Annotated in this window: 98 protein-coding genes and 1 pseudogene (1 of these 99 running past the window's edge); 46 read left to right on the top strand and 53 right to left on the bottom strand. The window is 72.0% G+C overall.

The features are described 5' to 3' along the window. The 3 genes in view from AB0C16_RS08065 to AB0C16_RS08055 are tightly spaced (at most 8 nt apart) and all read right to left on the bottom strand, a layout consistent with a single transcriptional unit that may run on beyond the window. Positions 1-871: the 5' portion of a hydroxymethylglutaryl-CoA lyase gene (locus AB0C16_RS08065; RefSeq protein ID WP_357680194.1), read on the bottom strand. Its footprint begins 41 nt before the window's first position; 871 of the gene's 912 nt are visible here — the first part of the coding sequence; its start codon is at positions 869-871; the stop codon falls past the left edge of the window. Continuing rightward, entirely contained in the window at positions 868-2,889 is a 2,022-nt protein-coding gene (locus AB0C16_RS08060; protein WP_357680192.1) for a biotin carboxylase N-terminal domain-containing protein, read from the bottom strand. The genes AB0C16_RS08065 and AB0C16_RS08060 overlap by 4 nt, the downstream gene beginning before the upstream one ends. A gap of 8 nt (positions 2,890-2,897) precedes the next feature. Beyond that, positions 2,898-4,466: a carboxyl transferase domain-containing protein gene (locus tag AB0C16_RS08055; protein WP_357680190.1), complete on the bottom strand. Its 1,569-nt coding sequence runs from the start codon at positions 4,464-4,466 to the stop codon at positions 2,898-2,900. A 64-nt stretch (positions 4,467-4,530) separates the two neighbouring features. On the opposite strand from AB0C16_RS08055, the gene AB0C16_RS08050 reads away from it, so the two are divergent. The 5 genes from AB0C16_RS08050 (at position 4,531) to AB0C16_RS08030 (ending at position 8,160) form a co-directional block, all read left to right on the top strand. After that, positions 4,531-5,127 carry a TetR/AcrR family transcriptional regulator gene (locus AB0C16_RS08050; RefSeq protein ID WP_357680188.1) on the top strand — a complete coding sequence of 199 codons (597 nt, stop codon included), beginning with the start codon at positions 4,531-4,533 and terminating at the stop codon, positions 5,125-5,127. Between the two features lie 86 nt (positions 5,128-5,213). Continuing rightward, positions 5,214-5,795 carry a PadR family transcriptional regulator gene (locus AB0C16_RS08045; protein WP_357680186.1) on the top strand — a complete coding sequence of 194 codons (582 nt, stop codon included), beginning with the start codon at positions 5,214-5,216 and terminating at the stop codon, positions 5,793-5,795. 1 nt (position 5,796) lies between these two features. After that, positions 5,797-6,774, top strand: coding sequence for an ATP-binding cassette domain-containing protein (locus tag AB0C16_RS08040; protein ID WP_357680184.1), 978 nt, complete (start codon positions 5,797-5,799; stop codon positions 6,772-6,774). 2 nt (positions 6,775-6,776) lie between these two features. After that, on the top strand, positions 6,777-7,631 hold the full coding sequence (locus AB0C16_RS08035) for an ABC transporter permease (RefSeq protein WP_357680183.1): 855 nt from the start codon (positions 6,777-6,779) through the stop codon (positions 7,629-7,631). Positions 7,632-7,788: 157 nt separating this feature from the next. Then, positions 7,789-8,160 (top strand): hypothetical protein, encoded by a 372-nt coding sequence (locus tag AB0C16_RS08030; protein WP_357680181.1) that lies wholly within the window; start codon positions 7,789-7,791, stop codon positions 8,158-8,160. Positions 8,161-8,216: 56 nt separating this feature from the next. Here AB0C16_RS08030 and AB0C16_RS08025 read toward each other — a convergent pair whose 3' ends face one another. After that, on the bottom strand, positions 8,217-9,569 hold the full coding sequence (locus AB0C16_RS08025; protein ID WP_357680180.1) for a hypothetical protein: 1,353 nt from the start codon (positions 9,567-9,569) through the stop codon (positions 8,217-8,219). 200 nt (positions 9,570-9,769) lie between these two features. Between AB0C16_RS08025 and AB0C16_RS08020 the strand changes: the two genes are divergently transcribed. From AB0C16_RS08020 to AB0C16_RS08000, 5 genes and pseudogenes are all read left to right on the top strand, one after another. Then, a complete protein-coding gene (locus AB0C16_RS08020) occupies positions 9,770-11,989 on the top strand; it encodes a thiamine pyrophosphate-dependent enzyme (protein WP_357680178.1) in 2,220 nt (739 codons plus the stop codon). Between the two features lie 89 nt (positions 11,990-12,078). Next, a pseudogene (locus AB0C16_RS08015) lies at positions 12,079-12,783 on the top strand (substrate-binding domain-containing protein); the annotation flags it as partial. Positions 12,784-13,070: 287 nt separating this feature from the next. Further along, positions 13,071-13,664, top strand: a complete 594-nt coding sequence (locus AB0C16_RS08010) for an RNA polymerase sigma factor (RefSeq protein ID WP_357680176.1) — start codon at positions 13,071-13,073, stop codon at positions 13,662-13,664. After that, entirely contained in the window at positions 13,657-14,487 is an 831-nt protein-coding gene (locus tag AB0C16_RS08005) for a CU044_5270 family protein (protein ID WP_357680174.1), read from the top strand. The genes AB0C16_RS08010 and AB0C16_RS08005 overlap by 8 nt, the downstream gene beginning before the upstream one ends. A 173-nt stretch (positions 14,488-14,660) precedes the next feature. Continuing rightward, positions 14,661-16,280: a heparinase II/III family protein gene (locus AB0C16_RS08000; RefSeq protein WP_357680172.1), complete on the top strand. Its 1,620-nt coding sequence runs from the start codon at positions 14,661-14,663 to the stop codon at positions 16,278-16,280. Positions 16,281-16,327: 47 nt separating this feature from the next. Here the strand turns inward: AB0C16_RS08000 and AB0C16_RS07995 are convergent, their stop codons facing one another. The 6 genes from AB0C16_RS07995 to AB0C16_RS07970 all read right to left on the bottom strand — a co-directional run bounded on the left by AB0C16_RS07995 (position 16,328) and on the right by AB0C16_RS07970 (position 20,723). Beyond that, positions 16,328-17,068, bottom strand: a complete 741-nt coding sequence (locus tag AB0C16_RS07995) for a maleylpyruvate isomerase family mycothiol-dependent enzyme (protein WP_357680170.1) — start codon at positions 17,066-17,068, stop codon at positions 16,328-16,330. Beyond that, a complete protein-coding gene (locus AB0C16_RS07990) occupies positions 17,061-17,882 on the bottom strand; it encodes a fumarylacetoacetate hydrolase family protein (RefSeq protein ID WP_357680168.1) in 822 nt (273 codons plus the stop codon). The genes AB0C16_RS07995 and AB0C16_RS07990 overlap by 8 nt, the downstream gene beginning before the upstream one ends. Then, positions 17,879-18,127 (bottom strand): hypothetical protein, encoded by a 249-nt coding sequence (locus AB0C16_RS07985; RefSeq protein ID WP_357680166.1) that lies wholly within the window; start codon positions 18,125-18,127, stop codon positions 17,879-17,881. Before AB0C16_RS07985 ends, AB0C16_RS07990 begins: the two co-directional genes overlap by 4 nt. Positions 18,128-18,236: 109 nt before the next feature. Further along, positions 18,237-19,355, bottom strand: a complete 1,119-nt coding sequence (locus tag AB0C16_RS07980; protein ID WP_357680164.1) for a magnesium and cobalt transport protein CorA — start codon at positions 19,353-19,355, stop codon at positions 18,237-18,239. Between the two features lie 8 nt (positions 19,356-19,363). After that, complete coding sequence (locus AB0C16_RS07975) at positions 19,364-19,831, bottom strand: nuclear transport factor 2 family protein (protein ID WP_357680162.1); 468 nt, start codon at positions 19,829-19,831, stop codon at positions 19,364-19,366. A 7-nt stretch (positions 19,832-19,838) separates the two neighbouring features. Further along, positions 19,839-20,723 carry an amidohydrolase family protein gene (locus AB0C16_RS07970; RefSeq protein ID WP_357680160.1) on the bottom strand — a complete coding sequence of 295 codons (885 nt, stop codon included), beginning with the start codon at positions 20,721-20,723 and terminating at the stop codon, positions 19,839-19,841. Between the two features lie 34 nt (positions 20,724-20,757). On the opposite strand from AB0C16_RS07970, the gene AB0C16_RS07965 reads away from it, so the two are divergent. The 4 genes from AB0C16_RS07965 (at position 20,758) to AB0C16_RS07950 (ending at position 27,726) form a co-directional block, all read left to right on the top strand. Continuing rightward, entirely contained in the window at positions 20,758-21,456 is a 699-nt protein-coding gene (locus AB0C16_RS07965) for a M50 family metallopeptidase (RefSeq protein WP_357680158.1), read from the top strand. Between the two features lie 132 nt (positions 21,457-21,588). Next, positions 21,589-22,788 carry a hypothetical protein gene (locus AB0C16_RS07960; protein ID WP_357680156.1) on the top strand — a complete coding sequence of 400 codons (1,200 nt, stop codon included), beginning with the start codon at positions 21,589-21,591 and terminating at the stop codon, positions 22,786-22,788. Continuing rightward, positions 22,785-24,314: a hypothetical protein gene (locus tag AB0C16_RS07955; protein ID WP_357680154.1), complete on the top strand. Its 1,530-nt coding sequence runs from the start codon at positions 22,785-22,787 to the stop codon at positions 24,312-24,314. The genes AB0C16_RS07960 and AB0C16_RS07955 overlap by 4 nt, the downstream gene beginning before the upstream one ends. Before the next feature lie 97 nt (positions 24,315-24,411). Then, complete coding sequence (locus AB0C16_RS07950; protein ID WP_357680152.1) at positions 24,412-27,726, top strand: chromosome partitioning protein ParA; 3,315 nt, start codon at positions 24,412-24,414, stop codon at positions 27,724-27,726. 240 nt (positions 27,727-27,966) lie between these two features. On the opposite strand, the gene AB0C16_RS07945 is transcribed toward AB0C16_RS07950, so the two are convergent. Continuing rightward, positions 27,967-29,277, bottom strand: a complete 1,311-nt coding sequence (locus tag AB0C16_RS07945; protein ID WP_357680150.1) for a citrate synthase — start codon at positions 29,275-29,277, stop codon at positions 27,967-27,969. A gap of 69 nt (positions 29,278-29,346) precedes the next feature. Here AB0C16_RS07945 and AB0C16_RS07940 point away from each other — a divergent pair, with 69 nt between their 5' ends. Then, positions 29,347-30,567 carry a hypothetical protein gene (locus AB0C16_RS07940; RefSeq protein WP_357680148.1) on the top strand — a complete coding sequence of 407 codons (1,221 nt, stop codon included), beginning with the start codon at positions 29,347-29,349 and terminating at the stop codon, positions 30,565-30,567. A 126-nt stretch (positions 30,568-30,693) separates the two neighbouring features. Further along, on the top strand, positions 30,694-31,239 hold the full coding sequence (locus tag AB0C16_RS07935; protein WP_357680146.1) for a YceI family protein: 546 nt from the start codon (positions 30,694-30,696) through the stop codon (positions 31,237-31,239). A gap of 55 nt (positions 31,240-31,294) precedes the next feature. Here AB0C16_RS07935 and AB0C16_RS07930 read toward each other — a convergent pair whose 3' ends face one another. Then, positions 31,295-35,068, bottom strand: a complete 3,774-nt coding sequence (locus AB0C16_RS07930; RefSeq protein WP_357680144.1) for an AAA family ATPase — start codon at positions 35,066-35,068, stop codon at positions 31,295-31,297. Next, positions 35,069-36,178 (bottom strand): exonuclease SbcCD subunit D, encoded by a 1,110-nt coding sequence (locus tag AB0C16_RS07925; RefSeq protein ID WP_357680142.1) that lies wholly within the window; start codon positions 36,176-36,178, stop codon positions 35,069-35,071. It abuts the gene before it with no gap. Positions 36,179-36,285: 107 nt separating this feature from the next. Here AB0C16_RS07925 and AB0C16_RS07920 point away from each other — a divergent pair, with 107 nt between their 5' ends. Then, positions 36,286-37,779: a prolyl oligopeptidase family serine peptidase gene (locus AB0C16_RS07920; protein ID WP_357680140.1), complete on the top strand. Its 1,494-nt coding sequence runs from the start codon at positions 36,286-36,288 to the stop codon at positions 37,777-37,779. A gap of 18 nt (positions 37,780-37,797) precedes the next feature. On the opposite strand, the gene AB0C16_RS07915 is transcribed toward AB0C16_RS07920, so the two are convergent. Continuing rightward, a complete protein-coding gene (locus tag AB0C16_RS07915; RefSeq protein WP_357680138.1) occupies positions 37,798-38,727 on the bottom strand; it encodes an alpha/beta hydrolase in 930 nt (309 codons plus the stop codon). A 1-nt stretch (position 38,728) separates the two neighbouring features. After that, positions 38,729-39,601: an enoyl-CoA hydratase-related protein gene (locus tag AB0C16_RS07910; RefSeq protein WP_357680136.1), complete on the bottom strand. Its 873-nt coding sequence runs from the start codon at positions 39,599-39,601 to the stop codon at positions 38,729-38,731. A gap of 167 nt (positions 39,602-39,768) precedes the next feature. Between AB0C16_RS07910 and AB0C16_RS07905 the strand changes: the two genes are divergently transcribed. Further along, positions 39,769-41,247 (top strand): LCP family protein, encoded by a 1,479-nt coding sequence (locus AB0C16_RS07905; RefSeq protein WP_357680134.1) that lies wholly within the window; start codon positions 39,769-39,771, stop codon positions 41,245-41,247. Between the two features lie 43 nt (positions 41,248-41,290). On the opposite strand, the gene AB0C16_RS07900 is transcribed toward AB0C16_RS07905, so the two are convergent. Together AB0C16_RS07900 and AB0C16_RS07895 are read right to left on the bottom strand one after the other, a co-directional pair. Next, positions 41,291-42,295, bottom strand: a complete 1,005-nt coding sequence (locus AB0C16_RS07900) for an enolase C-terminal domain-like protein (protein ID WP_357680132.1) — start codon at positions 42,293-42,295, stop codon at positions 41,291-41,293. 68 nt (positions 42,296-42,363) lie between these two features. Next, a complete protein-coding gene (locus AB0C16_RS07895) occupies positions 42,364-43,089 on the bottom strand; it encodes a TetR/AcrR family transcriptional regulator (protein ID WP_357680130.1) in 726 nt (241 codons plus the stop codon). 102 nt (positions 43,090-43,191) lie between these two features. On the opposite strand from AB0C16_RS07895, the gene AB0C16_RS07890 reads away from it, so the two are divergent. Then, the gene (locus AB0C16_RS07890) at positions 43,192-44,628 is read left to right on the top strand and encodes an MFS transporter (RefSeq protein ID WP_357680128.1); all 1,437 of its coding nucleotides are present in this window, start codon (positions 43,192-43,194) and stop codon (positions 44,626-44,628) included. Here AB0C16_RS07890 and AB0C16_RS07885 read toward each other — a convergent pair. From AB0C16_RS07885 to AB0C16_RS07865, 5 genes are read right to left on the bottom strand one after another with little or no spacing between them, the layout of a single operon-like run. Further along, on the bottom strand, positions 44,570-45,772 hold the full coding sequence (locus AB0C16_RS07885; RefSeq protein WP_357680127.1) for a VWA domain-containing protein: 1,203 nt from the start codon (positions 45,770-45,772) through the stop codon (positions 44,570-44,572). The two genes, AB0C16_RS07890 and AB0C16_RS07885, sit on opposite strands and share 59 nt — an antisense overlap. Continuing rightward, positions 45,765-48,101, bottom strand: a complete 2,337-nt coding sequence (locus AB0C16_RS07880; RefSeq protein WP_357680125.1) for a DUF5682 family protein — start codon at positions 48,099-48,101, stop codon at positions 45,765-45,767. Before AB0C16_RS07880 ends, AB0C16_RS07885 begins: the two co-directional genes overlap by 8 nt. Then, entirely contained in the window at positions 48,098-49,162 is a 1,065-nt protein-coding gene (locus tag AB0C16_RS07875; RefSeq protein WP_357680123.1) for an AAA family ATPase, read from the bottom strand. Before AB0C16_RS07875 ends, AB0C16_RS07880 begins: the two co-directional genes overlap by 4 nt. A gap of 55 nt (positions 49,163-49,217) precedes the next feature. After that, on the bottom strand, positions 49,218-50,600 hold the full coding sequence (locus AB0C16_RS07870) for a DUF5691 domain-containing protein (RefSeq protein ID WP_357680121.1): 1,383 nt from the start codon (positions 50,598-50,600) through the stop codon (positions 49,218-49,220). Continuing rightward, a complete protein-coding gene (locus tag AB0C16_RS07865; RefSeq protein WP_357680119.1) occupies positions 50,597-51,991 on the bottom strand; it encodes an SWIM zinc finger family protein in 1,395 nt (464 codons plus the stop codon). The genes AB0C16_RS07870 and AB0C16_RS07865 overlap by 4 nt, the downstream gene beginning before the upstream one ends. A gap of 506 nt (positions 51,992-52,497) precedes the next feature. On the opposite strand from AB0C16_RS07865, the gene AB0C16_RS07860 reads away from it, so the two are divergent. Beyond that, positions 52,498-53,220: a hypothetical protein gene (locus AB0C16_RS07860; RefSeq protein WP_357680117.1), complete on the top strand. Its 723-nt coding sequence runs from the start codon at positions 52,498-52,500 to the stop codon at positions 53,218-53,220. Between the two features lie 108 nt (positions 53,221-53,328). Here the strand turns inward: AB0C16_RS07860 and AB0C16_RS07855 are convergent, their stop codons facing one another. Both AB0C16_RS07855 and AB0C16_RS07850 read right to left on the bottom strand, forming a co-directional pair. Beyond that, entirely contained in the window at positions 53,329-54,903 is a 1,575-nt protein-coding gene (locus tag AB0C16_RS07855; RefSeq protein WP_357680115.1) for an ABC transporter permease, read from the bottom strand. Beyond that, entirely contained in the window at positions 54,900-55,784 is an 885-nt protein-coding gene (locus AB0C16_RS07850) for an ABC transporter ATP-binding protein (RefSeq protein WP_357680113.1), read from the bottom strand. Before AB0C16_RS07850 ends, AB0C16_RS07855 begins: the two co-directional genes overlap by 4 nt. Before the next feature lie 83 nt (positions 55,785-55,867). Between AB0C16_RS07850 and AB0C16_RS07845 the strand changes: the two genes are divergently transcribed. Together AB0C16_RS07845 and ligD are read left to right on the top strand one after the other, a co-directional pair. Next, positions 55,868-56,326: a MarR family transcriptional regulator gene (locus tag AB0C16_RS07845; protein WP_357680111.1), complete on the top strand. Its 459-nt coding sequence runs from the start codon at positions 55,868-55,870 to the stop codon at positions 56,324-56,326. A 129-nt stretch (positions 56,327-56,455) separates the two neighbouring features. Continuing rightward, positions 56,456-57,481 (top strand): non-homologous end-joining DNA ligase, encoded by a 1,026-nt coding sequence (gene ligD / locus AB0C16_RS07840; RefSeq protein WP_357680109.1) that lies wholly within the window; start codon positions 56,456-56,458, stop codon positions 57,479-57,481. 131 nt (positions 57,482-57,612) lie between these two features. Here ligD and AB0C16_RS07835 read toward each other — a convergent pair whose 3' ends face one another. Next, positions 57,613-60,939 carry a hypothetical protein gene (locus AB0C16_RS07835; protein ID WP_357680107.1) on the bottom strand — a complete coding sequence of 1,109 codons (3,327 nt, stop codon included), beginning with the start codon at positions 60,937-60,939 and terminating at the stop codon, positions 57,613-57,615. 89 nt (positions 60,940-61,028) lie between these two features. On the opposite strand from AB0C16_RS07835, the gene AB0C16_RS07830 reads away from it, so the two are divergent. Both AB0C16_RS07830 and AB0C16_RS07825 read left to right on the top strand, forming a co-directional pair. Further along, on the top strand, positions 61,029-61,877 hold the full coding sequence (locus AB0C16_RS07830; RefSeq protein WP_357680105.1) for an LLM class flavin-dependent oxidoreductase: 849 nt from the start codon (positions 61,029-61,031) through the stop codon (positions 61,875-61,877). Then, entirely contained in the window at positions 61,874-62,299 is a 426-nt protein-coding gene (locus AB0C16_RS07825) for a nucleoside deaminase (protein ID WP_357680103.1), read from the top strand. Before AB0C16_RS07830 ends, AB0C16_RS07825 begins: the two co-directional genes overlap by 4 nt. Here AB0C16_RS07825 and AB0C16_RS07820 read toward each other — a convergent pair. Then, complete coding sequence (locus tag AB0C16_RS07820; protein WP_357680101.1) at positions 62,290-63,225, bottom strand: alpha/beta hydrolase; 936 nt, start codon at positions 63,223-63,225, stop codon at positions 62,290-62,292. The two genes, AB0C16_RS07825 and AB0C16_RS07820, sit on opposite strands and share 10 nt — an antisense overlap. Before the next feature lie 214 nt (positions 63,226-63,439). Here AB0C16_RS07820 and AB0C16_RS07815 point away from each other — a divergent pair, with 214 nt between their 5' ends. Further along, positions 63,440-64,975 carry an aldehyde dehydrogenase family protein gene (locus AB0C16_RS07815; RefSeq protein ID WP_357680099.1) on the top strand — a complete coding sequence of 512 codons (1,536 nt, stop codon included), beginning with the start codon at positions 63,440-63,442 and terminating at the stop codon, positions 64,973-64,975. A gap of 106 nt (positions 64,976-65,081) precedes the next feature. Continuing rightward, positions 65,082-66,374 (top strand): CehA/McbA family metallohydrolase, encoded by a 1,293-nt coding sequence (locus AB0C16_RS07810; protein WP_357680097.1) that lies wholly within the window; start codon positions 65,082-65,084, stop codon positions 66,372-66,374. A gap of 76 nt (positions 66,375-66,450) precedes the next feature. Here the strand turns inward: AB0C16_RS07810 and glnII are convergent, their stop codons facing one another. The 3 genes from glnII to AB0C16_RS07795 all read right to left on the bottom strand — a co-directional run bounded on the left by glnII (position 66,451) and on the right by AB0C16_RS07795 (position 71,321). Continuing rightward, complete coding sequence (gene glnII / locus AB0C16_RS07805) at positions 66,451-67,470, bottom strand: glutamine synthetase (protein WP_357680095.1); 1,020 nt, start codon at positions 67,468-67,470, stop codon at positions 66,451-66,453. A 104-nt stretch (positions 67,471-67,574) separates the two neighbouring features. Continuing rightward, entirely contained in the window at positions 67,575-70,634 is a 3,060-nt protein-coding gene (locus AB0C16_RS07800) for an AAA family ATPase (protein ID WP_357680093.1), read from the bottom strand. Between the two features lie 9 nt (positions 70,635-70,643). After that, a complete protein-coding gene (locus tag AB0C16_RS07795) occupies positions 70,644-71,321 on the bottom strand; it encodes a hypothetical protein (RefSeq protein WP_357680091.1) in 678 nt (225 codons plus the stop codon). A 257-nt stretch (positions 71,322-71,578) separates the two neighbouring features. Between AB0C16_RS07795 and AB0C16_RS07790 the strand changes: the two genes are divergently transcribed. Further along, the gene (locus AB0C16_RS07790; RefSeq protein WP_357680089.1) at positions 71,579-71,914 is read left to right on the top strand and encodes a carboxymuconolactone decarboxylase family protein; all 336 of its coding nucleotides are present in this window, start codon (positions 71,579-71,581) and stop codon (positions 71,912-71,914) included. Here AB0C16_RS07790 and AB0C16_RS07785 read toward each other — a convergent pair. Together AB0C16_RS07785 and AB0C16_RS07780 are read right to left on the bottom strand one after the other, a co-directional pair. Next, positions 71,874-73,064 carry a PQQ-dependent sugar dehydrogenase gene (locus tag AB0C16_RS07785; protein ID WP_357680087.1) on the bottom strand — a complete coding sequence of 397 codons (1,191 nt, stop codon included), beginning with the start codon at positions 73,062-73,064 and terminating at the stop codon, positions 71,874-71,876. The genes AB0C16_RS07790 and AB0C16_RS07785 overlap by 41 nt on opposite strands. Before the next feature lie 118 nt (positions 73,065-73,182). Further along, positions 73,183-74,295, bottom strand: a complete 1,113-nt coding sequence (locus AB0C16_RS07780; RefSeq protein WP_357680085.1) for a ferritin-like domain-containing protein — start codon at positions 74,293-74,295, stop codon at positions 73,183-73,185. A gap of 83 nt (positions 74,296-74,378) precedes the next feature. Between AB0C16_RS07780 and AB0C16_RS07775 the strand changes: the two genes are divergently transcribed. Beyond that, positions 74,379-75,026 (top strand): TetR/AcrR family transcriptional regulator C-terminal domain-containing protein, encoded by a 648-nt coding sequence (locus tag AB0C16_RS07775; protein WP_357680083.1) that lies wholly within the window; start codon positions 74,379-74,381, stop codon positions 75,024-75,026. A gap of 81 nt (positions 75,027-75,107) precedes the next feature. Here AB0C16_RS07775 and AB0C16_RS07770 read toward each other — a convergent pair whose 3' ends face one another. Together AB0C16_RS07770 and AB0C16_RS07765 are read right to left on the bottom strand one after the other, a co-directional pair. Further along, positions 75,108-75,599 (bottom strand): transglycosylase SLT domain-containing protein, encoded by a 492-nt coding sequence (locus AB0C16_RS07770; RefSeq protein ID WP_357680081.1) that lies wholly within the window; start codon positions 75,597-75,599, stop codon positions 75,108-75,110. A 337-nt stretch (positions 75,600-75,936) separates the two neighbouring features. Further along, entirely contained in the window at positions 75,937-76,332 is a 396-nt protein-coding gene (locus tag AB0C16_RS07765) for a transglycosylase SLT domain-containing protein (protein ID WP_357680079.1), read from the bottom strand. 187 nt (positions 76,333-76,519) lie between these two features. On the opposite strand from AB0C16_RS07765, the gene AB0C16_RS07760 reads away from it, so the two are divergent. Beyond that, the gene (locus AB0C16_RS07760; protein WP_357680077.1) at positions 76,520-77,005 is read left to right on the top strand and encodes a glutathione peroxidase; all 486 of its coding nucleotides are present in this window, start codon (positions 76,520-76,522) and stop codon (positions 77,003-77,005) included. A gap of 12 nt (positions 77,006-77,017) precedes the next feature. Here AB0C16_RS07760 and AB0C16_RS07755 read toward each other — a convergent pair whose 3' ends face one another. Continuing rightward, a complete protein-coding gene (locus tag AB0C16_RS07755) occupies positions 77,018-78,082 on the bottom strand; it encodes a LacI family DNA-binding transcriptional regulator (RefSeq protein ID WP_357680075.1) in 1,065 nt (354 codons plus the stop codon). 177 nt (positions 78,083-78,259) lie between these two features. On the opposite strand from AB0C16_RS07755, the gene ugpC reads away from it, so the two are divergent. Continuing rightward, positions 78,260-79,477: a sn-glycerol-3-phosphate ABC transporter ATP-binding protein UgpC gene (ugpC, locus tag AB0C16_RS07750; protein ID WP_357680073.1), complete on the top strand. Its 1,218-nt coding sequence runs from the start codon at positions 78,260-78,262 to the stop codon at positions 79,475-79,477. Between the two features lie 104 nt (positions 79,478-79,581). Here ugpC and AB0C16_RS07745 read toward each other — a convergent pair whose 3' ends face one another. Beyond that, positions 79,582-80,331, bottom strand: coding sequence for an SDR family oxidoreductase (locus tag AB0C16_RS07745; RefSeq protein ID WP_357680071.1), 750 nt, complete (start codon positions 80,329-80,331; stop codon positions 79,582-79,584). Between the two features lie 247 nt (positions 80,332-80,578). On the opposite strand from AB0C16_RS07745, the gene AB0C16_RS07740 reads away from it, so the two are divergent. Together AB0C16_RS07740 and AB0C16_RS07735 are read left to right on the top strand one after the other, a co-directional pair. Continuing rightward, positions 80,579-81,577 carry an endonuclease/exonuclease/phosphatase family protein gene (locus AB0C16_RS07740; RefSeq protein WP_357680069.1) on the top strand — a complete coding sequence of 333 codons (999 nt, stop codon included), beginning with the start codon at positions 80,579-80,581 and terminating at the stop codon, positions 81,575-81,577. A gap of 88 nt (positions 81,578-81,665) precedes the next feature. After that, positions 81,666-84,725, top strand: a complete 3,060-nt coding sequence (locus AB0C16_RS07735) for a protein kinase (RefSeq protein WP_357680067.1) — start codon at positions 81,666-81,668, stop codon at positions 84,723-84,725. A gap of 15 nt (positions 84,726-84,740) precedes the next feature. Here AB0C16_RS07735 and AB0C16_RS07730 read toward each other — a convergent pair whose 3' ends face one another. The 6 genes from AB0C16_RS07730 to AB0C16_RS07705 are packed head-to-tail and all read right to left on the bottom strand — an operon-like array spanning position 84,741 to position 89,960. Then, positions 84,741-85,976, bottom strand: coding sequence for an NAD(P)/FAD-dependent oxidoreductase (locus AB0C16_RS07730; RefSeq protein WP_357680065.1), 1,236 nt, complete (start codon positions 85,974-85,976; stop codon positions 84,741-84,743). Between the two features lie 59 nt (positions 85,977-86,035). Next, positions 86,036-86,305, bottom strand: coding sequence for a hypothetical protein (locus tag AB0C16_RS07725; RefSeq protein WP_357680063.1), 270 nt, complete (start codon positions 86,303-86,305; stop codon positions 86,036-86,038). A 50-nt stretch (positions 86,306-86,355) separates the two neighbouring features. Beyond that, the gene (locus tag AB0C16_RS07720) at positions 86,356-87,000 is read right to left on the bottom strand and encodes a response regulator transcription factor (RefSeq protein WP_357680062.1); all 645 of its coding nucleotides are present in this window, start codon (positions 86,998-87,000) and stop codon (positions 86,356-86,358) included. Beyond that, positions 86,991-88,094: a histidine kinase gene (locus tag AB0C16_RS07715; protein ID WP_357680349.1), complete on the bottom strand. Its 1,104-nt coding sequence runs from the start codon at positions 88,092-88,094 to the stop codon at positions 86,991-86,993. The genes AB0C16_RS07720 and AB0C16_RS07715 overlap by 10 nt, the downstream gene beginning before the upstream one ends. Positions 88,095-88,113: 19 nt before the next feature. Then, positions 88,114-89,067, bottom strand: a complete 954-nt coding sequence (locus tag AB0C16_RS07710; RefSeq protein ID WP_357680061.1) for an ABC transporter permease — start codon at positions 89,065-89,067, stop codon at positions 88,114-88,116. Beyond that, entirely contained in the window at positions 89,064-89,960 is an 897-nt protein-coding gene (locus tag AB0C16_RS07705; RefSeq protein WP_357680059.1) for an ATP-binding cassette domain-containing protein, read from the bottom strand. Before AB0C16_RS07705 ends, AB0C16_RS07710 begins: the two co-directional genes overlap by 4 nt. A gap of 174 nt (positions 89,961-90,134) precedes the next feature. Between AB0C16_RS07705 and AB0C16_RS07700 the strand changes: the two genes are divergently transcribed. The 7 genes from AB0C16_RS07700 to AB0C16_RS07670 all read left to right on the top strand — a co-directional run bounded on the left by AB0C16_RS07700 (position 90,135) and on the right by AB0C16_RS07670 (position 93,842). After that, positions 90,135-90,767, top strand: a complete 633-nt coding sequence (locus AB0C16_RS07700) for a TetR/AcrR family transcriptional regulator (protein ID WP_357680057.1) — start codon at positions 90,135-90,137, stop codon at positions 90,765-90,767. A gap of 84 nt (positions 90,768-90,851) precedes the next feature. Further along, a complete protein-coding gene (locus tag AB0C16_RS07695) occupies positions 90,852-91,076 on the top strand; it encodes a hypothetical protein (RefSeq protein ID WP_357680055.1) in 225 nt (74 codons plus the stop codon). Positions 91,077-91,132: 56 nt separating this feature from the next. Next, on the top strand, positions 91,133-91,945 hold the full coding sequence (locus tag AB0C16_RS07690; RefSeq protein ID WP_357680053.1) for an SAM-dependent methyltransferase: 813 nt from the start codon (positions 91,133-91,135) through the stop codon (positions 91,943-91,945). Positions 91,946-92,112: 167 nt separating this feature from the next. Further along, a complete protein-coding gene (locus AB0C16_RS07685; protein ID WP_357680051.1) occupies positions 92,113-92,304 on the top strand; it encodes a hypothetical protein in 192 nt (63 codons plus the stop codon). A gap of 3 nt (positions 92,305-92,307) precedes the next feature. After that, entirely contained in the window at positions 92,308-93,009 is a 702-nt protein-coding gene (locus AB0C16_RS07680; RefSeq protein ID WP_357680049.1) for an MFS transporter, read from the top strand. A 41-nt stretch (positions 93,010-93,050) separates the two neighbouring features. Beyond that, a complete protein-coding gene (locus tag AB0C16_RS07675) occupies positions 93,051-93,302 on the top strand; it encodes a hypothetical protein (RefSeq protein WP_357680047.1) in 252 nt (83 codons plus the stop codon). 87 nt (positions 93,303-93,389) lie between these two features. Beyond that, positions 93,390-93,842 carry a GNAT family N-acetyltransferase gene (locus tag AB0C16_RS07670; RefSeq protein WP_357680045.1) on the top strand — a complete coding sequence of 151 codons (453 nt, stop codon included), beginning with the start codon at positions 93,390-93,392 and terminating at the stop codon, positions 93,840-93,842. Here the strand turns inward: AB0C16_RS07670 and AB0C16_RS07665 are convergent. The 5 genes from AB0C16_RS07665 to AB0C16_RS07645 form a co-directional block, all read right to left on the bottom strand. Then, positions 93,824-96,697, bottom strand: a complete 2,874-nt coding sequence (locus AB0C16_RS07665) for a BTAD domain-containing putative transcriptional regulator (RefSeq protein ID WP_357680043.1) — start codon at positions 96,695-96,697, stop codon at positions 93,824-93,826. The two genes, AB0C16_RS07670 and AB0C16_RS07665, sit on opposite strands and share 19 nt — an antisense overlap. A gap of 53 nt (positions 96,698-96,750) precedes the next feature. Next, a complete protein-coding gene (locus AB0C16_RS07660) occupies positions 96,751-97,146 on the bottom strand; it encodes a DUF6355 family natural product biosynthesis protein (protein WP_357680041.1) in 396 nt (131 codons plus the stop codon). Between the two features lie 243 nt (positions 97,147-97,389). Next, positions 97,390-97,761: a VOC family protein gene (locus AB0C16_RS07655; protein WP_357680039.1), complete on the bottom strand. Its 372-nt coding sequence runs from the start codon at positions 97,759-97,761 to the stop codon at positions 97,390-97,392. Positions 97,762-97,779: 18 nt separating this feature from the next. Next, the gene (locus tag AB0C16_RS07650; protein ID WP_357680037.1) at positions 97,780-98,163 is read right to left on the bottom strand and encodes a VOC family protein; all 384 of its coding nucleotides are present in this window, start codon (positions 98,161-98,163) and stop codon (positions 97,780-97,782) included. 200 nt (positions 98,164-98,363) lie between these two features. Further along, a complete protein-coding gene (locus tag AB0C16_RS07645) occupies positions 98,364-98,597 on the bottom strand; it encodes an endo-1,4-beta-xylanase (protein WP_357680035.1) in 234 nt (77 codons plus the stop codon). A 580-nt stretch (positions 98,598-99,177) separates the two neighbouring features. Here AB0C16_RS07645 and AB0C16_RS07640 point away from each other — a divergent pair. Then, positions 99,178-100,215 carry a PP2C family protein-serine/threonine phosphatase gene (locus AB0C16_RS07640; RefSeq protein ID WP_357680033.1) on the top strand — a complete coding sequence of 346 codons (1,038 nt, stop codon included), beginning with the start codon at positions 99,178-99,180 and terminating at the stop codon, positions 100,213-100,215. A 59-nt stretch (positions 100,216-100,274) separates the two neighbouring features. Here AB0C16_RS07640 and AB0C16_RS07635 read toward each other — a convergent pair whose 3' ends face one another. From AB0C16_RS07635 to AB0C16_RS07615, 5 genes are read right to left on the bottom strand one after another with little or no spacing between them, the layout of a single operon-like run. Then, positions 100,275-100,877 (bottom strand): isochorismatase family protein, encoded by a 603-nt coding sequence (locus AB0C16_RS07635; protein WP_357680031.1) that lies wholly within the window; start codon positions 100,875-100,877, stop codon positions 100,275-100,277. Next, positions 100,874-102,718 carry a hydantoinase B/oxoprolinase family protein gene (locus tag AB0C16_RS07630; protein ID WP_357680029.1) on the bottom strand — a complete coding sequence of 615 codons (1,845 nt, stop codon included), beginning with the start codon at positions 102,716-102,718 and terminating at the stop codon, positions 100,874-100,876. The genes AB0C16_RS07635 and AB0C16_RS07630 overlap by 4 nt, the downstream gene beginning before the upstream one ends. Beyond that, positions 102,715-104,733 (bottom strand): hydantoinase/oxoprolinase family protein, encoded by a 2,019-nt coding sequence (locus AB0C16_RS07625; RefSeq protein WP_357680027.1) that lies wholly within the window; start codon positions 104,731-104,733, stop codon positions 102,715-102,717. Before AB0C16_RS07625 ends, AB0C16_RS07630 begins: the two co-directional genes overlap by 4 nt. A 17-nt stretch (positions 104,734-104,750) precedes the next feature. Then, positions 104,751-105,947, bottom strand: a complete 1,197-nt coding sequence (locus tag AB0C16_RS07620; RefSeq protein ID WP_357680025.1) for a CoA transferase — start codon at positions 105,945-105,947, stop codon at positions 104,751-104,753. Beyond that, on the bottom strand, positions 105,944-106,576 hold the full coding sequence (locus AB0C16_RS07615) for a GntR family transcriptional regulator (RefSeq protein ID WP_357680023.1): 633 nt from the start codon (positions 106,574-106,576) through the stop codon (positions 105,944-105,946). The genes AB0C16_RS07620 and AB0C16_RS07615 overlap by 4 nt, the downstream gene beginning before the upstream one ends. A 72-nt stretch (positions 106,577-106,648) precedes the next feature. Here AB0C16_RS07615 and AB0C16_RS07610 point away from each other — a divergent pair, with 72 nt between their 5' ends. After that, positions 106,649-107,551 carry a hydroxymethylglutaryl-CoA lyase gene (locus AB0C16_RS07610; protein ID WP_357680021.1) on the top strand — a complete coding sequence of 301 codons (903 nt, stop codon included), beginning with the start codon at positions 106,649-106,651 and terminating at the stop codon, positions 107,549-107,551. Here the strand turns inward: AB0C16_RS07610 and AB0C16_RS07605 are convergent. Both AB0C16_RS07605 and AB0C16_RS07600 read right to left on the bottom strand, forming a co-directional pair. Continuing rightward, positions 107,511-108,419, bottom strand: coding sequence for a lysostaphin resistance A-like protein (locus tag AB0C16_RS07605; protein ID WP_357680019.1), 909 nt, complete (start codon positions 108,417-108,419; stop codon positions 107,511-107,513). The two genes, AB0C16_RS07610 and AB0C16_RS07605, sit on opposite strands and share 41 nt — an antisense overlap. Positions 108,420-108,503: 84 nt before the next feature. After that, positions 108,504-109,700, bottom strand: coding sequence for a transposase (locus tag AB0C16_RS07600; protein ID WP_357680017.1), 1,197 nt, complete (start codon positions 109,698-109,700; stop codon positions 108,504-108,506). 362 nt (positions 109,701-110,062) lie between these two features. On the opposite strand from AB0C16_RS07600, the gene AB0C16_RS07595 reads away from it, so the two are divergent. The 5 genes from AB0C16_RS07595 to AB0C16_RS07575 all read left to right on the top strand — a co-directional run bounded on the left by AB0C16_RS07595 (position 110,063) and on the right by AB0C16_RS07575 (position 113,543). Then, the gene (locus AB0C16_RS07595) at positions 110,063-110,296 is read left to right on the top strand and encodes a hypothetical protein (RefSeq protein ID WP_357680015.1); all 234 of its coding nucleotides are present in this window, start codon (positions 110,063-110,065) and stop codon (positions 110,294-110,296) included. A gap of 90 nt (positions 110,297-110,386) precedes the next feature. Next, entirely contained in the window at positions 110,387-110,668 is a 282-nt protein-coding gene (locus AB0C16_RS07590; protein ID WP_357680347.1) for a helix-turn-helix transcriptional regulator, read from the top strand. 106 nt (positions 110,669-110,774) lie between these two features. Next, complete coding sequence (locus tag AB0C16_RS07585; protein ID WP_357680013.1) at positions 110,775-111,077, top strand: hypothetical protein; 303 nt, start codon at positions 110,775-110,777, stop codon at positions 111,075-111,077. A 414-nt stretch (positions 111,078-111,491) separates the two neighbouring features. Beyond that, positions 111,492-112,037, top strand: coding sequence for a GNAT family N-acetyltransferase (locus AB0C16_RS07580; protein WP_357680011.1), 546 nt, complete (start codon positions 111,492-111,494; stop codon positions 112,035-112,037). A gap of 450 nt (positions 112,038-112,487) precedes the next feature. Continuing rightward, positions 112,488-113,543 carry a tyrosine-type recombinase/integrase gene (locus AB0C16_RS07575; protein WP_357680009.1) on the top strand — a complete coding sequence of 352 codons (1,056 nt, stop codon included), beginning with the start codon at positions 112,488-112,490 and terminating at the stop codon, positions 113,541-113,543. The last annotated feature ends 300 nt before the right edge of the window (positions 113,544-113,843 follow it).

Genomic DNA, 113,843 nt, shown 5'->3' with positions numbered 1-113,843 from the left:
GGCGGCCGAGCCGCTCGGCCAGCCAGGTGCTGGTGGCCACGAGCTTCCGGAGGTCGAGCCCGGTCTCGATGCCCAGGCCGTGCAGCATCCAGACGAGGTCTTCGGTGGCGAGGTTGCCGGTGGCCGACCCGGCGTAGGGGCAGCCGCCGATGCCGCCCGTGGAGGCGTCGACGGTGGTCACGCCCGCACGCAGCGCGGCCAGCGTGTTGCCGAGCGCCTGGCCGTAGGTGTCGTGGAAGTGCACGGCCAGCCTGTCGGGGTCGCGGAACGCCTCGATCAGGGCGGTCACGTGGCCGGGCGTGCCGACGCCGATGGTGTCGCCGAGCGACAGCTCGTGGCAGCCGAGCCCGAGCAGCCGCTCACCGACCGCGACGACCTGCGCGATCGGCGTCTGGCCCTCCCACGGGTCGCCGAAGCACATGGACACGTACGCGCGGACCTTGACGCCGTTGTCCAGCGCCCTGGCGATGACCGGCTCGAACATGTCGAACTGGCTCTCCAGGCTCCGGTTGAGGTTCTTGGCGGCGAATGTCTCGGTGGCGCTGGCGAACACCGCGATCTCCTCGACGTTGTGCGCCAGCGCCCGGTCGAGGCCGCGTTCGTTGGGCACGAGCACCGGGTAGCGGATGCCCGGCCGCCGGTCGAGCGCGGTCAGCAGCTCCTCGGCGTCGGCCAGCTGCGGAACCCACCTCGGGTGGACGAAACTGGTCGTCTCGATCACCTTGTGCCCGGCGTCGGCGAGGCGGCCGACGAACTCCGCCTTCACCTCGACGGGGACGATCGCGGACTCGTTCTGCAGCCCGTCACGCGGGCCGACCTCGTAGACGGTGACGTGCTGGGGAAGACCCGCCATGGGGTACGGCCGGCTCATCGGGCCTCCTCGGGGGTGACCACGGCCAGGACGGCGTCCATGTCGACCGGCTGCCCCGCCTGCGCGGGCAGCTCGGTGACCAGGCCGTCGAGGGGGGCGGTCACGGTGTGCTCCATCTTCATGGCCTCCACGATGAGCAGCGGCTGGCCCTCGCCGACCCGGTCGCCGAGCTGGGTCTTCACTACCAGGACGGTGCCGGGCATCGGGCTCCTGACCACGCCGTCTCCGGCCCCTGCCACGCCGGGGCGGTCGCCCGGGTCGCCGATGCGGTGGCGGGTGACGGCCCAGGCCGCGCCGCCCTTGCCGAGCCAGAGCGTGTCGCCCCGCCGGACGTGGGTGTAGTGCTCGGCGCGGTCGCCGAGGGTGACGGTCAGCGTGTCGCCGTGGCGCCGGATCCGGGCCGGTACGCCGTGCCCCGCGCCGACGCCTTCCGGAGCCACGCCCTCCGCGGCCACGCCGGTCGGGGCCGGGACGCCGGGGAGTTCGTGGGGGCGCACTTCGGCCGCCCGCTCCGGGAGGCCCCGGACCTGGACGGCGTGCGGGCCGTCGCGGGCCTCCAGCCGCCAGGTCGTCCAGGCGGGCTGCCCGACCCGCCAGCCGTCGGTGACCTCCCAGGGATCGTCGCCCTGCGGCATCGCGTGGAAGGCGAGCGCGGCGGCGGCCAGCACCTCGGCGGGCAGCTCGGCGGCCGGCAGCAGGTCGGGCAGGATCCGCTCGACCAGCCCGGTGTCGAGCACGCCCGCCCGGACCGCCGGATGCGCCGCCAGGGCGCGCAGGAACGGGATGTTGGTGGTGACGCCGAGGATCACGGTCTCGCCCAGCGCCCGGTCGAGCAGCCGCAGCGCCGCCTCCCGGTCGGGGGCCCAGGCGACGACCTTGGACAGCATCGGGTCGAACTCGCTGCCCACGACACCGCCCTCCACCAGGCCGGAGTCGACCCGGACTCCCGCCGGCTCGCGCAGGGCGAGGACCGGGCCGCCGGTGGGGAGGAAGCCCCGGGCGGGGTCCTCGGCGTAGACGCGGGCCTCGACGGCGTGGCCGTCGAGGCGGATCTCGTCCTGGGTGAGGGGAAGCGGCTCTCCGGCGGCCACCCGGAGCTGGAGCTCGACCAGGTCGAGGCCGGTCACCAGCTCGGTGACCGGGTGCTCCACCTGGAGACGGGTGTTCATCTCCATGAAGTGGTGCTCGCCGGTGGTGCCGTCGACGATGAACTCGACCGTGCCCGCCCCGACGTAGCCCACCGCGCGGGCGGCCTCCACCGCCGCCGCGCCCATCCGGGCGCGCATCGCGGCGTCCACGAACGGGGACGGCGCCTCCTCGATGATCTTCTGGTGCCGCCGCTGCAGGCTGCACTCGCGCTCGCCCAGGTGCAGGACGTTGCCGTGGGTGTCGGCCAGCACCTGGATCTCGATGTGGCGCGGGTTCTCGACGTAGCGCTCGATCAGCAGGGTGCCGTCGCCGAACGCCGCGCGGGCCGTACGGCGGGCGGACTCCAGCGCGTCGGGCAGCTCGGCGGCCGACCTGACCAGCACCATGCCCTTGCCGCCGCCCCCGGCGGACGGCTTGATCAGGGCGGGGAAGTCGGCCCAGCCGGCCAGGTCGTCGCCCGGCTCGGCGCCGCCCGGCACCACGGGGACCCCGGCGGCCGAAACGGTGGCCTTGGCGCGGATCTTGTCGCCCATCGCGTCGATCGCCTCGGGCGGTGGGCCGACGAAGGCCAGCCCCGCCTCGGCGCAGCGGCGGGCGAACTCGGCGTTCTCGGCGAGGAAGCCGTATCCGGGATGCACGGCCTGGGCGCCGGACTCGAGGGCGGCCGCCACGATCGCCCCCATGTCCAGATATTTCGGCACCTGGAGGGCTAGGTCGGCGTCGAGCACGTGACGCGCGCCCGCGTCCGACGCGGTGTGGACCGCCACCGAGGTGACGCCGAGCCGGCGCAGCGTACGGATGATCCGGACCGCGATCTCACCGCGGTTGGCGATGAGCACCCGGTCGAACATGTGCGGCGAGTGGGCCATGAGCGCGATCACATCCGGAAGACGCCGAAGCCGGCGGGTTCGAGCGGGGCGTTGGCCGCCGCGGAGAGGGCCAGGCCGAGGACGGTGCGGGTGTCGAGGGGATCGATCACGCCGTCGTCCCAGAGCCTGGCGGTGGAGTAGTAGGGGTTGCCCTGGTGTTCGTACTGGGCCCGGATCGCGTCGGCGTCGGCGTCGCCCACGGTGGTGAGCACGTTGGCCGCCTGCTCGCCGCCCATGACCGAGATGCGGGCGTTGGGCCACATCCACAGGAACCTGGGCGAATAGGCGCGCCCGGCCATCGCGTAGTTGCCCGCGCCGAACGACCCGCCGATCACCACGGTGAACTTGGGCACCCGCGCGCACGACACCGCCGTGACCATCTTGGCGCCGTGCTTGGCGATGCCGCCCGCCTCGTACGCCTTGCCGACCATGAACCCGCTGATGTTCTGCAGGAACACCAGCGGGATCTTCCGCTGGTCGCACAGCTCGATGAAGTGCGCCCCCTTCATCGCCGACTCGCTGAACAGGATGCCGTTGTTGGCGATGATCCCGACCGGGTGGCCGTGGAGGTGGGCGAAGCCGGTGACGAGCGTGGCGCCGTACTCGGCTTTGAACTCCAGGAACCGCGACCCGTCGACGAGCCTGGCGATGACCTCCCGCACGTCGTACGGCTGGCGGGTGTCGGCGGGCACGATGCCGTAGAGGTCGCGCGGGTCGTGCGCGGGCTCCTCGGGCCGGATCGTGGCCCACGGCCGCTCGGCCCGAGGGGCCAGCGTGGAGACGATGTCGCGGACGATGGCCAGCGCGTGGGCGTCGTCCTCGGCCAGGTGGTCGGTGACGCCGCTGACCCGGGAGTGCAGGTCGCCGCCGCCGAGCTCCTCGGCCGTGACCTCCTCGCCGGTGGCCGCCTTCACCAGCGGCGGGCCGCCGAGGAAGATCGTGCCCTGGCCGCGCACGATGACCGCCTCGTCGCTCATGGCGGGCACGTAGGCGCCGCCGGCCGTGCAGGACCCGAGGACGGCGGCGATCTGCGGGATGCCCCGCGCGGACATGGTGGCCTGGTTGTAGAAGATCCGGCCGAAGTGCTCACGGTCGGGGAACACCTCGTCCTGCCGGGGCAGGAAGGCGCCGCCGGAGTCGACGAGGTAGGCGCACGGCAGCCGGTTGTGCAGCGCGACCTCCTGGGCGCGCAGATGCTTCTTGACGGTGATCGGGTAGTAGGTGCCGCCCTTGACGGTGGCGTCGTTGGCCACGATCACGCACTCGCGCCCGGCGACCCTGCCGACTCCGGTGATGATGCCGGCCGCCGGCGCCTGGTCGTCGTAGAGCCCGCCCGCCGCCAGCGGGGACAGCTCCAGGAAGCGGGAGCCGGGGTCGAGCAGGCCGTCGACGCGGTCGCGCGGCAGCAGCTTGCCCCGCTCGACGTGCCGCCGCCGTGACCGCTCGGGACCTCCCAGAGCCGCCGTCGCGAGGCGCTCCAGCAAGTCGGCGGCCAGCCGCTCGTTGAGCTCGGCGTTGCGCTTGAAGAGCTCGCCACCGGGGTCGGCGGACGACTTCAGCACCGGCCAATCGCTCATGACACCCCTTTCGTCATGTGCGAGATGTTAGTCATCATTAACGAAACCGTCTAGCATGTGAGACGTGACGACTGCCCGGACACCTACCCGCAATCGCGGCAATCGGCGCACCGAAATCCTCGACGCCGCCGCGAGGCTGTTCGCCGCCCGCGGTTTCCACGGCGTCTCGATCGAGGACATCGGAGGGGCGGTCGGCATCTCCGGCCCCGCGCTCTACCGGCACTTCAGCGGCAAGGAGGCGCTGCTCGCCGAGATGCTGCTCGGCATCAGCTCCCGGCTGCGCGAGTCGGCGATCGCGGTCGTCACCTCGTCCGGCGGGCCCGGCGAGACCCTCGACGCGCTGCTGAACACGCAGATCACGTTCGCCCTGGAGCAGCCCGCGCTGATCACCGTGCACGACCGCGAGCTGGGCAACGTGCCCGAGCCCGCGCGGCGGCAGATCAGGCGGCTGCAGCGGCTCTACGTCGAGGAGTGGGTGACCGTGCTGGCCGAGCTGCACCCGTCGTGCCCGGCGGCCCGGCTGCGCGCCGCCACGCACGCCGTCTTCGGCCTGCTCAACTCCACCCCACACAGCGCCGGCGAGCTGCCGCCGGAGGCCATGAGGCCCCTGCTGCACGCGATGGCGCGCGCCGCCGTCGACGCCGCTGTTAGCGCTCGCTAACAACGCTTCATCTCTGCGAAAACGCCTTGTCGGCTCAACTATCTAGATATATCGTCAAGGTATCTAGATAGTTGGAGGTGTCGTACATGCATGCTTGGGACGATCACCCGGGCTTCCCCCCGATGCCCCAGGGCAGGCCCATCGTGCCGCCTGTGCCGCCCGTGCCGCCGCTGCCCTTCCCGCCCGTGACGCCACCGTCCCCGGCGGGCTGGGAGGGCGACGCGCCCCGCGTCCGGCGAGGCGACGTGCGGGCCGCACTGCTGACCCTGCTCGCCGAGGAGCCGAAGAACGGCTACCAGATGATCCAGGACATCGAGTCCCGCAGCCGCGGCGTGTGGCGGCCGAGCCCCGGCTCGGTCTATCCCGCCCTCCAGCAGCTGGAGGACGAGGGCCTGGTGACCGGCGACGAGTCGGGCGGCACCCGCACCTACCGGCTGACCGAGCAGGGCCGCGCACAGGCCGACCGGCATCTCGGCGCCGAGGCACCGTGGGACGAGGTGGCCCGCACGATCCCCGAGGACCGTCACGAGCTGCGCCTGCTGTGGGCCCAGCTCAACGAGGCGTTCCTGCACCTGACGCGCACGGCCAACGACCGGCAGGTCGCCGCGGCCAAGCAACTGCTCAGGCAGACGCGCAGATCCGTTTTCCAGATTCTGGCGGAGGACTGAAGTGACCCACCAGACGGCCGTGGCCGTACAGAAGTTAACCAAGACCTACGGGAAGATCGAGGCCGTCAAGGGCATCGACTTCGAGGTGGCGCCCGGCGAGGTGTTCGGCTTCCTCGGCCCCAACGGCGCCGGCAAGACCACCACGATCAGCATGCTGTGCACGCTGGTCAACCCCACCGGCGGCAGCGCCACGGTCGCCGGATACGACGTGGTGCGCCAGCGTGACGAGGTGCGCCGCAACATCGGGCTGGTCTTCCAGGACCCGACCCTCGACGGCTACCTGAGCGCCGAGCAGAACCTCCGCTTCCACGCCGAGCTGTACGGCGTGCCGAAGAGCGTGGTCGCCGGCCGGCTCCAGCAGGTCATGGAGATGGTCGCGCTCTGGGACCGCAAGGACGCCAAGGTCATGACGTTCTCCGGCGGCATGAAGCGCCGGCTGGAGATCGCCCGCGGCCTGCTCCACTCGCCCCGGGTGCTGTTCCTGGACGAGCCCACCGTGGGGCTCGACCCGCAGACCCGCTCGGCCATCTGGGGCTACATCAACCAGCTGCGGCGCATGGAGGACATCACCATCTTCATGACCACGCACTACATGGACGAGGCCGAATACTGCGACCGGATCGCGATCATCGACCACGGCGAGATCGTCGTCATCGACTCGCCGGAGGCGCTCAAGGCCAGCGTCGGCAAGGACCGGGTGCAGATCCAGACCGGCGACGACGCGGGCGCCATCGAGGCGCTGCGGGACAGGTTCGGCCTCGACGCGGGCGTGCACGAGGGCGCGGTGACGTTCGCCGTGGCCTCGGGCGAGGAGTTCGTGCCGCGGCTGTTCGCCGAGCTCGGCATGCCGATCACCTCGGTCAGCGTCTCGCGGCCCTCGCTCGACGACGTGTTCATGTCCTATACCGGCTCCACCATCCGCGACGCCGAGTCCGGCGCCGACAACATGGCCTGGATGCGAACGATGGCGAGGCGATAGCGATGGCGACAGAGGCGATCGGCGTCCGGGTGCCCGCGCGCGGCGCGGGCCACGACCTCCGGGCGATCAAGGTGGTGCTCCACCGGGAGATGCTGCGCTTCGTCAACGACCGCACGCGCATGCTGTCGATGCTGCTGCAGCCGGTGCTCTGGCTCTTCGTCATGGGCACGGGGCTGGGCTCGCTGGTGCAGGGCTCGATCCCGGGCGTCGACTTCCGCACGTTCATGTATCCCGGCATGATCTCGATGACCGTGATCATGACCGGCATGTTCTCCGCCGGCTCGATCGTGTGGGACCGCGAGTTCGGCTTCCTGCGCGAGATGCTCGTCGCCCCCGTCTCGCGCGGGGCGATCGTCGTGGGCAAGTGCCTCGGCGGCGCGCTGGTGGCCACCGGGCAGGGCGTCGTCATCCTGGCCATGGCCGGGCTGGTGGGCGTCCCCTACTCGCCGACGCTGATGCTCACGCTGCTGGCCGAGATGTTCCTGGCCGCCTTCACGATCACCGCCTTCGGGGTGCTGCTGGCCGCCCGGATGAAGAACATGCAGACCTTCTTCGGGCTGATGCAGATGGCGATCATGCCGATGATGTTCCTGTCGGGAGCGATGTTCCCGCTGGCCAACCTGCCGTCGTGGCTGCACTTCCTCACCGTGGTCAACCCGATGACGTACGCGGTGGATCCGATGCGGCAGGCCGTCTTCGCCCACCTCGACGTCCCCGCCCAGGTGAACGCGGTGCTCAATCCCGGGGTCCAATGGTTCGGCTACCAGGTGCCGGTGCCGCTGGAGCTCGGCCTGGTGGCCGCGCTCGGTGTGGGGCTGCTGATGATCGGGATCGTGCAGTTCCGCCGGGCGGAGTGAGAGTTTTTCGCAATCCGAGTGCGACGACTCGATGACGGAGGGTAGCTTTCCCGAAGTGCAACGCCCCCCGAAAGGATTGGACATGCTTGACCTCCAGATGGAAGTTCGTGACCTCCAGACCAGGGTCGCGGCTCTCGAGTCTCGTACAGTGAGTGGCGTGCCTGACGTGAGCATCGCCGAGCGCTTCACCGCCCTGCACGATCGCGTGAGCGACGTCGGGCAGAACATCCTCGCCAAGATCGACGAGCGGTTCGATCAGCTCGACCAGAAGATCGACATCCGGATCACAGAGGTCCGGTCGGAGATGAAGGTCGGCTTCTCGCAGGTCGACCAGCGGTTCGAAGCCATCGACCAGCGATTCGAGAGGATCGACCAGCGGTTCGAAGCCATCGACCAGCGATTCGAGAGGATCGACCAGCGGTTCGAAGCCATCGACCAGCGATTCGAGCAGGTTGACGGGAGCTTGGCCGAGATCAAGGCGCTGCTCGTGGGCATGAGCGCGAAGGCGCCCGAGAACCGGGTCAACTGAGTGGGTGAGGCCCGGGGCGGACGCGCCCCGGGCCTCGACGTGCGGCGGTGTGGTGGTTACCGCTTCACGCGGACGTAGTCTCTGCGGCTGGTGTCGCCCCAGGTGTCGTCGTCACCGCGGAAGACGAGCTTCCACCAGCCCGACTTCCAGCCCTTGACCTTGGTGTAGACCTTGCCGCTGTCGTTGGACCAGGTCGACTTCACGTACTGCCACTTGTGCGAGCCGGCCGGCTTGAAGTACAGCCGGACCTTGCCCGAGTAGCCCTCCCAGGAGCCCTCGTCGTCGACCTGCAGCTTGCCGCTGAACTTCACGTACTTGCCGCGCTTGACCGGCTCCGGATAGGCGTTGAACTTGACCAGGCGGGTGTCGGCCTTGTCGACCTGGACCGGCGGCGGGGTGGGCTGGACCACTCGGACCCAGTCGGGGCCGCTGGCCGTGCCGTTGACGCCCTTGGTGCCGGCGTACTCCGCGCGCCACCAGCCCGAGGTCTCGGCGGTGGTGGCGGCCCAGAAGCGGCCGTCGCGGCCGGTCACGTCACTGGTGACCAACTGCCAGCGGTCGGAGCCGTGGGCCTTGAACGTGATGTTCACGCGCTGGCCGGCCAGGGCGCGCCAGCCCTCGGACTCCAGGGTGCCGGTGAAGTTCAGCCTGTCGCCCTTGTCGACGGGCTCGGGACGGGCGTCGAAGCCGACGATCCTGCTGTCGCGGTCGCGGAACTTGACGTCGACCCGGTCGGTGTCGCTGACCGAGGCCCTGGCGAACTTGTCGCCGCCGAACTCGGCCCGCCACCAGCCGGTGGTCTCGGCCCGCACCCGGGCGGCGAACCAGCCGTTGCCGGCGGTCGTCACCTTGGTGACGTGCCGGTAGGCGTCGGTGCCCTTGGCGCGGAAGGTGATCGTCACCTGCTTGCCGCCGTAGCCCTTGCCGTCGGCGAGGAGCTGGGCGGAGACCCTGATCTGGTCGCCACTGTCGACCAGGTCGGGGTTGGCGTCGAAGTCGACGATCTTGGTGTCGAGTGCCTTGCGGACCTCGAACGTGCCGTTGACGGACTTGTCGCCGTCGCCGTGGGCGATGGCGAGGAAGCTCCACTGGCCGGCGTTCGCGGCCTCGAAGGTCTTGGTGCCAGTCCATCGGGTCCACTGACCGTGCGGCTTCGGCGTCAGCTCGACGGGGCTGCCGACGCTCACGCCCGGCGGCTTGAGCTGGAGCTCGGCCTTGCCGGCGTCCTTCGTGGTGAACGAGAACGTCGCTGTGACCGGCTTGTCGAAGATGACGATCGGCGGTGCGGGACTGATGGCTACGGGTGAGATGCTCGGCGCTATGGCCGCGGCCGACGCGGGTGATGCCAGGACGAACGCCCCGGCGCCCATCGCCAGCACGACGGCGACCGCGCGCATGCGTTGTAACATGCGGGTTCCTTTCTGGAGACCCAGTGGTTTCAACGCGGCATTGAGGGTGCCACGCGTATCTATCTCAGTAGACGTTTAAATCCCGGAAAGGGTTTAGAAATCTGACAAGCTGTTATAGATCGCAGTCAATCGGATCGGTCCAATAACATGTCACCTCAGACCGGCAGACGTGGACCGCCCAGGGGAGACATAATCGGGCTGTGGCGCGCGACACTGTTGAGACTCACTTCACCCAGGCGGTTGCGGCGCTCAAGGCGGGCCCGCCTCGAGATCCCGGGCGGCCGCTTCGCGAGGACGGTCCGCTGACCGGAGACCAGTGCCGGGTCCTGTTCCAGCACCAGCTCGACAGCCGCATCCTCGACATCGCGGCCCGCTGGCTCCGTGAGCAGGACCAGGGCCACTACACGATCGGCTCGGCCGGCCACGAGGGCAACGCCGCCGTGGCCGCCGCCCTGCGCCCGGGGGATCCGGCGCTGCTCCACTACCGGTCCGGCGCCTTCTATCTCACCCGGTCCGAGCAGGCCGGGCGGCTGCCCGAGCAGGGCATCCGCGACATCCTGCTGGGCCTGACCGCCTCGGCCGACGAGCCGATCGCGGGCGGGCGGCACAAGGTCTTCGGTCACCCGGATCTGGCGATCATCCCGCAGACCTCGACGATCGCCAGCCACCTGCCACGCGCCGTGGGCGTGGCCTTCGCCATCGAGCGGGCCCGCGCCCTGGGCGTCACCTCGGCCTGGCCGGGCGACGCGATCGCCGTGTGCAGCTTCGGCGACGCCTCGGTCAACCACGCGACCGCGCTGTCCGGCTTCAACACCGCCGCCTACGCCACCCACCAGGGTCAGGCGATGCCGATCCTGTTCGTGTGCGAGGACAACGGCCTCGGCATCAGCGTGCGCACGCCCCAGGGCTGGGTGGAGGCGGCGGCGCGGCGCCCCGGCATCGAGTACTTCTCGGCCGACGGCTGCGACCTGGCCGACACCTACGCCGCGGCGGTGCGGGCGGTCCGCCATGTCCGCACCCACCGCTCCCCCGCGTTCCTGCACCTGAGCACCGTCCGGCTGATGGGCCACGCGGGGTCCGATGTCGAGTCCGCCTACCGCACCCAGCGCGAGATCCGCGCCGACCTCGAACGCGACCCGCTCGTCGGATCCGCCCGCCTGCTCGTCGAGGCCGGGCTGGACACGCCGGAGGAGCTGCTGCGGAGATACGAGCTGTCGCGCGAGCACGTGCTGCGCATCGCCCTGGAGACCACCCGCACCCCGCGGCTCGGCTCGGCCAGGGAGGTCATGAAGCCGCTGGCGCCCCGCCGGGCCGACATGATCGCCAAGATCAGCCCGGTGGCCGCCGAGAGCGCGGTCAGGGAGCGGGCCTTCGCCGGGTCGATGCCCGAGGCGGAGCGGCCGATGACGCTCTCCCAGTCGATCAACCGCACACTGGCCGACGCGCTGGCCGTCTACCCCGAGATGATGGTCTTCGGCGAGGACGTGGCCAGGAAGGGCGGCGTCTACGGCGTGACCCGGGGCCTGCAGAAGCGGTTCGGCGGCGGCCGGGTCTTCGACACGCTCCTCGACGAACAGGCCATCCTCGGGCTGGCGCTCGGCGCCGGGGTGTCCGGGCTGCTGCCGGTGCCGGAGATCCAGTACCTCGCCTACCTGCACAACGCGCTCGACCAGATCCGCGGCGAGGCCTCGACGCTCTCGTTCTTCTCCCAGGGCTCCTACGTCAACCCGCTGGTGGTCCGGGTCGCCGGCTACGCCTACCAGAAGGGGTTCGGAGGCCACTTCCACAACGACAACGCGATCGGCGCGCTGCGTGACATCCCCGGCCTGGTCATCGCCTCTCCCTCGCGCCCGGACGACGCCTCGGCCATGCTCCGCACCTGCCTGGCGGCCGCCCGCACCGAGGGATCGGTCTGCGTGTTCCTGGAGCCGATCGCGCTCTACCACACGCGCGACCTGTTCGACGAGGGCGACGGCGGCTGGCTGGCGCCCTACGCTCCCCCGTCGCGCTGGCGGGAGACCCATGTGCCGATCGGCCGGGCGCGGTCCTACGGCGACGGGCGTGACCTGACGATCGTGACGTTCGGCAACGGGCTGTGGATGAGCCTGCGGGCCGCGGTCCGGCTGACGCAGGAGGGCTACAGCTGCCGGGTGCTCGACCTGCGCTGGTTGGCGCCGCTGCCGGTCGACGACCTGCTGAGGGCGGCCGAGCTGACGGGCAAGGTGCTGATCGCCGACGAGACCCGTCACACGGGCGGCGTCTCGGAGGGCATCGTGGCCGAGCTGGTCGACGCCGGCTTCACGGGACAGATCGCCCGGGTGACGTCGGCCGACAGCTTCATCCCGCTGGGGGCCGCCGCCAATCACGTGCTGCTGTCGGAGGAGGAGATCGAACAGGCCGCCCGCAAGCTGCTCGGCTGAATGCACGGCTTGTCGCATGATGACTGCATCTGTTAACAAGCCTGAAACGCGCGCCCCGTGGCGCTCCCGCCAGGCGGGCGGCCGGAGGCGTGGCCGTGGTGATCTGCGACCACCTCCACCGGCTGTTCTCCGACCCCTACTACGCGCGGTTCCTGTCGGCCGGCGGTGAGGTGCTGGCGGAGCACGGCGTGCCCCTCATGGTGACGACGGTGCCCCCGGCCGATCCCGGCGCCCTGCCCGTGCTCGCGGGCGCCGCCGACGGGGTGCTGCTGATCGGGGCGCGGGAGCGGCATCCGCTGGCGATCACGCTGTCCACCTCGGGCATCGCCGTGCGCGGCATCGGGCGGCCGCCCGACGACGTGAAGCTGCCGTACACCGACGTCGACAACCACGACGGGGCGCGGCAGGCGGCCGAGCACCTGCTGCTCGGCGGGCGGCGGGCGGTGACCGCGATCGCGGGGCCGCCGCCGCTGCCCGCCGCGCAGGACCGGCTCGAAGGCTTCCTCCGCATGCTCCGGCGGGCCGGGATCGGCGACGTGCCCGTGGCGTACGGCGACTTCAGCATGCCGTCGGGCACGCACGCGATGCAGTGGCTGCTGCGGCGCGCGCCCACGCTCGACGCGGTGTTCGCGGCGTCCGACCTGATGGCGGCCGGAGCGATCCACGCGCTGAGACGGGCCGGGCGCAGGGTGCCGGACGACGTGGCGGTGATCGGGTTCGACGACGCGCCGGTGGCGCGGCGGACCTTGCCGGCGCTGACGACCGTCCGCCAGCCCGTGGAGGAGCTCGCCGCGCTGGCCACCCGGCTGCTGCTACACCGGCAACGAGCGCAACGGCAACAACCTGACCGGCTCGCTGCCCAACGCTCCGCTGTCCGGCCACTGGTTCTCCGCCCAGTTCCGGCAGCTCCTGCAGAACGCCAACCCGCCGCTGTAGACCTCCGATGAGCTCCACGGCTCCGGCCCCGTCCACGGGCCGGAGCCGTGCGCCGTGAAAGTGATCGGGCGGATCGGGAGATAAAGGGGTGTCCGCTGATCGCGTCCGGAGGGTTGCACATGACGGTGGAAGCATCGTGACGGCGATGTCCTGGGCCGCCGGCCCGGCGCGTGACGCCGTGGCCGCGCGGCGCCCGCTCGCCGACGGCGAGGTGTTCGCCGAGGTGTTCGACGCCTACTTCGGCGAGATCCACGGCTACGTCGCCCAGCGGCTCGGCCCGGACAGCGCCGAGGACGTCGTCGCCGACGTGTTCCTCGTCGCGTTCCACAAGCGCGCGGCCTACGACCCCGACCGCGCGAGCGTGCGGGCCTGGCTGTACGGCATCGCCACCAAGCTGGTCGGCAAGCACCGCCGCCTGGAGGCCCGCACGCTGCGGGCGCTCGGCCGCCACGGCCCGGAGGCGGACGCGCCGGGTCACGAGGACCGGGTCACGGTACGGGTCAGCGCGCAGAGCCTGCGGGCCGACCTGACGGCGGCTCTGGCCCGGCTCGACCGGCGCGACCGCGACGTGGTGCTGCTCGTCGCCCTGGCCGGGCTGAGCCACCAGGAGATCGCCACGGTGCTCGGCATCCCGTACGGCACCGTCGGCTCGCGGTTGAGCCGGGCCAGGAGGAAGCTGCGCGGCGCCCTGGGCGGCGCCAATCCGATGCACGTCCTGGAGGAGGCCGACCGTGGATGAGCTGCGGCGGATCCGCGACCTGTACGGCGACCCGCGGCCCGATCCGGCTGCCGAGGCCAGGGTGCGCGCGCGGCTGGCGGCCGAGCCGCGACGCGTCGTCCGCAGGCGCCTGTCCTGGACGGCCGCCGTGGCCTGCCTCGCCGCGGCGGTGGTCGCGGTGGCGTTCGCCCTGCCGTCGGGGGGCGACCTGTCCGGACGGTCCATTCTGCTCGCGGCCGCCACGACGGCCGCCTCGGGACCGGCGAGCGGAGGGACGTACTGGCACATCAGGAAATTGCGCCCGGGGACGGAGGTCACCGAGCTGTGGGTCGCCCGGGACGGGCGGGCCTGGCGCGGGCGGGGGGCGCCGGGTGAGCCTCTCACGGTCACCCGGGTCACCGGCGGGGCGCCCTTCAGCATGGCCGGGCGGGACCTGACCCTGGAGCAGATCCTGCGACTGCCGTCCGACGCCGGCGCGCTGCGGGAGTGGGCCGCCGGGGCGCTGCCCGCGGGGTCCGGCGGCGGGGTCATGGCCGACGCGCTCAGCGGGCTGCTGTGGAGCAAGCCGTCTCCGCCCGGCGTCCGGGCCGCCGCCTACCGGCTGCTCGCCGACCTGCCGGACGTCCGTTACCTGGGCGGGCGCACCGACCAGCGGGGACGGCCGGGCGAGGCGTTCTCCTTCACCCCCGGGCCGGGGGTACGCCGGACCCTGATCATCGACCCGGCCAGCTCCCGGGTGCTGTCCTGCGCCGACACCGGCCCGGACGGCGCGAGCGAACGGCTCGAACTGGTCCTGGAAGCCGGCTGGACCGACACGGCCCCGCCCACTCCAGACCACCCCTGAAACACCCACCCGAAGCCCGGGTGCCGTAACCGGCGAGCTGCGTGACCGCCCGTAGGCGCGGTCGCGCTCGCCTGCTCGATCCCCGGCACGTTCCGCGGCTGGAAGAGCCGCGACGCGCCTTCGTTCATCGCGCCGCGCGTGGGTCTCGCGCGCCCGGAATCAGGAGCGACAAGATGTTCTGGCGTAGCCGGCCCGGCCGGGCGATCTGCCTGGCCGACCAGTTTCCCGCGGTCGACGTGCGGGAGGTGGTGCGCGGCCGGGTCAGGTTCGTCGGCCTGCCGCCCGTGGACCTGGGCCCGGACGTCGACTGGCGGTCGAACCCGCACGGCAACCGCTCGTGGGCGCTGAACCTGCACACGCTGCGCTGGGTGGGGCGGCTGGTCGCAGAGTACGAGCGGAAGGGCGACCGGGATCTCCTGGACCGGGCGGCGGCGCTCGCCGATGGCTGGATGCGCGAAAACCCCCGGGGTGGATCCGGCGTCAGCCCGTGGGCGTGGGCCGAGCACGCGGTCGCGCTGCGGGCCCCGGTGCTGGTCTGCCTCAGCGCGCATGTACGCACTCCTCGCCTGTGGCGCGCCCTGGCCGAGCACGGCGAGATCCTGGCCGATCCCGCGTCGTACCGGCAGGGCCACAACCACGGGCTGGACCAGGACATCGGACTGCTGGTGGTCGGCTGCCGCCTGGGCCGGGACCGCTGGCGCGAGCTGGCGATCCGGCGGGTGACCGCCTCGGCCGAGCTGGCCATCGACGCGCAGGGTGTGCTGCACGAGCAGGCCCCGAGGTACGGCCTCTACGTCCACCGGCGGCTGGGCGTGGCGCTGCGCGCGATCGAGGAGAGCGGCGCCCGGATGCCCGCCCGGCTCGCCGAGAGCCGCACCTCGCTCGAGACGTACATCGCGCACGCCACCCAGCCCGACGGCCGTCTGGTGCCCATCGGGGACAGCCCGGCCGGCGCCCGCGCGCCCGGTTTCGCAGCCGCCCTCGCGCACGGGGAGCCGGTGGTGAAGGTGTTCGACGGCGGTTACGTCTTCGGCAGGACCGCCTGGGACGACCCGGAGGCGTCCCACTACTCGATCAGGTTCGGGCCGGGGCGGCGGTTGCACGGGCACGAGGACCATCTCGGCGTCACGTACCACGCGCACGGCCGGGACATCCTGGTCGAGGCCGGTTTCCACTCCTACGAGAGGACCGCTTACACCGAGTGGACGCGGTCACCCGAGGCGCACAACGTTCCGGTCGTGGTGGGCGCCGGGTTCCGGCCGGGCACGTCCACCCGGCTGACCGCCCGCGCACTGGGGCCCTCGCGGCAGACCTTCCGGCTCACCGACGACGCCTACGGCGTGCCCCGTACCCGAGAGGTCCTGGTCGAGCACGGGCCCCACCTGATGGCCGTGCTGGACTCGGTGCCCGCCGGGTCCATGGCGCACAGCCTGTGGCACTTCGCCCCGGCGCTCCGGCCGGTCTCGCACCGCGACGGCGTGGTGGTGCTCGGCGACGGCGACTGGCGCGTGACCCTCGTCCACCTCGCGCTCCCCTCAGGTGGCCGGCCCGCCGACCCGGCCGGTGAGCAGACGGTGGGAACCAGCACCGTCTCGACCGGATACCTGCGGACGGCCGAGGCGGTGACCGTGTCGTCCCCCGAGGCGTCCCGGCTCCTCACCGTGGTCGTGCCCGGCACGGCGGACGCGCGGGTCTCGACCGCGAACGGGGTGATCACCGCGCACACGCCCGGCGGCCCCGTCACGCTCCCGTGGCCCCTTCAGGCGCCGTACAGCGAGTCGGCGCAGGTGTGAGCGGCGAGGTCGCGGGGGTCTAGAGCCAGCGGTCTAGAGCCAGCGGTCTAGAGCCAGCGGCCGACGGGAGGCGCGGCCGGATCGGGGGCCGGGCCGCGCCCGGTGATCCAGGCCGCCAGCCGGGCGGCCGTCCCGCGCACCTCGCACAGGACGCCCTCCTCGTCCGGCGGGCCCGTGGGCGGCGGTGCGCTCACCGTCCAGGAGCGCTGCCTGTCATCCGGCCGGAGCACCAGGCCGGGCCCCTGGCCGCGGCGCTCCCACAGCCCGGTCACGTCCGTGAGCAGCGCGTCCACGAAGGCCGGCGGGAAGTCCTCGAACCGGCCGCCCGACCCCAGGTCCACCGCGTGCACCCACACCTCGCGGGCGCGCATCCACACGATCTCCGCGGCGGGCACCAGGCGCCCCTGCGCGGTACGCACCCGGGCGGCCCACCTCGGGCCGGTCAGCGTGCCGAGGTCCGACCGCAGCTCGTCCGCGGTCTGCTTCACCAGGCCGGTCAGCGCCTCGGGCGAGAGCCGGGCGAGCTCCTCGATCTCGGCCGCCCGCGCCTCGCCGGAGGCGTACATCGGGGTCTCCGCCCCCGTGCGCGCCCAGTGCACGAGCCTGCGCAGGGCGCGCGCGTTGGCGGCGACGTGCGCCACCAGGTGACGGCCCGTCCAGCCGGGCAGCAGGCTCGGCCGGTCGAGGTCGTGGCCGGCCAGGCGGCCGGCGAAGTAGGACGTGCCCGAATCCAGCCAGGCGAGACGCTCGGCGTCGGACGGGCGGCCCTCACGGCCGGTGTCAGGCATCGCGGCGCGCCGTGTTGACCAGTTCGCCGACGCCCGCGATGCGGGTCACGACCTTGCTGCCGTGGGCGAGGTAGCGCGGCGGCCTGCGCGCGTGCCCCACCCCGCCGGGCGTGCCCGTGGCGATCACGTCGCCGGGACGCAGCGTGAGGATCTCCGACAGGTACGAGACGAGCTCGGCGGGTGGGAAGACCAGGTCGGCGGTGTCGGCCTGCTGCACCACCTCGCCGTCGACCTCGCACTGCATGGTCATCGGACCGCCCACCTCGTCCGGGGTGACCAGGTAGGGGCCGAACGGGGTGGTCGCCTCGAACGTCTTGCCCTGCAGCCACTGCAGGGTGCGGTTCTGGTAGTCGCGGGCCGTCACGTCGTTGAACACGGAGTAGCCAGCGATGGCGGCCCGCGCCTGTTCGGGGGTCGCGTGCCGGACGTTCGCGCCGATGACGACGGCGAGCTCGGCCTCCCAGTCCATGGCCTCGGAGACGGCGGGCAGCACGATGTCGTCGTAGGGGCCGATCAGCGCCTCGGCGTACTTGGCGAACAGCGTGGGGTAGGCGGGCAGCTCACGCCCCATCTCCAGGATGTGGTTGCGGTAGTTGAGCCCGACACAGATGATCTTTCCCGGCCGTGGCACCACCGGCGCGAGGTCGGCGGTGGCCAGCGGATGCCGGGGGCCGTCGGCTGCGGCGGCCCGCTCGCGCCAGTCCGGCTGGGCGAGCAGCTCCCCGACGTCGCGGACCCCGATCTCCACGGCGTGGTCTCCGTCCACCCGCGCGGCCGTCGTACGGCGGGGCAGGCGCAGGGTCGCGAGCCTCATGCGAGCTCCTCTCGATGCTGGCGCCGGCCCTCGAAGACGGGCGTGTCGGCGAAACGGAACAGGTCGAAACGGGTGCCGGCACGGAAGGACCACGCGCACCAGGACGGCACGACCACGAGGTCGCCCCGGGTGGGCACGCGCTCCACGCCGTCCAGCGTCACCGTGCCTTCCCCGTCGAACACCTGGTAAACCGACGATCCGACCTCGCGGCAGGCGGCGGCGTCGGGCGTGCTCTCGTCGCTCACCTGGTCGGGCCGGAACTCTGAGCCCCACGCTAGAGGTCCGTTCCGCACTACGCACTACCGTTCTGCCACGAAGAACAGGCGGCCGGCCGGGGCTTCGCCGACGCGGTCGCTAGAGCCAGTCGCGCCGTTTGAAGACCATGTAGAGGACGAGGCAGACGGCGGCCATGAGGAGGATCGCGAACGGGTAGCCGAAGGTCCAGTGGGTCTCCGGCATGACGTCGAAGTTCATCCCGTAGATGGTGCCGACCAGCGTCGGCGCGAACAGGATGGCCGCCCAGGCGGAGATCTTCTTGACCTCCTCGCCCTGCCGGATGCTGGCCTCGGTCATCTTGGCCATCTCGGAGTTCTGCGCCTGGGTCACCAGCGTGGAGTTGACCAGCAGGATGTCCTGGAGCATCTGGCGGAAGCCGGCCAGCCTCTCGTTCACCGTGATGGCGTGGTCTGCCACGTCACGCAGGTAGCTCTGCAGCTCGTCGTTGACGCCGTACTTGGCGGCCCCGGCGATGAAGCCGTCGATCATCCGCGCCAGCGGCGCCGTGGCCCGCTGGAACTCGATCACCTCGCCCGACAGCTCGTAGACGCGGCGGGAGACCGCCGGGTCACCGCCGAACACCTGCGCCTCGATCTCCTCGATGTCCTTCTGCAAGCCCGCCACCACCGGGGCGTAGCCGTCGACCACGGCGTCGAGGATGGCGTACAGGACGGCCTGCGGGCCCTGCCGGAGCAGGTCGGGGTCCGACTCCATGCGCTTGCGGACGGACTGCAGGTCGGGCGCCTCCGCGTGCCGTACGGTGAGCACGAAGTTGGGGCCGACGAAGACGTGCAGCTCGCCGAACGCGACCTGTTCGACGTCGTCGAGGTAGACGGCGGCGCGCAGCACCACGAACAACGTGTCGCCGTAGCGGTCGTACTTCGGCCGCTGCGAGCCGACGATGGCGTCTTCCAGGGCCAGCTCGTGCAGCTCGAACTCCTCCGCGAGCTTGACCAGCTCCCACTCCTTCGGCCGGTAGAGGCCGATCCAGGCCAGGCTGTCCGGCATCTCCTTGAGGCGTTCGAACGCGTCGGCCAGCGAGCCGGGGTTGTCGACGCGCTTGCCGTCGCGGTAGATCGCGTTGTCGATGACGGTCGGCCGGTAGGGGGCCTCGTCGGTGGCGCGGGGGTCCATCGAGTGCTCGGGGGCTCCCTCGCGGCTGGAGTCGCCGCGCCGGAAGCCCTTCATCCGTGCCATACGGCTCCTTACGTTAACCGGTCGAGTTCGCGTGTCGCCCGGTCGCGGATGGTCTTGCGCCACATCGGCGTCCAGCCGAACAGCAGGCCGTGGGGCTTGCCGAGGGCCATCCTGGACCAGCGTTTGAAATCGAACTCATCGTGGTGGCGGACGATCAGCCCGTTCTCGAACCTGAAAAGCACGTCGACCTCGTTGACGACCTCGCGCCCGGTGCTCGAGAAGACATAGCGGACGGTCCAGCGGGCGGTGCCGGTGAAGTCGTCGGCCGTCACGACAGAGTAATCGGACCTGAGACCGTCGCGAACCCCGAGTTGCAGCCGCCACATCGCCATGACCCTGTCGCGCCCCTCGACCTCCTGGAAGATCGGGTCACCGTAGCTCACTTCGGGGTGGTAGCAGCGTTCCATGGCCGCGTAGTCCACACGGCCGAGAGCTTCGTAGAAGGCGCCTATCAGCGCCACGTGCCGATCGTTCACCCTTCTATCAGACCATGGCCGAGGCGTTGTGCCAGCAGACGGCCCTCACCCAGTCGTCACCGAGGTCGAGCCGGTCGAGCGCCCGCAGCTGGTGCGCGTACGAGTGCGGGATCGTCGGGAAGTCGCTGCCGAGCACCACTTTCCCCGCCAGGCCGAGATCGAGCAGGGCGGGCCGCAACCTGGCCGGAAAGGGCATGCCGCGCTCGGCGAAGTCGGTGAAGGTCATCGTGGTGTCCAGGGCCACCCGTTCGTAGCGGGCCGCCAGGTCGAAGAACGGGTCGTACTCCGGCATGCCCAGGTGGGCGATCACCACCCGGAGCCGAGGGTGCCTGCGGAGCACCTCTCCGATCGGCCCGGGCCCGACGTGGCCGCCCGGCACCGGCACCGAGCTGGCGTGCACGATCACCGGCAGGCCCGACTCCGCCAGCAGGCCCCAGATCTCGTCGAGCTCGGCGTGCCGCGGGTCGAAGGCGCCGACCTGGAGGTGCACCTTGAAGATCCGCGCCCCGTCCGCCAGTGCCCGCCGCACGTAGCCGATGGCTCCGGGCTCGGGGTAGAAGGTCGCCGACGGGAGGCAGCCCGGGGTGCGGCGGGCGAAGGCCAGGGTCCAGTCGTTCAGATCGGCGGCCATGTCGGGCTTGTGCGCGTAGGCGAGCGCGGGAAACGATCGCACGCCCAGTTCGCGCAACCGGGCGACGCGTGCCTCCACCGGCCACTGATACTCGATCTTCCAGCCGCCGCCCATCAGCGGCCCGCCGTGTTCGAAGTGATGCCAGACCCTGCGCTCCATCCGCTCGGGCAGGAAGTGGACGTGCAGGTCGATCAGCCCGGGCAGGCCCAGCGATCGCCACCACTCCGGAACCAGGGCATCAGAATCAGATTCTGTGAGCACAGCCCAGACTTTACCCGGATAGGGTTTTCTCCTGATGGACAAGCTCTGGGCCCACCTGATCGAGGTTCAACCCGCCCCCGACCCGTGGGTCGTGGTGATCTCCGCACTCGCCGCACTCGTGATCGTCTCCGTCCGCACCTCCTGGCACCTGTCCAGAGGGCTGATCACGATCGCCCACGAGGGTGGCCACGCGCTGATGGCGCTGCTCACCCGGCGCAAGCTCGAAGGCATCCGGCTGCACTCCGACACCTCGGGCGTGACGCTGACCAGGGGCAGGCCCAACGGTCCCGGCATGGTCCTGACCGCGCTCGCCGGCTACCTCGCGCCGTCGCTGCTCGGGCTGGGCGCCGCCTGGCTGACCGAGCAGGGCCGCATCACGCTGCTGATCTGGGGCGTGCTGCTCTTCCTCGTCTGCATGCTGCTGCTGATCCGCAACCTGTACGGCGCGCTGATCCTGCTGGCGACGGGCGGGGCGGTGTTCGCCCTGTCGATGTACGCGCCGAGCGAGGTGCAGCAGGCGGCGGCCCTGGCGGCGGTCTGGTTCCTGCTGCTCGGCGGGGTGCGGCCGATCATCGAGCTGCAACACAAGCGGCGCAGGCGGCAGGCGCGCGACTCCGACGCCGACCAGCTGGCCCGGTTGACGTTCCTGCCCGGCGGCTTCTACGTGTTCTTCTTCCTGCTGGTGGCGTGCGCCTCGGTGGTGGCTGGGGCCTATCTGATGAACCCTCTCTAGCCTCCTCTCCCTTGGCGCCGTGCCGTCCGCCGGGGAACGGCCACGGCGACCCGCTCCTCGTCCTGCGATCCTCTCCGACTTCCACGCTGCGCCGGTCCGGGATTGTCGGTGCGAAGCCTTACCTTAGAGCCCGTGTCCGAACAGCCTCTGACCCTCGACGCCGCGCTCTCGGAGGAGGCGGTGCTGTCGACGTACCGCCGGATGTTCGCGGCGCTGGCCCGCGACAGCGGCGCGGTCGTCGACGATCCAGCCCTGGTCGACATCGCCGAGACGCTGTTCGCGGCGTTCGCGGAGGCGGGCGAGGAGTGGCTGACGCACGAGCAGATGCGCTTCGCCTGCCGTGCCTATCCGGGTGACCAGTTCGACAACCGGCTGCGCGTGCTCAAGGGGCTGGGCGCGATCCGCGAGGTGTTCCCCAAGCCCAACCAGCTGCGCTATCGGGCGTCGTTCACCAGCGTGGTCGGGCTGATGTTCATCCGGCGGATGATGGACGACGGCGGCCAGTCCGAGATGCACCGGCTGCTGGCGCTCGAAGACCTCAACGTCGCCGACCCGCGCACCACCATGGACGAAGCCAGGCAGAGCGCCGCCGGCCTGGCCCGCGCGTTCCGGCTGTGGGCGCTGGAGCTGATCACGCTCACCATGGGCACCATCGAGGAGCTGCGCGAGCAGGCGCCCAAGCTGTGGGGCACCGAAGAGATCGCCCGCCGGGCGCAGAGCCTGCACGGCACGATCCTGACCCGCTGGCCCGAGCTCGACCGGGTCTGCACCGACCTGCGCTCGGCCATCTACGCCTACAGCGACGCCTCCCGCCGGGCGGCCGGCCGGCTGGCCGATTCGGCGGGCACCACCCGCAACCTGACGCTGCTGCCGACCGAGACATGGCGCACGTTCACCCAGACGGCGTCCAAGGAGCGCCTCGCCTCGGTGCTCGACGACTTCGTCTTCGACGCGCCCGCGCCCTGGCACGATCCGGCGGCGATCGCCCGCGCGGTCGACGAGGCGCCGCGCCCGGCTCCCGCGCAGCCCACTCCCCCGCGTTCCACGCTGCCCGACCCCGGTCCCGAGGGCTCGCTCGACTCCTCTCCCGGCGCCGCGGTCCAACGCCTGGCGGCGGTCGCGGAGTCCCTGCTGGGGGCGTCGTCGCGGGTGGCGCTGGCCGACGTCCTGGCCTCCGACTGGCCCTCCGCCCGTCGCCTCCTCGCCGACCTGACCTCCGTCGACCTGCGTCCCGAGCTGCCCTACCGGCTCGTGTGGTCCGGCGACCTCACGATCGATCCGGCGCGCGAGCCCGCCTGGCTCTCCCACGGCCACTTGGAGCGCACCCCATGACCGAGCAGCCGCCCGACACGCCTGCCGCCCTCGCGCCGCTTCCCGAGGGCCCAAGGCACGAGCACGCCCCGGACCAGGCCACGCACGCACGAGGCCCTGACCTGCGCACACACACCCCGGACCAGGGCCTGCACGTACGAGGTCCGGAGCAGACCGCCTTGGCACCCGTTCCGGATGCCGAGGCGCATGTGCGGGCGCGGTCGGGTGGCCCGCTCCGGCTGGCCGCCGGGGTGCCGGCGCCCGCGGGCATGCTCCGGCTCACGCGTTCCGACTCCGGCGGCGAGGCGCTGCCCGTGTGGCCCGACGGGGTGACGCCGTCGCTGCTGGAGGAATACCAGGTGGCGCCGGTCCCCGTGGAGCGTTCCGGTGAGACCCGGCGGGTCCTGGCGGCCTGCCTCGCGTGCTGCTGGTCCGACCTGTCGGTGGATCCCTGGCCCGGTGCCCCCGCCCCGGTGGAGCTGGTGCTCGACACCTACCGGGCGCTGATCGGGCGGGCCGACGATCTCATGCGCAACTGGGCCATCGGGGCGCTGCGCCGGTTGCACGACTCCGCGTGGATCGTCATGGCCGACGGCCTCGTCTCGCTCGGCCCCCGGTGCGCGCTGTGGCCGGTGGAGTCTCACGCGCAGCTCAAGGAGCTGCTCCGACGCATCCCCGAGCCGGAGCGAAGCGAGCTGACCGTGGTGGCCGACGCCGACCTGGTGGCCGCGGCCCGCCCGGCGGTCACTCCGGGCACCCCGTCCGTCCCGGCTTCCCGCACCCCACGCTCTGGCACCCCAGCCCCCGGCACCCCGGCGTTGGCCGGCGACGCGCCTTCCGCGAGACCGGCGTCCGTCGCGGCGCCCGGTGACGGACCAGAGGCCGGTGACTCTGTCTCCGGCGGGGGTCCGGCGCTCGGGGGCCGGGTCGAGGGGAGCGTGGCGGAGTTCGGCGATCTGCTGGACGGCTATGACGAGCGGCGGCGGGCCGAGTTGGTGGCGGCCTTCATGGCGGTGGAGCACGCCGCCGAGCCCGTGCAGGAGGCCCGATTCGGCGCGCTGCGCGATCCGGCGTTGCGCCTCACGCTGGGCGAGATGCTGGCCCGGCGCGGGCGCACGCTGATCCAGCACAGGGAGCGCTGGATCTCGGGCTACGACGACGGCGCCGCCCGGGCGGGCAGCCGGCTGGGTGAGGGCGAGCGGGCGGTTCTCACCCTGGTGCTGGTGCACTCGGTGGCGATCCCCCGGGCGGAGGGCCTGCTGCCCGAGGACACCTGGGCGTCACCGCACCCCACACCTGCCGAGGAGCTACGACGCCACACCCAGCTGCCGATCGGCGAGTTGGAGGCGGCGCTGCGCACGCTGCGGCACGCCGGTCTGCTGACTCAGGTGAAGGCCGGCGAGGAGGCGGGCGGTTACGTGCCCGGGCCGCAGTTCCACCGGCTCACTCCGGCGGCGCGGCGGCGGTTGCAGGAGGAGCTGATCCTGGCGGCCGGGCCGCACACCCCGCTGGCGGCGGCCGTACGCGCGCGGAGAGCAGCCAGATAGCCCGGCCGCGAGAGAGCCGCGAGAGAGCAAGGCGGCGGCGACCGGGACGAGACGACCCGGACGAGACGACCGGGACCAGCAGACGACGGATGGAAGAGTGACGGGGGTTCGAGTGGCGCAGGTGGAGAACGTGGTCGGCGACCGGGTGCTGATCGCTGTGCAGGCGGTCAACATCTCACGGCTTTCGACCCATCCGGTGCCGACCGTTCCCGGCACGCTCATCGTCGTGGCGGGGGCGGGGCCCAAGGACTCCAACGGCGCGGGCAAGTCGTCGTTCATCGCCTCGATCACGGCGCTGCTGGGTGACGAGCAGTGGCGGTTCGCCTCCGGCGCCAAGGCGGTGTCGGAGCTGCTGTTCAACGCCGAGCTGGCCAGCGGCGCGGGTGCCCGCCAGTGGGCCAGCGCCGACCACGGCTACATCGTCGGCGTGTTCGGCCCTCCCGACGGCTCCCCGCAAACCCCCGGCAGCCCGGATGACGGCTCCCCGCGAGCCCCCGGCAGCCCGGATGACGGCTCCCCGCGAGCCCCCGGCGGCCCGGATGACGGCTCCCCGCATGACGCCGAACTCCTCGAGACCGACGGGCAGGTGCGGCCCGGCCATCACGCGGGCGACGAGGAGCTGTTCGCGGTGCCCGACACCTCCGGTGGGGCGGTCACCGTGTGGCTGAGGGTCAATCAGGAGGCGCCGCATCTGGAGATCCGGTGGCGCGACGGTGTGCGGCTGGCGTCGGCCGCGTCCGAGGCCGAGCGGGTGGCGCGGGCCGACGAGATCTGGGCGTCGCTGCCCAGGTCCGCCGGACGGCGTGACGTGGTGGCACGCGACCTGACGAAGGTGCTCTACGGCGACCGGGTTCGGTGCGTGTCCTTCCTGTCCACCTCGGTGCGCAGCAAGGTGGCCACCAACCTGCTCTCCCAGCCGCTCAACGAGATCTCGCCGGAGCGCGTGTTCGAGGCCATCGCGGCTCTGACCGGCCTGGACGCCGAGCTGGAGCAGGAGCGGGAGGCGCGGCGCGACGAGCATGCCAAGCGGGTGCGGGCCGCGCAGGCGCGCGATCGGCTGGCCGAGTTCGAGACGGAGTCGAAGGCGCTGCTGGGCACGTTCGACCGACGTGACCAGGCGAGGATACGCCTGGCCGACGCGTTGCGGTGCTGGCGCGGCCGGCAGGCGCGCAAGCTCGCCGACGCGGCGGCCAAGGACGAGACCCTCGCCGCCGAGCTCGACCGGCATCGCGCGGCGGGCGAGGCGGCCGGTGAGGCCATCGCCATGGTCAAGGCGGAGATCAGCACGCTGAAGGACGACACGCTGGACCGGCGGGTCGCTGAGGCGCGCAAGGAGTTGGCGGTGCTCCAGGCACGGGCCGCCAAGCTCGAAGCCGACCGGGCGGTAGCCGAAAACTCCGCCGACGAGCTGCGCGGCCGGATCCCGGCGCTGGAGGAGACGCGCCGGTTCGCCGACGGCCGCGACGTGCCGGCGGCCCAGCGGGAGCTGCAGGAGGCCCGGCAGCGGCTGAACGAAGCGCTGAAGGCCCTCGGCGTGGCCGACCAGGAGGTGAGCTCGGCGCAGGCGGCCCTGGACGACGCCGAGGGCGGTCCCGCCGCGGCCCAGCTCAACGCGTTGGCCGCCGCGGGTGTGGACGCGACGGGCCTGCTCGACGCCCTCGACGTGGCCGAACAGGCCCGCGACTACGCCCACGCGGCCGGTCCGGCACACGCCGACGATCCGCCACACGCCGACGATCCGGCAGACCCCGATGGTCCGGCACACGCGGCCGGTCCGGCAGACCCCGATGGTTCTGCAGACGCCGACGGTGCGGCAGACGCGGACGGTGCGGCAGACGCGGACGGTGCGGCCGGTCGGGGCGTTCGGACCAGTGCGGGCAACGGCGGTGCGGGGCTGGGGTTGGACAGCCTGCGGGGGTGGCCGAACGAGCACGCCGTCATCGTCGACGCCGGGCAGTTGGCGGCGGCGGCCGCGGCGCTGGGCGATCTGCCGGGGTCGGTGCTGGTCAGTGCCGCCGGGGTGAGCGTGGTGGGGGCGTTCGACGGGGTGGCGACCGGGCGCGAGGCGCGCATCAAGGCGGCCGAACAGCGCCTCAACCGGGCCCGCGACATCCAGGAGACCGCGGCGCAGGCCGTACACGAAGGGGAGGAAGCCGTCGCGACGGCGCAGCGGCGGGTCGAGGGGGCGCGGGCGGGGGTGCGGCTCGCCGAGCTGGAGGCGCGGCTGGCCGGTCAGCGGTCGAGGCTGACCGAGCTGGCCGGGGCGCTTCAGGAGACCGCCCCCGCGGTGGCCGAAGCCGAACGACAGGCGGGCGCGCTCGACTTCCGGGCTCGCACGCGCGACATGGAGATCGAGCGGCTGGAGGGACGACGGCAGCGGCACGAGAGCGAGCGTGGCCAGGCGCGCGAGCAGGAGGCGCGGGTGGGCGTCGAGCGGGAGGCGCTCAAGCTCGACGTGCTGGCCGCCGACTGGGGCGGCACCGTCGAGGCGGCGCGCGAATGGCTTCGGGCGCTGGCCGAGGAGGAGCGTCCGCGCACCGCCGAGGAGTGGTGGCGGATCGCCGAGCGTCATTTCGACCAGGCGTTGCGCGACACGTTCCCGGAGGAGGACGCCGAGATCCCCGAGGAGCTGCGCTTCCTGCTGGCCGAGCGCGGTGGGAGCACGGCGCGTGAGCAGGCGACGTTCGCGGCGGTGTGCGGGGCGCTGGCGTCCTATCTGCGGGGGCAGGAGGAGTACGAGAAGCACCAGCGGCGCCAGATCGAGGCTCAGCTCGTGTCGAGGCAGCGTGACCTGGCCGCGGCGGCCAAGGGCGCGGAGGAGGCCGCGCACTCCACGGCGGTGCACCGCGCCGCGTTGAGCGCGGCGATCAAGGCGAGGCTCACTCGGGTGGCCGAGGAGTTCGAGAAACTCGACACCGGCTACGGCGGTTACGGCGCGACGCTGGAGTTCCCGGTGCCGCCCGCGCCGGCGGATCCGGAGCAGCGCTGGCAGTGGCGGGTGACGCCCAAGTGGCGGCGCGGAGAGGGGCAGGGGTTCGTCCCGTACAACCGCAGGGCCAACACGGCGCTCATGGACGAGAAGGCCGTCAAGCTCGTGTGCGCGGCGGCGATCGCGTCGTCCGGTGGTGGTCACCTGTGCCTGGTGCTCGACGAGCTGGGCCGCAACCTGGGCAAGGAGCACCGGCGCGAGGCGGTCGCGCTGTTCCGCAGGATCGGTGAGACGTACGGGATCACGGTGATCGGGGCGCTGCAGGACGACATGGAGCCGTACGCGATCGACGCCTGCGGCCAGTACATCAAGCTGCGCCGCTCGTCCGACGCCATGCCCTACAACGAGCCGCCGGTGATCGTCGGCCACGACCAGCACGCCGACCGGGTCCGCGCGCTCGCGGCGTACGTGGAGAGACCCTGACCGGCTACCCGGCGTCCTGCTCTTCAGGTCGCCCGAGCGGTGATCAACGGCGCGACGCTGACGGAGGGGATGTGGCCGCGGGCTGCTGCCGGGGGTGTCGGACGGGCGGGCCGAGCAACTGGCGGCCGGGGCCCTGGTCGCCGACGCGGCCATGGATCGACCAGGGCGGCTCCCGAAGCCCGGATACCCGGAGCCACCGCCGCGGCACAAGGCAAGTCATGCAACCCACCCGGGGCCGGGTCATCTGATCGGCGGGCCGGTGTAGGAGGCGCGCAGCCGCAGAAGGGATCCCTTGCCGTACTCCTCCATGGCGTGGGCCAGCCAACCGGCGGTCCTCGCGACGGCGAAGACGGCCTCGCCCGCGCCGCTCACCATCCCGGCGACCGCGACGAGGGCGGCGAGCGCGAAGTCGATGTTCCGCTCGGGAAGGCGGCGCCTGCGCGCCTCGTGGAGCACGGCCTGCGCGGCGGTGACCCGCTCGTGGTCGGGCGCCGCCTCGCGCACCAGGTCGAGGAGCAGGCCGGCGCGGGCGTCGCCGTTCTTGTAGACGCTGTGGCCGAAGCCGGGGATGCGCTCTCCTCGCCGTACCCCCTCCGCGATGGCGCGCGACGCCTGCCCGGGCTCGGTCACCTCGGCCAGCAACCGCTCGGCCGCGTACGACGCGCCGCCGTGCAGCGGGCCGCCGAGCACGCCGAGGCCGGTGAGCACCACGGCGTACGGATCGGCCTTGGCGGAGGCGGCCACCCTGGCGGCCAGCGTCGAGGGCGCCAGCTCGTGGTCCGCGAGCAGCACCAGCGCGGCCCGCAGCGCACCGAGCAGGGCGGGGGTGGCGGGCCCGGGGCACAGGCGTGACCAGAGCCGCTCGGCGATCGATGCGCCTTCCGGCTCGCGCTGCGGCAGGAGGGCGTCGACCAGGCCGGCGATGAGGCGGCGGCCGGTCGCGGCGACCGACACCGGGTCGAGCTGATAACGCAGGGTGTCGGACGCGCCGAGCACGGTCGTGATCACCTGCAGCCGGTCGAGCGGCAGCAGGCCCGCGGGCAGGTCGCGCTGCGCGGCCAGCGCGGCCCGCAACGCCTCGGGCTCGGCCGCCCACCCCCGCGACTCTCCAGTCCCGGACGCACCGGCAACTCGTCCATCCTCGCGGCGCGGCGTGCCGGGGTTTCGGGTGGGTTCACCGGACGGCGTGCCGGGGTTTCGGGTGGGGGTGGAAGGGGGGAGGTGAGGGAGCGCGGCGGGGTCGCCTGTCCAGAGCCATTCGGCGACCGCTTCGAAGGTCGCGGTGCGGGCGAGGTCGAGGGCGTCGCGGCCGCGATAGTGAGGGCGGTCGAGGCCGAGGGCGGTGATGCCCGACTCGATGACGAGCTCCGGCGGCTGGCCCCGGGGCCGGCCCCGGCGGGCCAGCCGCTCGATCTCGGCCGCGTCGAACAGGCTGCGCCGCCCGTCCTCACCGTGGCGGCGCCGGAGCACGCCCCTGCTGACGTAGGCGTAGAGCGTGGCCGGCTTCACGCCGAGCCGCTCAGCCGCCGTGGCCGCGTCGATCCACTCCACGCCCTACCTCCGCAACGTTGACGAAAATCAATATTGATACACATTGAGAGGCCATGTCAACGTTGGGCCATGCCAAAAGTTCACTTTCTCGACGTGACGAACCGGGACGGCGTGCAGACCGCGCGCACCGGCCTGTCGAAGTTCGGCAAGACCATGGTCAACTTCTATCTGGCCAAGCTCGGCGTGGCGCAGTCCGAGATCGGTTTCCCCTTCCTCTTCCACGAGGTCCCGTACGTGAAGGCGCAGGTGGCGCTGGCCGAGGCGGGTGCGTTCGGCGATCTGCGGCTGTCCGGGTGGTGCCGGGGCGTGGCGCAGGACGTGGAGAAGGCGGCGCCTCTGGGCCTTCGGCACTACAACCTGTCGATCTCCACGTCGGACTACATGATCCAGAACAAGTTCCGGGGCCGTCTCGACCGCGACGCGATCATCAGGGAGATGACGGCCGCCGTCAGGACCGCCAAGGCCGCGGGCGCCTCGACCGTGGGGGTCAACGCCGAGGACGGATCGCGCACCGACGACGGGTTCCTGCTGGAGTTCGCGCTGGCGGCCAAGGAGGCGGGGGCCGACCGGGTGCGCTACTGCGACACGATCGGCGGCGACACACCCGACCGGATCCGCGAGCGGTTCGTCAAGCTGGCCTCGTCGGTGGGGATGCCGGTCGAGACGCACTGTCACAACGACCTGGGCATGGCCGTGGCCAACTCGGTGTCGGGCGCGCTCGGCGATCTCGACGCCGGTCAGGACGCATGGATCAACACCTGCGTGAACGGCGTCGGCGAGCGGTCGGGCAACGCCGACCTGCTGTCCACGATTCTGGCGTTCCGGCACGGTTTCGGGCTCGACGCGGAGATCGGTGACGCCCTCGACCTGTCCTGGGCCCGCAGGTTCGGGCTCTGGGCGGCCTACGCGCTCGGGCAGCCGCTGCCGTACAACCAGGTGGGGATCGGGCGCAACGCGTTCGCGCACGAGAGCGGCATCCACGCCGACGGCGCGCTGAAGGACCACGGCAACTACGAGCTGTACGACGAGGCCACGCTGGGCCCGTTCCCCGAGGACTGGCACGCGCGGGACGGACGGGTCGTGCTCACGGGCGAGTACGGCGGGAAGGCCGGGTTCGGGCACGTCATGGAGGGGCTGGGGGTCGAGGTGCGGGAGGAGGATCTGGCGTTCCGGCTGGTTCAGCTCTGCAACGCGATGACCGGCAGGCCCCTCACCGACGACGAGCTGCGCCTGATCGCCTCCTATCCGCGCGAGCTGTCATTGCTGTTCCCCGGATACGAGGCCGGCTGAGCACGGAGCGTCCGACCTCCCGTCTCGGCCAGGCGGGCAGGCTGATCACAGCCATCGCGACACGGCCGCCCACAGCAGTTCGGGGGCGGCCGAGGTCCTGCCCGGCCGCGCGACTAGCCTGGATGGATGGACCCTGGAAGCTATTCACTGGGACCTGACTCGGGCTCCCTTCTCATCCATACGACCCGCACCGGGCTGGGTGCGAAGGCGGGCCACGACCTGACCATCGAGGTGACCCGGTGGCGGGGTGAGGCCGTGGTCGACCCCACCGGGCCGGCCGGCTCGTCGGTGACTCTGGAGCTCGACGCCGGGTCGCTGGAGGTCAGGAAGGGCACCGGTGGCGTCAAGCCGCTCACCGACGGCGACCGGCGGGAGATCCAGAAGATCATGCGTGAGAAGGTCCTCCAGGCCGGGCGTCACCCGACGATCACGTTCCGCTCGACCCGGATCTCCGGCGACCCGGAGTCGCTCCAGGTCGAGGGCGACCTCTCGCTGGCCGGGGTCACGCGACCGGTCACCGTGTCGGGCGTGCTGGCCGGTGACCGCGTGCAGGGCACGGCCACCGTCACGCAGACCCTCTGGGGCATCCGGCCCTACTCGGGGCTGTTCGGCGCGCTCAAGCTCAACGACGACGTCACCGTACGGTTCGACCTCAGCCTGATCCCCCGGTAACCGCCTCGGCCCGACCCCCGCAGTGACCGCCGCAGCTCCCTGGCCTGGACGTCGGTCACAGGACGGTGAGGCTGGACCCGGCGCGCGTCTTGGAGACCTTGAGCTGGGCCGGGATGCGGGAGCGCAGCTCGGCGACGTGGCTGATGATGCCGACGGCGCGCCCGCCGTCGCGCAGCTCGTCGAGGATGTCGAGGACGCCGTCGAGGGTGTCCTCGTCGAGCGTGCCGAACCCCTCGTCCACGAAGAGGGTGCCGATCTCCGCTCCTCCCGCCTCCGCCGTGACGACGTCGGCCAGGCCGAGGGCCAGCGCCAGCGAGGTGATGAAGCTCTCCCCGCCCGAGAGCGTCGCCGGATCACGGTCGATGCCGGTCCACCCGTCGGAGATCCGCAGCCCGAGCCCGCCGCCCGAACGCCCGCGCGCGCCTGCCGTCTTGCGAAGGTCGTGGCGGAGGAGGTAGCGCCCGGCGGACATGTGGTCGAGGCGCTCGTTGGCGGCGTCGACCACCTGCCTGAGCCGCTCGCCGAGCACGTACGACGACAGGCTCATGCTCCACTGGTTGTCGCTGGAGGTGCCGCTGGCCAGCGCGGCGAGGCGCTCGGCGAGCCTGTGCCGGTCGGCGGCGGGCTGCCAGAGGTCCAGGCCGGCGGCCAGCTCGGCGTGGAGTTCGTCCAGCCGCCGGGCCCTGGCCTCGGCCCGGTCGAGAGCGGAGGCCAAGGCGGTGTGCGCCTGCTGGGCCGCGTCGCGCTCCGCCTCGATCGCCCGCAGGTCGGGCACCGGCTCCTCGGCCGCCGCCAGCAGCTCGGGGTCGGCCAGCGTGCCGGACACGGCGGCGTACTGGTCGTCCAGCCGCCGCAGCCGCTCGGCCTTGCTCTCCAGCTCGGCAGGGGTCCTGGCGGCGTCGGCGACCTCGGCGACCTCGGCGAAGCCCGCCTCCAGCGTCGCCCGCTCGGCCGCCTCGGCGGCTCGGACCCGCTCGTCCTCCGCGGACGCGGCCAGCCGGGTGGCCTCCAGCGCCTCACGCAGCAGCTCGGCCTCGTCGCTCAGCCTCGACAGCCGCGCGGTGAGCGTCGGATCGTCGCCGCGGGCGCCGTCGAGCCGCGCGGTCAGCCTTCCGGCGTCGCCGCTGAGCTCCTCCTGGCGGGTGCGGCAGGCGGCCAGCCTGGCCGTGACCCTGCGTGCCCGCTCCTCCAGCGAGACCCGCTCGCGGCCGAGCCGCGCCGCCTCGGCCGCGAGCTCCGGCTCCCCGGCCGCCGACGCCCTGAGCCGGCGCAGCTCCCGTTCGGCCGCCTCCAGCACATCGACGGCCAGGACAGCGGGATCCGGCTCACCCGGGCTGGGCTGGTCGGCCTGGACGTCGGCGCCCAAGCCGACCGGGCCGGCCTCGTCGGCCTGGAGGCCGGCGGCGGCGCGTCCGGCCTGGGCGCCGGTGGGCCGTGGGCCGGTCAGGTCGAGCGAGTCCTGGGGGTCGGTGTCCGGGGTGAGGAGCAGGCCGCTACGGGTGAGCTGGACGGCGAGGCGGGAGCGTTCGGCCTGGAGGTGGGTGCGGTGGGTGCGGTGGGCGGCGAGGTCCTCGGCGAGCTCGCGGGCGCGGTCGGTGACGAGCTCGCGTTCGGCCTCGGCACGGTCGAGCTCGGCGGCCAGCGCGGGCTCGCGGGCGGCGATCGCCTCCAGGCGGGCGAGCTCCTGCTCGGCCTGGAGGACCGCCGCCTCGGCGGTGTCGACGTCGAGGCCGCCCGTGGCCTCGACGGCGTCGGCGTGGCGGGACTCGAGGGTGGCGAGGCCGCGTTCGGCGGCCTCGCGCTCGGCCAGCGCCGCTTCGTGGGCGTCTTCGGCGGCCAGTTCGTCGTCGGCCGAGGGGGCGCTGGGGGCGGGCGAGGCCGGATCGGGATGGTGGTCGGAGCCGCACACGGCACAGGGCCGGCCGTCGGACAGGTCGCGGGCCAGCTCGGCCGCCATGCCGTCGATGCGGGCCTGGCGGATGTCCAGCCATTGCTCCCTCAGGCCTTGGGCCCGGTCGACGAGCGCCTGGTGGGTGGCCGCCGCCGCCTCCAGCTCGCCGGCCAGAGCGTCACGGCGGTGGGCCGCGTCGCGTAGGGCCCGGGCGGCATCGAGCGTCGCGGCCGCCGCCGGGATGGCCGCCGCCTCCGCGCGTGCTTCGGCCAGTCGCCCGGCGGCGTCGGCGAGCCGCTGGGGCAGCTCGGCCTCGGCGGCGGCCACTTCGGCCTCGCGCTGTGCCAGGCCGTCCAGCTCGGCGTCCAGCCGGGCGAGCTCGCGGTCGGCGGCGATCAGCTCGGTCGCGGCGGCCCGCACGGCCTCGGCCGCCGGGATCCTGGCGGCGTCCAGGCGCGCCTGCTCGGCCCGGTGTTCGGCCTCGTCCATCAACCCGGGCAGGGCGGCCAGCCGGGTGGCGGTCGCCTCGTCCTCCTCGGCCAGCCCGGCGAGCTCCTCCTCGGCCCGCAGCAGGTCTCTCCGGATGACCAGAAGCCTGGCCTCCTCGGTGAGCAGCTCGGACAGCCGCGCGATCTCCGCCTGCCGCTGCCTCTCCATCTCGGCGAGCCGCTCCGGCGCGACCCGGCCGTCAAGCCGGCCCGACCCCCCGCCGGACGCGGGGCCGGACGCGGGGCCGGACGCGGGGCCGGACGCGGGGCCGGACGCGGGGCCGGATGGCGCCGCAGGTGCATCAGGTCTGGCACCACCGGGGCTGTCGGGTGAGGTCGCTGGACCGCCGGGCCGGGTCGGCCGGTCGGTGGGCCCGGTCTTCGGGGTGTGGTCGGCACGGTCAAGCAGCGGCCGGGCGCGGGCCACCGCGTCGGACGCGAGCGCGTGGGCCTTGGCCGCGGCCTCGGCGCGTTGCCTGGCGGCCGTGATGAGCGGGAGGACCCGGCCGGCACGGGCCGCGTCGTCGAGGATCGCTTGGAGGTCGGCTCGCTCGTCCGCGCGTTCGTCGAGGGTGCGGCGCAGCGTGAGCGCCTCGGCGTGGCGGCGCTGCCGGTCGGCCAGCGCCGTGGCCTGCTCGAACCTGAGGCGTGCCAGGCGCGACGCCCGCTCGGCCTGCGCGTGTCCTTGCGTGCGCGTGACGACCACCGCCCGGGCCGCGTCACGGAGCGCTCCGGCCCACCCCAGCGGATCATCGTCGGCCGACGGCAGCTCCTCTCCGGTGTCGCCGGCCGCTTCCTCCAGGCGTTGGAGGGCGAAGTCGACCTGCCGGCGCAGATCCTGCGCATCGCGCCAGGTCTGCTTGCGGTGCTCGGCCAGCCACGACTCCGTCTGGGTGAACACCTTGACCGTGAAGAGGCGCTCAAGGAGCTTGCGGCGGTCGTCGCCGTCGGCCCGCAGGAAACGGGCGAAGTCGCCCTGGGGCAGCATGGCGACCTGGCAGAACTGGTCGGAGTTCATGCCGAGCAGCCCGCCGATGAGGTCGCCCGCCTCGTCGGCCCGCGTGGTGAGCCCCTGCCAGTCGGCTCCGGAGCGCTCCTCGACGATGACCTTGGCCTTCTCCTCGGTGAAGCCCGTCCCGCGGAGCTTGGGCCGCTGCCACGCGGGAGAGCGCTGGATCCGGAGCAGCCGCCCGCGGACGGTCACCTCCAGCGTGACCGACGGGCCGGCGGATGGGGCGGCGTGGTCGCAGCGCAGGGCGCGGGCGCTGTTGCGCTGGCCGGGCACCTGCCCGTAGAGGGCGAAGCAGAGCGCGTCGAGGATCGTCGTCTTGCCCGCGCCCGTGGGCCCGTGCACGAGGAAGAGGCCCGCCTGCGCCAGCGCGTCGAAGTCGACCGTCTCCGAACCGGGGAAGGACCCGAACGCCGTCAGGGAGAGCCGGTGCGGCCGCATCTACGCCATCGTCTCCTTCACCCGGGACGCCTCGATCGCCTGTCTTAGCAGCTTTTCCTCGTCGGCCGCGGCAGGCTCGCCGCGTACCTCGCGGACGAAGTCGAGCGCGACCTCCGCCTCCGGGCGCCCGCTCAGCCGCACGGGCTGGGGCGATGGAGCCCCGCCCTCGGGGTCGAAGGAGAGCGCCAGCGTGTGGGGGAAGCGGGCGCGCAGCCGGTCCATCGCGGACTTGGGGCGGACGGGGTCGGTCAGCACCACCTGGAGCCAGTGGTCCTCGAAGCGGGTGTGGGAGGGCGAGGTCAGCAGGTCGTCGAGGTGGCCGCGCAGCCGGCCGACCGGCCGCGGCACCGGGGCGGGCACGAACTCCACGCCCGACCCGAGCGTGACCAGCCACGAGCCCTTGACGTGGTCGGCCTCGGAGAACGAGTAGGCCAGCGGGGAGCCGGAGTAGCGGACCGTCTCGGACATGCGCTGGCGCCCGTGCAGGTGGCCGAGCGCGACGTAGTCGACCCCGTCGAAGGCCGACAGCGGCACGTGGGCGACCCCGCCCACGCTGATGTCGCGCTCGCTGTCGCTGGCCTGGCCTCCGGTGACGAAGGCGTGGGCGAGGACGACGGATCGGCCGCGGCGCGCGGCGTCGTCGCGGACGCGGGACATGGCGTGGGTGAGCGCGGCGGTGTGACTGCGGTCGGGCAGCTCCCAGGGCGTGCGGACCAGCTCGGGCTCGAGGTAGGGGATGCCGTAGAACGCCACGTCGTCGATCAGCACGGGCTCCCAGGCCCGGGACGGATCGGTGCGCAGGTGCACCCCCGCGGCGTCGAACAGCGAGGCGCCGAAGCCGAGCCTGCGCGCGGAGTCGTGGTTGCCGCTGATCAGCACGGTGCGGGCGCCCGCGGAGACCAGCCGCCCGAGCGCCTCGTTGCACAGGGCCACCGCGTCGACCGGCGGCAGCGCCCGGTCGTAGACGTCGCCGGACACCGCCACCACGTCGACCCGCTCGGCGCGCACGGTCTCGACCAGGTGGTCGACGAACGCCGCCTGGCCGTCGAGCAGGCTCTCGCGGTGGAATGAGCGCCCGAGATGCCAGTCGCTGGTGTGCAGGATCCGCATGTCGCAGGAAGCTAACAGTTCTCACCGACAAATGCGGCCTCATGCGCCTCACCAGCGAGGAGTAGGCTGAATGATCGACGGGCAAACCAACGCACATGGGGAGGCCGATGCGCACTGGCCGTGGCACCTTGAGCGTCGCAGCCGGTCTGGTGCTGGTGGCTCTGGCGTCCGTCGGTTACGTTCTGCCACCCGCGTTCGACCCTCCACCGCTTCGGGCCGATCAGGAGTTCCAGGCGTTACCGGCGCAGCCCCCGAGCGAGCTGCGCCCGGTGGTGGCGGTCGATCCGATCAGCCGCGAGGAGATCTCCGTCCCCGCCGAGGGCCAGCACCTGTACGGAACGGTCCGGGCGCCGCTCACGCCCGGCCGGCATCCGGCGCTGGTGTTCGTGTCGGGGTCGGGCAACGGCTCGCGCACCGAGTTCACGCCGCAGGCGGAGTTCCTGGCCAAGGCGGGTGTGGTGACGCTGGCGTTCGACAAGCGGACGGTGGGCTACAACTTTCGCGACCGCGACTTCGGGCTGCTCGCCGACGACGCGCTGCGCATGGTGGAGCACCTCGCGAAGCGGCCGGACGTCGATCCGGCACGCATCGGGTTATGGGCGGTCAGCGAGGGCGGGTGGGTGGCGCCGATCGCCGCCGCGAAGAGCTCCGCGGTGGGGTTCACGGTGCTGGTGTCCTCGCCGAACGTCTCACCGCTCCGGCAGGTGGCCTGGGCGTTGAACGAGCAGTTGCTTCGCCTGCGCGCCCCGATCGGCGTGCGCGACCTGCTGACCAGGGCGATGGGCGGGATCGGGTTCGACTTCCTGCGTTACGACGCGATGCCGGCGCTGCGCCGGATGAGGCAGCCGGTGCTGGCCCTCTACGGCGCGACCGACCCGTCCATCCCGTTCGTAGAGTCCACCCGGGCGCTGACCACGGCGCTGGCCGAGGCGGGCAACGACCAGTACACGATCCGGTTCATGGCCAGGGCCGACCACGCCATGCGGGTCAACGGCGGCGACTTCGCGCCCGGCTATCTGGAGACGCTCACCAACTGGATCACCGATCTGCCGGGCACGGCCGCGCCCGGGGTGCGGATGGCGGGCACCACGCCGGTGCAGCGGTTCGAGGCCAGCGACGTGCCGGCCGCGCCGTGGTACGCGGGGGGCACGATGCTGGGGCTGACCATCTGCCTGGCCGCCGTCGGCTACGTGGCGGGCCCCGTCGCCGTCATGCTGGTACGGCTGCGCGGCCGGCCGCCCGCGCAGGTCGAGGCCAACGCCAGGCTGTGGCCGCCGATCAGGCGCAGGCTGAGCCGGATGGCGTGGACCGGGCTCGGGCTGCTGCTCTCGGTGGTGGCGTTCATCATGGTGCTGGTGCTGTTCTCGGTGAACCAGGCCGGGGCCTGGCCCGCGGTGCTGGCGGGTTGGCTGGTCGTGCGCGGGATGGCCGTGCTGATGCTGGTGCAGGAGGTCACGGCGGTGGCGGCGGTCGTGGCGGCGCTGCGGGAGGGCATGCGGCTGAGCCTGTGGCAGCACGTGGCGATCGCGGGGGTGCTGGGCGGCACGGGGTTGCTGCTGGTGGCGGCGGCCTACTACGGGTTGTTCTCGTTCCCCTGGTAGACGTGGCCGCTTCGTCCGCTAGCCGTGCCGGTCCGCCGCACCCGGCCCGACATAGGCGGTCAGCCAGCGGTCGATCTCGGCGAACACCTGCTTGCGCACCGGCTCGCTCGACAGCACCAGGTCGTGCACGCCGTCGGGGATGCGGACGCAGGTGACGTGCGGGCCGAGCGAGGTGGCCCAGCGGGCGATCTGGCGGGGGTCGAGCACGATGTCGGCCGAACGGGCCTCGGGGACGAAGTCGCGTACCCTCAGGCCCCTGGCCGAGGCCAGGACGAGCACCGGCGCGTCGACCGCGAGCCCGGCGTGCAGGCGGCGCTGCGCGCGGCGGACGGCGGCCAGCCACATGGCGTGCACGGAGAAGCCGCCGAGCGGCTTGAGCTCCAGGTCGTAGTCCCATTCGCCCTGCTCGGAGCGGTGCAGGGTCTGGCCGTAGACGGTGCTGACGCCGAGGGGCAGCGGCCGGCTGGTGTAGGAGAGCGGCGTCTTGAGCAGGTCGGCGGCCAGGCGGAGCGGGGTGGGCACGTTGAGGTCGAAGAACGGGCTGTTGAGCACCAGTCCTTGCACGAGGCCCCGGCCGCGGACCCGGTCGGCCCACAGCGGGGCGATCAGGCCGCCGGTCGAGTGGGCGTTGATGGTGAGCTCGTCGTGGTCCTGCCGGATGATCCGGACGGCCTCGTCGATCTCCGGGAAGTAGTCGGTGACGCTCCTGATCAGGCCTCTGGTCTGGTGCGGCAGCAGCGACCTGCCGTACTTGCGCAGGTCGAGCGCGTAGAAGTCGATGCCGCGGTCGAGGTAGTGCTCGGCCAGGTGGTCCTGGAAGAAGTAGTCGGTGAACCCGTGGAGGTAGAGCACCGCCCTGCGGGACGACCCGGCGCGCCGGGAGACCAGCGTCGCCACGACCTCGCCCTCGAAGTCGGACGGCATGGGCAGAACGGTGATCTCGTACATGCTAGACACGATAGGGATCGTCCGGCCAGGACGGTACACCGTCCGGCAGATCCCGGCTGACCTTCATCGGGAAGCCGGCCGGCCGCTTCTCCAGGAGCGACGTCACGCCCTCGGCGGCGTCCGCGGAGGAGCCCAGCTCGGCCATCAGCCTGGAGTCGGCCGCGTGCGCCTCCCACGGCGAGGTCGCCGACAGCCCCGACCACATCAGCCTGCGGACGGCGGCGACGGAGATGGCCGAGGTGTTGCCGGCGATCTCGCGGGCCAGCGCGTAGGCGGCGGGCAGCAGCTCGTCCGCCGGATAGAGGCGCGAGACGAGCCGGGCTTCGTGGGCCTCCGAGGCGGGGAAGACGCGGCCCGTCGCGGCCCATTCCATGGCCTGGGCGATGCCCACGATCCTGGGGAGGAACCAGCTGGAGGCGGCTTCGGGCACGATGCCGCGGCGGGCGAACACGAAGCCGAACTTCGCGGTGTCGGCCGCGAGCCTGACGTCCATCGGCAGCGTCATCGTGACGCCCACTCCGACGGCGGCGCCGTTGATGGCGCCGATGACCGGCTTCAGCGACCGGGCGATGCGCAGCGCGACCGTGCCGCCGCCGTCGCGCGGGTAGCCGTCGACGAGCTCGCCCTCGTAGCCGCCGTGGTCTCCGCGGGCGAAGGTGCCGCCGCCCCCGCTCAGGTCGGCGCCGGCGCAGAAGGCCCGGCCGGCGCCGGTGACGACCACGGCGCGCACGTCGTCGTCGGCGTCGGCGAGATCGAACGCCTCGATCAACTCTCCGCGCATCGTCAAGGTGAAGGCGTTGAGCCGGTCCGGACGTTTCAATGTGACGGTCGCGATCCGGTCCGCCACGGCGTACTCGATCTCAGAGAAGGCCATGACCGAATCTTATTCGGTCATTGATGTTCACCCTCATATAACGACATATTTCGTATTAAAGCCGTAAGCTGCCTCCTCGATTCGGCCTAACGTGGGCCGCGTCCAGCGGGCCACTTCAGGTAGCGGAGTTCGCGCCTACGGTGGGGTCGCGGGGGAACGGGGATGGCGTGAGGCAGGCAACGGAACCGGCGAGCGCCGGGGAGGTCCTCGGCTGGCTGGTGCTGACGACGCTGGTCCCCGGGGCCGCACATCTGCGGGCCGGATGGCGGCGGACCGGGCTCGCGCTGCTCTCCTGCTACGCGGCCGGGCTGCTCGCGTTGCTCGCCGTCGCGCTGACCACCGACAACCTGCTCGGCATGCTGACCGAGGACAGCTGGCTCATCATGATCGCCACCGGCTCCGCCGTCCTGGGCCTGGCGTGGTTCGCCCTGGTCGTCCACTCGTACGTGGTGCTCCGGCCCAACGCGCTCCCCCAGGGCGGGCAGGCGCTCACGGGCACGCTGGCGGGGCTGCTGGCGATCGCGGTGGTGGTGCCGTTCGGCATGGTCGCGCAGTACGTGTGGACCTCGAAGCGGGCGCTCGACGACATCTTCGTCGCCCCCGAGCCCGACCCCCGGACGGAGGAGCCGGTGCGGCCGGAGAACCCGTGGGCGGGGCGGCAGCGGGTCAACATCCTGCTGCTCGGCGGCGACGCCGACGACCACCGGGTGGGCCTGCGCACCGACAGCATGAACCTGGCCAGCGTCGACGTGCGAACCGGCGGCACGGTGCTGATCAGCTTGCCGCGCAACCTGGAGAACGTCCGCTTCCGGCCGGGCACCCCGATGGCCCGGCGCTTCCCCGGCGGCTTCCGGCTGCCGACCGACCCCGGCGGCGGTCGCAGCGACCTGCTCAACAGCGTCTGGGAGTACGCCGACGCGCACCCGGAGATCTTCGGCGGAAAGCGGGGCCAGGGCCCGAAGGTGCTGATGGACACGATCGGCTACACGCTGGGCCTCGACGTCGACTGGTACGCGCTGGTGAACATGTGGGGGTTCGCCCGGCTGATCGACGCGATCGGCGGCGTCACGCTGCGCGTCGAGCGGGACGTGGTGTTCGGCAGGTACAACGAGGGCCTGGTCAAGGAGGGCACGCGCAGGCTGAAGGGCGCCGACGCGATGTGGTACGCCCGTTCGCGGACCAACAGCGACGACTACACCAGGATGCGCCGACAGCGGTGCGTGCTGGGCGCGCTGCTGGACCAGGCCGATCCCGGCACCGTGCTGACCCGGTTCAACCAGATCGCGCTGGCCACCAAGGAGCTCATCAGGACGGACATCCCGCGGCCCATGCTGAAGCATCTGGTGCCGCTGGCGCTCCAGGCCAAGAACGCCAAGGTGACGAGCATCCAGTTCGTGCCCCCGCTGATCTCCACCGGCTACCCCGACTGGGAGAAGATCCGCAGCCTCACCGCGAAGGCGATCCGCGACTCCGGCGACACGCGCCCGGCCGCGGCCTCGGCGTCCCCTTCGCCGACGTCGTCGCCAACCTCGTCACCGAAGAACACCTCGAAGAGCACCCCGGCGAGCACCCCGGCCAGCAGCCCGGCGAAGTCGGCCACGCCCGCCCCCACGACGGAGCTCACCGAGGGCTGCGGAGTGCTGTGACGAGCCGCGCTCCGGCACACCACCGCCAGGCGGACCAGGCACGTCACGCGTTGAAATAGTCCTTGGCCAGGCGGCGCACACGGGTCTCGTCGACCGTGTGGCCGAGACCCGGCTGGGTGAGCGGGACCGCTATGACACCCGCGTTGGCCCCCACGATGGGGCTGACGATCTGGTTGTTGCGCGGCGGCTGGGTGACGTCGCAGGGCAGGGTGCAGCCCGGCAGGCTGGCGACCGCGACCGTCGCCGCCCTGGCCAGGCCCGCGCCCTGGCCGCCCGAGCACTGGATGTCCCAGCCGGCCGCGGCGGCGCGGTCATGGGCGCGGCGGGCCTCGCTGATCGACGGGAAGGCGGTGGGGCGCAGCAGCAGCACCCTGGCCGCCCGCAACGTCAGGTAGTCGTCGAGGTCGGAGGTGGCGCAGACCTCCACGGCCACGGACGCGGCCACCTCGTCCTGCAGCGAGGCGTGCGCGTAGACGTCGGTCACCGGGAAGGGCCGTTCGATGACCTCCAGGCCGTAGGAGTCGAGCGCCACCAACTGGCCGCGGTCGGTGTAGGCGCCGCCGCAGTCGACGGCGAGGGTCAGCGCGGGGTAGGCGGCGCGGACGGCGCGGACGGGCTCGATGTCCCAGCCGGGCCGGATGTCGAGCGTGACGTGGCCGTAGCCGGCGCAGACCTGCTGGTTGACGCGGGTCACCAGGCTCTCGGTGGAGGCGTCGGGGGTGAGCCGGACGGTGGCCATCAGCGAGGTGCGGGTGCCGCCGATCGCATCGGCGAGCGGCATGCCGCGCATCCTGGTCCACAGGTCCCAGCAGGCCATGTCGACGGCGGAGTCGCCGCTGGGCACGCTGTCGGGGTGCTCCCAGTCGACGCCGATGAGCAGCGCGGCGAGCGACTCCTCCAGCCTGGACCAGGCTTTGGGCGCCGGGCTCACGGTCTCGCCCCAGCCGGTCATGCCGCCATGGTCGGTGAGCTTCACGATCAGGCTCTCCGTGCGCCTGCCGTACGGCAGAACGGCGCGGAACACCTCCAGCTCCCGCACACGCGGCATGTGCCCCCCTCATCTGGCGCGGTCCCCTCCAGTGTGCCTGCCCGCGGGGACTGGGCAAAACGCGGGATCTAGGGCATCCGGGCCTGGAGCCCGTCGAGGATGAGGTCGAGGCCGTACTCGAAGCGGGCCTCGCCGCCCTCGCCGGTCAGCGCGTCGACGTGCGCGGTGATGTGCGGGAACCGGTCGGGCGGCAGCGAACGGTAGTAGGCGTCGATCTGCCGGACGAAGTCACGGATGTACGCCTCGGTGTCGGACTGTCCGGCGGCGCGCATCCTCGCGTAGTGGAGGGAGGCCTCGTAGGCGTCGCCGGAGATGTAGAGGCTGAGCCGGTCGACGGCGAGCGAGGCCGCGCGGGGCGCCATGCCGGCCTCGATGAGCAGCCCGAAGACGTATTCTCCCAGGCGCACGGCGTTGGGCCCGGTGGGGACGTTGGCCAGCGCCGCCCGGGCCACGTCGGCGTGGCGGGTCAGCACCCGGTGCATCTCGCGGGCGTATTCGCGCAGTTGGTCCTTCCAGCGTGACGGGTCGCGCTCGGGCAGCCGGATCTCGCCCAGCACCATGTCGTAGATCAGCTCCAGCAACTCTTCCTTGTTGGCCACGTGCGCGTAGAGCGAGGCGGGGCCGGTGTCGAGCTCCTGGGCGACTCTCCGCATGCTCAGCCCGTCGAGCCCGTCGGCGTCGAGGATGCGCAGCCCGGTCTCGACGATGAGGTCCTGGCTCAGTTGCGGCTTGAGCGGCGCTGTCTTGCGCGCCTTTCGCCACGGCGGGGACGGCACGCCCGTGTTGCTTCCCATGCGAACAATGTACTTGACACGAACAGCGTTCGTCACTAGAACGGTGGTTGCGAACGAACAGCGTTCGTATATAAGAACAGTGTTTTGACAAGGAGTCCCCCCATGACGACCACCGCCTCCACGGCGACCGTCCAGCCCTACCAATGGCGCTGGATCGCGCTGGCCGTGATCCTGGCCGCCGAGGTCATGGACCTGCTCGACGCGCTCGTCACCATCATCGCGGCGCCCACCATCCAGCGGGAGCTCGGCGGCTCCGCGAGCCTGGTGCAGTGGCTGGGCGCCGGCTACACCCTCGCCATGGCCGTCGGCCTGATCACCGGCGGCCGGCTCGGCGATCTGTACGGCCGCAGGCGGATGTTCGTGCTCGGGGCGTTCGGCTTCACCGCGACGTCACTGCTGTGCGGGCTGGCCGTGAGCCCCGAGATGCTGATCGGCGGCCGGGTGCTCCAGGGCCTGTTCGGAGCCGTGATGATCCCGCAGGGGCTCGGCCTGATCAAGGAGATGTTCCCGCCGGAGGAGATCGGCAAGGCGTTCGGCCTGTTCGGCCCGACCATAGCGATCTCCTCGGTGGGCGGGCCGATCCTGGCCGGCTGGCTGGTCGACGCCGACCTGTTCGGCACCGGCTGGCGCATGATCTTCCTGATCAACCTGCCGCTCGGGCTGCTGGCCGCGCTGGCCGGGATACGGTTCCTGCCGGAGTTCAGGGTGGCGGACGCCACCAGGCTGGACCTGGTCGGCGTGCTCCTGGTCTCGGTGGCCGGGTTCCTGCTGATCTACCCGCTCATCCAGGGCCGCGAGCTGGACTGGCCGGCCTGGACGTTCGGGGCGATGACCGGCTCGATCGTGATGTTCGCGGTGTTCGCCGCCTACGAGTCGCGCCGCGCCAGGGCCGGCAAGGACCCGCTGGTGACGCCCGCCCTGTTCCGCAAGCGCGCGTTCACCGGCGGCCTCGTGGCCGGGCTGGCGTTCTTCGCCGGGCTGATCGGCCTCAGCCTGGTCTTCACCCTCTACACGCAGCTGGGCCTGGGCTACAGCCCGCTCAAGGCCGGGCTCACCAGCCTGCCGCAGGCGCTCGGCGCGATGGCCGGCTTCGGGCTGGCCATGTCGGGCCTGCAGGAACGGCTCGGCCGCGGCCTGCTGCAGCTCGGCACCGTCGTCATGGCCGGCGGCGCCGGCGTGCTGGGCCTGACCATCCACCTGGCCGGGCTCGACGTCGGCCCCTGGCAGCTCGCCCCGGGCCTGGCCCTGGTCGGCATCGGGATGGGCATGGTGGCGGCGCCGTTCTTCGACATCGTGCTGACCGCGGTGGAGCCGCGGGAGTCGGGCTCGGCCTCGGGCACCCTGACCGCGGTCCAGCAGCTCGGCGGCGCGCTCGGCACCGCCGTGCTGGGGACGATCTTCTTCAACCTGCTGAAGAGCGAGTGGAGCTTCGGCGCGGCCATGCAGGTGACCATCGCGGTCGAGATCGGGCTGCTGGCACTCACCCTGGCCCTGTCGTTCCTGCTTCCCCGCCGGGCCCGCCCGGAAGCGGGGCACTGAGCGCGCCCTGACGCTCGGCCCAGCGCGCGATCGAGCGCCGCTCGATCGCGGCAGCCATCAGATCGGGGAAGGCGTCGGGTGTGCACGCGAACGCGGGCACACCCATCGCGGCGAGCGCGGCGGCGTTCTCGTGGTCGTAGAACGGCGCCCCCTCGTCCGAGAGCGCCAGCAGCACGATCACCTGCACGCCGGCCTGCGTCATCGCGGCCACCCGGCGCAGCATCTCCTGCCGGACGCCGCCCTCGTAGAGGTCGCTGATCAGGATGAAGATCGACTCGGTGGGCCGGGTGATGAGCCCCTGGCTGTAGGCGATGGCCCGGTTGATGTCGGTGCCGCCGCCCAGCTGGGTGCCGAACAGCAGCTCCACCGGGTCGTGCAGCTGGTCGGTGAGGTCGACCACGGCCGTGTCGAACACCACCAGCGACGTCCGGAGCGAGCGCATCGAGGCCAGCACCGCGCCGAACACGCTCGAATAGACCACCGACGCGGCCATCGACCCGCTCTGGTCGATGCAGAGCACCACCTCGCGCTGCACCGCCCGCTGCCTGCGGGCGTAGCCGACGAGCCGCGACGGCACGACGGTGTTCTTCTCCGGCAGGTAGTTCTTCAGGTTGGCCCTGATCGTCCGGTCCCAGTCGATGTCGGCCACGCGCCTGGGCCGGTGGGTCCTGGCGCTGCGGTCGAGCGCGCCGGTGACGGCCGCCCTGGTCTTCTGGGCGAGCCGGCGTTCGAGCTGCCGCACGACCGCGGCCACGACGGCCCGGGCCGACTCGCGGGCCTGGTCGGGCATCACCCGGTTGAGCGCCAGCAGCGTGCCGACCAGGTGCACGTCGGGCTCGACGGCTTCGAGCATCTCGGGTTCGAGCAGCAGCCTGGCCAGGTTGAGCCGCTCGATCGCGTCCTTCTGCATGACCTGGACGACGGTGGACGGGAAGTAGGTCCTGATGTCGCCCAGCCAGCGCGCCACGTGCGGCGCCGACGCGCCCAGCCCGCCCTCCCTGCCCCCCGGCCGGCCGCCCTGACCTCCGTAGAGGGCGGCCAGCGCGCCGTCCATCGCGGCGTCGCCGGCCCCCAGCGCGCAGCCCGTGCCGTCGGCCTCGCCGCCGCCCAGCACCAGCCGCCACCTGCGCAACCGCTCATCCATCCGCTCTCCCCAGGATCGCCAGCACGGTGCTCGCCGCGGCCGCCGCGCGCCGCTCGTCCAGATCGGGCTCGTCCGCCTCCGCCCGCCGCCCCGCCGACCGGACGCGCTCCCCCACAGCCCTTCTCTCGGGTACGGAGAAGCCGCCGAACGTACGCCGCAGCAGGGGCAGCACCTCGACGAACTGCTCGCCGCCGAGCCCGGTCAGCCAGCCGTCGACCAGGCTCAGCAGCCGCGGGTCGTGCACCAGCAGCAGCCCGCCGCCCGACAGGAACCCCTCGATCCACGCGGCCGCCCTGGCCGGGGCGTGACCGCGGGACATCGCCCTCGACATCCGGTCGCCCGCGTCGCCGAGCTCACCGGCGTCGAGCAGGATCCGGGTCAGCCTGCCCTCGATGAGCCCATGCAGGTCGGGCCGGTCGCTCATGCCGCGCAGCGTGGCCAGCCACCGCCGCCTCGGCGACACCCGGCCCGGCCCGGCGACGCCGGCCCCGTCGCCCGCTCCGGCCCCGGCCCCGGCCGCCGCGCCGTCGGGCCCCGGCTCGGACGGCCGGTCGTCCGGCGCCCGGCCCGACACGGGACGCTGGGGCTCCGGCGGCCCGCCGGGCGACTCGTCGAGCAGGGCGACGGCCGCGTGGACGCCGTCGACGTGGCCGAGCAGATCGGCCGCCGCGCCGTCGTCGAGGCCGGTGACCGCGACGGGCAGCCCGACGCACACCCGGTCGAGCATCGAGTGCACGATCACCGCGAGCCCTTCGGCCGGGGTGCCGCGCACGTCGCCGTAGCGGTGGGCGCGGACCATCGCGGGCAGCGCCGCCATCAGGCGGGTGACGTCGGTGTCGAGCGCCGCCTTGGCCGACAGGGCCGCCAGCACCGCGGGCAGCGCCTCCGGGAGCTCGGCCAGCAGGCACCGCTCCACCAGGCCGGTCAGGTCGGCCAGCGTGACCGGCTCGCCGGCGGCCAGGTCGCGGGCGCGCTGCGCGGCGGCCCCGGCGACCGTGACGCCGAGCGCGGCGGACTCGATGAGCGCCAGGTCGTACTCGGGCCGCCAGCGCAGGGTCCACGTCTCCTTGAAGGTGCCCTTGCCGCGCGACTCCCCCAGCGTGCCCCACTCGACGCCGAGCAGCCGCAGCCGGTGCAGCAGATGGCTGCGGTCGAGGTCGAGCGGCTTGCGCAGGTCGAGGGTCAGCTCGCGGTCGAGCGCCTCGGGCTTGAGCCGGAGCCGCCGCTGCAGGTCTCGCAGGTCGCGCTGGAGCGGCACCATGGGCGTGCCGTCGCCGACGTGGCCGAGCTTGTCGCCGACGACGAGGTGGCGCTGGATCAGCTCGACCGCCAGGTCGTCGCCCTCGCACAGCACCGCCCGGGCCGCCTCGGTGACCTCGCCCAGCCCGGCCAGCGGGCGGCCGCGGAGCGTCGCGAGGCCGTGCGCGAGGCGTACCGACTCGATGACGTGCGCCGGCGAGACGGCCAGCCCCTCGTCGCGCAGGACCGCCGCCGCCCGCGTCAGCCAGCGCTCGACCGGCCGGTCCGGCACGCTGAACAGGTGGTCGTACCAGCCGGGCGAGCCGACGCCCGCGCCGTAGCCGCTCCACCAGGCCAGCCGCCCGTGCGTCCACGGCACCCAGGTCAGCTCGGGCCTGACCTTGGGCAGCCCGCGCAGCACCGCGTCGTCGGCCTTCGCCGGGGGGAACGGCTCGACCAGGGCGGGCACGTGCCAGGCGCCGCAGATCACCGCGATCCGCTCGAAGCCCGCCTTGACGGCGGCGCGCAGCGTCTTGCGCATGTACGCCTCGCGCCGGGCCTCCCGCTCGTCGGGCTCGTATCCTTCGCGGACGGCGGCCATGGCCTCGGCGATCACCTCGAACGGGGTGTCGCCCCGGTGTTCGACGACGTCCTCCCACCATCGCTCGGGGTCGTCGTGGCCGGCCGCGCGGGCGAGCGCCCCGATGGGGTCGACGCGCAGCCCGGCGGCCTCGGCGGGCGCGTCAGGCGCGTCGGGGCCCGGGCCGGGGCCGGGGTCTCCTGCCAGGGTGTGGGCCGCGGGCAGGTCGCAGAAGCGCACCGGGATCCCGTGCGCGGTGCCGTACAGGATGGCCTGCCATTCCGGCGAGAAACCGGCGAACGGCCAGAAGGCGGCGCCGCCCGGCATGCCGGGGACGTGCGCCAGCAACGCCACCGGCGGCTCCAGCTCCGGCGCCAGCGCGACGAGCGCGTCGGCCTCCGGCGGACCCTCGATCAGGATCGCGTCGGGCCGGAGCCGCCGGAGCTCGTCGCGCACGGCCCGGGCCGATCCGGGACCGTGGTGGCGTACGCCGAGGACCGAGACCGTCACGACACTTCTCGGCAGGCCCGGTAGAAGTCGCGCCAGTCGGAGCGCTCACGCACGACGGTCTCCAGGTATTCGCGCCAGACCACCCGGTCCGACACCGGCTCCTGCACCACCGCGCCGACGATCCCGGCCGCCACGTCGGACGGCCGCAGCACGCCGTCGCCGAAGTGCGCGGCGAGCGCGATGCCGCTGGTCAGCACGGAGATCGCCTCAGCCGTGGACAGGGTGCCGCTGGGCGACTTGACCTTGGTGCGGCCGTCCTCGGTGACCCCGGCGCGCAGCTCTCGGAAGACGGTCACCACGCGGCGGATCTCGGCCAGGCCGGTGCTGGTCTCGGGCAGCTCCAGCGAGCGGCCGAGCTGGGTGACGCGGCGCGAGACGATGTCCACCTCCTCCTCGGCCGTGGCGGGGACGGGCAGGACGACCGTGTTGAAGCGGCGGCGCAGCGCGCTGGACAGGTCGTTGACGCCTCGGTCGCGGTCGTTGGCGGTGGCGATCACGTTGAAGCCGCGCTCGGCCTGGACCTCCCGGTTGAGCTCGGGGATCGGCAGCGTCTTCTCCGACAGCACGGTGATCAGGGCGTCCTGCACGTCGGACGGCATCCGGGTGAGCTCCTCGACGCGGGCGATGCGGCCCTCGGCCATCGCCCGCATCACCGGCGACGGGGTCAGCGCCTCGATCGACGGGCCCTCGGCCAGCAGCCTCGCGTAGTTCCAGCCGTAGCGGATGGCCTCCTCGGCGGTGCCGGCCGTGCCCTGCACGAGCAGGGTGGAGTCGCCGCTGATCGCGGCGGCCAGGTGCTCCGACAGCCAGGTCTTGGCCGTGCCGGGCACGCCGAGCAGCAGCAGCGCCCGGTCGGTGGCCAGGGTGGCGACGGCCACCTCGACGATGCGGCGGGAGCCCACGTACTTCGGCGTGATCCGGTCGCCGTCGCCCAGGAGGTAGGTGGTCACCGCCCACGGCGACAGCTTCCAGCCGGGCGGTCTCGGCCGGTCGTCGTCCTTGGCGAGGAGGGACAGCTCCTCGGGGTACTGGTCTTCCGCGTGCGGGCGCAGGACGGTCATGAGGCCTCCTTCGCCGGCCCCGGGGCCGTGGTGCCGGTCTTCAACGTTCCCTCGCTCACGTGAGCTCCTTGATCATGTCTGCGCGGAACCGCAACAGGGCGGCCACCTCCTGGATGGGCGGCTCCGGCGAGTAGCGCTCGGCCAGGCCGGCCAGGCCGGGGTCGATGCGCTCGCCCGCCAGCTTGACCAGCTCGCCGAGGTTCCACGGCTGGGTGCCGGCCACCTTGAGGATCTTGCTCAGCACGGCCGTGGCCAGCCCTTCGCGCCAGTACGGGGACACCCCGCCCAGCACCATGATCAACTGGCTGTCCAGGTCGTGCTTCGTCACGAACTCGGCGGCGAGCCGCTGCTGCTCCTCGGGGCCGAGCGCCTCGAGCAGGTCCGCGATCGGGTCCCAGGCGAACATCGCCCGCGCCCACTCCGGGTCGCGCTGCAGCACCGCGGCCCGCACCCAGCCGGCCTTCACCTCGGAGTCCCACTCGGGGATCCTCATCGTGAGGAGCCTGCCGGGCGGATGTCCCCAGATGTCCAGCGGCGCGCGGGCGATGACCTGCTGCAGCCACCAGGCGCGCTCGCCGGTGCCCCGTGGCGGCTTGGCCCGGACGCCGTCGCGCTCCATCGCCTTGTCACAGGCCGCGGGCGCCTCGACGGTGATCGTGCCGCCCGTGATGGTGACGCAGTCGCGGGCGCGGGCGGCCATCCGCCGGGCCAGGCCCGAGCCGGGCAGGCGGGCGAGCAGGTTGGCGGCCTGCTGGCGCACCTCGCGCCGGCGGTCGTCGAGGGCGTGCTCCAGGAACGGCTCGTCGTCCATCGACAGCCCGGCGGCCAGCACGCCGACGAACTCCGCCCGGTCCTCCGGCGTCTCCTGCTCCCAGGTGCCCTCCAGCAGGTCTCTGGCGGCCTTCGGGTCGGACGTCCGGAGCCGGCGCAGGTGAGCGCGGCGGTCGGCGGTGCTGCCCAGCTCCCAGGTCTCGCCGGTCGGCTCCTCCAGCAGGTAGGCCCAGGCCGGATTGCGCCCGGCCAGCCATCTGCCGCGCTGTCCGGCCAGCACGCCCAGGTGCGCCCGGATCGACCGGTCACGCCTGCCCCTGTCGAGCAGCTCGGGCAGGACGAACGCCGGCACCCGCCGCCCGCCCCGCGCCGCCGCGGCCAGCCATTCGGGCAGCAGTCTCTCGTGGCCACCGGCCATGATCGTCGCCAGCCGCTCGGCCGCCGGCCTCGCGACGGCCTCCTGCTCCTCCTCGGGCGCCCGCCCGCCGTTCTCGGGCGCGTCCCCGGGATGTACGTCCCCGTCCCCGCCGTCCTCGGGCCCGGTGACCGGGCGGCGACCGGCGCGGCGCCGCGCGACCTCCACGGCCGCGTCCTCCAGCAGGTTTCCCCGGTGCGGCCTGCGGTCGGTGCCGACGAGGGCCGTGGAGGTCAGGTCGTCCCAGCTCACAGGATCACCGCCAGTCCTTCGTCGTCCCAGGTGGTCAGGGCGCGGAGGCCGTGCGGAGTCCACTCGGCCGCGACGGTGACCGGATGGCCGCCGGAGACGGCGAGCAGCCGCCACAGGTCGTGGTCTCTCGGGTGCAGCGGGAAGCCGCCGAGCGTGGTGCGCCCGGGGATCACTCCTGCCAGCACGACGGGCCAGGTCGTGGTCCACGGGTCGGCCGCCAGAGCCGCCGCGACCTCGTCCATCGCCTCGTCGGGCGTCCGTCCCGGCGGGACTCCGTCGCCGAGCGCGGCCTGAGGGCCGTGGCGGGCGGCGACCAGGGCGCGCAAGGGGGCGGCTCCGGGGTAGAAGGCGAGGTCGGCGTCGATCGTGGTGCCCGTGAGCAGGGAGGCGTCGAGGGGCTGGCCCTGCGGCGCGAAGGACAGCACCAGGGCGGGCCGGCCCGTGCGGCGGCCGCGTAGCCACACGCGGCGGGCCGTGAGGCGGTCCTGCTCCTCGTCGCGTCTGCCCAGCACGTCCCAGCGGTCGCGCACCACGGGACCGGCCAGCACCTCCTCGCGGGTGACCGGAAAGCCGACGCGGGTCAGCACGGTCGTCGCCAGGGCCTCCGGCAGGTCCGCCCGGCGCCGGTAGGCCACGGCCAGCAGGTTGATCAGGGTGTATTCCTCCAGCAGCCGGCCCGGCCAGTCGTCCTCCGCGCGCACCCGGGCCAGTCTCGACACGGTGCTCGCCACGCCGGGCGCCTGGGCGTCGACCAGGCGCTTGGCCAGCTCGTCCCAGTCACGCTCGCCGGCTCCGGCCAACCCCTGGCGCACCTGGTCGGCCAGCCATCGCTCCAGCTCCGCCAGCCCGGCGGCCACGCGCGCCCGCCGCCCGGAATCCGCGCCGGCCGCTCGCGTCCCGGCTCCGCCCCCGGCGGCGACTCCATCGGCGGCGACCACTCCGGTGGAATCACCCCCGGAGCCGTCCCCCGCCACGAAACCGTCCCCGGCCACGGGCCCGATACCGGCCACGGCACTGGGCGCGGCACGGGCGGCCTCGGCCCGCGCGGCCGCCTTGGCGGCGCGTTCGGCACGCTGGGCGAGCCACTCGGCCGCCCACTCCGGCGGCTCGGCGTCGGGCACGCCCCCGGCCGACCACAGGAGCAGCAGCCCGAGCGCGTGCTTGCACGGGAACTTCCTGCTGGGGCAGCTGCACCGGAAGGCGGGCTCGGTCAGGTCGACGCAGGCGAGATAGGGCTTGGCACCGCTGCCCTCGCACTCGCCGAACACCACGTCGCCCGTCGCACCGCACACCGGCCACTTGCCCGGCCCGGCCACGCGCTGAGCCGCCTTCTGTGACGGCGCGTCGGGGGCGAGAGCGAGCACCTGATCACGGCTCCACCGATTGAACACTCGCCGCACACTAGCCAGTCCGACCGACAATTCCCCCGCGAGGTCAGCGCCGGCCGGCTCGAACCCCTGCTCACCTCTCCAGGCCGCCTGGACGTGCCGGTTCACATCGAGCCGGTCCCCTCACCGATCGCCTCCGAACGGCCCTCGATTTACCTCACCGTCCACGCCAAGTCCGCCACCTGCGCCAATCTGTCGTCGGCCTCGCTGGTCCGCAGGCCGACAGCGCGTCGCCTTCCAGGTGATCAGCAGCCCCTGGGAGCACTCGACCGTGACCTCGAGACCCCATGAACTCCTCGACTACGAGGAGGCGGACCTTTGAGACCGGTTCCTACGCTCGCGCCAGCGCCCCACGAGAAGCCACCCGTACAGATCCAGCTTTCCCCGGAGGCGCGCCGTCCCTCGCAGCGAGCGGGCCAGCCTGGCGATGAGCCCGGCACGACCCACACGCTCGGCGGCAGCCCGCGCCTGACCAGAAGAGTTCGCAGCCGGCTGAGCCGGAGTCCATTTTGTCCGTCGCCTTCGGCATCATGCCCTTCATGGGCCTGGACATTTTCGTGGGCAACCTCGCCGACCTGGATGACGACGAGGAGGCCATCGAGCATTTCGGAGAAGAGTTCGCCGTGGTTGCCCGAGCGTTACGGGCCGCGGGGTTCGGGGACTGGCGGCAACCTGAGGCCGATCTCAGCGAGCCCGTCGAATTCCAGTCGTGGGGGTACGGCGGACTGCACTACCTCCGTCGCCTGGCCGTCCATCTGACCGCTTCAGGCATGCTGCCACCGCCGGGTGACGACCGAGCCGCCAAAGACCCGCTGCTGGCCGAGGCGTACCGGCGCAATCCGGCCCACGCGATCGACATCGAGAAGACGGCGACCATCGGATCCGCCGACGAGGGACGCACCGGCTTCGACCACCTCGTCCAGCACAGCGACGCCGAAGGCTACTACGTGCCCGTCGACTTTCAGCCCGTACTCATTGACGAGCGAATCACCGGCACCTATCTCGGCTCGTCCCATCGGCTGCTGGACGAATGCCTACGGCTCGCGCGGGTGCTGGAGCTTCCCGACGACCTGGACCCTGAGTCGGACGAAGTCTGGGAGATCGCCGGGGGAGGAATCACGGACTCCGGACGCCGCTGGCATCGCTACGGTATCGAGGCATTCGTCTGCCTCCGCCTCATCGCTGCCGCCCGCGCATCGATCAGGATGGGCGCTGCCATCATCTTCACTTGAGATCCCTTCACCCACGCAGGTCCTCCAACCCGTTGCGTCGGTGACCGGCCCCGCCTTCCGCGAGGTGAAGCCGACCGTGCCCCGCCCCAGAACATCCCGCCCTCGGCGCTAGCCGAGGTCGCGACGGCGGAAGCCGTACAGGCCTGCGATCGCCAGGGCCGCGGCGATCGCGGTCATGGCCACCAGCGGGGTCGCCGACACCTCGCCGCCCGGCAGCATGGGCAGGTGGCTGAAGGGTGACAGGTCCAGCAACGCCTGCGGCAGCTGCAGCAGGGCGCCCACCTGGCCGAACAGCAGGAACAGCGCCAGCAGCGCCCATGCCGCCGCGACCAGGCGGGGCAGCAGGCCGAACAGCGCCAGAGCCAGGCCGGAGAAGGTCCACACCGCGGGTAGCTGCGCCAGGGCCGCGCCCATGGTGGCGGGCAGATGCGCGCCCACGTCACCGGCGGCTGCGCCGTACGACAGGCCGACGGCCAGGCCGGTCACGGTGAGGACCGCCGCCGGGCCGAGCACGGCGAACAGCGTGTGGCCGGCCGCCCAGCCGACGCGACTGACCGCGGTGGCGAGCAGCGGTTCTGCGCGGGCGAGGCTCTCCTCGGCGCGCAGCCGCAGCGCGGCCTGGATGGCGTAGCCGGACACGCCGATGCCGAAGATGCCGATCAGGGTGGCGATGAACAGGTCGGCCGGGTTGGCGCCGCCGCCGAGCCGGTTGAGCATCTCCATGATCTGGGCGTTGTCCGCCAGCGCGGAGGAGGCGGCGTCGGCGGCGCTGCCGATCACCGCGCCGAAGACGGCGAAGCCGGCACACCAAGCCAGCAGCAGCCCCCGATGCAGGCGCCAGGCCAGCGCGAAGGGGCCGGCCAGACCGGCCGCCGCCTGCGCGGGACCCAGCCGCGGTGGCACCAGACCGGCCGCGACGTCGCGCCTGGCGGCCAGCGTGTAGGCGGCGTAGCAGGTCACCGCGATGAAGGCGGCGAGCAGGGCCAGCGGCCACCACTCCTCGCCGGCGAAGGGGCGCAGCTTCTGCCCCCAGGCGATGGGCGACAGCCACGACAGCCAGGAGGCGTCGGTGGTGTCACCGGCCATGCGCAGCAGGAAAGCGAGCCCGAGGGCGGAGATGCCGATCACGCGGGCTCCTGACGCGCTCTCGGTGAGCTGGGCGGCCACCGCGCCGATCGCGGCGAAGGCGATGCCGACCAGGGCGTAGTCGAGCCCGGCCGCCAGCGCTCCGGCCACCGGGTACTTTCCGGCGAGGGAGCCGGTGATGATCAGCCCGGCGATCACGTTGGCCGACGCGACGACGATGAGGGCGGCTGTCAGGGAGGCGTGCCTGCCGACCACGGTGGAGCCCAGCAACTCGCGGCGCCCGCTCTCCTCCTCGACCCTGGTGTGCCTGATCACCGTGAGGACGCTGGCCAGGGCGAGCACCACTGGAACGAACCCGGCACGCCAGATGCCCAGAGCTGGGAGGTGCCAGTCCAGTAGCGGGCCGTACAGGGCGAAGAAGGCCGGGGTGCTGCGCATGGAGGCGGCGAAGGCCTGGAGCTCGGCGTCGGTGCTGTAGAGACCGCCGATGGCGGAGATCTGGGTGACGGGCATGATCGCCAGCAGGAGCACCCAGATCGGCAGGATCACGCGATCTCGGCGCAGAATCAGCCGGACCAGCCCCCGGGTGCCGGTCATTTGCTGTCCGCGGATGCGTAGTGGCGCATGAACAGTTCTTCCAGCGTCGGCGGCTGGCTGGTCAGCGTGCGCACGCCCACGCTGGTCAGCTGCCGCAGCGCCGCGTCGAGCTCGCCGGTCGCGACCTGGAAGGTCACGTGGTTGCCGTCGATGCGAAGGTCGTGCACGCCGTGCAGGCCGTTGGGCGCCCCGGCCAGCTCCGCCGTGATGGTGGTCCTGGTCAGGTGGCGCAGCTCGGCGAGGGTGCCGGTCTCGACCGTGCGGCCGTCGCGGATGATGCTCACCCGGTCGCACAACTTCTCGATCTCGGCCAGGATGTGGCTGGACAGCAGCACCGTACGGCCCTGCGCGCGCAGCTCGCCGATGCACTCGGTGAAGACGGCCTCCATGAGCGGGTCGAGCCCGGAGGTCGGCTCGTCGAGCAGGAACAGCTCGACGTCGGAGGCCAGCGCGGCCACCAGGGCGACCTTCTGCCTGTTGCCCTTGGAGTAGGCGCGGCCCTTCTTGCGCGGATCCAGCTCGAAGCGCTCGATCAGCTCGGCCCTGCGCCTGGGGTCGAGGCCGCCGCGCAGCCGTCCCAGCAGGTCGATGACCTCCCCACCGGATAATCCTGGCCAGAGGGTGACGTCGCCGGGGACGTAGGCCAGGCGGCGGTGCAGCTCGACGGCGTCCTTCCAGGGGTCGCCACCGAGCATGGAGGAGCTGCCCGCGTCGGCGCGCAGCAACCCCAGGAGGACGCGGATGGTGGTGGACTTGCCCGCGCCGTTGGGGCCCAGGAAGCCGTGCACCTCGCCGGCCCTGACCTCGAGGTCGAGGCCGTCCAGGGCGGTGGTCCGGCCGAACCGTTTGGTCACGCCGGACATGGAGATGACGTTACTCATGCTTTAGAATGTACACAGCCTTCACAAGTTCGTGAAAGATGCGAAGACACTAAACTACGGATTCTTGACGCGAGGGGAGCAGGATGCGGGACGAGGAAGCGGTGCGCCAGTTCGTCGAACGGCTCAGCCGGCTGCTGGCCGACTGGGGGTTCCCGCCCATGGCGGGCCGTGTCCTGGTGACGCTGAGTGTCGCGGAAGAGGACGCGCTGAGCGCCCCCGACCTGGCCGAGCGCCTCGACGTCAGCCCGGCCGCCATTTCCGGCGCCGTCCGCTACCTCATCCAGCTGGGAATGGTGGCCAGGGACCCGGTGCCCGGCTCCCGGCGCGACGTCTACCGGCTGGTCCACGACAGCTGGTGGGAGGTCGCGATGACCAAGGTCGGCCTCTACCAGACCCTCGCCGACATGGTCGACAAGGGCATCGAGGCGCTCGGCGGGCCGCAGACCCACGCCGGGCACACCATGACCGAGCTGCGCGACTTCTACCTGTTCATGCACCGGGAGATCCCCCTGCTGTACGACAAGTGGCGCGAGACGCACTAGCCCGCGTTCATGGATGCGACTTCGCCCGGCTTCAGCACCACTTGAGCAGCCTGCTGGGATTGCCGGGACTTGTCCTAGCCTCTACCGTCGCCCGACCGTACGCGCCGATGGAGCGGGAACCCCACGGAGATGGGGCGACTGCCCGTCTACCAGCCGATGCTCGCTCAGCCCGGCACCCTGCCACCGCCTACGCAGGACGACGCGTGGAGCGCCGAGATGAAGTGGGACGGGGTACGCGCCCTGGCCTACGTCGAGGCGGGGGCGTTGCGGCTGATGTCGCGCAGCGGCCGTGACATGACACCGTCCTACCCGGAGCTGTGTCCGATGGCGGGGGCGGTCGGCGGCCACGACGTGGTGCTCGACGGCGAGATCATCGCCTTCGACGACGCCGGGCGGCCCAGCTTCGGCACGCTGGCGCCCCGGATGCAGCAGCGCGACCCGCTCAAGGTGGCCCAGCTCGTCAAGGCCGTGCCCGTCACGTACATGATCTTCGATGTGCTGCACGTCGACGATCGCAGCGTCGTGCGGCTGCCCTACGACGAGCGGCGCGAGCTGCTCGAAGGGCTGGTCGCGCCCGGCTTCCGGTGGCAGACGCCGGTGGCCTTCCCCGGCGGATCGCGGCCGGCGCTGGCCGCCAGCCGGGAGCTGGGGCTGGAGGGCGTGGTCGTCAAGCGGCGCGGCTCCCCCTACCGTCCCGGGCGGCGCAGCCCGGAGTGGACGAAGGTGAAGAACGTCTCCCACCTGGAGGTCGTCATCGGCGGCTGGAAGCCGGGTTCGGGGCGGCGCGGCGGCCGGATCGGTTCGCTGCTGCTCGGCGCGCACGACGAGGCGGGCCGGCTGCTGTACGTGGGGCACGTCGGCACCGGCTTCACCGACGCCATGCTGGTCGACCTGTGGGAACGGCTGACGCCGCTCGAACGGCCCGACTCGCCGTTCGCCGAGCCGGTCCCCCGTGAGTACGCCCGCGACGCCCACTGGGTGGAGCCGTGCCTGGTGGGCGAGGTGCGCTACGCCGAGATGACGGCCGACGGGCGGCTCCGCCACCCCTCCTGGCGCGGCCTGCGCCCCGACAAGGAGCCCGGCCAGGTGAAAGCCGCCGCCGTGGAGCTCGACCGCCCGGCGGCCACGGACGACCCCGGCAGCGCCACCGGCTGACCACCCGCCGCCGCTGACCGCTTCACGACTGAACCGTTCCACCACCGGCTGACCACTCCGTCGGCTCAACCGTTCCACCACCGGCGATCGGGTGCGGATGAGAGGTCCGGTACGGCGCGCGGGCCCCGGGCTCAGGCCGGACGGTCCGTCCGCTGGTCGTCGGGTTTGCCCGGTGCGCTGGAGGCGCTCAGCAGGCTGCGGGCGGTGTCGACCTTCTCGCGTAGTCCCGGGTCCAGCGAGAGCAGCAGGTAGAACGCGGCCCAGCCGGCGCTGACCAGCAGGGCGGTGCGGTAGGCGTCGCCCTCCAGGCCGAGGACCGGGCCGAGCGCGACGACCGCGAGGACCGGCAGGCCCATGACGGCGATGCTCCGGGCGACCCCCTGGACGTAGGAGAGCCAGCCACGGCGCGGCTGCTCCGGCTCGGACACCAGCCGGAGCCGGGCGAACTGCCCGGTGGCGACGGCGCTCGCGGCCCGCCGCAGCTCGGTCAGCAGGATGTCGATCGAGCCCGGAGCGGGCGAGAGCGCCTGCCGCTTGAGCCGGCGCACCGCGCAGGCGGCGGCCTTCGCGTTCCGCGCCACCCAGCGCTGCATGTCGGGGTCCTCCGCTCTGAGTTTCCGGGGCAGATCCTCGCCGAGGGAGCTCGCCGCCCGCTCCAGCCAGTAGGCCCAGTCCTCGCGGGCGACCAGGCTGTTGCGCGAGGGCAGGTGGCTGACCCGGAGGAGCAGTTCGAGCAGGTCGTTGAGGATGCTCGCCCGAGGGTGCCGGCGTCTGAGCAGGCGGAAGCGGATGTCGCTCCAGATGTGGACGGCCTGCACGCACGCCCTGTGCACGATCATGATCGTCACCAGTGCGAGCAGGAAGAGACCCGGCAGCGGCAGGCCCCGCCACAGGGCCAGGGCGCCCAGGCCGGCCAGCGCCGCGGTCACCCCGGCCCAGGGGTGCCAGGCCATCGTGCGCCTGCGCAGCGGAGCGAGCACCAGCGCGGCCAGCGCGACACAGGCGAACGCGAGCAGGCGGTGCTCACCCGGCCAGACCCATCCCACGGCGCCCAGTGCCGCCGCCCCGGCCGCCCCCACGGCCAGAACCGGCGCGAATGCCACGGCGGCGTCGCGCACCAGGTTGTACTGCAGGGCCTGGCGGGCCCAGGCCAGCAGGTAGTTCTCGTTCTCGGCCCGGACGACCTCGGCCTCCTGCCTGGTCAGACCGTCGAGCGAGCCGAGCAGGGCCAGGTTGTAGGTCCAGTTCTCCCAGCGCCACAGCACCTGCAACTCGTAGTCCCGCCTGGCGCGGCGTAACCTGCCGACCGGACCGCCGCTGCGCCACCGGCTCCGTCTCCGCTGAGCGCGCTCGGCGCGGGTCAGGCCGGGGGACTCGCCGAACCCGGCGGCCACGAGCGCGTGCATGCCCAGGTCGGCGTTCAGCTCGCGCATCGCCCTGGCCAGGCTGCCCGACGTGCCCGGATGGCCGCGCAGCAGCCGCCGGGCGGCGCCGTACCGATCGAGCGAGCGCAACGCGGCCGCCTGTGCCTCGACCACGCCGTCGTCGGAGGCGAGCTGGAGGCTCCGGTCCCGGAGCCGCACCGCGTCCTCGACCTCGCCGATCTTCTCCAGGGCGTTCGCCAGCTCCGCCAGCGCCTCGGCCTGGCGCGAACCGGGAAAGGCGGTCAGCGCCTCGTCGACGACCGCCGCCCTCCGGTCGGGAGGGCTGACCGTGACCAGGCGGGTCCAGAGGGACAGGTCCTCGGGCAGGTGGGTCACGGCGTCGCGGGCCGCCCGTTCCGCGGCGTCGTACCAGTGCATGTCCCAGAAGCAGTCGATCCGGGTGGCGTGCGCCGCGGAGAAGCGCGGATCCAGGTCCACCGCCCGTTCGAGATAGGGCAGGGCGTGCTCCTCATGACGGGACATGAAGAACACGCCGCCGAGCTCCAGCAGCGTCTCGGGGTCCTGGCCGTCCGACTCGGCCAGGAACGCCAGGGCGTACTCGGCCTCGATGGGGCGGTTGAGCTTGAGCAGGATCTCGGCGCGGCGGAGCGCGAGATCCCGGCGCTCGGGGAGTTGCCCGAGCAGACGTATCGCCCGCCCGCGCGACCCGCGCTCCGCGTACGCGTCCGCGACGTCGCAGAGATAGCGGTACGCGTCGGGGTGCGCGGCGATCAGGGTCCGGGCGACGGCCTCGGCGCGGCGCAGCCGGCCCAGCTTGCGCAGGAGCCAGAGGCGGTCGTCCTGGCGCTCGGGATTTCCCGGGCCGACTCTCAGCGCGCGTTCGGCCAGGCGGAGCCCCGTCCAGCGCCGCCACCTCCGCGACTCGTCGTGGTAGGAGCCGTGCACGATGACCAGGCAGTCGCGCAGGTCGTCGTCTTCGGGACGCAACCGGATCGCCCGCCTGGCGGCGGCCTTGGCGGCGCGCCGTTCTCCCCGGTCCCGCAGGATGAACGCGCGCTGCCGCAGCGTGTCCGCGTGCCAGGGGAACTCCGCCAGGATCAGGTCGCAGTACCGCAGCGCGTCGTCGAGGCGTTCCTCGGACTCGCAGGCCAGCACCAGGTCCAGCCGGTCGTCCGGGTCCGGCTGCCGCAGCACCGCCTCGGCCGCCAGGCGGGCCTCGTCCGTCAGGCGGAGCCGGATGAGCGATCTGGCCCGCAGCAGCGTCGCCTCCTTGTCGGCGGGGCGCAGCTCCAGGACCCTGCCCGCGGCGTCCAGCGCGTCTCTCGGGGCGTTCCGGTCGAGGTGGAACCAGGCGAGGGCCAGGTGAACGGCGGGGTCGGCGGGATGGCGCGCCGCCGCGTCGCGGGCCGCCGCCTCGGCGTCGGGACGGCGCCCGGCCCGCGTGAGGCAGTCGAGAAGTACGGCCAGATGCGCCGGTTCGGCGGCGTCCAGCGCCGCGAGCGCCTCCTCGTACCGGCCGTGTCCCAGGTAGGCGCGGGCGACCTCCGGGCCGGGCAGTCCCGCGAAGGCCGCCGCCGCCTCCGGGTAGCGGTGCAGGCCGAGCAGTGTCCTGGCGTGGCTCAGGCGCAGCCCGGCATGGCCCGGATCGTGGGCGAGCCCCCGGGAGGCGGCCTCCAGTGCCTCCAGGCGCAGGTTGGCCGCGGTCAGCAGGTCGGCCAGCTTGAGCCACAGCCCCGGGTCGCCGGGACACCGGCTCACCGCCTGCCTGGCCGCCTCTATGGCCTCGTACCAGCGGTATTCGCCCGCCAGGCAGTCGAGACGGACGGCCAGCGCCCGTGGATCCGCCGGAGCCGGCACGAGCGCCATCTCCGCGTAGCGCAGCGCCCGGTGTTTCGGGGCGAGGTCCAGCCACAGGCTCGCCACCTCCAAACACTGCTCCGCCCTGGACGCCTCGGGCAGCCGGTCCAGGTGGCCGTCGCAGGCGTCGGCCGCCTCGCGGTAGCGGGCGCGGCCCAGCAGCTCGGTGACGTGATCGCGCAGGGCGCCGGGGAGACCTGTCACGTTGACGCTCATGACTCGTGATAGCGCGAAAGTCGCGGGGTTGGCCAGCGCCTCACGGGTCACGTTTCCAGCGGCGTTGATCGGGTCGATAGCCTGAGCCGGTGCGACTTGGAGTGAACGTTCCCAATTTCGGTCCAGGCACCGACCCCGGCGTGCTGCGTCAATGGGCGCGGACGGTGGAAGGACTCGGCTACGACCTGTTGATGGTCTCCGACCACGTCGCGGTGACGCCCGACGTGGCCGAGCAGTATCCGGCGCCGTTCTACGAGCCGTTCACCACGCTGGCCTGGCTGGCCGGGGTCACCGACCGGATCCGGCTCGGGACCACGGTGCTCATCGTCCCCTACCGTCATCCGCTGCTGGTCGCCCGGATGGCCGCCAACCTCAACCAGCTCAGCGGGGACCGGCTCGTCCTCGGCGTGGGCGTCGGCTGGGCGCGGCAGGAGTTCGCCGCGCTGGGCGTGCCGTTCGAACGGCGCGGGGCGCTGACCGACGAGCACGTCCAGACGATGCGCGACGCCTGGAAGAACGACGCCGACTACCGGGCGGGACGGATCCCGCTCTGGATCGGCGGCAACAGCGACGCCGGCGTGCGCCGGGCGGTGCGGCTCGGCGACGCCTGGCACCCGCTGCGGCTCTCGCTGCCCCGGCTGCGGGAGGCGGCCGACCGGATGAAGGCCGTCGCCGACGAGCTGCGGCGGCCGCTGCCCGAGCTGGTGCCCAGGATCGCGCTGCGGCTCACCGACGCGCCGATCACCGATGAAGGACGGCTCGCCGGCGAGGGCACCATCGAACAGGTCACCGACGACCTCGACCAGCTCCGCCTGCTCGGCGCCGAGACCGTGGTGCTCGACCCGTTCGGCGGCGACCCGCGCGAGACGCTGCGCCCTGAGGTGGCCTGGCAGGCACTCGCCACCGTACGCGCCCATCTGCCGAAGGAGAGACCATGACACCCGACGACGAACGCTTCCTGCGCCGGGCCATCGAGCTGGCCGCCGAGGCACGGACGGGCGGCAACCCGCCCTTCGGCTCGCTGCTGGTGGGCCCGGACGGCGCGGTGCTGGCCGAGGACCACAACACCAGCGTCACCGACGGCGACATCACCGCCCACCCGGAGCTGAAGCTGGCCAGGTGGGCGGGCCGCGAGCTGGCCCCTGCGACCGCGGCCGCCACCACCATGTACACCAGTTGCCAGCCGTGCGGCATGTGCACGGGCGCCATCGAGCGGTCGTTCCTCGGCCGCGTGGTGTTCGCGCTGTCCACCGAGCAGCTCGCGGACCTCAAGCCGCCGACGACCGGGCCCGGTGTCCGCCTGGAGGGCCCGGCGCTGCCGGAGGAGGCCCGCGTCCCCGTCACGGGCTACTACATCTGACCCTGACGGCCGCCCGATGGCAGCAGCCGGGCGGTGAGCCAGGGGCGCAGGACGGGCAGCACGGTCGCCGACCGCATGGCGCCCATGTGGTCCAGCCCGTCCAGCACCCGCACGTCCCATCCGAGGGCTTCCAGCTCGGCGCGACGGCGGACGAGCGGGCCGCCGATGTCGACGGTCACGCCGCCCCAGCGCTCGTCGTAGACGATCTGGTCGGCGGACCCGGCGAAGCACAGGCGAGGGCAGCCGACCGCCGCCTGCGCGGCCCGGTCGTCGAACCCGCGCAACGCCTCGTACAGCGTGACGAACTGCCGCGTCTGGTCGGGCGTCGTCGTCACCTCGGCGGACGACCAGTCGGGCTCGTCCCATCCCGAGCCCTCGGTCGCGCCCGGCCCCGTGGTGGACGCCGGGGTGGACGCTGTGGTCGACGCCGGGGTCGTGGGCTCGACGGGCCCGGCCTCCCGGGCGATGGACCTCGCGTGGGCGGCCATGGTGACGGCCAGCATCTGCGCGTACGGCCCGCCGAGCGGCGGGTACCCGCCCATGACCAGCGCGGACAGGCGGCCGGTCCGGATCGCCAGCTGGAGGCCGCTGAGCGCCAGCCATGAGTAGCCGTAGTAGGCGAACCGGTCGGCGCCCACGGCGTCGGCGACGGCCAGCAGGTCGGCGGCGATGTTGGCCGGGGTCAGCGTGCCGGGCTTGGGCGTGGCCAGCACGTGCTTCTCGTAGTCGAACGCGACGACGCGGAAGGCGTCGGAGAGTCCGTCGATGAGCGAACGGCCGAGGGCGGGGTCGGCGCCCCACCTGCGCATCTCGTCGGCCCGCGGTCCTTCGACCGGCTTCGGATCGACCGGCAGCAGCAGGGCCGGGCCGTCGCCGTGCACCTCGACCTCGATGGTGGCTCCGTCGTGCAGTGTCGCCTCGGGCATGGGATCTCCCTAATTCCTTAGGAGGTAAAGAGTTGTTGGCCGGAACAATAGCTTACGCTGTAAGAAGTTGCTTGGCCTCGGCTCGTGCGGCGCCCGGAGGGACGGAGTCCGGACGACGGCGCCCAGGCTCGCGGCTCGGCGCCGACATCGCGGCGTCTTGGGTTTTTTGCGGCGAGATGATTGTCTGTCCGAAGTAACTACGAGGAGGACACCGGTGACCCGTCAAATCGTCTCCGTCGTGGGCGGCAAGGACGCTTCCAGCGCCGCCACCTACCGGTCCGTCAACCCCGCGCGCACCGGCGAGGTCGTCGCCGACGTCGGGCTGGCCGACGCCGACACCTTCGCCGCCGCCTGCCGGACGGCGAAGGAGGCGCAGCGGGAGTGGGCCAAGGTGCCGCCGCCGGTCCGCGGCCGGGTGATCGCGTCGATCGGGCGGCTGGTCGAGGCCAACGCCGAGAGCCTGGCCCGGCTGGTCACCGAGGAGATCGGCAAGCCGTACGCCGAGGCGCTGGGCGAGGTGCGGGAGATCGTCGACACGTGCGACTTCTTCCTCGGCGAGGGGCGCCGGCTCTACGGGCAGACGGTGCCGTCGGAGATGCCGGACAAGAACCTGTTCACGTTCCGCACCCCGGTGGGGGTCGCGGCGGTGATCACCGCGGGCAACTTCCCGGTCGCGGTGCCGTCCTGGTATCTCGTTCCGGCGCTGCTCTGCGGCAACGCCGTGGTCTGGAAGCCGGCCGAGTACGCCGCCGCCTCCGCGTACGCCATGTACCGATTGTTCGTGGCGGCCGGGCTGCCCGACGGGGTGCTCAACATCGTGTTCGCCGAGGGCGCCCAGACGTTCGAGGGGCTGGAGCGGGCGCTCGGCGAGGGCACGGTGCACAAGGTCGGGTTCACCGGGTCCAGCGAGGTGGGCCGGAGGATAGGCGAGCTGACCGGGCGTCACCTGCAGTCGGCCTGCCTGGAGCTGGGCGGCAAGAACCCGATGGTGGTCATGCCGGACGCCGATCTCGATCTGGCCGTGGAGGGGGCGCTGTTCGCCGGGTTCGGCACCGCCGGCCAGCGCTGCACCAGCCTGGGCACGGTCATCGCGCACGAGAGCGTGCACGAGGAGTTCGTCGAGCGGTTCGCCCGCGCCGTGCGCGAGGCCAGGATCGGCGACCCCACGCAGGACGTGCTGGCGGGGCCGCTGCTCGACCAGAGGTTCGCCGACCGCTACGAGGAGTACCTGACCTGGATCCAGCCCCACCACCGCGTCGTGCCGGGCAGCGTCGGCAGGATCAGCCGCGACAACCCGCGCGGCGACTTCACCGGCGACGACGGCCTTTATTACCACCCGGTCGTGGTCGACGGCGTGCGGCCCACCGACCGGCTGTTCCTGGAGGAGACGTTCGGGCCGATCGTCGGCGTGACCGGTTTCCAGACCTTCGACGAGGCCGTCGAGCTGGCCAACCTCCCCGGCTACGGCCTGTCCAGCTCCATCTACACGACCGACCCCAAGCACGCCTTCCGCTTCCGCGAGGGCGTCTCCGCTGGAATGGTCAGCGTCAACAACTCCACCTCCGGGGCCGAGGCGCACCTCCCGTTCGGCGGCAACGGCAAGTCGGGCAACGGCAGCCGCCAGTCGGGCATGTGGGTGCTCGACCAGTTCACCCGCTGGCAGGCGATGAACTGGGACCATTCGGGACGACTCCAGAAGGCCCAAATGGACGTGGTGGACATCACGCCGGATATGGATTTCCGGCTCTAGCTCTTCCACCCGGAGGGAAGAAAGCCACTCCGCCCAGAAACATGGGCCTTCCCGGAGAGTGATGGCCGTGTCACGATGAGGCGCCTTCGATTACGGGGAGAAGCCAATGCGTGACAATCTGGAGTTACTCACTGAGACGCGGACGCTCCGGCTGCGGGCCGGCTTCCCCTGCCGCTGGAGCGTCTGGAGCGCCGACGGCCAGGGATACTTCCCGCGCGACACCTCTCCGGCGCGCGACCATGACGGCCTGCCCTACTTCCACGGCGACGACTTGGTGCTCGACGTGCCGCGCGAGCGTCTGCGCATCCGGGCGGCCAGGGGCATGGAGTACGACCACGCCGAGACCACGCTCGTGCCCGGCGACGGGGAGACGCTCGTCGAGCTGGAGCCGCAGCGCATCTACGACGCCGCCGCGCGTGGCTGGTACGGCGGCGACCTGCACGTGCGCCTCAACCGGCCGTCCCAGTGGGTGGCCGCCTCGCAGCTCGGCGAAGACCTCCACGTCGTCAACCTGCTGCCCGGCGACGAGGCGGCCGACCAGTGGCAGGGCCGCGACCTGCCCTGGTCCGACGAGACACACGTGGCCAGGGTCGGCCTGGCCCATCAGGCGCTCGGCCTCGACGGGGGGCCGCCCGGCGCCGCGCAACGCGAGAAGCGCCTGCTGGTCGGCTACGCCAACGCCTTCCGCGGGCCGGTGGAGACACCCGAGCAGCTCGTCGGCGCCGGCGACCCGGGGTTCGACGCGCGCCTGTCGGTGGTCGACGCCGCCCTCGGGCTGGTCGACAGCTTCTCCTCCGCGATCGGCTCGGCGCGCGCCTACCGGCGGCTGATCGGCGCCGGCAATCGCGTCGCCGCCGTCGCGGGCACCGCACACCGGCTCGGCCCCATCGGCCGCGAGCGCACGTACGCGCGGGTGACGGGCCCGCTGACCGCCGAGTCCTACGCGACCGCGGTGCGCCGGGGCCGCACGTTCGCGACGACCGGCCCGTTCCTGGAGCTGTCGGTCGACGGGCAGGGGCCGGGAGCCACGCTCGACCTCACCCCCGGCGACAGGGTACGAGCCACCGCGTGGGTGATCGGCCCCCGGGTGGAGACGGTGCGGCTGCTCACGGCCGACGGCGAACTGGCCGCCGGGCCGCCCGGCGAGCTCCGCGCCGACCTCACGGTCGTCTGGCCCACGTACGTGGTCGCGGTCGCCGAGGGGGGCGGGCAGGTGCTGGCGCACACGAGCCCGGTCTACCTCGACGTCCAGCACCGGCGGGTGGCCAGGGAGGAGGACGTCACGTTCTGCCTGCGCTGGCTGGAACTGCTGGAGCAGCTGGTCAAGGACCGGGCCGGCGCCGGCTACCTGGCGGTGATGGACGAAGCCCGCCGCGTCTACCAGGCACGGCTGGCCTGAACCGAAAAGGAGGAACGCGGGCCCCGCATCGGGGGTGCCCGCGTTCCTCCTTCACCAGGTCACGGGGTCGTGCGGATCAGACCTGGCCGGCCTTCTCCAGAGCGGCGCAGCAGGTGCCGACCAGCAGGCGGGTGACCACGTACGGGTCGACGTTGGCGTTGGGGCGACGGTCCTCGATGTAGCCCTTCCTCTCCGCCTCGACCTGCCACGGGATGCGGACCGAAGCGCCGCGGTCGGACACGCCGTAGGAGTACCTGTTCCACGGGGCGGTCTCGTGGGCGCCGGTCAGACGGCTCTCGATGCCCACGCCGTACTGGGAGACGTGCTCCATTGGCTTGTCGTCCTCGCCGAGCGCCTCGCACGCGGTGATGATCGCGTCGTAGCTCTCGCGCATGGCCTTGGTCGAGAAGTTGGTGTGCGCGCCGGCGCCGTTCCAGTCGCCGCGGGCGGGCTTGGCGTCGAGCGTGGCCTCCACGCCGAACTCCTCGGCGGTGCGGTAGAGCAGCCAGCGGGCGATCCACATGTGGTCGGCGACCTCCACCGGACCGGCCGGGCCGATCTGGAACTCCCACTGGCCGGGCATGACCTCGGCGTTGATGCCGGAGATCTTGAGGCCGGCGGCGAGGCAGCGGTCGAGGTGGAGCTCGACGATCTCGCGGCCGAAGATGGCGTCGGCGCCCACGCCGCAGTAGTAGGGGCCCTGCGGAGCGGGGAAGCCGCCCTCGGGGAAGCCGAGCGGGCGGCTGCCCTTGAAGAAGGTGTATTCCTGCTCGATGCCGAACCACGACTCCTGGTCGGCGAACTGCTCGGCGACCGCGCGGAGGGTCGCACGGGTGTTGCTCGCGTGCGGCTCGCCGTCGATCTCCTCCACCTCGCACAGGACGAGCACGCTCGCACCACCGCGAATCGGGTCGGGGCAGCTGAAGACCGGGCGGAGCACGCGGTCCGACGCGTGGCCCTTGGCCTGGTTGGTGCTGGAGCCGTCGAAACCCCAGACCGGCGGCTCGGCTCCATCGGCGAGGATCCGCGTCTTCGAGCGCAGCAGGGCGGTGGGCTCGGTGCCGTCGATCCAGATGTACTCAGCCTTGTAGCTCACAACCGGTCCTTTCGGGATTTCTTTCAGCCACGCCGAGTCTTACGGATGACCGTTTCCCGGTTTTTGCCCGAATGTGAACGTCGTGTTAATCAACTGCCCGTATGTCAGGTTCTTCCGTCGGTGCCGTTGCCCCTGCCGTTGCCGTCGTAGCCGTCGTAGCCGAGCAGCCGCATGGCCGTGTCGGGGTCCATGGCCGCGGCCAGCAGCTGCGCGCGGGCGTGGGCCTGGTCGCGTTCCCGCTCGGCCTTGACCTGGGCCGCCCGCACGCCCTTGACGGCGACCAGCGCGAGCGCGCCGCCCACGATCACCGCGACCACGACGACGAACAGGATGAGCAGCAGCCCCGGCCAGGCGACGCTCGCCGCCTGCGCGGTGCCCGGTGGCTGTGGCACACCGGTCAGCGCGAGCCCGCCGATGAGCGCGGCCGCCACCAGCCCGAGCAGGCTCGCGACGACCACCCACACCCGCCCGTGCGCCGTGCGCGCCGGCGCCGGCGCCGACGGCACCGTCACGTACGGGGCCGCCGGAGGCAGCGGCTCAGGCCCGTAGCCCGGCGCCCACGGCACGAACTCGGGCCGCCCGGGCCGCTCCGGTTCAGACCACTGGGGCCGCCCGGGCCGCCCCGGCTCGGACCACTGGGGCTGTCCAGGCCGTTCGAGCCGCTCCGGCTCAGACCACTGGGGCCGCTCGGCCGGTCCGCCGGCCGGTCCGAAGCCGAAGCCGGGACGTTCGGCGACCGGCGGCGAGCCAGGGTCGGCGACGAGCTCGGCGGTCGGCGCGGGGGCGGGCCGGGTGGACAGTGGCTGGAGCACCGGGGCCGGCGCGACGCCGGGCAGCTCGCGCTCGATCCGGCTGTGCTCCTGGTGCGCCCGGGACGCCTCGCGGTGGTAGTCCTCCAGCTCCCGGTAGAACGTGTCCGAGGCGTACATCGTCCCGTCGACGATCGGCCCCCTCGCCCGCTCGATGATCGCCACCACGTCGTCGCCGTTGAGCGTCTTGTGCGTCTCCAGCGCGTGCGCCACGCTGAGCACCTCCCTGCGGTGCTCCTCCAGCAGCCGCCCGGTCTTCTCCAGCAGCCGGACCAGGTTGTACTCGATCCGCTCGCCCAGCACGTCGGGTGCCAGGTCGAGCTGTCCACTGCCGCCCTCCCGGCCGGTGACGCCGACGGGCCCGCCGCCGCGGCGCCTGGGGATGGCCTTGCCGCCCATGATCTCGAGCTCCTGCAGCGCGGGCACCGAGGTGACCCCGGAGCCCATGCCCCAGTAGGCCTCCATGAGCGCGGTCAGGAACGTGGCAGAGTAGAGATCTCCGGACACGCCCGACGAGTTGTCCTCGCCGAAGAACATCCGCTCGCCCGCCAGCGAGGCCAGCGACACCATGATGTCCGCCTCATACTCCGACTTCCACATGGTGAACTGGTCCTCGGGTTTGATCGAGGCGACCATGCCCAGGTAGTCGGCCCCCTTCTCGATGGTGGCGATGTCGATCTCGAGGTGGAGGCGGGTGACATAGGCGATCACGGCGTGGCAGGCCTCGTGCACGGCCACGGCGTGCCGTTCGCGCTCGATGTACTCGACGTCCTCGGGCGGACCGAGCTGCTTCAGCCGTTTGGCGCGCAGCACGTCGGACCAGGTGATGTTCTCGCGCCCGTCGCGGATGGCGGTGATCAGCGACTCGTTGACCAGGTCCTTGATCGTGGCGCCCGTGGCGTAGGGGGTGATCGTGGCCAGCTTGTCGATCTGCTCGCCGGTGAGCTCGTGGTGGACCTTGTCGAAGTAGCCCTGGTAGGTGCGCAGCCGCCCGGCCTTGGACGGGTAGCCGACCTTGTAGATGCGGTCGATGCGGCCGGGCCGCAGCAGCGCCTCGTCCAGCGCGTCGGGCCGGTTGGTGGCCATCATGACGAGGATGCGGTATTTGGGGGGCGGCTTGGGCCGCATCCCGAGCAGCCGCCTGACCAGCCGGTTGAAGAGCCCGCGCGGCTTCTTCAGCCCGGACAGCTCGGTGAGCAGCGCCTGCAGCGTGCCGGGGTCGCCGTTGCCCATGCCGCCGCCCATGAAGAACCGGTTGCGCGTGCCGGGCTCCTCCGCCCGCCGCCGGGCGCGGAAGGCGATCACCGAACGGGCGTCCTCCGACAGGTAGGTGAGGCCGTGGCAGCCGGAGAAGCCACCGCCCTGGCCGCCCTGCGGCCCCTGCTGGGCCAGCCGGCCGCGCTTGCCGAGCGAGTCGGCCTCGTCGAAGAAGACGATCACGCCGCCGTAGCGCAGTGCCAGCTTGCGCAGCTTCCTGAACAGCGTCTTCACCTTGAGTATGCCGATCCCCATGAACATGTTGGTGAACGCGCCGGGGTCGACGAACACGTACGGCTTGCCGGTCTCGCCGGCGACGGCCTCGGCCATGAGCGTCTTGCCGGTGCCGGGCGGCCCCCACAGCAGCAGGCCGCTGGGCACGTAGCCGCCGCGCTGCTCGATCTCGCCGGGCCGCTCCAGGAACACGATGTTCTCCCGGACCCGCTCGACCACGTGGTCCTGGCCCCAGACGTCGGCGAAGCGGGTCTTGATGTCGTCGGGGAAGTACGTCTCGACGCCGCCCCTGGACAGGAACCAGAACAGGCCGACGAACTGGATGATGATCACGAAGAACAGGAAGAGGATCTGGATCAGGAACGGCATCGCCTTGAAGATCAGCGCGGGCGCCCTGAGCAGCGCGAGGAACGGGCTGGTGCCGAGCACCGCGCCGAGCACCAGCGCGAGCAGCGCGACCCAGAAAGCGATCTTGACCACCCGCGAGAGGCGGAACCTGGTCCAGTCGTCGAAGCGGCGGTGCGACCACCGTTCGAACCCGCCGAAGACCTGCCGGCTCCAGAACCCGTGGTAGCCGGGCGAACGCTCGCTGACCAGGAAGTGCAGCTGGCGCAGGGCCTCGGCGCCGAGCAGCCAGAAGATCCACTGGTGGTCGCGCGCTATCGTCCGCGTGGAGTCGGCGAACGTGGCGACGCCCTCGTAGTCGGCCATCATCTTCCAGGTGAGCACCAGAAAGGCGGCGGTCAGGCCGATGAGGAACTTGGCCCGATCCCAGAACGGCATCGTCTTCCTGGTCACGGAGCCGGCGTCGGCGGGCCCGCTGCCGGGGGCGCGAAGCCCTTCATGCTGGACGGTCGTGGTCACTGTGCCCCCTCATCCCGGCAGCCGGAGCAGCTTGAAGGATTCCGCGATCCGGTCGAACTCGGCGGCACGGAGCCGGAAGCAGATCGACTGGCAGCCGATGAGCATCACGGAGACGGTGCGCCCGTGCTCGTCGAGGATGGCGGACTGGTCGAACGTCTGGACGTTGCGACCGATCTGGTAGTTGAAGCGGACCCTGACTCCGCGGGCGCCCTGGTCCAGCTCCAGGACCTGATCGCTGATCTGCTCGAAGTTCTGGAACAACGGCGCCGTGCCGCTCGCCGCCGCCCGGGCCTGGTAGAGCTCCCGGACTCCCTTGCTCACGGGCAGGATGAAGTCGCGCAGCCCGTTGAGCGAGATCGTGTCGCGCTGCTCGGCGGTGAGCTGGTGCACGGTGGCGTAGACGAAGGGCTCGGCCGAGACCAGCAGGTGCTCGACCGACGGCCGCGCCGACTGGTCGAAGGCCGTCGACCAGACCCGCCGCGCCCGCAGCAGCGCCGCCTGCGAGTAGGGGTGGTCACCGCTGAGGAAGAGCTCGATCGGGTACGCGTTGAGCCGGGAGAACGAGGCGGGCACCTTGAAGTACGTGGTGCCCTCGCGGTCGCGTACGTAGGTGTACTCGGGCTGTCCGCACGCCGACAGCATGAGGGCCGCGACCAGAAGCGCGACCCAAGCCCGTGTCCTTGTCACCAGGGCTTACCTCCGCTTTACGGGGCAACGCAGTTGTTGTGCCCGTTTTCATGCGGATTGAGGCTGACATACGGTGATAAATCTTGACCAAATCTTGGCCGAACCCTGGCTTTACTCGTTACAGAACAGGTGGGCCGAATCGGCGCCCTTCCGGCCCTCATTTCGGACACCCGGCATACAACGTTCACGCAACCCCCATTGGTTCAGCCCGGGAAGTAGCGAAAGATATGAGGACCCCCTTGGACCCGGAGCGCCCGATGACAGAACCCGCGATGGAAACCGTCGACTCCTTCGGGATGGCGGCGGAACGCCAATTCGCCGACGTGTGGTCACGCGGCGTGCTCTCCGTCAAGGAACGCCGGCTCCTCCTGCTGGGCCTGCTCGTCGGCCAGGGGCTGGACACCGACGTGCCGGTCCAGCTCGACGCCGGCCTGCGCACCGGCGACCTCACCGAGAACGAGTTGCGCGAGGTCGTGGTGTTCCTGACCCACTACGCGGGCTGGACCCGGGGAGCCAGGTTGAACACCCAGGTGGAGGAGCTGATCGCGAACGTCAGGCCGGATCGATCCGATAGACCGGACCCCGCAGGCTGAGCGCGTAGAGCTCTCCGTCGAGGTCCTCGCCGAACGACGACAGCTGCTCGACCCGGCCCACCCGCCTGTCCTGGCCGAGGTCCTCGGAGGGCGCCGTCTTGACCCATCCGGCGCAGAAGTCGCCGTAGAGGATGTTTCCCTGCAGCCACGGGATCCGGGCGCCCCGGTAGACGAACCCGGCGATCACCGAGCAGTTGCCGCCCTCGCCGAGCGGATAGGTGATCACGGGCTCGGTGAGGTCGCCGCCCTTGCCCACGCGGAAGGGCTTGGCGCCCTCGCGCAGATTCCAGCCGTAGTTCTCGCCGCCCTCGGATCCGGCGGGCTGGTAGTCGATCTCCTCCCACGCGTTCTGCCCGACGTCGCCGATCCACAGGTCGCCCGTCTCCCGGTCGAACCCGAACCGCCACGGGTTGCGCAGGCCGTACGCCCAGATCTCCGTGCGTGTGTCCTCCTTGCCGACGAACGGGTTGTCCTTGGGCACCTTGTACGGATCGCCGCGCGGGTCGATGCGCAGGATCTTGCCCAGCAGGGTGTCGAGGCGCTGGCCGTTGCCGTGCGGGTCTCCCCCGCTGCCGCCGTCGCCCAAGGCGATGTAGAGGTGGCCGTCGGGGCCGAAGGCGAGCTGGCCGCCGTTGTGGTTGGCGTAGGGCTGTTCCTGGGTGAGCACGTCGCGCCTGGCCGTGACCTTGACGCCGTCGTAAGCCCACTCGGTGACGTGGGTGGCGCCCTCGGTGTCGGTCCAGTTGAGGTAGAGCCAGCGGCCCGACGGGTGGAACGCCGCTCCGAGCAGCCCCTGCTCGTTGCCGCCGCTCACCTCCCGGGACAGGTCGACGACCGTGTCGCCGTCGAGGGTGCGCAGCCTGCCGCCCTGCTCGGCGACGTAGCGGCGGTCGTCACCCTTGCGTACGGCGAAGGCGACCGGCCGGTCGAGTTCGGCCACCTTGGTGAAGCGCAGCTCACCCCCGGCGGAAGGCGGGGCGGACGTGCTCTCCGCCGCCGTCACGTCCGGGGCGGCCGTCGTGGCCGGCGGCCCGGGGTTGGCGGGGTTGGCGGGGGCGGTCGCGGGCTGGACGGAGGAGCAGGCCATGAGGGCCGAGCAGGCGGTGGCGACCGCCACCAGCCCGGCCGCGACGGGGCGCAGACGGCGCATACGGCCCATACTTCCATGCCGCACCGGCGGCCGGCGGCCACGCCGTTCCCGGGCGTGGCCCCCGGCCCGGCCGGGCGTCAGGGGGTCGGGACACCGATTCGTCCAGGTCGCCGGGCGGCTACGAGGCGCCGAGTGCGATCGTGTCCGCGACCTCCTCGTGCCGCTCCGCCTCCTCCTCGGCGAAGCGGACCTCGTCGAGCTTGTCGGCGATGTCCTCGTCCTGCTTCATCAGCGCGTCGAGCGACTGCCCGGCCATGTCCAGCACGCCCATGTCCGCGTACGCCTGCTGCAGGCGCGGGCTCCACAGGCCGATGTCCTTGACGCACGGGACGATGCGGCTGAACAGCAGCGACCGGAACAACCTCAGGTAGTCGGAGTTCTCCGTGGCCTGCATGACGTCGTCGTGCTCCTGCTTCGACAGGCCCAGGTGCTCCCAGCTCTCCGCGCCGCGCAGGCGGTCGCGCATCAGGTAGCAGCCCTCGATGACGAAGTCCTCGCGCTCGCGCAGCTCCGTCTCCGACAGGTTCTTGTAGTAGTCGCGCAGGGCCATCCGCCCGAACGCCACGTGCCTGGCCTCGTCCTGCATGACGTAGGCGAGGATCTGCTTGGGCAGCGGCCTGGTGGTGATGTCGCGCATCACGCCGAACGCCGCCAGCGCCAGGCCCTCGATCAGCACCTGCATGCCCAGGTAGGGCATGTCCCAGCGCGAGTCGCTGAGCGTGGAGTCCAGCAGCGCCTTGAGGTGCTGGTTGATGGGGTAGGCCAGGCCCACCTTGTCCTGCAGGAAGCGGGCGTAGGTCTCGGCGTGCCTGGCCTCGTCCATGGTCTGGGTGGCCGCGTAGAACTTCGAGTCGAGGTCGGGCACCGACTCCACGATCTTGGCCGAGCAGATCATCGCCCCCTGCTCACCGTGCAGGAACTGGGAGAACTGCCACGCGGCCCCGTGCAACCGGACGTCCTTGCGCTGCTGGTCGCTCAGCTTGTGCCACAGGGGTGTGTCGTAGATGGCGATCGTCTGGTCGGAGATGCCCAGCACGTTGTACGGGTCGACCTCGAGGTCCCAGTCGATGCGCTTGGTGGAGTCCCACTGCTTGTCCTTGCCCTTCTGGTACAAGGCGAGCATGCGGTCCCTGCCGTCGTCGTACTCCCAGGTGAACTTGCTGGTGCCGGCCATCTCCACGTTCCAGGTGGAGAGCTCGGCGGGGATGGTGTAGAGATCGTGCGTCGACATCTGACCTCCGCAGGGGGGATACGTACACCGTACGTCCCCTCGAGGCTGGCACGTACGGCGTACGCCCGTCAATAGAATGAGCTATGACCTCCGAGCCCCTGTCCCGGGCGCGCATCGTCGCCGCGGCGATCGACCTCATCGAGCGTGAGGGCGCCGACGCGGTGTCCATGCGGCGCATCGCGGCCGAGCTGGGCGTGGGCGTGATGTCCCTCTACAACCACGTGCCCAACAAGGACGCTCTGCTCAACGGTGTCGCCGAGGCCGTGCTGAGCGAGATCGAGTTCACCGACGACCCCGACGCCCACTGGACCGACAGGGTGCGGATGCAGGCCCGCGCGTTCCGGCAGATCGCCCACGACCACCCCCGGTCCACCATGCTGGTCGTCAGCCGCCAGCTCCACTCGTCCGCCGGGCTGCTGCCGGTCGAGCGGGCCCTGGCCACGCTGCGCAGCGCCGGGTTCGACGGGGTCCACGCGGTGAGGGCGCTGCGGATGTTCATCGCCTTCATCGTCGGGTCGCTGCTGCGCGAGGTCGGGGTGACGCCCACGTTCGCGCCGGATCACCAGCACATGGTCACCGGCGTGGAGGTCGACGCCACGTTGTTCCCCGAGGTGAGCGCGCTCTCCTCGCTGCTGAACAGGTGCGACCACGAGGCCGAGTTCGAGTTCGGGGTCGAGTTGCTGATCCAGGCCATCGCCGTGCACCCGAAGAGGAGGGAGGGCACCCGGTGATCCCGGATGCCCTCCGTCCGAGCAGCCGTTCCTTCCCCTGAACGGCTCGCCTCGGCACCGGTTTCCTCAGCGCCGGGTGCCTCAGTACCAGTTGTGCGATCTGAAGTGGCCCCAGGCGCCGCACGGGCGGCCGTACCTGCCCTTGATGTATGTCAGGCCCCAGCGGATCTGGGTCTCCGGATTCGAGCGCCAGTCGCTGCCCGCTCCCCGCATCTTTCCTGCGGGGAGCGCCTGCGGGATCCCATAGGCGCCTGACGACGAGTTCTGCGCGCGGTGGTTCCAGCCGCTCTCCCTGGTCCAGAGATTGTCGAGACAACGGAATTGTCGATAGGACCAGGACCGCTGGACGACGTGGTCCAGGGCGATCTTCTTGTTCCTGCTCAGCGGCCGCCTGGGGGCGACCTCGGGAGTGACGGTGAGCTGCCAGGTGCGCTGCTTGATGACCGGCGCCTTCCAAAAGCCCTCGTGGATGCGGGACTCGGAGTCGGCCTGTGCCACCGTCACGGTTCCGCCGAACGTGGCGACCGTCGCCATCACGACGAGTGCGCCACGCAGAGCGTGCTTGCTGTCCATTGCGATCCTCGCTGTCGGGTCGCGTGCGGACGGGCGCCCGGCTGTCCGGGCGCCCTGCCGGTCCCCGTCCGTGGCTCGGACGTGGAGGGTCCGCGCGGCCGCTCCGGAATCCTGAAACCGCCCGATACCGCTGGGCGGCCCGGAGGGCTCCGCGACGTGTCCTCTAGCGGGTTTCTATTACGCTCCGTGGTCGCCGGTCACAGGCTGTGACACGCGGAGGACAGGTATTTGCCCGACCGTTCGCCACTCGTGGCCGTCTCGCTGGGCCGGCGTGGCACGGCCCGGCGGCCGGCAGGCCGGGGCTTTGCGGGAAACGTGCCCGCGCGTGGGGTTTGGATCAGTACCAGTGGTGGGATTGGAAATGGGCCCACGCGCGACACGGCGCGGCGTACCTCTTCTTGATGTAACCGAGGCCCCAGGCGATCTGGGTCCTGGGGTTGGTGCGCCAGTCGCGGCCCGACGCGGCCATCTTGCGCCCGGGCAGCGCCTGCGGAATGCCGTAGGCGCCGGAGCCGTTGCCGGCGCGGTGGTTCCAGCCGCTCTCCCTGGACCAGAGCTTGACCAGGCATCTGAACTGCCCTTTCGTCCAGCCACGCTTGGCCGCCATGGGCTTGGCGATGGCCTTGTTCCTGCTGCTCGCCTGGGAGCTCTGCGCCTGCGCGGCCGTCGCCCCGCCCGTCGCCACCAGCGTGGCGGACAGGACCAGGACGGTTGTACGGCGAAGCATCGGCATGCGGGTTCCCTCTCGAACGGGTTCGGGGACCGCGCCACCTTGCCGGAGTTACACCGTTTGTCGCTAATTGATGATGAAAAAAGAGATCGTCACTGAAGATCTCGATATATCCCTGTTCAGGGCCAATGTCGCGAAAATGTGGAAAGCGTCACAAAATCAGGCGTGAGCCGTTCTGTAGGGTCAGATCATGAGCCTTCGTGACATCCCCGTCCGCACCCTCGCGGACTCCTCCACCACCCTCGGCGAGCTCGTCGGCGAGCAGGCCGTCCTGATCGTGAACGTGGCGTCCAAGTGCGGCCTCACCCCGCAGTACAGCGGCCTGGTCAAGCTCCACCGGGACTACGGCCCGCGTGGCTTCGCCGTCGTCGGCATGCCCTGCAACCAGTTCATGGGCCAGGAGCCCGGCTCGGCCGAGGAGATCCAGGAGTTCTGCTCGACCACCTATGGCGCCGACTTCCCGCTGCTGGAGAAGGCCGAGGTCAACGGCCCCGGCCGGCACCCGCTCTACACCGCCCTGACCGAGACCGCCGACGCCGACGGCGAGGCGGGCGACGTCCAGTGGAACTTCGAGAAGTTCCTCGTCGACCGCGACGGCGCGGTCGTCGCCCGCTTCCGTCCGGGCACCACCCCCGAGGACCCGGCCGTCATCGCGGCCATCGAGAAGGTCCTGTAGCCCCTCGGAGGTTCAGCGCCGGGGCCCGCAGCTGCCGCGCACGATGAGCTCCGTCGGCAGCACCACGCTGCGCGGCCGCCGGCCCCCCGCGCGCAGCACCAGCTCGGCCGCGCGGTAGCCGATGTCGCGGGCCGGCTGGGCGATCACCGTGAGCGGCGGCGCGCACAGCTCCGCCCACGGCACGTCGTCGTACATCACCAGCGACACGTCACGGGGCACCCGCAGGTCGAGCTCCCGGGCGGCGAGCACGGCCGCCTCGCCCAGCACGTTGCCCGCGGCGAGCACGGCGGTCAGGTCGGGACGGCTCTGGAACAGGCCGGAGGCGGCGGCGTAGGCGGAGTCACGGCTGCCGGTGGCGAACACCACCAGCTCGTCGTCCACGGGCGCGCCCACCGCCTCGCGGAACGCCGCCACCCGGCGCTCGTGGCCCGGGCCGCCGAGGAAGGCGATCCGCCGGTGCCCGAGGCCCCTGAGATAGCGCACCGCCGTGCGGATCCCGGCCCGGTCGTCGGCCAGCACCGCGGGCACGTCGACGGAGCGGGCGGCCGGAGCGGGCGTGAGGCCGTCGAGCAGCATGAGGTCGGCGGTCGTGCCGAGGTCAGCCTCGTCGTCATCGGGAGCCTCGGAGGGCAGCCGGTCGGCGAAGACCACCGTCATGCCCGCCTTGAGCGCCGGGCCCCACGCGTCGGCGTCACCCGAGGGCACCGCGATCAGCCGGTCGACGCTCTGCTCCAGCAGCATGCCGATCAGCTCGGCCTCCTGCTCGGGGTCGTCGCCGGTGGACCCGACCACGACCGGCTCGCCGGCCGATCGCGCGCAGGCCAGCACGCCCTCGGCCAGCCGGCCGAAGAAGGAGTCGGTGAGGTCGGGCACCAGCAGCCCGATGCCGCCCGTGCGGCGCTGGCGCAGATTGCGGCCGAGCGCGCTCGGGCGGTAGTCGAGCTGGGCCGCGACGGCCAGCACCCGCTCCCTGGTCCGCGGGCTGGCCGAGCCGCCGGACAGCACCCTGGACACGGTGGCGACCCCGACGCCGGCCGCCTCCGCCACGTCCTTGATGGTCGCTCGCTTGGCATCCATGGAAACGATTCCATCATGATTCCGTCGTTCCCGGAACCCCCGCACGCCGGGAACCCCTATTAGCCGCAGGCTCTTGACACCGATCTCTGGTTCAGGGTGAGATGCTTGAAAACGTATCCACGAAAGTGGAGCCCCGCACAATATCCGGGCCATCGCCCTGGAGCGTGAAGGACTGACATGGCTTCCATCGTTCTGACCAATGTCGACAAGGTCTACGCCGGTGGCGTGAAGGCCGTGAACGGGCTCAACCTTGAGATCAAGGATGGCGAGTTCATGGTGCTGGTCGGCCCCTCGGGTTGCGGGAAGTCGACCGCGCTCCGGATGATCGCCGGCCTGGAGGACATCAGCGGCGGCGAGATCGCGATCGGCGACAAGGTGGTCAACCACCTGCCGCCCAAGGACCGCGACATCGCGATGGTCTTCCAGAACTACGCGCTCTACCCGCACATGACGGTCGAGGAGAACCTCGCGTTCGGCCTCAAGCTTCGCAAGATGCCCAAGCCGGAGATCCAGAAGCGGGTCAACGAGGCCGCCAAGATGCTGGGCCTCGAGACCTACCTCAAGCGCAAGCCGGCCGCCCTGTCCGGTGGTCAGCGCCAGCGTGTCGCGATGGGCCGCGCCATCGTCCGCGAGCCGCAGGCGTTCCTCATGGACGAGCCGCTGTCCAACCTCGACGCCAAGCTCCGCGTCTCGATGCGCGCCTCGCTCAACACACTGCACGAGCGCCTCGGCGTCACGACCGTCTACGTCACGCACGACCAGGTCGAGGCCATGACGCTGGGCGACCGGGTCTGCGTCCTGCGCGACGGCCTCCTGCAGCAGGTCGACACCCCGCAGAACCTGTTCGACAAGCCGGTCAACCTGTTCGTGGCCGGATTCATGGGTTCGCCGTCGATGAACTTCGTCACCGCCGAGCTGGTGCGCGACGGCGGCGCGGCCGTCACCTTCGCCGACATCAAGCTGCCCATCCCCGACTCCACCTTCACCGACAAGCCTGGCCTCGACCAGTACATCGGCAAGAAGATCATCCTCGGCATCCGTCCCTCCGACTTCGAGGACGCCGGTTCGGCCGGCAGCCACGCCGACGGCTGGGCCACGCTCCCCGTCAAGGCCGAGGTCACCGAGGAGCTGGGCTCCGAGATCAACGTGCTGTTCCTGATCGACGCCCCGCCGGTCGAGCACAAGGACACCGTCGCCGCCGCCGACACAGGTGACGACGAGGAGGCCGCGCTGCCGCTCGTGGGCGACAAGTCACTCTGGACCGCCCGTGTCAACGCGCGCAGCCACGTGCGCCCCGGCCAGCACATCGACCTGGTTCTCGACACGCACAACCTGCACTTCTTCGACCCGACCTCCGGCCTGTCGATCGGCCACGAGGCGAACCGGGGCGCCTGACCGCCCTCCTGATGCGCGGCCCGAGCAACGCTCGGGCCGTCCGGGCCCCATCGCGACCCCCTCCCGCGGCGGGGCCCACCCTTTTCTTCTCGGAATCGCGGGTGTCAGCGGCCGATCCGCGCCGAGACGGCGCCCACGAGGCCGCGCGGCACGAACTTCCCGACGGCCACCACCGCCTTGTACAGCGCGCCGGGCACCGACACCCGCTTGCCCAGGGCGAGATCCCGCATGGCCGTCCTGGCCACGTCGTCGGCGTCCAGCCACATGAAGCCCGGCATCCCCGACATGTCGATCAAGGCCCGCTGGTGGAACTCGGTCCGCACGAACCCCGGGCAGAGCGCCATGATCCTGATGCGCGGGTTGCCGATCTCGGCCGCGGCGGACTCGCTGAAGTTGACCACCCACGCCTTGGACGCGCTGTAGGTGCCGCGGGTGAAGAAGGCGGCCACGGAGGCGACGTTGATCACCGCGCCCCGGCCACGCTCCCTCATGCCGGGCAGCGCGGCCAGCGTCAGCCTCAGCACGGCCTCGCAGTGCACCTTCAGCATGCGGACCTCGTCCTCGATCGGCACGTCGGGGAACGCCGCCGGGTGACCGAAGCCGGCGTTGTTGACCAGCAGGTCGACCTCGTCGCGCAGCCGTGACTCGACCCGGGCCAGCCCCTCCTCGGTGGCCAGATCGGCGGCGAGGGTCTGCGCGCTCGCGCCGTATCTGAGCTTGAGCCGGCCGGCGCTCTCGGCCAGCCTGGTCTCGTCGCGCGCCACCAGGACGAGGTCGAACCCGTCGGCGGCCAGCCGGCGGGCGAAGGCGGCTCCGATGCCGGAGGTCGCGCCGGTGATCAGTGCGGTAGGCATGCCTGCACCCTAACGGCCCCCGCGGGTGGGCCACGAGACCGCGCGGGGCGCGCCCGCCGGAGCGGCGCCGCCCGCGCCGCGACCCTCGCGCCCGGCCAAGCTGAGAGGTTTCCCAGGAAGCGCGCGGGCGTTCGCGCAGGTCATCGCGGAGTGACCGGCGGGGGCGGAGGCGGGCGGCCGCAGCTCCCCCGGCGGCCGTCTAGGGTCGGTCGAGAAGTGTGGATCAAGCGAGGGCGGGGCAGCGCGGGTGAGCATCACGGCCGACACGCGACGTGCGGCGAAGGAAGGCGGCGAGACGCGGCCGAAGCGGTGCAGGCGCCGCTGGCCGTCGTGGACGCTCGTCACGTTCCTCGCCCTCTGGGCGGTCATCCGGGTGGGCGGGCTGGAGCAGGGGTCGTTCCTCACGCAGCTGATGACGCTGACGCCCCTCGCCGTGGTGTTGTCGGCGCTGACGGCACTGCTGCTGGTGTTCCGCAACCGGCCCGCGGCCTGCGTGGCCCTGGCCGCCTGCGTGGCCTTCACTGCCACCGTCGCCCCCAGGGCGTTCGGCGGCCCCGCCGCCGCTCCGGAGGGCAGCCCGCTGCGGGTGCTGACGGTCAACCTGTTCGGGCGGGCGGACGCGGCGAGCGTGGTCGACCTGGTCCGGAGGTACGATCCCGACGTGTTCAGCGCGCTGGAGCTCACCCCCCGCGCGGTGACGGCGCTCGACGCCGCGGGGCTCGACACGCTGATGCCGCACCGGGTGCTGGAGGCCGACTTCGGCGCCACGGGGAGCGGGCTGTTCGCCAAGCACCCGCTGACCGCGCTCGACGGGCTGTTCACCCCGATCGGGCACAACATGCCCGCGGCCACGATCAGCCTGCCGGGCGGTCCGGCCGCGCAGATCGTCGCCGTCCACCCCAACCCGCCGCTCGGCCGGATGACCGCCGAGTGGTACGCCGCGCTGGACGCCTTTCCACCGGCCTCCGACGAGGTCGTGCGGGTGCTGGCCGGCGACTTCAACGCCAGCCTCGACCATCGCGCCCTGCGCGACCTGCTGGACCGGGGCTACCACGACGCCGCCGAGCGGGCCGGCAAGGGGCTGGTGCCGACCTGGCCCAACGGGCGGTGGATGCCGCCGCTCATCACGATCGACCACATCCTGACCGACCGCCGTGCCGGGGTGGCCAGGGTCGAGATCCTCGACGTGCCCCGCACCGACCATCGGGGCGTGTTCGCCGAGCTGCGCCTGCCCGCCCGGCCCTAGCGCGAAGGTCTCGATCAACTCCGGGTGAGCGGCGGCTGGACTAGGCTGGAATCTCCCGCTGTCCCCCCTCCGGCAGAGGCAGGGCGATGTGCTGAAGGTTCCGCTCGCCGAGTCGTTCCGCTACATCCACGAGCCGCTGCACGTGGACGAGCGGGCGCTGCCGCTGCTCGGCAACGACGCGCTGGTGGAGGAGCTCAAGCACCGCCTCAGGCGCTCGCGCGGCGGGACGTTCCTGATCACCGGGTTCCGCGGGGTGGGCAAGAGCACGATCGTGTCGCGGGCGCTGGACGAGATCGCCAGGGAGGACGACCCCGCCGGGCTGATCGTGCCCATCGTGCTCAACGTGGCCCGGCCGACCACTCCCGAGCGGCTGCTGTTCGCCGTGGTCCGGCGCGTCTACGAGTCGCTGCAGGACCGCGGCGCGCTGTCCCGGCTGAGCGAGGCCGCCCAGCGGGCGCTGATGCTCGCGCACATCCGCACCTCGCTGGGCGTCAAGCAGACCCGGGGCGACGCGACCGAACGCAACGCCTCGCTTACCCTCGGCGTAAGCGAGGCCTTGCAGAAGCTCGCGGGCCCGGCGGGGCTCGTCGTGCCGGCGGTCGGGCTGTCGAGCAAGCGCACCCGGTCGCTGGCGACCGAGGCGTCCTTCCTCACCTACTCCGACGCCGACGTCGAGTACGACCTGGCCAGGATCGTCGACCTGCTCGACGGGCGCGGCCCGGCGGGGCCCCCGGTGCGGCGGCGCCTGTTCGGCGGGCGGGCCCGGCCGGCGCCGAGCCGGGTCCATCTGGTGATCGTGCTGGACGAGGTCGACAAGCTGACCGCCGCGAGCTCCGGCCTGGCCGCCGTCGAGTCGCTGCTGACCAGCCTCAAGAACACACTCACCATGCGGGGCGTGCACTTCCTCGTGGTCGCGGGTCCCGACCTGCACGACTACGCGGTCCGCGACGTCAGCCGCGGCAACAGCGTCTACGAGAGCGTGTTCGCCTGGCGAATGTACGTGCCGTGCACGTGGGACGCCCCCGACCGGCTGGTCGACGCCGTGATCGGCCGTCCCCCGCCGCACGCCGTGGAGGACGTCGGGCGGCTGGTCCGCTATCTCCGCTTCAAAGCCAGAGGCGTGCCGCGCCGGCTGCTGCAGGAGTTCGGCGACCTGGTCGTGTGGGAGAACGGCCGGCCGTTCCTCGTCGCGGCCGGGGCCGACTACGACCGCGTGGTGTTCTACGCCCGGCTGGAGGAGCTGGCCGACGGCTACTTCCGTCAGCCCGGCCAGGAGCGGTTGTTCCCGGTGCCCATCGACGAGGACCGCTGGCGGCTGGGCGGCTACTACATCCTCGACTGGATCCTGCGCAGCGAGGGCGAGCCGTTCACCGCGCAGAGCATCGTCGGCTCGCCCGAGCAGACCGAGCTCGACCCGTTGCTGCGCATCGCGCAGCCCGCGGTCGAGCGGCTGCTGCGCCACCTGGCGGGGCAGGGCGTCATCACCGTGCTGCGCGAGCCCGGCGTCAACGCCACGCTGGTCGGCAGCGCCGACGACCCCCAGCTGACCTCCTACAAGCTGGCCGAGGACGTCAAGCGGACGCTGCTCGGCATCGCGTTCGGCAACGAGGCGGAACGGGCCGCTCTCGACCTGGCCGCGCCGCCCGTCGCCGTCTCGCAGACCGGGTTCATCACGCCCGCCCCGTCTCCCTACCCGGCCGACGACCACCCCGGCGCCTACCAGCCGGCCTGGGAGCCGTCCTCCGGCAGCTACCCGCCGCTGCCCGAGTCGCAGGCGCGGCCGGCGCCGGCGTCGGTCTCCGTCGCGCACCGCCGGATCGCCGGCCGCTACGACCTGCTGGAGGTGATCGGGCAGGGCGGCATGAGCACGGTCTACCGGGGCCGCGACACCAGGCTGGACCGCGACGTCGCCATCAAGGTGATGCGCACCGACCGGCCCAGCGCCGAGGACCTCGCCAGGAGGTTCCGCAGAGAGAGCAAGATCGCCATCCGGCTGCGCCATCCGGGCATCGTCGCCACGCTGGACATCGTCGAGGACCCCGTCGCGGGCCTGGTCATGGTCATGGAGCTGGTCGAGGGCCGGACCCTGCGCGAGGTGGTGGAGGCCGACGGGCCGCTGCCGGCCAGGGAGGCCGTGCGCCTGGCGCTGGCGCTCGCCTCCGCCCTCGCCTACCTGGCGAGCGAGAACCTCACCAGGCTCGACCTCAAACCCAGCAACATCATGATGAACCCCGACCACGACCCGGTGATCATCGACTTCGGCATCGTCAAGGGGCTGGTCGACTCGACGGTCGCGACGGGCGCCGGGCTGCTCGTCGGCACCCCCGCCTACATCTCGCCCGAGGCCGTCCAGGGCGAGAGGGTCGACATCCGCTCCGACATCTACGCGCTGGGCATCGTGCTGCACTACGCCCTCACCGGCAGGGTCCCCTACCCGACCGAGAGCGTCCAGAGCGTCCTCTACGCGATCGCCCAGGGCAAGCTGGACCTGGCCGCGCTCGACGGGCTGCCCGAGCTGGGCGACATCATCCGCCGCGCGACCGCGCTCCGCCCCGAGGACCGCTACCAGGACCCCGAGGAGCTGCTCGCCACGCTGCGGGAGCTGCCCGAGGCCAAGACGCTCGACCGGGAGCGGCGGGTGGAGCCGCCGACGGTGGAGATCCCGAACCGGGCGGTGACCGGTCCGGCCGAACCGCCGCCTCCACCACCGCTTTCCGGCACCAAACTCTGGTCCGGGCCGCACGTCGCCGGACCACCGCCACCTCCACCACCGCCTTCCGGCACCCAGCCCCGGCCCGCGCTGGGTGTGCTGCGGCTCGACGACGGCCAGGAGTTCCCGCTCGACCGCCACTATCTGGTGGGACGCAGGCCCGAGACCGCGTCCGAGGTCAAGACGGGGCAGGCCACTCCCGTCCAGGTGGACGACCAGGACAAGTCGATCTCCCGCCACCACCTCCGGATCATCCCTGACGGCGGCCGGCTGCTGGTCACCGACCTCGGCTCCACGAACGGCACCGGGATCCAGCCGCCGGGCGCGCCCGACTTCGCCGACCTGCCGCCCGACTCGCCCGTCGTCGTGCCGCCCGGCTCGATGATCCGCGTCGGGCTCAACCGGACGATGAGGTTCGAGGCTCCGCCCGGCCCCTGAGCCCTGGCCCGCCGGTCACTTGGTGACGGAGGCGGCGCTCCTGCGCGGGCCGAAGTATCTCCACAGGAAGTTGACCAGCACCGTGATCCGGTTGCGCCCTCCCAGGAGCTGCGCCACGTGCACGCCGATCCAGCACAGCCAGGCGGGCAGGCCGCTGAGGGTGAGCCCGTTGTCGAGTTGCAGGACCGCCTCGCAGCGGCCGACCGTGGCCATGGTGCCGCGGTCGTGGTAGACGAACGGCTTCAGGGGGCGGCCCCGGGCGGCGGCCAGGATCTGCCTGCCCACGTGCCTGCCCATCTGGATGCCGGGCTGAGCCAGCTGCGGCAGCGGCTTCGGCGGGGCCGCCAGGTCTCCGGCGACGAAGATCTCGGGATGCTCCTCGACGTTGAGCGCCTGTGTGACCACGATGCCGCCGCCCCTGCCCTGCCGCAGGCCGTAGCGGCCGACCCCCTCGGGGGCGGCGACGCCGAGCGCCCACACGGTCACGTCGCTGGGCAGCCGGGTGCCGTCGGCCAGCACGACCGCGTCGGGCTCGACGGACGCGACGGTGCTGCCGAGCATCATGCGCACGCCTCGCCTGCGCAGCGCCCTGGCGGCCTTGGCGCGCAGCCGGGGCCGGTACGGCGAGAGCACGTGGTCGAAGCGCTCCACCAGGGTGACGCTGGACTGGTCGGGGCCGATCTCGGGATAGGTCAGCGGGATCGAGCGCCGGCGCAGCTCGGCCATGGCGCCCGCCATCTCGACCCCGGTGGCGCCTCCCCCGATGACCACGACGTGGCTGGTGGGACGCCTGCCCTCGGCGGCCTCCTCCAGGCGGCGCTGCAGCTCCCCGCGCATCACGACCGCGTCGTCGGCCGAGTAGATCGGCATGGAGTTCGCCTCCGCGCCGGGGATGCTCGCCCAGTTGGTGGTGACCCCGGTGGCCAGGACGAGGTAGTCGTAGTCGAGGGTGGTGCCGTCGTCGAGCCGCACCTTCCTGTCGGCGGCCCGCAGGTCGACCATGCCGGCGACCCGGACCCGCACGTCGGGGTACTTGGCCGCGCACACGCGCAGGGGGTAGGTCACGTCGCCGGCCGAGAGCGCCCCGGTGGCCACCTGGTAGAGCAGCGGCTGGAACGTCGTGTAGGGATTGCGGTCGACCAGGGTGACCTGGGCGCCGCCCCGGGCCAGCTCCTGCATGGCGTTCAGCCCGGCGAAACCCGCCCCCACGATGACGACCCTCGGCCTGACCGGCCGTGTCTGTTGAACCATGGCACGCTGCCCCCGTCCGGCGAATGGTCTCTCGATCCATATCACTCCGCACGCGACGCCTAAACCCCGGGCGGCGGCGCCCGGCGCGCCGGGGAGGCGGCCCGCCCCGCCGGTGCGCGGCCCGCCTCCAGCGCCAGGTCCAGCGCCGGGGTCGCGAGCCGGCCTGGCCGCCCTGGACGTACTTCCGGCCGGCCGTCCAGCCGTCGCCGGCCGAGTCGACCATCGGTGACCATGCCCGTGACCAGGCCGTGCCTGCTGGCGCTGATCGTCAGGCTCTGCCCCGTGGACAGGGCCGTCTCCTGCGTTCCCGACCAACTAAGACCTGACATGTCATGAAATGTGATCTGGTCAGGAAAGCCGCCGGAGAGCCGGTGCCGCCTCAGCCGTCGAGGTAGCGCAGGATGGCCAGCACCCGCCTGCTGTAGACAGGGGTGCGCGGCAGGTCGAGCTTGTCGAAGATGGCGTTGACGTGCTTCTCGACCGTGCTCAGCGAGACGTGCAAGTTGCCGGCGATGGCGGAGTTGGCGTAGCCCTGCGCGAGCTGCCGCAGCACCTCCGACTCGCGCTCGCTGAGCGTGCCCAGCGGGTCTGCGTGGCTGGTGCGGGCCAGCAGCTGGCGCACCACCTCAGGGTCGAGCACGGTGCCGCCCGCCCGGACGCGCTCCAGCGCCTCCAGGAACTCGGCCACCTCCGACACCCGGTCCTTCAAGAGGTAGCCCACGCTCTCGGTGGCGTCGGCGAGCAGCTTGGCCGCGTAGGTCTTCTCCACGTACTGCGACAGCACCACGATGCCCACGCCGGGCCAGCGCCGGCGGATCTCCAGGGCGGCGCGCAGCCCCTCGTCGGAGTGGCCGGGCGGCATCCGCACGTCCACCACGGCCACGTCCGGCCGGTCGGCGGCCACCGCCTCGACCAGCGCCTCGGCGTCGCCCACGGCCGCCACCACCTGGTGACCCGCCTCTTCGAGCAGCCGGATCAGGCCCTCGCGGAGCAGCACCGCGTCGTCGGCCAGGATCAGCCGCACGGCGCCTGCTTCGGCAGCGAGGCGTGCACCCGGGTGCCGCCGCCCGGCGCGGGACCGGCCTCGAACCTGCCGTCGAGCGCGTGGACCCGCCTGGCCAGCCCCGACAGGCCGCCGCCCGCCGGATCGGCCCCGCCCCGGCCGTCGTCGGAGACCGTCACCCGCACCTCCCGCTCGTCCTCCTCCAGGACGACCAGGATGTCACGGGCCCCGGCGTGCTTGACCGTGTTGGTGATCGCCTCTCGCGCCACGAAGTAGAGCGCGGTCTCCACCTCCGAGACCGGCCGCCCGGCCAGCCCGTAGTGCACCGTCACCGGGACGCTCGACCGCTCGGCCACCCCTTCCAGCGCCGCGCGCAGGCCGACATCGTCGAGCGCGGTCGGATAGATCCGCCACGCCACGCTGCGCAGCTCGTCCAGCAGCCGCCGCGACTCGCTGTAGGCCTGGTCGACCAGCTCGGCGGCCTGGGAGGGGTTGTGCCGGGCCCGTCCGAGCAGCATGGCCAGCGCCACGCCGCGCTGCTGGACGCCGTCGTGCAGGTCGCGTTCGATCCGGCGCCGCTCGTCGTCGACCGCCCGTACGATGCCGGAGCGGGTGCTGGTCAGCTCGGCGATGCGCCGCCGCATCACCTCCTCGGGGCCGGGGCCCAGGAAGCGCACGGCCAGCCGCCGCTCGGCTCCCACGACCAGCAGGCACCACGCCACATCGAGCGCCAGCACCACCACCGCGCCGGTGAGACCGATCGTCCAGCTCTCCGTCGTCAGCGTGACGCCGGGGAGGTTCAGCGACACGGGGCTGCTCCGGCCGTACGTCATGGCCCAGAGGCTGCCCGACACGAACAGCAGCCCGATGAACGTCAGCACCAGCGCCACGTAGCCGCCGAGCACCCCGGCCAGGCCGCGCAGCGCGAGATAGCCGGCGCCGGGGGCGCCCACGGGGAGGTCGTGCCCGAGCCAGGCGGACAGGCGCGCCCGCTCGATCGCCGCCAGCCCGGGCGACCACCTGGCCCGCCACGGCCAGGCGAACAGCAGCAGGACGAGCGCGGCGGCGCCGGTGAATGTCCCGGCCAGCACGCCGGCGAGCCGGCGCAGGACCATGGCAGTCACGACGCGCAGTCTAGGCGTCGCGCCGGCGCAGCACGGCCTGGCCGGTCGCCAGCGCCGCGACCGCCCAGCCGGCCAGCCAGGCCAGGCCCTCTCCCGGCGAGTAGGGCATCGGGCCGCCCGTCGGGTTGTCGGCGCTCTCCATGAACGCCAGCCCGGCGAACATCGGCAGCCGCTGCGCCACCTCCATCGCCGGCTGCGCGCCCGACATGAGCAGCAGCAGCGGCAGGCCGAACAGCAGCATGAACACCACGGTCAGCGTGCCCGCCGCGCTCCGCGTCGCGGTGCCCGCGCCGAGCGCCAGCAGCGACACCAGCGCGCAGAACACGCCGACCCGCAGCAGGTCCGCGGCGGTGCGGCCGGCGGGCAGCGTGACGAGCCCGCCGAAGATCGGCGCCGACAGCACCAGGTAGGTGGCGACCGCCCCGGCGGCGCCCGCCAGCACGCCGGTCACGAACGTCGTGGGCGCGACAACGAGGGCCTTCGCGGCCAGCATCCGGCCCCGGACCGGAGTGGCCTGCAGCGTGCCGCGGATGGAGCCGGACGCGTACTCCGAGGTGATCGCCAGCATGGCCAGGGCGACCAGCGTGAACTGGGCGAACACCATCGCCAAGATCACCGCCTCGGTAGCGGGCAGGCGGGCTGTGACGCCGTCTCGCACCAGGTCGGTCGCCCGCGCCCCGCCGAGGGTGAGCGCGGCCAGCACGGTCACCGCGACCGTGCCCGCCACGCACCACCACGTGGCGCGCACCGACCACAGCTTCCCCCACTCGGCCGCCACCCCTCGCGCCACCGCGACCACCACCCCCTCCCCCGTGCCTGCCCGAGGCGCCGGCGCCGTCGTCTTCACGCCGTTCATCCCGGTGTTCGTCCCGGTGTTCGTCCCGGTGTTCATCCCGGTGTTCGTCCCGGTGTTCATGGACGTGTTCATGGACGTGTTCGTCCCGGTGTTCATCGGGTCGTTCATCGGGTGCTCCCGTACTCGACGCTGTTCGCGGTCAGGTCCTGGTAGGCCTGTTCCAGGGACGCCTCGCGCGCTCTCAGCTCGTGCAGCCGGATCCCGGCCTCGTGCGCCAGGTCGCCGATCCGCTCGATCGGCGCGCCGGTGGCGACCAGCTCGTTCTCGGCCCGCCGCTCGACGGCGACGCCGGCGGCGGCCAGCCGGCGCGCGAAGTCGCCCGCGTGCGGGGTGCGGACCAGCACCGCGCCGGTCGCCAGCACCTCGTCCAGGGGCGCGTCCACGAGCAGCCGCCCCTTCCCGATCACCACCAGGTGGTCGGCGGTGAGCTGCATCTCGCTCATCAGGTGGCTGGAGACGAACACCGTGCGCCCCTCGGCCGCCAGCGAGCGCATCAGCCGGCGCACCCAGCGCACCCCGTCGGGGTCGAGCCCGTTGACGGGCTCGTCGAACATCAGCACCTCGGGATCGCCGAGCAGCGCGCCCGCGATGCCGAGCCGCTGGCTCATGCCCAGCGACAGCGTGCCCGCCCGCTTCCCGGCGACGGCGCCGAGCCCGACCGTCTCCAGGACCTCGGCCACGCGGGCCCGGCCGATGCCGTTGGAGCGGGCCAGAGCGAGCAGGTGCGCGCGGACGGCACGGCCCGGGTGCACGGCCCGCGCGTCCAGGAGCGCGCCCACCGTGCGCAGCGGGTTCTCCAGCTCGTGGTACGGCCGGCCACCGATCAGCGCTCTGCCCTCGCTCGGCCGGTCGAGCCCGAGGATCATGCGCATCGTGGTGGTCTTGCCGGCGCCGTTGGGACCGAGGAAACCGGTGACGGCGCCGGCCCTGAGCCGGAACGTCAGGCCGTCGACGGCCTTCCGGTCGCCGTAGCGTTTGCTGAGTCGGTCAAGACTGATCACGGTCGTCCACGCTAGGTAACCGGGCGTCCGGCCACCATGGGGGCGAACCGCCGACTCCGATGGCGGTTTCCCGCACCCGTCAGGCGGAGCCGGTGACGCAGGACTCCCCGAGCCGCCGTCGTGGATCACCACGGCAGTTTTTAGAGTCCTACTCTAAAGTGGTACTTTAAAAAAGTGCCAGCCGTCAAGGGTCCGAAGAAGCGTTCGGCGGAGACCAGGCGCCGCGTGGTGGCCGCCGCTCACGAGCTGTTCGTCGAGCGAGGCTACACCGGGACGACCTTCCAGGAGGTCGCCGACGCGGCGGGGGTGTCGGTGCAGACGGTCTACTTCCACTACGGCAACAAGAGCCGGCTGCTCAAGCACGTGGTCGACGTGGCCTCCGTCGGCGACGACGCGCCCGTCCCGCTGCTCGACCGGCCGTGGTTCGCGGCCCTGCGGGAGACGCCGGACCCCGTGGAGGTGGTGCGCGGGTGGACCCGCGAGAGCGGCGTGATCCTGGAGCGGGTGGCACCGGTCCTCGCCGTGGTCCGCGACGCGGCTCCGGCCGATCCCGACATGGCCGCCCAGTGGGCCGCCAACAGCGAGCAGCGGCACACCGCCCACGGCGAGTTCGTCGCCATCCTCGCCCGGCTGCGCGCCCTGCGGCCCGGGCTCACCAGGCGCCGGGCCACCGACGTCACGGCCGGGCTGCTGTCACCCGACCTGTTCCTGGTCATGACGCGCGAGTGCGGCTGGAGCACGGCCCAGTGGCGGACGTGGACGGCCGACCAACTGGCCCACGCCCTCCTGCTCGCGGCCCCTCCCTAGGTCGGCCCTCCCGGCTACCTAAGTAGGGGGCCCGCAGGCCGAGGACCGATTCGGGGCGGGGGCGCGGGCCCCTATCGTCCGACCATGCGCAAAGCCATCCAGCTCGCGGGTCTGATCATGGTCCTCCAGGGCGTCAGCGGCGCCATCGACCATCTGCTGGTCCAACCCTTCATGGGCGCGATCCTCAACCTCTTCAACCGGGTGGTCATCCCCCGGGTGGACCTCCTGGCCGCTCATCCGCTCTTCGCGAACCTGGCCCTGGCGATCCTGGGCATCGTCGTGATCATCGCCGCGGAGCGTTCCCGGTAACCGCCGCACGATTTCTGGATAAGCGTCCTGGTTCACGCTCGGTTATGATCACCCACATGTCCCAGGAACGTGATCCAAACCTCCCCGTCACCGAGATCAACCCGGCCATTCCCCACCCGGCCCGCATCTACGACTACTGGCTCGGCGGCAAGGACAACTTCGAGTCGGACCGCGTGGCGGCCGAGCAGGTGATCTCCGCCGTGCCGGAGGTGCGCGAGACCGCACGGGAGAACCGCGCCTTCCTCGGGCGAGCCGTACGGCACATCATCGCCGACGGCGTCACCCAGTTCCTCGACATCGGCACCGGCATCCCCACACAGGGCAACACCCACGAGGTGGCGCAGGCCGCCGATCCCACGGCGCGCATCGTGTACGTCGACAACGACCCCATGGTCATGGTGCACGCCCGGGCCCTGATGAGCAGCACGGAGCAGGGCGCGACCGCCTTCATCCAGGCCGACCTGCGCGAGCCCGACTCGATCCTGACCCACCCGCGGCTCCTCGACACCATCGACCTCGACCGGCCGATCGCCATCCTGCTGGTGGCGATACTGATGTTCGTCAAGGACAGCGAGCAGCCGTACGACCTGGTCAAGCGGATCGCCGACGCCGCCGCCCCCGGCAGCTACCTCGTCCTCTCCCATGTCAGCCAGGACCTGCTCACGCAGGAGGCCATGGAGCGCACCCTGCAGGTCTACAACAGGGCCTCGGCGACCATGACCATGCGCACCCGCGAAGAGATCATCCGCCTCTTCGACGGCTTCGAACTGCTCGAGCCCGGTGTGGAGAAGGTCTACAGCTGGCGGCCGGAAGGCCCCGTTCCCAACCGCCCCACCGCCGTCTACGCGGGAGTGGGCCGGAAGCGGTAAGGACTTCTCACAACCCGTTCTTTACGGGTGGGTTTCCGCTGTGATGCATGTGTATTGCTCGTTACGACGGTGCGTCACCGGTAACGGGAGCACGGCCACGCATCGTCAGTGTGCGTAACCCGCCACTCCTACGCTCAAGATCCTGAAGCGGAGCGTAGGAGGAGACGATGGCGCGCTGGCTCGACGAGTGGCACCCCGACGACGAGACCTTCTGGGAGAGATCAGGCAAGCGGATCGCCCGGCGCAATCTGATCTTCTCGATCTTCGCCGAGCATCTCGGCTTCACCGTCTGGACCCTGTGGAGCATCGTGGCCGCCAAGATGGGCGCCTACGACTTCTCCACCGACCAGCTGTTCTGACTGGTGGCGCTGCCCAGCCTGATCGGTTCGGTGCTGCGCGTGCCCTACACGTTCGGGCCCGCCAGGTTCGGCGGACGCGACTTCACCACGGTCAGCGCGCTGCTGCTGCTCGTCCCGGCCGTGCTGCTGGGGGTGGCGGTGAGCGACCCTGGCACGCCGTACTGGATGTTCCTGGTGATCGCGGCGCTGGCCGGGGTCGGCGGCGGCAACTTCGCCTCCAGCATGGCCAACATCACCTACTTCTATCCGCGCTCCAAGCAGGGGGTGGCGCTCGGGCTGAACGCCGCCGGGGGCAACATCGGGGTCAGCTCGGTGCAGCTGGTCATGCCGCTGGTGATCGGCGGGTTCGGGCTGGCCGCGGCGGGCTGGTTCTGGGTGCCGCCGGTGGTGCTGGCCGCGGTTTGCGCGTGGTTCTTCATGGACAACCTGACCAGCGCCAGGGCGAGTTCGCGCGAGCAGCTGGCGGTGGCCGGGCGGGCCCAGACGTGGATCATGTCGTTCCTGTACATCGGCACGTTCGGCCCGTTCATCGGCTACTCGACGGCGTTCCCGCTGCTGAGCGAGAGCCTGTTCCCCGACTCGCCGTGGGCGGCCGTGGCGTTCGTCGGCCCGCTGGTCGGCTCGCTGATCAGGCCGGTCGGCGGCTGGCCGGCCGACCGGCCCCGGCCTCGCCCACCCCGACGTCGCCCACCCCGGCCTCGTTGACCCCGGCCTCGTTGACCCCGGCGTCACCGACCCCGGCCCCGTTGACGCAGCGTAGGACGGGATGGCGGGTCAGCGCGTCCGGGTCCAGCCGCCGCCCGGTGGCGACGTGGAAGGTCGCGACCTCGCCGGTCGTCCGGCCCGCCCTGAGCGCCCTCACCCGCGACATCCCCGCCTACGGAGCCCACGCGGCGCGCACGCTCCTGTCGCTGATCGCCGGAGAGCGGGTGGGCCCGGTCGAGGACCGCGCGCCCCGCCTCGTCCCGCGCGGCAGCACCGGCCCTCCCCCTGCATGAGCCCGGCATGAGCCCGGCATGAGCCCGGCAGGCGGTCTCGGTGCCGCGCTCCCGGGACCGGGAGGTCGCGTGCGAGAATGCTTGACCATGATCGACAACGTGATCGACATCGGCCCCTTGCGACCGGAGGACCGCGCCGCCTGGGAAGCGCTGGCGCGCGGCTACAAGGCCTTCTACGAGACCACGGTGCCCGACGACGGCTACGACGAGACCTGGCGGCGGCTGCTGAGCGGCACCGAGTTGCACGGCGTCGGCGCCCGGCTCGGCGGTGAGCTCGTCGGCATCGCCCACTACCTGTTCCACGTCACCTTCTGGTCGGCCGACTCCTGCTACCTCCAGGACCTGTTCGTCGGCGAGGCGGCGCGCGGTAAGGGGGTGGCGCGGGCGCTGATCGAGCGGGTGGCCGACGCGTCGCGGGCCCGGGGCGCCGCCCGCCTCTACTGGACCACCAAGCAGGACAACGCTCCCGCCCGCGCCCTGTACGACAAGGTGGCGCGCTTCAACGGGTTCGTCCGCTACGACTACCAGCTGCCTGGTTGAGGCCGGTCACCCCGCGCGCCGGCGGGACGGCCCCGTTCGAAGGCCGCCTCGTACGCCTCGGCGCCGAGAGCCCGGCGCGTCCGCCGCTCGGCCACCGCGTGCGCGTCGTGGAAGGGGCGCAGCCCGATCAGCGCCACCCCGGTGGCCTGCCGCAGGCCGTACGCGCTCCCCAGGAGCTCGGCGGCACGGGGGTGATCGCCGGTGGCGGCGGTGGCCCAGGCGAGTGACTCGAGACCCCACACGGGTCCCCAGCGATCGTCGATGTCGTACTGGCGGCGCAAGGCTTCGCGGAACAGGCCGACGGACCTGCCGGCGTCGCCGTGCCGCAGCTCGGTGAGCCCGCGGGTCCACAGCGCCCACGAGCCGGCCCAGGCTCCGCCGCACGCCTCGGCCTCGGCGAGATACTCCTCACTGGCGGCGACCGCGGTGTCGCGGTCGCCGAGGAAGGCGCAGGCCATCGCCCACATCATGGTCGCCATGTGGGCGTCACCGCGCGCTCCGGCGCGACGGAACAGGTCTCGGGCGCGCGCCAGCAGGCGGATGGCCCGGCCGCTGCCGTGGACGAGCATCGCGTGGGCGCCCTCGATGTAGGCGGCGACCGGCGACAGGCCGCCGCCGGACGGCCGGACGCGGGGGTCTCGGCAGCGGGCCAGGAACCCTTCGGCCGCCGCCTGGTCTCCCTGGCAGAGCGCGATCCAGACCAGGAAGGCGGCGGCCGCCTCGTGACCGGGCCCGGGGAGCACGGAGGCGGCTTGGTAGGCCCGCTCCAGCCAGAGGCGGCCCTCGCCGATGGTGCTGCTGAAGAACCAGATCCGGGTCCGGGTGAGGTTGACGGCGATCTCCAGCCCGTTGACGGCCTGGCCCTGCCGGGTGAGGCAGAAGGTCAGGGCGGCCCGCAGGTTGGGAAGCTCGCGTCGCAGCCTCGACAGCCACTCGACCTCGCCGGGACCACACCAGTCGATCGCGGCTCGCGCGGCCATCCGCTGGTAGTGGTCGCGGTGGCGCCGGTGTAGGGCCGGGTGCAGGCCAAGGTCGACGAGCCGTCGCCGGCCGTACTGGCGGATGGTCTCCAGCAGCCGGTAGCGCGTCCGTGGGCCGCGAGCGCTCACGATCAGGATCGACTTGTGCACCAGGCCGGCCAGGAGGTTGGCGACGTCATCGCGGGCGATGCCCGGGCCGGAGCACACCGCTTCGGCCGCCTCCAGGTCGAACCCGCCGGAGAAGACCGACAGCTGCGCCCACAGCAGGCGCTCGGCTTCGGTGCACAGGCCGTGGCTCCAGTCGATCACGTCGCGGAGGGTCTGGTGGTGGCGGGGCGTGATGTGCGGGTTGCTGTTGACCAGCAACTGGGACCGGTGGTCGAGGCGGTCGAGGATCTCTTCGACGGAGAGTGCGCTCAGCCTCACGGCCGCGAGCTCGATCGCCAGCGGAATGCCGTCCAGGCGCCTGCACAACTGGGCGACGGACTTCTCGTTGTCCGGTCCGACGCGGAAGTCGGGCGCCGAGGCCGCGGCGCGCGCGGCCAGCAACGCCACCGCGTCGTAACACGTGAGCGGCCGGGCGGCGGCCCGGCCGGTGGAGGCCGCGGCCGGCGGCAGCGCGAGCGGGGGCACCAGCAGGGGGTGTTCGCTCTGCAGGCCCAGCCGGTGCCTGCTGGTGGTCAGCACCCGCAGGCCGGGGCAGGTCTTCAGGAGCACGTCCACCAGCGCCGCCACCGCGCCGACCACGTGCTCGCAGTTGTCCAGCACCAGCAGCAGCCGCTTCGCGCGCAGCTGCGCGACCAGGATGTCCGTGCGGCTGCGCGCCGACTGGTCGCGTATGCCGAGGGCCTCCGCCACGATCTGGTCGAGCAACTGGGGCTCGGCCAGCGAGGTGAGGTCGGCCAGCCAGACGCCGTCGGGGAACCTGCCGCGCAACTCCGCCCCGGCCCGCAGCGCCAGCCGGGTCTTGCCCACACCGCCGACACCGGTCAGGGTGACCAGCCGGTTGTCCGCCAGCAGCCGCCCGATCTCGGCAAGCTGCGGCTCGCGGCCGATGAACGTCGTCACCTCCGCCGGCAGGTTGCCGCGGTCCGCGGGCCGTCGCGTGTGGAGCAGCGCCGGATCCGCGGCCAGCAGCCGCTGGTGCAGCTCGCGAAGCTCCACGCCGGGGTCGACGCCGAGCTCCTCGGCCAGGAGGTCTCTGACCGTGCGGTAGCAGCGCAGACCGTCGCCCTGGCGTCCGGACCGGTACAGCGCCACCATCCGCTGGGCCCAGAACCGCTCCCTGAGCGGATGGGCCGTGGTCAGCTCGTGCAGCTCCGCGACCAGGCTCTCATGGCGGCCCAGAGCCAGGTCGGCGTCGACGCGCAGCTCGATCGCGTCCAGCCGGCGCTCGTTGAGCACGGGCACGACGTCTCGCCGCAGCACCTCCGACGGGACGTCGGACAGCGCCTCGCCCCGCCACAGCGGCAACGCCTCCTCCAGCAGCGCGGACGCCTGCTCCATCTCGCCGGCGGTGGCGGCCGCCCTGGCCCGGCTCACCAGAGCGTCGAACCGGTGCAGATCCAGCGCGCCGGGCGCGGGCTCGATCAGGTAGCCCTGGGGACGGGTCACCAGCGGAACGTGCTCCGCCGGGCCGCCCAGCAGGCGGCGCAGCCGCAGGACGTAGTTCTGCAAGGTGTTGCGGGCGCCGTCGGGTGGGTCGTCTCCCCAGAGGCGCTCCATCAGCGTCTCGACGGTGACGACCCGGCCGGCGTCGAGGAGTAACGCGGCGAGCAGGATCCGCAGCTTGGGCGCCCGGACGGTCACCGGGGCGCCGTGACAGCGCACCTCGATCGGCCCCAGAATCCTGAACTCGAAACCCCCACCGCGCACAACTGATTGTAATCAGAGCGCAACGGTGGGTACGGCTTCGGTGGGCGGACGCGCTAGCAGGCGCCGCGGTTGTAGACCCGGAAGACGTTGCTCCAGCGGCCCAGGTGCTTGGTCTCGCCGGCCGGCACGCAGTAGTAGGTGTTCGGGGACCAGATGTAGGTGACGAAGATGTTCTCCCCGCCGCCGGTGCAGTTCTTGTACAGCGCGGCGTCCTCATCGCGGTAGAGGCCGCACGCCACGGCCGTCGCGGGCGCCGCCTTCACCGCGACGGCGCCCGTCGTGGCGGCGGCGGGGCCGCCGCCCAGCGCGACGGCTCCGGTCAGCACGGCCGCGGCCGTCAGAGCCCGCCGGAGCCCGGGCGCCCTGACGGCCGCGGCCGTCAAGGCCCGCCGGAGGCCGGTCGTCCTGGCCGCGGTGCCGGCGCTTCTGCCGAGTCGAGATCGATTCACTGGTGTCCGCTCCTTCGATTCGCACCGCGGGGGTCGCGGTGACCTGTACGCCGGGCGGATCGCCGCGCCGTCCGCCGGCGTCCCCGTCGCCGGCGGCGCGGGCGGCGAGCCCGGCCTCGTGAAGGATGCTTCGAGCCGCTGACACGCCGGTCACTTCCCGGTCACTCGACCTCACTCAGGCAGAGGCGAGGGTTGTGGCGGGCGACCGCCGGCGTCCCCCGCGTGACGCTCCCCGCTCGCGGCCTACTGCTCCTGCAGGATGGACAGGATGTTGCCCGCCGGGTCGGTGAACCAGGCGATGAGCGGCCCTTCGCCGCGGAAGATGCCCCTGTCGTCGGCTTCCATCTGCGGGTAGCGCTCGAACCGGACCCCGCGCCGGACCAGCTCGTCCACGGCCTTCTCGATGTCGTCCACCGGGAAGTTGAGGATCGTGTACGTGGCCGGGGCGTGGTCGGGCTTGGGGTAGACCAGGATGTCGCGGCCGCCCGCGATGTGCAGGGTCAGCAGGCCGTTCTGCTCCGTCACGTCGAGGCCGAGCGTGTCCCCGTAGAACGCCTTGGCCGCGTCGATGTCGTTCACGGCGAACCCGCTGAACGCCTTCGTCGAACCGAACATGATCGTCTCCTTTGGATGTCACTGGTCCATGGCCGCGCGGTGCTCGTCGCTCAGCTGGATGACCTGCACGTAGTTGCCGTCCGGGTCGATGGCCGTGGCGAACAGGCTGCCGCCTCGGTCCTCGAGCTCGGCCAGCCAGGACACGCCCAGCGCCTCCATCCGCGCGACCACGGCGCGGGCGTCGGCCACGTCGAAGTTGAGGATCACCCTGCCGGGCTCCGGGTTCTTGTCGGAGATGTCCGCGCGACTGTCGATGAGCAGGTGGAAGCCGCCGAACTTGAGGACCCGGTAGCCGTCGAAGTCGGCGTTCTCCTCGGGGTCCAGCGCGGCGGCGTACCACTCGCGCAGCCGCTCGGGGTCGGCGCTGGCGAGCAGGATGCTGTCCAGGCTCGGACGCTTCATGGTTTCCTCCCGGAATCGTGGTGTTGTTACCCGTCCAGACCAGGGAGCGGCCCGAAACTCATCGCCCGGGAGGGAAGATCTTCGAAAACCTGGACGAGGCACGGCGTTTGTCGATGCCGTGCCTCGCCGCCGGATGCCAGAAGGTCAGGAGTCAGGATCGGACGCCGGGCGTCGGCCGGGGCGGACGCCGGTGGCGCGCGTCAGGGCGAGGCGCCGGAGTGGCCGGACGGCGTCTGGGTGTCGCCGGAGGAACGGGCGGCCTGGAAGCCGACGCAGTCGACCGGCACGCCCTGCTGCCGCAGCGACTGCACCAGGTTGTACATCGCGGTGCTCTTGGCGTTGGCGCCCTCGACGTTGTAGTCGTTGATGCACAGCCGGGCGTCGGGGTCGGCGGCGCGGTGGCCTTCGCCACCCAGAACAACCAGCAGGTCCACGGGCACACGCTCGTCTGGCACAGCCAGACCACCGGCTGGGTGCAGGGCCTCGGCGCGACGACGGCGTCGGCGCCGCCGAAGGTGAACTGGCCCTGGCTGGGCTCGGCGGCTTCCCACTTCATCGCGTTCTCGGCGGTGACCTGGTTGAACTCTTCCACTTCCGGGGCAGCGTCTCCGAAAGTTTCTATCCCTCAGGGATCCACCCGGACGCTATTGACCCCGCTGGCAGGCGGGTCGACGCCGCCTCACGACCGCCACCGTCTCCGCAGTTGGCCCGCTGAAATTATCGGATACACCATGAAACTTTCAGGCCACGCTGTACGACGCCCTCCCGTCGCCGCCGTTCTTCCGGAGGTATCTCGCACCATGCACAATGGTGTGCGAGTGACCGGATTCCCGTGACGGTGGCCCGATCGCGGTGGAGGAGCTGAGACAATGATGTCCGTCGCCCACCCCCCGGCGCCCATGATCGGCTCATGGTGACTGTGGCGCATCGCTCGGCGGGGACGTGGATCGGCGCACGGGGGAGGACAGTGCTGGGGGCACGAGAGACACCACAGGGAGCACCGGAGCCCGTCGGATGAGGTCGCAGTGGACCCTTCGCTGGCTGCCGTTCGCCGTCATGCTCGCCGTGGCCCTGACAGACCTGCTCGCCGGGCCCAGCCTGGGCTTCCTGCCGTTGCTCACCCTGGGGCCGACGTTCGCCTCCGTGTCCGGCAGCGTCCGCCGCACCGCGATGGTGGGCGTGGCGGCGCTGGCCATCTGCGTTCCCCTGGCCTACCACTTCGACCTGCTGCTCACCTGGCAGAACAACCTGACGATCGCCACGATCATCAGCGTGACCGCGGCGAGCATGCTGGCCAGCCATCTGCGGCTCAAGCGCGAGCGCGAGCTGGCCAACGTCCGGCGCGTCGCCGAGGCCGCCCAGCGGGTGCTGTTGCGTCCCGTGCCGCGCCGGGCGGGCGACCTGCGCGTGGCCCTGTCCTACACCTCGGCCGCGGCCGAGGCGCAGATCGGCGGCGACCTGTACGAAGTCGTCACCACCCCCCACGGAGTGCGGCTGCTCGTCGGCGACGTCCAGGGCAAGGGGCTGTCCGCGGTGGAGACCGCCGCGTGGGTGCTGGGGGCCTTCCGTGAGGCCGCCTACGACGAGGCCGAGCTCGCCGACATCGGCGAGCGGCTGGAGGTGAGCCTGACCAGGCACCTGGGCGGGGAGCAGTTCGTCACCGCGATCGTCGCGGAGGTGCGCGACGACGAGATCTCACTGTTCAACTGCGGCCACCCGGCGCCGCTGCTGATCCAGCCGGACGGGCGGATCGCCCTGGCCGAGCCGCCGGAGGAGGCCCTGCCGCTCGGCCTCGGCTCGCTCAACACCGGGCGGACGAAGCCGCACCGGGTCGCGTTCGGCGAGGGAGACCAGATCCTCTTCTACACCGACGGCGTCATCGAGGCCCGCGACCGTGAGGGCACCTTCTACCCGCTGACCGAACGCGCCGGCCTGCTGCTGGACGAGGACGACCCTCAGCTCGCGCTCGACGCGCTGAGGAGCGACCTGGTCGCGCACGCCGGCGGCCCACTGCTCGACGACGCGGCGATGCTGCTGCTGCGCCGCAACTGACGGTCACACCTTGACGGTCACAGCGTGGCGATCACACCTTGACGGTCGCAGCCTGCCGGTCACAGCCTGGCGATCACGTCGCCCTCGTCCCACACCTCCCCGTACTTCGCCTGGATGTCGAAGAGGCTGGCCTCGTGCGGGCCCGGGTCTCGGTCCCCCACGGCCTGGCGCACCACGATCGGCACGAACCCGTGCTGGACGGTGTCCACGGCGGTGGCCCGCACGCACCCGCTGGTGGACACCCCGGCGATGACCAGCGTGTCGACCCGCAGCGCGGTCAGCGTCGAGGCGAGCGTGCTGCCGAAGAAGGCGCTGGCGTACTGCTTGACGATCAGCACCTCGCCCGGTTCCGGCGCGACCTCGGGCATGAGCTCGCCGAGCGGGCCGTCGCCCACCAGGTGCCGCAGCGGCGCCACCTTGCGGAAGAACAGGCCGCCGTCGACGCCGCCCGGCCCGAACGCCACCCGTGTGTGCACGACGGGGACGCCGGCCGTGCGCGCGGCGGACAGCACGCGGGCCGCGGAGTCGAGGCAGCCGCGCGAGCCCATGTACAGCTCGGCGCCCGGCTCGAAGTAGGCCCGCATCAGGTCGATGAGGATCAGCGCCGGGCGCTCGCCGAACTCCAGCGAACGCCCGAACACCTCCTCGTGCGGCCTGGTCACACCCGGACCGGCGGAGTCGGGGCCGGCAGGCCGGTCTCCTCCTCACAGCGGGCGAGGAGCTCCTCCAGCGGCGGGCCCATGTCGAACACCGGCGGCGCACCCCTGTCCTCACGCATCCGCTCGCGCAGCCCGGCCGTGGCCTCGGCGTCGATCGTGCCGTCGGCGGCGCACACCACCCCGAAGCGGCGCGCCCCGTCGGCGGTCACCAGGCCGCGCCTGACCTCCAGGCCGACCAGGTCGGGATCGCGGGCCAGCGGGTCGCCCCACCCGCCGCCGCCCCAGGTGACGAAGTGCAGCAGGTCGCCCGGGCGCACCTCGACGTCGTGGACCTTGCTCGGCAGGATCTCGACGCCGCCGTCGGCCCGCTCGATCCACTTGCGCCCGCGCGCCCCGGGCTCGCCGCCGTTGACGCCCCACGGGTAGGTGAGCCAGCGGTCGTCGTGGATGGCGATCGTGCCCGGCTTCAGGAACCGGTAGGCGACGTCCACCCCGTTGCCGCCGCGGTGCAGTCCCGCGCCTCCGGTGTCGGCGACGGTCTCCCAGCGCTCGATCCGCAGCGGATAGTACGACTCCAGGAACTCGCACGGGATGTTGGTGAACGACGGCCACAGCGAATGCCCGTCGGGGCCGTCGCCGATCGGCCTGCCGGGGATGCCGCCGAAGCCGATGGAGTAGAGCTGGAACCCCTCCCCCGCGTACATGAAGTGCGGGGAGGAGGAGAAGCCGGCGGCGTTGAGCAGGTCGGGCGTCTTCTGCCCGAGCAGCCCGCCGAACAGGTCGAACAGCCGGCCGATGCCGTGGTTGCGGCCGTTGAGCGCGGCCGGGAAGCGCGGCTTCCAGAAGCTGCCCTCGGGGATGTGCACGTCCACCAGCGGGTAGAAGCCGTCGTTCCAGAGGATCTGCGGGTCCGCCACGGTGATCAGGTAGATGCCGAAGAACATCCGGGCGAGGTTCTCGTTGAGGTAGTAGCTGATCGGCCCCTCGGCCTGCGGGTCGCTGCCGGAGAAGTCGAGCAGCACCTTCTCGCCGGTGCGGGTGAGCGACAGCGTCAGCTTGTACGGCCCGTTGCCGCGGCCGTCGTCGCAGATGTAGTCGGAGAAGGTGAGCGTCTCGCCGTCCTCGAAGAGCGTGGCGAGCAGCACCTTCATCGCGTCGTAGTTACGCTGCAGCAGCGCGTCCAGGGCGGAGGTGTAGGTCTCCGCGCCGAAGCGGGCGCACAGCTCCTGGATCCGCCGCGAGGCGGTGCGGCACGCGGCCACGATGCCGTTGAGGTCGGCCCGGTTCCAGTCGGGCTGGCGCACCTGGTTGAGGATGATGCCCAGCGCTGCCTCGTTGAGCACGCCCTTGGAGTAGAGCTTGAAGGGCGGGATGACGACGCCCTCCTCGTAGATGGTGCGCGCGTCGGTCGGCATCGAGCAGGCGGTCTTGCCACCGACGTCGGACATGTGGCCGAACATCGACGACCACCCGACGACCCGGCCGCCGACGTAGATGGGCATGACGACCAGCCAGTCGTTGGCGTGGCTGATGGCGCCGTCGCAGGAGTAGGGGTCGGAGGTGAGCAGCACGTCGCCCTCCTCGATGGTCCCGTCGAACCGGTCGAGCAGCGCCGGGATGGACAGCCCGAACTGGCCCACGACCATGCGCCCGGCCGGGTCGCCGATCAGCGGGAACTCGTCGTGCTGCTCGCGGATGCCGGGCGACAGGGCGGTCCGGAACAACACCTCGTCCATCTCGTAGCGGGCGTTGCGCAGGGCGTTCTCGACGATGTCGAGCGTGATGGGATCGACGGCGACGCGGGCGAGCGGCTCCGTCGCGGTCTCGATGATCTGGGCCATCATGCCTCCAGGGGGCGGATCAACAGGCAGCCGCTCTCGTGCACGTGGGCGGCGTGCCCGGGCAGTACCAGCGTGGTGGAGTCCATCTCGACGACGATCGCGGGGCCGGTGATCACCGCGCCGGCGCGCAGCGCCGTCCGGTCGTACTCGGCGGCGGCGGTCCAGCCTCCGTCGATCCAGACGTCGTGGCTGCCGACCGGCTCGGGGTCGGTGGCGGCCTGCTCCAGCCGGACCGGCTGGACGTTCGGGCGCGGGCCGCTGACCATCGCCCGGGCGCTGACGAGCTCGTGCTCGTTGCTCAGCAGGAAGGAGAAAAGCCGTTCGTGCTCGGCGTCGAACAGCTTGCCGAGCGCCTCCAGCCCGGTGTCGAGGTCGATGCTGATCGGGATCTCGAAGCCCTGGCCGTGGTAGCGGACGTCCACCTGGTAGACGACCTCGGCCACGTCGGAGTCGAGGTCGCGCGTGGCGGCCTCGGCCAGTTCGGTGAGGAGCTGCCTGAGCTCGGCGTCGGTGAGCTGGGAGAAGCGGCGGATGTAGGTGCGGGCCGACTCGTCGCGCAGGCTCGTGGTGGCGTCGCCGTACGCGCAGAGCACCCCGGGCGAGGGCGGGATGATGACCGGCCAGGAACCGGTCAGCCTGCCCAGCGCGTTGGCGTGCAGCGGGCCGGCCCCGCCGAAGGCGACGAGCGCGAAGTCGCGCGGGTCGTAGCCCTGCTGGATGGAGACGAGCCGCAGCGCGCCGAACATGTTCTCGTTGACGATGTCGACGATGCCCTGCGCGGCGGCCTCCACCGACGGCAGGCCCATGGCCTCGGCCAGCTTGCCCACCGCCGCGCGGGACCGTTCCCGGTCGAGCTCGATCTCGCCGCCGGCCAGCCGGGACGGCAGGTAGCCGAGCACCACGTTGGCGTCGGTCACCGTGGGTTCCACGCCTCCCCGGCCGTAGGCGGCGGGGCCGGGCACGGCGCCGGCCGACTGCGGTCCGACCCGCAGGGCGCGGGTCAGCTCGGGGACGTGCGCGATGGAGCCGCCGCCGGCGCCGACCGTCCGCACGTCCACCGAGGCGGAGCGGACGATCAGGTCGCCGATCCGGGTCTCGCGGCCGATCCGCGGGCGCAGGTTCTGCACGAGCGCCACGTCGGTGGAGGTGCCGCCCATGTCGAAGGTCAGGAAGTCGTCGAAGCCGGCCTGCTCGGCGAACCAGGTGGCGCCGGTCACGCCGCCGGCCGGGCCGGACAGCAGCAGGTTGACCGGGTTCGCCGCGGCGTTCGCGGCCGAGGCGAGCCCGCCGTCGCTGCGCAGCATGTAGAGCTGGCCGTCCACGCCGCCGTCGGCGGTCTTGGCCGCCAGGTTGTCGACGTAGCCGGCGACCTGCGGCTGGACGTAGGCGTTGGCCACCGTCGTGATGGCCCGCTCGTATTCACGCAGCTCGGGCAGCACCGCCGAGGAGACGGAGATCGGGACTCCGGGCAGCTCCTCGGCCGCGATCTCCGCCACCCTCCGCTCGTGCGTGTCGTCGGCGTAGGAGTGGATCAGGCAGACCGCGAGCGCTTCGACGCCGCGCAGCCCGCGTAGCTTGACCCGCAGGTCGTCCTCGTCGAGCGGGGTGACGATCGAGCCGTCGGCGCCGACCCGCTCGACCGCCTCGATCGTGTCCTCCAGGGCGGCGAGCGGTTCCGGTTTGGGCCAGATGATCCAGCCGGCCAGGCCGCCCGGCACGTAGGAGCGGGCGATCTGCAGCACCTGCCGGAACCCGGCGGTGGTGACCAGGCCGACCCTGGCGCCCTTGCCCTCCAGGATGGCGTTGGTGGCGACCGTGGTGCCGTGCAGGATCTCGCCGATCTCGGAGGGTGCGACGCCCGCCTGGGCGCAGGCCTTCTCGAGACCGGCGAGCACGCCGATGGACTGGTCTTGGGGGGTTGATGCGGTCTTGGCGCGATAGCTGCGCCCGGAGTGCTCGTCGATGAGCAGGATGTCGGTGAAAGTCCCTCCGACATCCACGCCGAGGCGGTAACGCATGGCGACGCTCCTTGTTGCTAGATGATTCCGCCGGCCGACAGCCGGTCGATCTCCTCGGGGGTGAGACCGAGTAGTCCGTGGTAGATCTCGTGGTTGTGCTCGCCCAGCGCCGGCCCGGCGGTCCTGACGGCGCCGGGGGTGGCCGACAGCTTCGGCGCGACGTTCTGCATGGCCAGCTCGCCGAAGTCGGGATGCTGGACGCGGACGATGGCCTCGCGGGCGGCGAAGTGCGGGTCGGCGAACATGTCCGGGGCGCGGTAGATCCGCCCGGCCGGGACGCCACTCTCGTGCAGCAGGTCCAGGAGCTGCTGCGCGGGCAGTTCGGCCGTCCACCTGCCGATCAGGTCGTCGAGCTCGGCCATGTTGGCGCCGCGGGCGCCGTGGGTGGCGTAGCGCTCGTCCGCGGCCAGCTCCGGCCGGCCCATGGCGGCGGCCAGGCGGCTGAACACGCTGTCCTGGTTGGCGGCGATGAGGATGCTGTCGCCGTCCTTGGTGGGGTAGACGTTGCTGGGCGACACGTTCGGCAGCACGGGGCCGGTGCGTTCGCGCTGGTAGCCGGCCTGCTGCCACTCCGGCAGCAGCGACTCCATCATGGCCAGCACGGCCTCGTAGATCGCCGAGTCGACGACCTGGCCCTGGCCGCTGTTCTCGCGTTCGTGCAGCGCGACCAGGGTGCCGACGCAGGCGTAGGTGGCGGCCAGCGAGTCGCCCAGGGAGATCCCGGCGCGCGACGGGGGCAGGCCGGGGTCGCCGGTCACGTAGCGGATGCCGCCCATGGCCTCGCCGATCGAGCCGTAACCGGCGCGCGGCGCGTACGGGCCGGTCTGGCCGAAGCCGGTCACCCGGGTGATCACCAGCCTGGGGTTCAGCTCGTGCAGCCGCTCGGGCGACATGCCCCAGCGTTCGAGGGTGCCCGGCCGGAAGTTCTCCAGCAGCACGTCTGCCTGCTCGACCAGCCGCCGCACCAGGTCCTGGCCCTCGGTGGTGCGCAGGTCGCAGGTGACCGACTTCTTGTTGCGGCCCACGACCGGCCACCAGAGGGACTTGCCGTGGGGCTTCTCCCTGCCCCACTGGCGCATGGGATCACCCTTGCCGGGATCCTCCACCTTGATCACCTCGGCGCCGAAGTCGCCGAGTAGCTGGCCGCAGAAGGGTCCCGCGAGCAACTGCCCCAGTTCGACCACTCGGATGTCGCCGAGCGGGAGTCCTCTCATGTGGTCTTCTCCTGATGACGGGGGCCCAGCAACGACGCTCGGGCCGAGAACAGGTGGGCCCTCATGACCGCCTCGGCCCATTCGGGGTCGCCCGCGCGCACGGCGGCGGCGATCTCGAGATGGTGGTTGACGCTGCGCCGCATCGCGTCCTCGTCGAAGGAGCTGTACGTGCGCAGCAGGACGGAGGAATGGATCAGCGAGCTGATCGACTGGCCCAGCAGGGCGCTGCCGCCGAGCCGGACCAGGCTCTGGTGGAACTCGGAGTTGAGCCGGTAGACCGAGTCGAGATCGCCCCGCTCGGCGTGGTCGCGCAGGTCGACGGCCACCTCGCGCAGTCGGGCGACGTCGTCCGGGCCCGCGGTGAGAGCGGCCTGGCGCGCGGCCAGCCCCTCGATGCGCGCCCGGAGCTCGAAGATCGTCTCCAGGTCTCGGCTGGGGTACGCGACCACCCGGGCGCCCTTGTTGGCGACGAGCTCGACGAGCCCCTCGGCCTCCAGCCGGCGCAGGGCCTCACGCACCGGAGTGCGGCTGACGCCCAGCACCTCGGCCAGCTCGACCTCGCCCAGCCGGTCACCCGGGGCGTACTGCCCTGCCAGGATGAGGCTTCTGAGCTCGTCGACTGCTGACATGTATACAACTCCTCGCTTGGATGGGAGTATCTTGGCCTAGCCGCCCCATTTGGACAAGAGGTTGCATACAACATGGAGATAGAAGTTATCGAGGTCGGCCCGCGCGACGGTCTCCAGAACGAGCCCGAGCAGGTGCCCACCGACGCCAAGGTCGCCTACCTGGAAGCACTCGTCGGCGCGGGCGTGCGCCGCATCGAGGCGGTCAGCTTCGTCCATCCCGGGCGGGTCCCGCAGATGGCCGACGCCGAGCAGGTCATGGCCCGCGCCCCGCGCCTGCCCGGACTGCGCTACGCCGGCCTGGTGCTGAACGAACGCGGCCTCGACCGGGCGCTGCGGACCGGCGTCGACGAGGTCAACGTCGTCGTGGTGGCCACCGAGACGTTCTCACGGCGCAACCAGGGCATGTCGGTGGACCAGGCCGTCGACGGCTTCGGCGCCATCGCCGAGCGGGCCCGCTCCGCCGGGCTCGGCGTGACGCTGACCGTGGGGGCGTCGTTCGGCTGCCCGTTCGAGGGTGAGGTGGACCCCGGCCACGTGGCCGAGCTGGTGGCGCGCTGCCCCGGCGCGCAGGAGGTCGCGCTGGCCGACACGATCGGCGTGGGCACCCCGGCCGACGTGCGCCGACTGGTCACCGCCGTCCGCGAGGTCACCGCCGCGCCGCTGCGCTTCCACTTCCACAACACGCGCAGCACCGGCTACGCCAACGCCGTGGCCGCCCTGGAGGCCGGGGCCGCGGCCCTCGACTCCAGCGCCGGCGGCATCGGCGGCTGCCCCTTCGCCCCCGAGGCCACCGGCAACATCGCCACCGAGGACCTCGTCTACCTGCTGGACCGCATGGGCGTCGGCACCGGCATCACGCTGCCCGCCGTGGCCGAGGCCGGTCTGGGCATCGGGCGGCACCTGGGCAAGCCGGTCCCCGCCCAGCTGGGCCGGGTCACCCCGTGGCCCCCGGCTCCGGCATCCGCGACGGACTGAGCGTCCGGGCCCTCCAGAACAGCGCGACCAGGACGGCCACCGCCACCGCGATGACCCCCGTCACCGCCGGGTCGTAGTGGGAGCCGTTGTTCGGGAACAGGGTCCAGGCGACGTTGGACGAGGCGTGACAAAGGCTCGCCGCGAACACGCTGCGTCCCGCGTTGTCGTACACCCACACGATGATGACCCGCAACGCCGCTGAGAAGACGCACTGCCACACGATCCACCCGGGGCCGCGCCCGGCCTGCATGTAGGGAATGACGTGCCAGACACCCCACACCACTCCCAGGATGACGCCGCTCGCCAGCGCGCCCCAGCGGGACCTCATCGGATCGTAGGCGTACGCCATCCAGCCCAGTTCCTCGCAGACGGCCATGACGAAGAACACGACCACGAGGAGGGGGATCGCCAGGAGCGAGATCTCCGGCTCCGGTAGCGGGGCCCCGGCGAACCGCATCACCAGGTACGACAGGACCATGATCGCGGGCATGACGAGCACGGCCGGCACGTACCAGACCTTGTCCCGGATCCGCCCGGCGTCGAAGGCCCGCGCGAGCAGCCGCCGCACACCGCCGGGCGCGCCCTCCCGGGCCACGAGGATCACCGCGGCCAAGCCGGGGCACACCGCCATCAGCGCGCTCACCGGAAGCTCTTCGGTGAGCTGGCCGGCCACCGCGCCGGCGAGCCAGAACGGGACGGACAGGGCGACGGTCAGGGCGATGAACCGCCCCGGCGCCCCATCCCTCCGCCCGTCCCGGCTGTCCTCACGCGAGCCCTCTTGCCCGCCTTCCCCGTCCTTTCGCCCGTCCCGTGTGTCCTCACGCCCGTCCTCGTGCCCGTCCATTTGGGCGCCGGAGCCTACGGTCATGCCATCCTCCCCGCCTGCCGCGTGGACCCTTCGCGTCTTCGTTGACATCCTCCCTCACCTGAAGGCGGGGGATTCCAACGGCAACTACCCCACGAGAAGGCGGTCACGTTGAGGTTCACGGTTCGCAGGCTCGCCCAGCGGCGGGCCTCCCCGTGCAGCAACCGCATGCCCTGCGGCCGTATCGCGGATGTTCCTGGCCGCGTTGACGTCGGCGTTGGCCTGGTGCCCGCAGGCGACGCACAGGAAGACCGCTTGGCTCTCACGGTTCTTTCTGGCGACGTGCCCGCAGGCGTTGCAGGTCTGCGACGTCCAACACGGGTTGATCTTCTGGACGCGGCCAGGCGCCTTGTGCTCCAGCCGAGCTACGAGACGGCCCCAACCGCTGGCGAGAATCGACCGGTTCAGGCCCGCCTTCTGGCGGACGTTGCGGCCGGGCGCTTCGACGGTGCCCTTCGCCGACCGCGTCATGTTGCCGATCTTCAGGTGCTCGACCGCGATCACGTCGAAACGGCGGGCCAGATCGGTGGAGGTCTTCTCGACCCAGTCCTTACGCCGATCGGCCTCGCGCGCTTTCAACTTCGCTATCGCCTGCTTGACCTTGCCCCGCCGGTTCGACCCGCGCTTAGCACGCACCAGTTTCCGCAGCAGCCGCAGCAGGCGGGCCTTGTCGGTGTCCCGCAGGGCGGGCGCGTTCAACATCTCGCCCGTGGACAGTGCCGCCGACACGCTCACGCCCCGGTCCACGCCGACCACCTCACCCGTACCCGGAGCGGGGATCGGCTCCGGGATGGCGGCGAACGCCACATGCCGGCGTCCCACCGCGTCACGGGTGATCCGGTAAGACTTCACACCCTCCGGGACGGCGCGGGACCAGCGGAACCGGACCCATCCCACCTTCGAGACCTTCACCTCGCCCATATTGCGGGACAGCCGGCGAACATCCCCGGCCTTGACCGCGACGATGCGGAACCCCTCACCCTGGCCGCGCTTGCGCCACGTCGGGCGGCGGTGGGTCTTGCCGAAGAAGTTAGCCATGGCTTGGGCAAAGTCCTTGAGCGCCTGCTGCTGCACGACGATCGACCCGCCGCGCAGCCACTCGTTCTCCGCACGCGCCTGCGTGAGCTGCCTGCACTGCTCGGCGAATCCGGGCGCGCTCTTGCGGCCCGGCTTCCAGTGCGCGTGCTGCTCGATCGCAAGGTTCCACACGTATCGGGCGTGCCCGCAATGCTCGGCCAGCGCTGCCTCCTGGGCAGGCGTCGGCTGGAGCCGGTAGCGGGACATGCCGATCAATCTACCGACCCACACCGACAAAACCAGAGGACCAAAGTGCCCGGCCGATCCGCGTTTCCTCCCCGCCCTGAAGGACGGCGCCTCCACGCTGTAGGTAGCCGGTGCAGCGTACGTTCGTTGCTCGCCAACGTGCGCTGTGCGCCAACGACATCCGCCGCCATTCCCGACATTCTGGACAGCGAACTGTTACCTGTGAGGAGCAGGATGACTCGTCCCCTTCGCCGAGGTCGCACGGCTCTGGCGGTCACCACGGCCGCCGCCTCGCTGGCCCTGATGAGCACTCCCACTTACGCTGCGGAATCGGCCTACAGCCTGACGCTTTTCTCCGATAGCCAATACTCCACACGCCGAGGTTGATCCGGCAGTCCGACCCGGAGCTGTACCAGCTGTCGCTGAACCTGCGCGGCAGGTCCGGAGTGTCACAGGGACGGCAGGATGTCTGTCTCAGTCGCATGGAGATGGTCCTCTATGACTCCTCGCGCCCCTTTGACGGGCGGGCGGTTCCTGAGGGGTCGTTCGCCGAGGAGTGCTGGTGGCGTTCCCCAGGACTTTGCTGCCGCTGCCCGGCCGCCGGGTGCACGGGCTGATCGCCACCCCCATTCCGGCCGACGAGGGGATCGGCGCGCTGCTCGCGGGCTTCCTGGTGAACCTGACCGGCCGCCCCGACCAGTCCGGCCCTGTCGCCGGCCTCGCTCTCCGGCGCCTTCCACATCTCGACCCGCTACCTGCAAAAATTGTTCCAGTCGCAGGGGCTGACGGTCGCCGGGTGGATCCGCCGGCGGCGCCTCCACGGAGCCCGCCGGGACCTGACCGACCCGCTGCTGGGCGACCTGCCGATCCACGCCATCGCCACCCGCTGGGGTTTCCCCAGCCCTGCGCAGTTCAGCCGCGCCTTCCGCGCGGCCCACGACCTCTCCCCCGCGGCCTATCGGCGACATGCGGAGGAATGGCAGAAGTAGGCGCTCCAGAAAGACCGCGACTGATGAACACGAGACCGACTCCTGCTCCGCACGTACCGCCTGCTCTCCCCCACAGCCACTGACCTCCTGACTCGACCACATCGCCGTGTACAAGGTCCGCGCCAACACCCTGGCCCGCTACCGCGCCTGCCTGCGCCTCTACTTCCCGCCGCCCCTGCCCAAGAAGAAGCTCAGCCAACTCACCGTCAAAGACATCCGCCTGTGGCTCGACCAACTCCGCGTCACCCGCCGCTGCTGCGCTCTGGGCACCGACGCCGCCCTCCGCTGGCGCGGCCCCACCCAGCCACTGGACGATCAGCATCGGTGGGACACCGCACGCCGGCTCCTGCACGACGACGCCCGCAGACCCGAAGATCGCCTCGCGGGCCTGCTTCTCCTCCTCTATTGAGTACGTGTTCGCCTCGGTCATGCGCCCATCCAGCTGCCCGAGCCTCTCGCCTCGTTGGCCCGCACCGTCGTCGCGAACCGCAAAGGCCACGCGACCATCGGAGCCCTGGCTCCCTCACGTTGGCTCTTCCCCGGCGGCCAGCCCGGACGGCCGATCAGCACCGCCCAGCTGACCCTGCGGCTGAACAGACTGGGGATCCGTCCCAACCAGGCCCGCAGCACCGCGCTCTTCCAACTGGCCACCGAGATCCCCGCCGCGATCCTCGCGCACCCTCGGCATCCACACCGACGTCGCCGTCACCTGGCAGCGCCTGTCGGCAGGCGACTGGGCCAACTACGCCGCCGAAGTCAGCCGCCGAACCAACGAACCTTGATCACAGCGAGAGTGTCCGAACCCTCTGACATCCTCCTTCTCATGCCGGACGAAAGCGCCCTCAACCTTGTCCAGATCACCGACCCGCACAACGTCACCCCCGAACTCCGACGAGACCTGATCGGCTGCTGGATCGCAGTCACCAACGCAGGCGGCGCCGCCGGATTCCCGTTCCCACCTGTCGGTGATGACGATGTCGCGCCTGCCGCGGACAAGTTCCTCGGCCGCCTCAACCCACAGCGGAGCCGACTCCTCATCGCCAAGACCGACGGCATCCTCGCCGGATGGGTCGTCCTCAACCGCGACCCCTACCGGCTCGTCGGGCACTGGGGCACCATTCACCATCTCCAGACCCACCCCGACTTCCGCGGACGGGGCATCGGCGCCGCCCTCGTCCACCGGCTCCGGAAGATCGCCCGAGATGAGCTGGCGCTGGAACAGCTGCATCTCGCAGCCAGGGGAGGCGAAGGGCTGGAGGACTTCTACGGACGGCTCGGATGGCGTGAGATCGGCCGCTGGCCCGAAGCCCTCCGGCTCGCACCCGACGACACCCGCGACGAGGTCCTCATGATCCTCGCCCCGCTGTGATCAAGGGGGCATTCGGATAGTTCCAATACCCGACGTCACCGTTACACGTCCGGCTCCGCCTCCAGCGCGACGCCATCGAACGCATGGGCGACGCCCTCGACGACCATCCCGACACGTAGCCGTCAGAAAGCGATCACGGTTGCTGTAGCCGTCAACTGACCGGGGCGCTCGGCGGAGTGTTCGCCCGGCTGGGCCGCGCGCCGGTGTGGGACCGCGGTGTTGTGCTGGTGCAACTCGCGGTGGCGATCACGCTCGGGGCGTCCAGCATGCGGCAGATTGCTCTGCTTGCTATCACGAGCCGATCCTCGGCGCACCACCGTCAGACTCCACCGTCCGGCGCTCGCTGGAGGTGGTCGGGGCCAACGAGGTACTACGCAAACGGCTCGCCCGGGCCAGGGCACGGGTCCGGCGGCATGTGTGGCCGAGGCACCCTGTTTGTCGGAGTGCGCGGTGATCGACGTGGACTACTACCTCACGCATTGGCTGGACCACGTCGCCGTCCACACCATCCGCCCCTCCACCCTGGCCCGCTACCGCACCTGCGTACGGCTCTACCTGATCCCCGCACTCGGCGCCAAGAAGCTCAACCGGCTCACCGCCAGGGACGTCCGCGTCTGGCTTGACCAACTCCGCGCCACCTGCCGTTGCTGCGCCCAGGGCACCGACGGCGCCCGCGACCCCGACGCGGCCAATGAGCGGAACCGGCCCCGCTGCTGCGCCCTCGGACGCTGCTGCCGCCAGTACCTGTCCCCGCTGACCATCGTCTACCTGCACGCCCTGCTGCGCTCGGCGCTCCAGCACGCCGTCCGCGAAGACGACCTCGCCCGCAACGTCGCCCGCAACGTCCAGGTCAGCGCCGGACGCCGCCAGCGCATCGAACCTCCCACCGCCGCCGAAGCCCGCCGCCTACTGGAGGCGGCACGGAGTTCCCGGCTGCACGCCCTGGTCATGCTGGCCCTGCGCACCGGTATGCGCCGCGGCGAACTCCTCGGCTTGCGCTGGAGCGATGTGGACCTGACCGGCGGCACCCTCGCCATCCGCCAGACCCTCCAGTACATCCCCGGCGGAGCCGGTCTCGTGCTCGCCCCCACCAAGACCATCAACTCCGAACACCGCATCGCCCTACCCGGCTCCTGCATTGACGCCCTGACCGAACACCGCGAACGTCAAGAACGCGAACGCCAGGCCATCGGCGCGGCCTGGCCGGAGACCGGGCTCGCGTTCACCACCCGGCACGGCGGAATGATCAACCCGGCCAACGTCAGCCGCGACTTCAAGGCCCTCTTGCAGCGCGCGGGCCTGCGCCCGATCCGCTTCCACGACCTGAGACACTCATGCGCCTCGTTCCTGCTGGACCAGGGCGTGGACCTGGTAGTGATCAAGGAGCTGCTCGGCCACGCCCACATCGCCATCACCGCCCACGTCTACGCCCACGTCCGACTCCGCCTCCAACGCGACGCCATCGAACGCATGTCCGGCGCACTCGACGAGCGCCCCGAACCGTAGCCGTCAAAAAACGATCACAACCGCTGTAGCCGTCAACGTAGCCGTCAAACGTCGCGAGAGCGTCGCCAGAGCTCGATTTCTGACGACGCTCTCGCATTTGGAGTTCTTACAAAGATTCGACTCCACTAACCCAGCTATGAATGGATTCAAGAATCGAGGCCAACCCGGTCTCACTCTCGATCCATCTATGCTCTGACCGAATCTCGCCGCTCTCCATGTCTGCCAGATCCATTTCGGATTGTCCGTCAGCCCAAATTACGATCTGACCCCCATGACGAGAGCCCTCAAGTATCCAGCTAA

This window comes from Nonomuraea sp. NPDC048916 (assembly GCF_040649575.1).
Taxonomy (GTDB): Bacteria; Actinomycetota; Actinomycetes; order Streptosporangiales; family Streptosporangiaceae; genus Nonomuraea.
Note: the sequence above shows the minus strand (reverse complement) of the source record. Positions and strands in the feature narration are given on the sequence as shown.

Excerpts from the sequence above, each read along its gene's own strand:
- AB0C16_RS07845 (WP_357680111.1), top strand. The coding sequence starts at position 55,868 with ATGCGGGACGAGGAAGCGGTGCGCCAGTTCGTCGAACGGCTCAGCCGG.
- AB0C16_RS07825 (WP_357680103.1), top strand. The coding sequence starts at position 61,874 with ATGACACCCGACGACGAACGCTTCCTGCGCCGGGCCATCGAGCTGGCC.
- AB0C16_RS07715 (WP_357680349.1), bottom strand. The coding sequence starts at position 88,094 with ATGGTCCTGCGCCGGCTCGCCGGCGTGCTGGCCGGGACATTCACCGGC.
- AB0C16_RS07920 (WP_357680140.1), top strand. The coding sequence starts at position 36,286 with ATGCGCACTGGCCGTGGCACCTTGAGCGTCGCAGCCGGTCTGGTGCTG.
- AB0C16_RS07935 (WP_357680146.1), top strand. The coding sequence starts at position 30,694 with ATGGACCCTGGAAGCTATTCACTGGGACCTGACTCGGGCTCCCTTCTC.
- AB0C16_RS07580 (WP_357680011.1), top strand. The coding sequence starts at position 111,492 with ATGCCGGACGAAAGCGCCCTCAACCTTGTCCAGATCACCGACCCGCAC.
- AB0C16_RS07995 (WP_357680170.1), bottom strand. The coding sequence starts at position 17,068 with ATGCCTGACACCGGCCGTGAGGGCCGCCCGTCCGACGCCGAGCGTCTC.
- AB0C16_RS07610 (WP_357680021.1), top strand. The coding sequence starts at position 106,649 with ATGGAGATAGAAGTTATCGAGGTCGGCCCGCGCGACGGTCTCCAGAAC.
- AB0C16_RS07955 (WP_357680154.1), top strand. The coding sequence starts at position 22,785 with ATGACCGAGCAGCCGCCCGACACGCCTGCCGCCCTCGCGCCGCTTCCC.
- AB0C16_RS08055 (WP_357680190.1), bottom strand. The coding sequence starts at position 4,466 with ATGAGCGATTGGCCGGTGCTGAAGTCGTCCGCCGACCCCGGTGGCGAG.
- AB0C16_RS07605 (WP_357680019.1), bottom strand. The coding sequence starts at position 108,419 with ATGACCGTAGGCTCCGGCGCCCAAATGGACGGGCACGAGGACGGGCGT.
- AB0C16_RS08025 (WP_357680180.1), bottom strand. The coding sequence starts at position 9,569 with ATGTTACAACGCATGCGCGCGGTCGCCGTCGTGCTGGCGATGGGCGCC.
- AB0C16_RS07625 (WP_357680027.1), bottom strand. The coding sequence starts at position 104,733 with ATGCGTTACCGCCTCGGCGTGGATGTCGGAGGGACTTTCACCGACATC.
- AB0C16_RS07650 (WP_357680037.1), bottom strand. The coding sequence starts at position 98,163 with ATGAAGCGTCCGAGCCTGGACAGCATCCTGCTCGCCAGCGCCGACCCC.
- ligD (WP_357680109.1), top strand. The coding sequence starts at position 56,456 with ATGGGGCGACTGCCCGTCTACCAGCCGATGCTCGCTCAGCCCGGCACC.
- AB0C16_RS07615 (WP_357680023.1), bottom strand. The coding sequence starts at position 106,576 with ATGTCAGCAGTCGACGAGCTCAGAAGCCTCATCCTGGCAGGGCAGTAC.
- AB0C16_RS08045 (WP_357680186.1), top strand. The coding sequence starts at position 5,214 with ATGCATGCTTGGGACGATCACCCGGGCTTCCCCCCGATGCCCCAGGGC.
- AB0C16_RS07745 (WP_357680071.1), bottom strand. The coding sequence starts at position 80,331 with ATGCCTACCGCACTGATCACCGGCGCGACCTCCGGCATCGGAGCCGCC.
- AB0C16_RS07755 (WP_357680075.1), bottom strand. The coding sequence starts at position 78,082 with ATGGATGCCAAGCGAGCGACCATCAAGGACGTGGCGGAGGCGGCCGGC.
- AB0C16_RS07990 (WP_357680168.1), bottom strand. The coding sequence starts at position 17,882 with ATGAGGCTCGCGACCCTGCGCCTGCCCCGCCGTACGACGGCCGCGCGG.
- AB0C16_RS07710 (WP_357680061.1), bottom strand. The coding sequence starts at position 89,067 with ATGAACGACCCGATGAACACCGGGACGAACACGTCCATGAACACGTCC.
- AB0C16_RS07765 (WP_357680079.1), bottom strand. The coding sequence starts at position 76,332 with ATGCCGATGCTTCGCCGTACAACCGTCCTGGTCCTGTCCGCCACGCTG.
- AB0C16_RS07600 (WP_357680017.1), bottom strand. The coding sequence starts at position 109,700 with ATGTCCCGCTACCGGCTCCAGCCGACGCCTGCCCAGGAGGCAGCGCTG.
- ugpC (WP_357680073.1), top strand. The coding sequence starts at position 78,260 with ATGGCTTCCATCGTTCTGACCAATGTCGACAAGGTCTACGCCGGTGGC.
- AB0C16_RS07835 (WP_357680107.1), bottom strand. The coding sequence starts at position 60,939 with ATGAGCGTCAACGTGACAGGTCTCCCCGGCGCCCTGCGCGATCACGTC.
- AB0C16_RS07940 (WP_357680148.1), top strand. The coding sequence starts at position 29,347 with ATGCCAAAAGTTCACTTTCTCGACGTGACGAACCGGGACGGCGTGCAG.
- AB0C16_RS07875 (WP_357680123.1), bottom strand. The coding sequence starts at position 49,162 with ATGACCGTCCTGCGCCCGCACGCGGAAGACCAGTACCCCGAGGAGCTG.
- AB0C16_RS07965 (WP_357680158.1), top strand. The coding sequence starts at position 20,758 with ATGGACAAGCTCTGGGCCCACCTGATCGAGGTTCAACCCGCCCCCGAC.
- AB0C16_RS07775 (WP_357680083.1), top strand. The coding sequence starts at position 74,379 with ATGACCTCCGAGCCCCTGTCCCGGGCGCGCATCGTCGCCGCGGCGATC.
- AB0C16_RS07930 (WP_357680144.1), bottom strand. The coding sequence starts at position 35,068 with ATGCGGCCGCACCGGCTCTCCCTGACGGCGTTCGGGTCCTTCCCCGGT.
- AB0C16_RS07915 (WP_357680138.1), bottom strand. The coding sequence starts at position 38,727 with ATGTACGAGATCACCGTTCTGCCCATGCCGTCCGACTTCGAGGGCGAG.
- AB0C16_RS07790 (WP_357680089.1), top strand. The coding sequence starts at position 71,579 with ATGACAGAACCCGCGATGGAAACCGTCGACTCCTTCGGGATGGCGGCG.
- AB0C16_RS07910 (WP_357680136.1), bottom strand. The coding sequence starts at position 39,601 with ATGGCCTTCTCTGAGATCGAGTACGCCGTGGCGGACCGGATCGCGACC.
- AB0C16_RS07770 (WP_357680081.1), bottom strand. The coding sequence starts at position 75,599 with ATGGACAGCAAGCACGCTCTGCGTGGCGCACTCGTCGTGATGGCGACG.
- AB0C16_RS07810 (WP_357680097.1), top strand. The coding sequence starts at position 65,082 with ATGCGTGACAATCTGGAGTTACTCACTGAGACGCGGACGCTCCGGCTG.
- AB0C16_RS07900 (WP_357680132.1), bottom strand. The coding sequence starts at position 42,295 with ATGCCGCGTGTGCGGGAGCTGGAGGTGTTCCGCGCCGTTCTGCCGTAC.
- AB0C16_RS08035 (WP_357680183.1), top strand. The coding sequence starts at position 6,777 with ATGGCGACAGAGGCGATCGGCGTCCGGGTGCCCGCGCGCGGCGCGGGC.
- AB0C16_RS07780 (WP_357680085.1), bottom strand. The coding sequence starts at position 74,295 with ATGTCGACGCACGATCTCTACACCATCCCCGCCGAGCTCTCCACCTGG.
- AB0C16_RS07690 (WP_357680053.1), top strand. The coding sequence starts at position 91,133 with ATGTCCCAGGAACGTGATCCAAACCTCCCCGTCACCGAGATCAACCCG.
- AB0C16_RS07855 (WP_357680115.1), bottom strand. The coding sequence starts at position 54,903 with ATGACCGGCACCCGGGGGCTGGTCCGGCTGATTCTGCGCCGAGATCGC.
- AB0C16_RS07630 (WP_357680029.1), bottom strand. The coding sequence starts at position 102,718 with ATGATGGCCCAGATCATCGAGACCGCGACGGAGCCGCTCGCCCGCGTC.
- AB0C16_RS08000 (WP_357680172.1), top strand. The coding sequence starts at position 14,661 with ATGTTCTGGCGTAGCCGGCCCGGCCGGGCGATCTGCCTGGCCGACCAG.
- AB0C16_RS07895 (WP_357680130.1), bottom strand. The coding sequence starts at position 43,089 with ATGGGAAGCAACACGGGCGTGCCGTCCCCGCCGTGGCGAAAGGCGCGC.
- AB0C16_RS07685 (WP_357680051.1), top strand. The coding sequence starts at position 92,113 with ATGGCGCGCTGGCTCGACGAGTGGCACCCCGACGACGAGACCTTCTGG.
- AB0C16_RS07730 (WP_357680065.1), bottom strand. The coding sequence starts at position 85,976 with ATGGTTCAACAGACACGGCCGGTCAGGCCGAGGGTCGTCATCGTGGGG.
- AB0C16_RS07725 (WP_357680063.1), bottom strand. The coding sequence starts at position 86,305 with ATGTCAGGTCTTAGTTGGTCGGGAACGCAGGAGACGGCCCTGTCCACG.
- AB0C16_RS07655 (WP_357680039.1), bottom strand. The coding sequence starts at position 97,761 with ATGTTCGGTTCGACGAAGGCGTTCAGCGGGTTCGCCGTGAACGACATC.
- AB0C16_RS07670 (WP_357680045.1), top strand. The coding sequence starts at position 93,390 with ATGATCGACAACGTGATCGACATCGGCCCCTTGCGACCGGAGGACCGC.
- AB0C16_RS07760 (WP_357680077.1), top strand. The coding sequence starts at position 76,520 with ATGAGCCTTCGTGACATCCCCGTCCGCACCCTCGCGGACTCCTCCACC.
- AB0C16_RS08010 (WP_357680176.1), top strand. The coding sequence starts at position 13,071 with ATGTCCTGGGCCGCCGGCCCGGCGCGTGACGCCGTGGCCGCGCGGCGC.
- AB0C16_RS07980 (WP_357680164.1), bottom strand. The coding sequence starts at position 19,355 with ATGGCACGGATGAAGGGCTTCCGGCGCGGCGACTCCAGCCGCGAGGGA.
- AB0C16_RS07695 (WP_357680055.1), top strand. The coding sequence starts at position 90,852 with ATGCGCAAAGCCATCCAGCTCGCGGGTCTGATCATGGTCCTCCAGGGC.
- AB0C16_RS07885 (WP_357680127.1), bottom strand. The coding sequence starts at position 45,772 with ATGGATGAGCGGTTGCGCAGGTGGCGGCTGGTGCTGGGCGGCGGCGAG.
- AB0C16_RS07620 (WP_357680025.1), bottom strand. The coding sequence starts at position 105,947 with ATGAGAGGACTCCCGCTCGGCGACATCCGAGTGGTCGAACTGGGGCAG.
- AB0C16_RS07850 (WP_357680113.1), bottom strand. The coding sequence starts at position 55,784 with ATGAGTAACGTCATCTCCATGTCCGGCGTGACCAAACGGTTCGGCCGG.
- AB0C16_RS07640 (WP_357680033.1), top strand. The coding sequence starts at position 99,178 with ATGAGGTCGCAGTGGACCCTTCGCTGGCTGCCGTTCGCCGTCATGCTC.
- AB0C16_RS07925 (WP_357680142.1), bottom strand. The coding sequence starts at position 36,178 with ATGCGGATCCTGCACACCAGCGACTGGCATCTCGGGCGCTCATTCCAC.
- AB0C16_RS07820 (WP_357680101.1), bottom strand. The coding sequence starts at position 63,225 with ATGCCCGAGGCGACACTGCACGACGGAGCCACCATCGAGGTCGAGGTG.
- AB0C16_RS07785 (WP_357680087.1), bottom strand. The coding sequence starts at position 73,064 with ATGCGCCGTCTGCGCCCCGTCGCGGCCGGGCTGGTGGCGGTCGCCACC.
- AB0C16_RS07890 (WP_357680128.1), top strand. The coding sequence starts at position 43,192 with ATGACGACCACCGCCTCCACGGCGACCGTCCAGCCCTACCAATGGCGC.
- AB0C16_RS08060 (WP_357680192.1), bottom strand. The coding sequence starts at position 2,889 with ATGGCCCACTCGCCGCACATGTTCGACCGGGTGCTCATCGCCAACCGC.